General features: G+C 43.9%; 103 protein-coding genes, 2 other RNA genes, 1 pseudogene and 1 other annotated feature (1 of these 107 running past the window's edge). Of the genes and pseudogenes, 86 read left to right on the forward strand and 20 right to left on the reverse strand.

Annotation, left to right across the window (positions count from 1 at the left end; all coding sequences use genetic code 11):
- Nucleotides 1–868: exosporium glycoprotein BclB-related protein (locus tag AC27IJ_RS15325; protein WP_487149636.1), on the forward strand; the 868-nt coding region annotated here is incomplete at its 5' end.
- A gap of 379 nt (nucleotides 869–1,247) precedes the next feature.
- Here AC27IJ_RS15325 and AC27IJ_RS15330 read toward each other — a convergent pair.
- The 3 genes from AC27IJ_RS15330 to AC27IJ_RS15340 are packed head-to-tail and all read right to left on the reverse strand — an operon-like array spanning nucleotide 1,248 to nucleotide 4,939.
- The gene (locus AC27IJ_RS15330; RefSeq protein WP_312445861.1) at nucleotides 1,248–1,976 is read right to left on the reverse strand and encodes a ChbG/HpnK family deacetylase; all 729 of its coding nucleotides are present in this window, start codon (nucleotides 1,974–1,976) and stop codon (nucleotides 1,248–1,250) included.
- Between the two features lie 17 nt (nucleotides 1,977–1,993).
- Nucleotides 1,994–3,319 carry a family 4 glycosyl hydrolase gene (locus AC27IJ_RS15335; protein ID WP_487149638.1) on the reverse strand — a complete coding sequence of 442 codons (1,326 nt, stop codon included), beginning with the start codon at nucleotides 3,317–3,319 and terminating at the stop codon, nucleotides 1,994–1,996.
- Nucleotides 3,320–3,325: 6 nt separating this feature from the next.
- Complete coding sequence (locus tag AC27IJ_RS15340; protein WP_312445859.1) at nucleotides 3,326–4,939, reverse strand: PTS transporter subunit EIIC; 1,614 nt, start codon at nucleotides 4,937–4,939, stop codon at nucleotides 3,326–3,328.
- 186 nt (nucleotides 4,940–5,125) lie between these two features.
- On the opposite strand from AC27IJ_RS15340, the gene AC27IJ_RS15345 reads away from it, so the two are divergent.
- On the forward strand, nucleotides 5,126–5,896 hold the full coding sequence (locus AC27IJ_RS15345) for a MurR/RpiR family transcriptional regulator (protein WP_312504123.1): 771 nt from the start codon (nucleotides 5,126–5,128) through the stop codon (nucleotides 5,894–5,896).
- A gap of 113 nt (nucleotides 5,897–6,009) precedes the next feature.
- Here the strand turns inward: AC27IJ_RS15345 and AC27IJ_RS15350 are convergent, their stop codons facing one another.
- Nucleotides 6,010–6,582, reverse strand: a complete 573-nt coding sequence (locus AC27IJ_RS15350; RefSeq protein WP_312504124.1) for a DUF4489 domain-containing protein — start codon at nucleotides 6,580–6,582, stop codon at nucleotides 6,010–6,012.
- 251 nt (nucleotides 6,583–6,833) lie between these two features.
- Here AC27IJ_RS15350 and AC27IJ_RS15355 point away from each other — a divergent pair, with 251 nt between their 5' ends.
- Nucleotides 6,834–7,685: an N-acetylmuramoyl-L-alanine amidase family protein gene (locus AC27IJ_RS15355; RefSeq protein WP_312445855.1), complete on the forward strand. Its 852-nt coding sequence runs from the start codon at nucleotides 6,834–6,836 to the stop codon at nucleotides 7,683–7,685.
- Between the two features lie 746 nt (nucleotides 7,686–8,431).
- Here AC27IJ_RS15355 and AC27IJ_RS15360 read toward each other — a convergent pair.
- The gene (locus tag AC27IJ_RS15360) at nucleotides 8,432–9,064 is read right to left on the reverse strand and encodes a manganese efflux pump MntP (RefSeq protein WP_312445853.1); all 633 of its coding nucleotides are present in this window, start codon (nucleotides 9,062–9,064) and stop codon (nucleotides 8,432–8,434) included.
- 421 nt (nucleotides 9,065–9,485) lie between these two features.
- On the opposite strand from AC27IJ_RS15360, the gene AC27IJ_RS15365 reads away from it, so the two are divergent.
- Nucleotides 9,486–10,025, forward strand: coding sequence for a GNAT family N-acetyltransferase (locus tag AC27IJ_RS15365; protein WP_313260779.1), 540 nt, complete (start codon nucleotides 9,486–9,488; stop codon nucleotides 10,023–10,025).
- 311 nt (nucleotides 10,026–10,336) lie between these two features.
- Here the strand turns inward: AC27IJ_RS15365 and AC27IJ_RS15370 are convergent, their stop codons facing one another.
- On the reverse strand, nucleotides 10,337–11,242 hold the full coding sequence (locus tag AC27IJ_RS15370) for a DUF2935 domain-containing protein (RefSeq protein WP_487149642.1): 906 nt from the start codon (nucleotides 11,240–11,242) through the stop codon (nucleotides 10,337–10,339).
- A 175-nt stretch (nucleotides 11,243–11,417) separates the two neighbouring features.
- On the opposite strand from AC27IJ_RS15370, the pseudogene AC27IJ_RS15375 reads away from it, so the two are divergent.
- The 7 genes and pseudogenes from AC27IJ_RS15375 to AC27IJ_RS15405 all read left to right on the forward strand — a co-directional run.
- Nucleotides 11,418–11,669: pseudogene (locus tag AC27IJ_RS15375) on the forward strand (helix-turn-helix domain-containing protein); the annotation flags it as partial.
- A gap of 144 nt (nucleotides 11,670–11,813) precedes the next feature.
- On the forward strand, nucleotides 11,814–12,626 hold the full coding sequence (locus AC27IJ_RS15380; protein WP_487149644.1) for a motility protein A: 813 nt from the start codon (nucleotides 11,814–11,816) through the stop codon (nucleotides 12,624–12,626).
- A 10-nt stretch (nucleotides 12,627–12,636) separates the two neighbouring features.
- Nucleotides 12,637–13,329 (forward strand): OmpA/MotB family protein, encoded by a 693-nt coding sequence (locus AC27IJ_RS15385; protein ID WP_312504131.1) that lies wholly within the window; start codon nucleotides 12,637–12,639, stop codon nucleotides 13,327–13,329.
- Between the two features lie 161 nt (nucleotides 13,330–13,490).
- Nucleotides 13,491–14,747 carry a CYP152 family fatty-acid peroxygenase CypC gene (gene cypC, locus AC27IJ_RS15390; protein WP_487149646.1) on the forward strand — a complete coding sequence of 419 codons (1,257 nt, stop codon included), beginning with the start codon at nucleotides 13,491–13,493 and terminating at the stop codon, nucleotides 14,745–14,747.
- A gap of 482 nt (nucleotides 14,748–15,229) precedes the next feature.
- Complete coding sequence (locus AC27IJ_RS15395) at nucleotides 15,230–15,382, forward strand: CPC_1213 family protein (protein ID WP_312445845.1); 153 nt, start codon at nucleotides 15,230–15,232, stop codon at nucleotides 15,380–15,382.
- Between the two features lie 32 nt (nucleotides 15,383–15,414).
- Nucleotides 15,415–15,624, forward strand: coding sequence for a cold-shock protein (locus AC27IJ_RS15400; RefSeq protein ID WP_312445844.1), 210 nt, complete (start codon nucleotides 15,415–15,417; stop codon nucleotides 15,622–15,624).
- 24 nt (nucleotides 15,625–15,648) lie between these two features.
- Nucleotides 15,649–15,855, forward strand: a complete 207-nt coding sequence (locus AC27IJ_RS15405; RefSeq protein ID WP_312504133.1) for a heavy metal transporter — start codon at nucleotides 15,649–15,651, stop codon at nucleotides 15,853–15,855.
- 101 nt (nucleotides 15,856–15,956) lie between these two features.
- On the opposite strand, the gene AC27IJ_RS15410 is transcribed toward AC27IJ_RS15405, so the two are convergent.
- Nucleotides 15,957–16,535: a GNAT family N-acetyltransferase gene (locus tag AC27IJ_RS15410; protein WP_487149649.1), complete on the reverse strand. Its 579-nt coding sequence runs from the start codon at nucleotides 16,533–16,535 to the stop codon at nucleotides 15,957–15,959.
- A 375-nt stretch (nucleotides 16,536–16,910) separates the two neighbouring features.
- Here AC27IJ_RS15410 and AC27IJ_RS15415 point away from each other — a divergent pair, with 375 nt between their 5' ends.
- From AC27IJ_RS15415 to mscL, 11 genes are all read left to right on the forward strand, one after another.
- Nucleotides 16,911–17,477 (forward strand): thymidine kinase, encoded by a 567-nt coding sequence (locus AC27IJ_RS15415; protein ID WP_487149651.1) that lies wholly within the window; start codon nucleotides 16,911–16,913, stop codon nucleotides 17,475–17,477.
- A gap of 427 nt (nucleotides 17,478–17,904) precedes the next feature.
- Nucleotides 17,905–19,398, forward strand: coding sequence for a PTS transporter subunit EIIC (locus AC27IJ_RS15420; protein WP_312445838.1), 1,494 nt, complete (start codon nucleotides 17,905–17,907; stop codon nucleotides 19,396–19,398).
- A 15-nt stretch (nucleotides 19,399–19,413) separates the two neighbouring features.
- Nucleotides 19,414–20,061 (forward strand): N-acetylmannosamine-6-phosphate 2-epimerase, encoded by a 648-nt coding sequence (locus AC27IJ_RS15425; RefSeq protein ID WP_313260644.1) that lies wholly within the window; start codon nucleotides 19,414–19,416, stop codon nucleotides 20,059–20,061.
- A gap of 129 nt (nucleotides 20,062–20,190) precedes the next feature.
- Nucleotides 20,191–21,003, forward strand: coding sequence for a MurR/RpiR family transcriptional regulator (locus AC27IJ_RS15430; RefSeq protein WP_312445835.1), 813 nt, complete (start codon nucleotides 20,191–20,193; stop codon nucleotides 21,001–21,003).
- A 180-nt stretch (nucleotides 21,004–21,183) separates the two neighbouring features.
- Nucleotides 21,184–22,104, forward strand: a complete 921-nt coding sequence (locus AC27IJ_RS15435; RefSeq protein ID WP_312445833.1) for a YIEGIA family protein — start codon at nucleotides 21,184–21,186, stop codon at nucleotides 22,102–22,104.
- Nucleotides 22,091–22,282 carry a capping complex subunit for YIEGIA gene (locus tag AC27IJ_RS15440; protein WP_312445831.1) on the forward strand — a complete coding sequence of 64 codons (192 nt, stop codon included), beginning with the start codon at nucleotides 22,091–22,093 and terminating at the stop codon, nucleotides 22,280–22,282. The genes AC27IJ_RS15435 and AC27IJ_RS15440 overlap by 14 nt, the downstream gene beginning before the upstream one ends.
- A 21-nt stretch (nucleotides 22,283–22,303) precedes the next feature.
- Nucleotides 22,304–24,628, forward strand: a complete 2,325-nt coding sequence (locus AC27IJ_RS15445) for a xanthine dehydrogenase family protein molybdopterin-binding subunit (protein WP_312445829.1) — start codon at nucleotides 22,304–22,306, stop codon at nucleotides 24,626–24,628.
- Nucleotides 24,625–25,455 (forward strand): FAD binding domain-containing protein, encoded by an 831-nt coding sequence (locus tag AC27IJ_RS15450; protein ID WP_312445828.1) that lies wholly within the window; start codon nucleotides 24,625–24,627, stop codon nucleotides 25,453–25,455. Before AC27IJ_RS15445 ends, AC27IJ_RS15450 begins: the two co-directional genes overlap by 4 nt.
- A 24-nt stretch (nucleotides 25,456–25,479) precedes the next feature.
- Nucleotides 25,480–25,950 carry a (2Fe-2S)-binding protein gene (locus AC27IJ_RS15455; RefSeq protein WP_312504139.1) on the forward strand — a complete coding sequence of 157 codons (471 nt, stop codon included), beginning with the start codon at nucleotides 25,480–25,482 and terminating at the stop codon, nucleotides 25,948–25,950.
- A 120-nt stretch (nucleotides 25,951–26,070) separates the two neighbouring features.
- Nucleotides 26,071–26,280 carry a hypothetical protein gene (locus AC27IJ_RS15460; RefSeq protein WP_312504141.1) on the forward strand — a complete coding sequence of 70 codons (210 nt, stop codon included), beginning with the start codon at nucleotides 26,071–26,073 and terminating at the stop codon, nucleotides 26,278–26,280.
- A 207-nt stretch (nucleotides 26,281–26,487) separates the two neighbouring features.
- Entirely contained in the window at nucleotides 26,488–26,982 is a 495-nt protein-coding gene (gene mscL, locus AC27IJ_RS15465; protein WP_313260515.1) for a large conductance mechanosensitive channel protein MscL, read from the forward strand.
- Between the two features lie 59 nt (nucleotides 26,983–27,041).
- Here the strand turns inward: mscL and AC27IJ_RS15470 are convergent, their stop codons facing one another.
- Nucleotides 27,042–28,718: a S8 family peptidase gene (locus AC27IJ_RS15470; protein WP_312504143.1), complete on the reverse strand. Its 1,677-nt coding sequence runs from the start codon at nucleotides 28,716–28,718 to the stop codon at nucleotides 27,042–27,044.
- A gap of 208 nt (nucleotides 28,719–28,926) precedes the next feature.
- Between AC27IJ_RS15470 and AC27IJ_RS15475 the strand changes: the two genes are divergently transcribed.
- The 14 genes from AC27IJ_RS15475 to hslO all read left to right on the forward strand — a co-directional run bounded on the left by AC27IJ_RS15475 (nucleotide 28,927) and on the right by hslO (nucleotide 44,604).
- The gene (locus AC27IJ_RS15475; protein WP_487149657.1) at nucleotides 28,927–30,600 is read left to right on the forward strand and encodes a S8 family peptidase; all 1,674 of its coding nucleotides are present in this window, start codon (nucleotides 28,927–28,929) and stop codon (nucleotides 30,598–30,600) included.
- 186 nt (nucleotides 30,601–30,786) lie between these two features.
- Nucleotides 30,787–31,311: a hypothetical protein gene (locus AC27IJ_RS15480; RefSeq protein WP_487149659.1), complete on the forward strand. Its 525-nt coding sequence runs from the start codon at nucleotides 30,787–30,789 to the stop codon at nucleotides 31,309–31,311.
- Between the two features lie 418 nt (nucleotides 31,312–31,729).
- On the forward strand, nucleotides 31,730–31,984 hold the full coding sequence (locus tag AC27IJ_RS15485) for a hypothetical protein (RefSeq protein WP_312445816.1): 255 nt from the start codon (nucleotides 31,730–31,732) through the stop codon (nucleotides 31,982–31,984).
- Nucleotides 31,985–32,163: 179 nt separating this feature from the next.
- Nucleotides 32,164–33,840, forward strand: coding sequence for a peptide ABC transporter substrate-binding protein (locus tag AC27IJ_RS15490; protein ID WP_312504144.1), 1,677 nt, complete (start codon nucleotides 32,164–32,166; stop codon nucleotides 33,838–33,840).
- Nucleotides 33,841–33,973: 133 nt separating this feature from the next.
- The gene (locus AC27IJ_RS15495) at nucleotides 33,974–34,912 is read left to right on the forward strand and encodes an ABC transporter permease (RefSeq protein WP_312504146.1); all 939 of its coding nucleotides are present in this window, start codon (nucleotides 33,974–33,976) and stop codon (nucleotides 34,910–34,912) included.
- A gap of 2 nt (nucleotides 34,913–34,914) precedes the next feature.
- A complete protein-coding gene (locus AC27IJ_RS15500; protein ID WP_312445812.1) occupies nucleotides 34,915–35,820 on the forward strand; it encodes an ABC transporter permease in 906 nt (301 codons plus the stop codon).
- Between the two features lie 10 nt (nucleotides 35,821–35,830).
- Entirely contained in the window at nucleotides 35,831–36,820 is a 990-nt protein-coding gene (locus AC27IJ_RS15505) for an ABC transporter ATP-binding protein (protein WP_487149662.1), read from the forward strand.
- A 9-nt stretch (nucleotides 36,821–36,829) separates the two neighbouring features.
- Nucleotides 36,830–37,801 carry an ABC transporter ATP-binding protein gene (locus AC27IJ_RS15510; RefSeq protein WP_312504147.1) on the forward strand — a complete coding sequence of 324 codons (972 nt, stop codon included), beginning with the start codon at nucleotides 36,830–36,832 and terminating at the stop codon, nucleotides 37,799–37,801.
- Nucleotides 37,802–37,839: 38 nt separating this feature from the next.
- On the forward strand, nucleotides 37,840–38,607 hold the full coding sequence (locus AC27IJ_RS15515) for a copper homeostasis protein CutC (RefSeq protein ID WP_312445806.1): 768 nt from the start codon (nucleotides 37,840–37,842) through the stop codon (nucleotides 38,605–38,607).
- Nucleotides 38,586–39,347 carry a DeoR/GlpR family DNA-binding transcription regulator gene (locus AC27IJ_RS15520; RefSeq protein WP_312445805.1) on the forward strand — a complete coding sequence of 254 codons (762 nt, stop codon included), beginning with the start codon at nucleotides 38,586–38,588 and terminating at the stop codon, nucleotides 39,345–39,347. The genes AC27IJ_RS15515 and AC27IJ_RS15520 overlap by 22 nt, the downstream gene beginning before the upstream one ends.
- Before the next feature lie 61 nt (nucleotides 39,348–39,408).
- Nucleotides 39,409–41,988, forward strand: a complete 2,580-nt coding sequence (locus AC27IJ_RS15525; RefSeq protein WP_487149665.1) for a transglutaminase-like domain-containing protein — start codon at nucleotides 39,409–39,411, stop codon at nucleotides 41,986–41,988.
- A 243-nt stretch (nucleotides 41,989–42,231) separates the two neighbouring features.
- A complete protein-coding gene (locus AC27IJ_RS15530) occupies nucleotides 42,232–42,741 on the forward strand; it encodes an SEC-C metal-binding domain-containing protein (protein ID WP_312445803.1) in 510 nt (169 codons plus the stop codon).
- A 227-nt stretch (nucleotides 42,742–42,968) separates the two neighbouring features.
- On the forward strand, nucleotides 42,969–43,727 hold the full coding sequence (locus AC27IJ_RS15535; RefSeq protein WP_312445802.1) for a class I SAM-dependent DNA methyltransferase: 759 nt from the start codon (nucleotides 42,969–42,971) through the stop codon (nucleotides 43,725–43,727).
- Nucleotide 43,728: 1 nt separating this feature from the next.
- Nucleotides 43,729–44,604, forward strand: coding sequence for an Hsp33 family molecular chaperone HslO (hslO, locus tag AC27IJ_RS15540; RefSeq protein ID WP_313256741.1), 876 nt, complete (start codon nucleotides 43,729–43,731; stop codon nucleotides 44,602–44,604).
- Nucleotides 44,605–44,713: 109 nt separating this feature from the next.
- On the opposite strand, the gene AC27IJ_RS15545 is transcribed toward hslO, so the two are convergent.
- Nucleotides 44,714–44,911 (reverse strand): cold shock domain-containing protein, encoded by a 198-nt coding sequence (locus tag AC27IJ_RS15545; RefSeq protein ID WP_312445800.1) that lies wholly within the window; start codon nucleotides 44,909–44,911, stop codon nucleotides 44,714–44,716.
- Nucleotides 44,912–45,125: 214 nt separating this feature from the next.
- On the opposite strand from AC27IJ_RS15545, the gene AC27IJ_RS15550 reads away from it, so the two are divergent.
- The gene (locus tag AC27IJ_RS15550) at nucleotides 45,126–45,674 is read left to right on the forward strand and encodes a DUF5662 family protein (protein ID WP_313152950.1); all 549 of its coding nucleotides are present in this window, start codon (nucleotides 45,126–45,128) and stop codon (nucleotides 45,672–45,674) included.
- 342 nt (nucleotides 45,675–46,016) lie between these two features.
- Here the strand turns inward: AC27IJ_RS15550 and AC27IJ_RS15555 are convergent, their stop codons facing one another.
- A complete protein-coding gene (locus AC27IJ_RS15555; RefSeq protein WP_312504153.1) occupies nucleotides 46,017–47,111 on the reverse strand; it encodes a ribonuclease H-like domain-containing protein in 1,095 nt (364 codons plus the stop codon).
- Nucleotides 47,112–47,350: 239 nt separating this feature from the next.
- Between AC27IJ_RS15555 and ruvA the strand changes: the two genes are divergently transcribed.
- From ruvA to AC27IJ_RS15590, 7 genes are all read left to right on the forward strand, one after another.
- Complete coding sequence (ruvA, locus tag AC27IJ_RS15560; RefSeq protein ID WP_312445795.1) at nucleotides 47,351–47,962, forward strand: Holliday junction branch migration protein RuvA; 612 nt, start codon at nucleotides 47,351–47,353, stop codon at nucleotides 47,960–47,962.
- A gap of 20 nt (nucleotides 47,963–47,982) precedes the next feature.
- A complete protein-coding gene (gene ruvB, locus AC27IJ_RS15565) occupies nucleotides 47,983–48,981 on the forward strand; it encodes a Holliday junction branch migration DNA helicase RuvB (RefSeq protein WP_312445793.1) in 999 nt (332 codons plus the stop codon).
- Between the two features lie 111 nt (nucleotides 48,982–49,092).
- Nucleotides 49,093–49,482, forward strand: a complete 390-nt coding sequence (locus AC27IJ_RS15570; protein ID WP_312445792.1) for a cell division protein ZapA — start codon at nucleotides 49,093–49,095, stop codon at nucleotides 49,480–49,482.
- Nucleotides 49,483–49,604: 122 nt separating this feature from the next.
- Nucleotides 49,605–51,740 (forward strand): U32 family peptidase, encoded by a 2,136-nt coding sequence (locus tag AC27IJ_RS15575; RefSeq protein WP_487150283.1) that lies wholly within the window; start codon nucleotides 49,605–49,607, stop codon nucleotides 51,738–51,740.
- Nucleotides 51,741–51,747: 7 nt separating this feature from the next.
- The gene (locus tag AC27IJ_RS15580; RefSeq protein WP_312504155.1) at nucleotides 51,748–53,067 is read left to right on the forward strand and encodes an FtsW/RodA/SpoVE family cell cycle protein; all 1,320 of its coding nucleotides are present in this window, start codon (nucleotides 51,748–51,750) and stop codon (nucleotides 53,065–53,067) included.
- A complete protein-coding gene (locus AC27IJ_RS15585) occupies nucleotides 53,064–54,488 on the forward strand; it encodes a peptidoglycan D,D-transpeptidase FtsI family protein (protein WP_487149670.1) in 1,425 nt (474 codons plus the stop codon). Before AC27IJ_RS15580 ends, AC27IJ_RS15585 begins: the two co-directional genes overlap by 4 nt.
- Nucleotides 54,489–54,625: 137 nt before the next feature.
- The gene (locus AC27IJ_RS15590; protein WP_002603763.1) at nucleotides 54,626–55,078 is read left to right on the forward strand and encodes an NUDIX hydrolase; all 453 of its coding nucleotides are present in this window, start codon (nucleotides 54,626–54,628) and stop codon (nucleotides 55,076–55,078) included.
- A 102-nt stretch (nucleotides 55,079–55,180) separates the two neighbouring features.
- Here the strand turns inward: AC27IJ_RS15590 and AC27IJ_RS15595 are convergent, their stop codons facing one another.
- Entirely contained in the window at nucleotides 55,181–56,002 is an 822-nt protein-coding gene (locus AC27IJ_RS15595) for a CZB domain-containing protein (protein WP_312504157.1), read from the reverse strand.
- A gap of 190 nt (nucleotides 56,003–56,192) precedes the next feature.
- Between AC27IJ_RS15595 and AC27IJ_RS15600 the strand changes: the two genes are divergently transcribed.
- The 4 genes from AC27IJ_RS15600 (at nucleotide 56,193) to cysK (ending at nucleotide 60,231) form a co-directional block, all read left to right on the forward strand.
- Nucleotides 56,193–56,426 (forward strand): hypothetical protein, encoded by a 234-nt coding sequence (locus tag AC27IJ_RS15600; RefSeq protein WP_312445787.1) that lies wholly within the window; start codon nucleotides 56,193–56,195, stop codon nucleotides 56,424–56,426.
- Between the two features lie 33 nt (nucleotides 56,427–56,459).
- Nucleotides 56,460–57,536 carry a 5'-3' exonuclease gene (locus AC27IJ_RS15605; protein ID WP_312445785.1) on the forward strand — a complete coding sequence of 359 codons (1,077 nt, stop codon included), beginning with the start codon at nucleotides 56,460–56,462 and terminating at the stop codon, nucleotides 57,534–57,536.
- A gap of 180 nt (nucleotides 57,537–57,716) precedes the next feature.
- Nucleotides 57,717–59,213 (forward strand): carboxypeptidase M32, encoded by a 1,497-nt coding sequence (locus tag AC27IJ_RS15610; RefSeq protein WP_312445782.1) that lies wholly within the window; start codon nucleotides 57,717–57,719, stop codon nucleotides 59,211–59,213.
- Between the two features lie 88 nt (nucleotides 59,214–59,301).
- On the forward strand, nucleotides 59,302–60,231 hold the full coding sequence (gene cysK, locus AC27IJ_RS15615; protein ID WP_312445781.1) for a cysteine synthase A: 930 nt from the start codon (nucleotides 59,302–59,304) through the stop codon (nucleotides 60,229–60,231).
- Nucleotides 60,232–60,290: 59 nt separating this feature from the next.
- Here the strand turns inward: cysK and AC27IJ_RS15620 are convergent, their stop codons facing one another.
- A complete protein-coding gene (locus AC27IJ_RS15620) occupies nucleotides 60,291–61,127 on the reverse strand; it encodes a YihY/virulence factor BrkB family protein (RefSeq protein ID WP_312445779.1) in 837 nt (278 codons plus the stop codon).
- A gap of 270 nt (nucleotides 61,128–61,397) precedes the next feature.
- Between AC27IJ_RS15620 and AC27IJ_RS15625 the strand changes: the two genes are divergently transcribed.
- Nucleotides 61,398–62,288, forward strand: coding sequence for an SPL family radical SAM protein (locus tag AC27IJ_RS15625; protein WP_312504162.1), 891 nt, complete (start codon nucleotides 61,398–61,400; stop codon nucleotides 62,286–62,288).
- On the opposite strand, the gene AC27IJ_RS15630 is transcribed toward AC27IJ_RS15625, so the two are convergent.
- On the reverse strand, nucleotides 62,285–63,172 hold the full coding sequence (locus AC27IJ_RS15630) for a LysR family transcriptional regulator (protein WP_313155349.1): 888 nt from the start codon (nucleotides 63,170–63,172) through the stop codon (nucleotides 62,285–62,287). The genes AC27IJ_RS15625 and AC27IJ_RS15630 overlap by 4 nt on opposite strands.
- A 113-nt stretch (nucleotides 63,173–63,285) precedes the next feature.
- Here AC27IJ_RS15630 and AC27IJ_RS15635 point away from each other — a divergent pair, with 113 nt between their 5' ends.
- The 6 genes from AC27IJ_RS15635 (at nucleotide 63,286) to AC27IJ_RS15660 (ending at nucleotide 72,575) form a co-directional block, all read left to right on the forward strand.
- Entirely contained in the window at nucleotides 63,286–65,016 is a 1,731-nt protein-coding gene (locus tag AC27IJ_RS15635) for an ABC transporter ATP-binding protein (RefSeq protein WP_313256747.1), read from the forward strand.
- Between the two features lies 1 nt (nucleotide 65,017).
- The gene (locus tag AC27IJ_RS15640; RefSeq protein WP_313155352.1) at nucleotides 65,018–66,763 is read left to right on the forward strand and encodes an ABC transporter ATP-binding protein; all 1,746 of its coding nucleotides are present in this window, start codon (nucleotides 65,018–65,020) and stop codon (nucleotides 66,761–66,763) included.
- Between the two features lie 330 nt (nucleotides 66,764–67,093).
- Nucleotides 67,094–67,333, forward strand: coding sequence for a hypothetical protein (locus AC27IJ_RS15645; RefSeq protein WP_312445772.1), 240 nt, complete (start codon nucleotides 67,094–67,096; stop codon nucleotides 67,331–67,333).
- A gap of 118 nt (nucleotides 67,334–67,451) precedes the next feature.
- Nucleotides 67,452–67,698 (forward strand) — a binding site (T-box leader).
- Between the two features lie 75 nt (nucleotides 67,699–67,773).
- On the forward strand, nucleotides 67,774–68,793 hold the full coding sequence (gene pheS / locus AC27IJ_RS15650) for a phenylalanine--tRNA ligase subunit alpha (RefSeq protein WP_487149677.1): 1,020 nt from the start codon (nucleotides 67,774–67,776) through the stop codon (nucleotides 68,791–68,793).
- An 18-nt stretch (nucleotides 68,794–68,811) separates the two neighbouring features.
- Complete coding sequence (pheT, locus tag AC27IJ_RS15655) at nucleotides 68,812–71,232, forward strand: phenylalanine--tRNA ligase subunit beta (protein ID WP_312445768.1); 2,421 nt, start codon at nucleotides 68,812–68,814, stop codon at nucleotides 71,230–71,232.
- 143 nt (nucleotides 71,233–71,375) lie between these two features.
- Nucleotides 71,376–72,575: a phosphopyruvate hydratase family protein gene (locus AC27IJ_RS15660; RefSeq protein ID WP_313256749.1), complete on the forward strand. Its 1,200-nt coding sequence runs from the start codon at nucleotides 71,376–71,378 to the stop codon at nucleotides 72,573–72,575.
- Nucleotides 72,576–72,890: 315 nt separating this feature from the next.
- Here the strand turns inward: AC27IJ_RS15660 and AC27IJ_RS15665 are convergent, their stop codons facing one another.
- The 3 genes from AC27IJ_RS15665 to AC27IJ_RS15675 all read right to left on the reverse strand — a co-directional run bounded on the left by AC27IJ_RS15665 (nucleotide 72,891) and on the right by AC27IJ_RS15675 (nucleotide 77,334).
- Nucleotides 72,891–74,714 (reverse strand): ABC transporter ATP-binding protein, encoded by a 1,824-nt coding sequence (locus AC27IJ_RS15665; RefSeq protein ID WP_487149680.1) that lies wholly within the window; start codon nucleotides 74,712–74,714, stop codon nucleotides 72,891–72,893.
- On the reverse strand, nucleotides 74,711–76,429 hold the full coding sequence (locus tag AC27IJ_RS15670; protein WP_312445751.1) for an ABC transporter ATP-binding protein: 1,719 nt from the start codon (nucleotides 76,427–76,429) through the stop codon (nucleotides 74,711–74,713). The genes AC27IJ_RS15665 and AC27IJ_RS15670 overlap by 4 nt, the downstream gene beginning before the upstream one ends.
- Before the next feature lie 182 nt (nucleotides 76,430–76,611).
- Nucleotides 76,612–77,334, reverse strand: a complete 723-nt coding sequence (locus AC27IJ_RS15675; RefSeq protein WP_312445750.1) for a MarR family winged helix-turn-helix transcriptional regulator — start codon at nucleotides 77,332–77,334, stop codon at nucleotides 76,612–76,614.
- A 575-nt stretch (nucleotides 77,335–77,909) separates the two neighbouring features.
- On the opposite strand from AC27IJ_RS15675, the gene secG reads away from it, so the two are divergent.
- The 9 genes from secG to ilvC all read left to right on the forward strand — a co-directional run bounded on the left by secG (nucleotide 77,910) and on the right by ilvC (nucleotide 87,088).
- Complete coding sequence (gene secG, locus AC27IJ_RS15680; protein ID WP_025233317.1) at nucleotides 77,910–78,143, forward strand: preprotein translocase subunit SecG; 234 nt, start codon at nucleotides 77,910–77,912, stop codon at nucleotides 78,141–78,143.
- Nucleotides 78,144–78,322: 179 nt separating this feature from the next.
- Nucleotides 78,323–80,431 (forward strand): ribonuclease R, encoded by a 2,109-nt coding sequence (gene rnr, locus AC27IJ_RS15685; RefSeq protein WP_487150285.1) that lies wholly within the window; start codon nucleotides 78,323–78,325, stop codon nucleotides 80,429–80,431.
- Between the two features lie 14 nt (nucleotides 80,432–80,445).
- Nucleotides 80,446–80,910: an SsrA-binding protein SmpB gene (gene smpB / locus AC27IJ_RS15690; RefSeq protein WP_312445749.1), complete on the forward strand. Its 465-nt coding sequence runs from the start codon at nucleotides 80,446–80,448 to the stop codon at nucleotides 80,908–80,910.
- Nucleotides 80,911–80,999: 89 nt separating this feature from the next.
- Nucleotides 81,000–82,982 (forward strand): BMP family ABC transporter substrate-binding protein, encoded by a 1,983-nt coding sequence (locus AC27IJ_RS15695; protein WP_313256757.1) that lies wholly within the window; start codon nucleotides 81,000–81,002, stop codon nucleotides 82,980–82,982.
- Entirely contained in the window at nucleotides 82,960–83,565 is a 606-nt protein-coding gene (locus AC27IJ_RS15700) for a metallophosphoesterase family protein (RefSeq protein WP_312445747.1), read from the forward strand. The genes AC27IJ_RS15695 and AC27IJ_RS15700 overlap by 23 nt, the downstream gene beginning before the upstream one ends.
- A gap of 218 nt (nucleotides 83,566–83,783) precedes the next feature.
- Nucleotides 83,784–84,722, forward strand: coding sequence for a cation diffusion facilitator family transporter (locus tag AC27IJ_RS15705; RefSeq protein WP_487149685.1), 939 nt, complete (start codon nucleotides 83,784–83,786; stop codon nucleotides 84,720–84,722).
- A 59-nt stretch (nucleotides 84,723–84,781) separates the two neighbouring features.
- Nucleotides 84,782–85,303 (forward strand): nitroreductase family protein, encoded by a 522-nt coding sequence (locus AC27IJ_RS15710; protein WP_487149687.1) that lies wholly within the window; start codon nucleotides 84,782–84,784, stop codon nucleotides 85,301–85,303.
- A gap of 163 nt (nucleotides 85,304–85,466) precedes the next feature.
- Nucleotides 85,467–85,967, forward strand: a complete 501-nt coding sequence (gene ilvN / locus AC27IJ_RS15715) for an acetolactate synthase small subunit (protein WP_312445744.1) — start codon at nucleotides 85,467–85,469, stop codon at nucleotides 85,965–85,967.
- Between the two features lie 110 nt (nucleotides 85,968–86,077).
- Complete coding sequence (gene ilvC, locus AC27IJ_RS15720) at nucleotides 86,078–87,088, forward strand: ketol-acid reductoisomerase (protein WP_312445743.1); 1,011 nt, start codon at nucleotides 86,078–86,080, stop codon at nucleotides 87,086–87,088.
- Between the two features lie 76 nt (nucleotides 87,089–87,164).
- Here ilvC and AC27IJ_RS15725 read toward each other — a convergent pair whose 3' ends face one another.
- Complete coding sequence (locus AC27IJ_RS15725) at nucleotides 87,165–88,064, reverse strand: LysR family transcriptional regulator (protein ID WP_312445741.1); 900 nt, start codon at nucleotides 88,062–88,064, stop codon at nucleotides 87,165–87,167.
- Nucleotides 88,065–88,211: 147 nt separating this feature from the next.
- On the opposite strand from AC27IJ_RS15725, the gene leuC reads away from it, so the two are divergent.
- From leuC to AC27IJ_RS15750, 5 genes are all read left to right on the forward strand, one after another.
- Entirely contained in the window at nucleotides 88,212–89,477 is a 1,266-nt protein-coding gene (gene leuC / locus AC27IJ_RS15730; protein ID WP_312445739.1) for a 3-isopropylmalate dehydratase large subunit, read from the forward strand.
- 13 nt (nucleotides 89,478–89,490) lie between these two features.
- Entirely contained in the window at nucleotides 89,491–89,979 is a 489-nt protein-coding gene (leuD, locus tag AC27IJ_RS15735; RefSeq protein ID WP_487149690.1) for a 3-isopropylmalate dehydratase small subunit, read from the forward strand.
- Nucleotides 89,980–90,205: 226 nt separating this feature from the next.
- Nucleotides 90,206–90,679 (forward strand): Cys-tRNA(Pro) deacylase, encoded by a 474-nt coding sequence (gene ybaK / locus AC27IJ_RS15740; protein ID WP_312445735.1) that lies wholly within the window; start codon nucleotides 90,206–90,208, stop codon nucleotides 90,677–90,679.
- Between the two features lie 308 nt (nucleotides 90,680–90,987).
- Entirely contained in the window at nucleotides 90,988–91,872 is an 885-nt protein-coding gene (locus AC27IJ_RS15745; RefSeq protein WP_312445733.1) for a cell wall hydrolase, read from the forward strand.
- Between the two features lie 104 nt (nucleotides 91,873–91,976).
- A complete protein-coding gene (locus AC27IJ_RS15750; RefSeq protein ID WP_312445731.1) occupies nucleotides 91,977–92,441 on the forward strand; it encodes a NanQ anomerase/TabA/YiaL family protein in 465 nt (154 codons plus the stop codon).
- Between the two features lie 52 nt (nucleotides 92,442–92,493).
- On the opposite strand, the gene AC27IJ_RS15755 is transcribed toward AC27IJ_RS15750, so the two are convergent.
- On the reverse strand, nucleotides 92,494–93,459 hold the full coding sequence (locus AC27IJ_RS15755; protein WP_487149693.1) for a pectinesterase family protein: 966 nt from the start codon (nucleotides 93,457–93,459) through the stop codon (nucleotides 92,494–92,496).
- Nucleotides 93,460–93,613: 154 nt separating this feature from the next.
- Between AC27IJ_RS15755 and AC27IJ_RS15760 the strand changes: the two genes are divergently transcribed.
- The 15 genes from AC27IJ_RS15760 to rnpB all read left to right on the forward strand — a co-directional run bounded on the left by AC27IJ_RS15760 (nucleotide 93,614) and on the right by rnpB (nucleotide 110,849).
- The gene (locus tag AC27IJ_RS15760) at nucleotides 93,614–95,305 is read left to right on the forward strand and encodes a phosphoenolpyruvate carboxykinase (ATP) (RefSeq protein WP_312445727.1); all 1,692 of its coding nucleotides are present in this window, start codon (nucleotides 93,614–93,616) and stop codon (nucleotides 95,303–95,305) included.
- A gap of 84 nt (nucleotides 95,306–95,389) precedes the next feature.
- Nucleotides 95,390–96,034, forward strand: coding sequence for an HAD family hydrolase (locus AC27IJ_RS15765; RefSeq protein WP_312445726.1), 645 nt, complete (start codon nucleotides 95,390–95,392; stop codon nucleotides 96,032–96,034).
- A gap of 103 nt (nucleotides 96,035–96,137) precedes the next feature.
- Complete coding sequence (locus AC27IJ_RS15770; protein ID WP_312445723.1) at nucleotides 96,138–96,401, forward strand: HPr family phosphocarrier protein; 264 nt, start codon at nucleotides 96,138–96,140, stop codon at nucleotides 96,399–96,401.
- A 91-nt stretch (nucleotides 96,402–96,492) separates the two neighbouring features.
- Nucleotides 96,493–96,672, forward strand: a non-coding RNA gene (gene ssrS, locus AC27IJ_RS15775) — 6S RNA.
- Between the two features lie 99 nt (nucleotides 96,673–96,771).
- Nucleotides 96,772–98,004: an AI-2E family transporter gene (locus AC27IJ_RS15780; RefSeq protein WP_312445721.1), complete on the forward strand. Its 1,233-nt coding sequence runs from the start codon at nucleotides 96,772–96,774 to the stop codon at nucleotides 98,002–98,004.
- Between the two features lie 9 nt (nucleotides 98,005–98,013).
- Nucleotides 98,014–100,290, forward strand: a complete 2,277-nt coding sequence (locus AC27IJ_RS15785; protein WP_312445719.1) for a SpoIID/LytB domain-containing protein — start codon at nucleotides 98,014–98,016, stop codon at nucleotides 100,288–100,290.
- A 48-nt stretch (nucleotides 100,291–100,338) separates the two neighbouring features.
- Complete coding sequence (locus AC27IJ_RS15790; RefSeq protein ID WP_312445717.1) at nucleotides 100,339–102,042, forward strand: S8 family peptidase; 1,704 nt, start codon at nucleotides 100,339–100,341, stop codon at nucleotides 102,040–102,042.
- Nucleotides 102,043–102,116: 74 nt separating this feature from the next.
- Nucleotides 102,117–102,947, forward strand: coding sequence for an AraC family transcriptional regulator (locus AC27IJ_RS15795; RefSeq protein ID WP_312445715.1), 831 nt, complete (start codon nucleotides 102,117–102,119; stop codon nucleotides 102,945–102,947).
- An 89-nt stretch (nucleotides 102,948–103,036) separates the two neighbouring features.
- Nucleotides 103,037–104,047: a deoxyguanosinetriphosphate triphosphohydrolase gene (locus AC27IJ_RS15800; protein ID WP_312445713.1), complete on the forward strand. Its 1,011-nt coding sequence runs from the start codon at nucleotides 103,037–103,039 to the stop codon at nucleotides 104,045–104,047.
- A gap of 88 nt (nucleotides 104,048–104,135) precedes the next feature.
- Nucleotides 104,136–105,905: a DNA primase gene (gene dnaG / locus AC27IJ_RS15805; protein ID WP_312445712.1), complete on the forward strand. Its 1,770-nt coding sequence runs from the start codon at nucleotides 104,136–104,138 to the stop codon at nucleotides 105,903–105,905.
- 39 nt (nucleotides 105,906–105,944) lie between these two features.
- Nucleotides 105,945–107,150 (forward strand): RNA polymerase sigma factor RpoD, encoded by a 1,206-nt coding sequence (gene rpoD, locus AC27IJ_RS15810; protein WP_312445711.1) that lies wholly within the window; start codon nucleotides 105,945–105,947, stop codon nucleotides 107,148–107,150.
- Nucleotides 107,151–107,171: 21 nt separating this feature from the next.
- Nucleotides 107,172–107,873, forward strand: coding sequence for a tRNA (adenine(22)-N(1))-methyltransferase (locus tag AC27IJ_RS15815; RefSeq protein WP_312445709.1), 702 nt, complete (start codon nucleotides 107,172–107,174; stop codon nucleotides 107,871–107,873).
- Nucleotides 107,860–108,681 (forward strand): Nif3-like dinuclear metal center hexameric protein, encoded by an 822-nt coding sequence (locus AC27IJ_RS15820; protein WP_312445707.1) that lies wholly within the window; start codon nucleotides 107,860–107,862, stop codon nucleotides 108,679–108,681. The genes AC27IJ_RS15815 and AC27IJ_RS15820 overlap by 14 nt, the downstream gene beginning before the upstream one ends.
- 11 nt (nucleotides 108,682–108,692) lie before the next feature.
- On the forward strand, nucleotides 108,693–110,354 hold the full coding sequence (locus tag AC27IJ_RS15825; RefSeq protein ID WP_487149700.1) for a uridine kinase family protein: 1,662 nt from the start codon (nucleotides 108,693–108,695) through the stop codon (nucleotides 110,352–110,354).
- 148 nt (nucleotides 110,355–110,502) lie between these two features.
- Nucleotides 110,503–110,849: RNase P RNA component class A (gene rnpB, locus AC27IJ_RS15830), an RNA gene on the forward strand.
- A gap of 320 nt (nucleotides 110,850–111,169) precedes the next feature.
- On the opposite strand, the gene AC27IJ_RS15835 is transcribed toward rnpB, so the two are convergent.
- Both AC27IJ_RS15835 and pyrB read right to left on the reverse strand, forming a co-directional pair.
- Complete coding sequence (locus AC27IJ_RS15835) at nucleotides 111,170–111,595, reverse strand: aspartate carbamoyltransferase regulatory subunit (protein WP_312445704.1); 426 nt, start codon at nucleotides 111,593–111,595, stop codon at nucleotides 111,170–111,172.
- Entirely contained in the window at nucleotides 111,589–112,512 is a 924-nt protein-coding gene (pyrB, locus tag AC27IJ_RS15840; protein ID WP_312445703.1) for an aspartate carbamoyltransferase, read from the reverse strand. Before pyrB ends, AC27IJ_RS15835 begins: the two co-directional genes overlap by 7 nt.
- Nucleotides 112,513–112,876: 364 nt before the next feature.
- Here pyrB and AC27IJ_RS15845 point away from each other — a divergent pair, with 364 nt between their 5' ends.
- Complete coding sequence (locus tag AC27IJ_RS15845) at nucleotides 112,877–113,596, forward strand: ABC transporter ATP-binding protein (protein ID WP_312445869.1); 720 nt, start codon at nucleotides 112,877–112,879, stop codon at nucleotides 113,594–113,596.
- On the forward strand, nucleotides 113,583–115,343 hold the 5' portion of the coding sequence (locus tag AC27IJ_RS15850; RefSeq protein WP_487149703.1) for a COG1361 S-layer family protein. The gene runs 168 nt beyond the window's last position; the window shows 1,761 of its 1,929 coding nt (coding positions 1–1,761); it begins with the start codon at nucleotides 113,583–113,585; its stop codon lies off the right edge, out of view. The genes AC27IJ_RS15845 and AC27IJ_RS15850 overlap by 14 nt, the downstream gene beginning before the upstream one ends.

Here is a 115,343-nt window from a genome sequence, read left to right on the forward strand (position 1 = left end):
TACCGGTGCAATAGGACTTATTGGAGCAACAGGGCCCACCGGACCTACCGGTGCAATAGGACCTATTGGAGCAACAGGACCCACCGGACCTACCGGTGCAATAGGACCTATTGGAGCAACAGGACCTACAGGACCTATTGGTGCAACAGGCCCCACAGGACCTACAGGACCTACTGGTGTAACAGGCCCCACAGGACCAATAGGACTTACTGGTGATACAGGGCCTACGGGTCCAATAGGCCCCACGGGACCTACGGGTCCAATAGGCCCCACGGGACCTACAGGGCCTATTGGAGCAACAGGGCCTACTGGACCCACTGGTCCCACCGGTCCTACTGGCGCTATCGGCTTGGCGGGCAATGGAGCAATTATTCCGTTTGCGTCCGGTACACCTGTTAATTTGACCACAGTGCTCGGAGGATTGCTTAACACCTCCAGCGCAGTTGGATTCGGGAGCAACCTTCCCGGCATCTCCGCTTCCAGCGGAACAATCAATCTGCTGGGGCTGACGAACTTGGCGTTTTCCATGCCCAGGGCTGGGATTATTACCTCATTGGCCGGTTATTTGAGCATTAGCGCTGCGGTTAGCCTGATTGGCTCGACTGTAACAGTAACCGCTCAGTTGTTCCAATCCGCCACACCTAACAACACCTTCGTTGCGGTGCCGGGCGCAGTGGTTACGCTGTCGCCTCCCCTCACGGGATTGATTTCTATCGGGAGTATCAGCAGCGGTGTAACTACTGGATTGAACATTCCTGTTACCGTAGGAACCAGGTTGCTTTTGGTATTCTCCGCAGAGGTCACGGCTGGTCTCGATCTGGCAGCCACCATCGCAGGCTATGCCAGTGCTGGCCTTGGTATTTCCTAAGAGGTACAAAAAGCAACCCTTACAATTTTGTGTTTTTAAAACAATAAAGCAGCTTCGAATGATTCAGTATTGGAGCGGGGCGTCTGTTCGCAGACGCCCCGTTTTCCTTATGCAGCCATTAAAAGGCCCCGTTTTTCTTAAATTACAGGGTACGGGACCCATAAGCCCCACAGTCCCGTTGAGCCAACCGGGTTCGGAGCTGATTACCCAGGCCTATTCTGAGATATTGCTTATTATTATTGAATAATTATGAGGTTTATACTATGAAAAAGGAGATTGATAGTAACGTACTACGCAGCAAACTATACAACACGATACAAGAATGTAGAAAGACACAGAGGCATCCGGATTTTATTCCCGGATGCCTCTGTGTTACTAATCACAGCTGACTGTAATTAATCAATTCGACCGAATATTTTTGTAGCATATCTTTTGTTTTACTGTTAACCAGAAAATCCAGTTCTGCAAGGCGCTGCAGATTGTAAGAGGAGGATTGGAGCAGATATGAGTCCACATAGGCCGGGTGGCTCATCAGTTCCACAAATGGCCTGGAAGAGATATCGTCCATATGATCGTATACATAAGACAGCCCCGGTTCCCCGTGGTACGTGCGGAATTGTATAAAATCCACGTGCGGAAAGCCTGTTATATCGTGGTTTCTCAGCGGAAGCCGGTATTTTTCTGCGAGTGTCCTGGCTGCAGCAGCCATAGCAGGATTGCTGTCTGTTGTGAATAAGTGGGAGTCAAGATGGGTCGGTTTTTTATCCATTACCTCTACAAACCGCTGGTATTGAGCCTCTAGTTCTGCCAGGATATCTTCCGGCAGATAATTGTGGGAGGATGATAGATTTCGTGGCTTAATAAAAGATCCGTCTTTTCCGGTCAGAGTGCTGCCTTTGGTAAGAGGCTGCCCAAGGGCGATGTTTAAATGCAGGCCGACTCCCAGAGAGGGGCATTCTTTTGCAAGGGCGGCAGCGTGCTGAAGGCCAGGAGTATTGGTTATAAGTGTTGTTGATGTAAGTACCCCTTGCAGATGAGCATCTATGATCCCATAATTGACAGCCCGGCAATAACCGAAGTCATCTGCATTTATAATCATTTTACACATAGATACAATCCTTTCTTTCAGGTCAGTTTGGGCCAATAGCCTTTGTTTTCTTCAATCAGGCGGTCCAGGATCTTTCTCGCTTTCTTGGCGTCTGTAACGGTGCGGTTTAACGTCAGTGCCTGCAATGCTTTTGTGTAATTGCCTTCAAAATAAGCTTCGCAGGTCAGGCGTTCGTAGGCGTACTGGTTTTCCAGCAATGCCTTATAAAAAACAGAGACAGGTCCGGTGTGGAACGGTTTGGGCCCGCGGCTGCCCAGCAGGCAGGTCACTTCCACAACTGCATCATCCGGAAGGTTCTCGATGATCCCTTCATTTTTAACCATTATAACATAGTACGCATTTTTATTTAAGTAGATAGCTTCCGCTATGGACAGGATCATATCACCGTGCGCTTCATTTTTTACTACATGGATCCCATCCAGACTGTTTTGACTGACTGCACGGCGGCATTCGGAAAACACCTGTTTTTCACGACCATCCATGACTTCGTTTGCTCTGGTATAATCCGGGTTTAACTTGGAAGCCTTGTACTCAGGATAGATATAGTATTGGAGGTAGGTGGAAGGCACATACTCATCAAAATCATTAACCATATCCTGTACCAGTGCATAAGTATCGAGCCAGGAAGGGTCGCGCTCGGCGGCATCGGCTGGCAGAAATCCCTTATCCTTTATCCGCTCCTTTAGATGGGGAAGCAGATCCTGGCCGTTCTGATTGTAAAGATGGGTAAACCATCCGAAATGGTTTAGTCCGAAATAGGTGGGTTCCAGGGATTCGGCCGGTACATCGAGCAGCTTTGCGAAAGAATGAATCAGGTTGATCGGCTGGTCACAGATATTGAGAATCCTTTTGTCATCTGGAAACTCTCGCTGCAGGCCATAAGCTACAATGGCGGCTGGATTGGTATAATTCAGGATCCAGGCATTTTGACTGTGTTTACGCACATCCTTTACAATTTCGATCATGTCTTTTAAGGAACGGATCCCGTAGGCAAAACCGCCGGGTCCGCAGGTTTCCTGGCCAAGCACTCCGAATTCCATGGGGATCTTTTCATCCTTTTCCCGCATAGGATATCCGCCTGTACGGATCTGAACCATAACAAAATCGACGGAGTCATAGGCAGCGTCTTTGCTTGTTGTATAAGTGACTTTTACTTTAGGAGCGTGCAGGCGGAATAGCAGCTGCGCATATTCTCCAATAGGAGCCTGACGTTCTGCGTTAATATCATAAAGAACCAATTCTGTGACCGGGAGAGAATCCATGTGGCGGATAAATGCATTCAATATTCCGGGGGTCCATGTGGAACCGCCTCCCACGATCGTAATCTTTAACTTATGTTTCATTTTATTTTAATCCTTTCCAGTATGCTTCGCGTGATACAATGCTTTCACATCTCTTGCAATGCTTTCAACTTTCAAACCGTAGATGACCTGTATTTGATTGGCAGAAGGACAGACAATACCTGTTGCGCCGGTTGATTTTAAATTGTGCTCTTGAACCAGGGACATGTCCTTGATGGTAACACGCAGTCTGGTAAAGCAGTTGTTGATTTCATCGATGTTTTCTCTGCCGCCTAAGTATTCCAGGATCTGTTCCGCCATCTTTGTGCCGCTTCCGGAATTCACAAGTGGCGTTATTTCGTCTTCTGTATCAGCCCCTTCATTTCTTCCGGGAGTTGAAATATTAAACTTTCGGATCAGGTAGGTAAAGCCGTAGTAGTAGATAACCGCCATACCCATGCCGATCAGTACCACAAGGTACCATTTGCTCTGTGCTCCCCGGAAGATACCGAAAATTGTAAAATCAATCAGTCCTGCCTGTACGCCCCCAACGCTGCAATGGAACAAAGCGGCCGTCATATAGCCGATCCCAGTCATGATTACATGGAACAGGAAGAGCACCGGTGAGATAAACATAAAGGAAAATTCCAGCGGCTCCGTAACACCCGTAAGAATTGACGCGGTAACGCTTGCGGAGAGCAGTGCCTTGACTCTTTTTTTGTTTTGATCATCTGCAGACCGGTACATAGCAAAGGCAGCAGCCGGAAGGCCGAAGATGACGATAAGGGAGTGCCCCTGGCCTACGTAGCGGGCGCCCATCTGGAATACATCATTTGGGACCTGGCTGTTTGACGCAATAGCAGTATTAAAAATATTTAATGCGCCCATGACAGTCTGACCATCAATGGTCGCTGTTCCGCCTACCGGTGTAAAGCGTACAACCTGGTTTAGAATATGATGAAGTCCGGTAGGAATCAAAAGCCTGTTGGCAGCACCGTATACAAATGGTCCGAATACTCCAATGGAGTTGATCCAGTTACCGATCAGTCCGATGAATGTGTTAAAGAACGGCCAGATAAAGTAAGATGCGATCCCAGCCAGTGGGATGGTGATAATGGTAATCAGCGGGACAAAGCGTTTTCCACCGAAAAAATTAACGGCGCTTGGAAGAGTGATCGTGTAGAACCGGTTATGTAAAGCGTTTACAAGAAGTCCTACCAGAATGCCTCCGAATACATTCATGCGGAGTGTGAAATATCCCAGCATGGTCTCATATTTAGCATTTACAATGGTTGCGTCCACCTGTGACATCCCCTGTTCCATAAGCTTGCTGATGCTTGTGGATTCAGCGGTAATACCGTTCAGCCCCAGAATGTAATTTAAAGTGTAATGAAATACAAGGAAGCCCAGGACAGCGGAAAATGCCGCGGTCGGTTTTTCATCCTTTGCCATGCCGATAGCGATGGACATACAGAAAAATAAAGGCAGGTTTCCGAATACCAGTCCGGCCAGCTTACGGATAAAACCAATAAAATTCTGAACGTAAACAAGATTTACAAATGTTTCCCCTACAATTGCACTGTTCTGCATTGCTGCTGCAAGACCGCTGAATATACCGGCGACTGCTATGGTAGAAATAGGCAGAAGCAGCGATTTTCCGAATTTTTGCCAAAACTCTTTCATTTAAGACCCTCCGTCTCCTTAATGTAATGATTTCAATACCGGTATGAAATTATAGCTTTATAATATAGGATTTATTTTGATTTACAAGTGTTTGGAAGTATATTATTATTTATATACGAGAAGTATAAATAAACACAAAATGTGTATTATTTCACATCATGAGAAAAGGGCTCCGGAGGGTGAAAGATGAATTTTTTTGACCAGCTGTCAAACAGGGGAATAAAGCTGAATCCTACAGAAGAAAGAATTGTTAATTATTTACTGGAACATTACGGCATATTGCAAGATTTAAAGATTGCCAAGGTGGCGGAAGAGTTATATCTGTCACCCAACTCCATTGTGAGACTTTGTAAAAAACTGGGCTATCACGGGTTCAGTGAGTTGAAATACCAGATCATACATGACCGGAAACAGTATGGAATAGAGGCCGCTGAGCAGCAGACCTCTGTTATGGACAGCTTAAAACAGACACTGGCCATCAATTCACGGCAGAACATTGAGAAAACGGCAAGGCTGATTTATGAAAGCCGCCAGGTAATATTTTTTGCACTGGGTCTTTCCAGGATCGTGGCCTTGGATCTGGCAAAAAAGCTTGAGCATTTAAATAAGATCATTATTGTCCCTGATGACCGTGATAACTGCATCTTGTATGCCAATAACTTAACACAGGGGCAGATCGCTTTTTTCATCAGTTATTCTGGAAGTACTGATATCATATGCAAGCTTTCCTACATTGCCCAGACAAGGGGAGTTCCTATCGTGACGCTTACAGGAATGAGTCAGAACCCTATTTCCGGCAGCAGTGTGGTAAGCCTGTATGCCTATTTTAGGAAACTGAGCTACAGGGATGCCGATATTACATCAAGGATTGGTTTTTATCTGGTGACAGAATTGATTCTGGAAGAATATATGAAGCTTTTTCGTATGGAACAGCAGTTAGAGAATGAAATTGATTAAGAAATCGTTGCAAATCAGTTAAAAAATATGTAAATAAAAGGCGAGTATCCCATAGTTGTAGGAACTCGCCTTTCTGCAGCCAAAGTTCATGGAGTAAACTGAAATCTTTAACCTTAGTAATTACATGAACCATCAACAATGACAGCAGCAAGAGATGAATTGATAATAGTTGTTATACCGGTAGTAGTAATGCCAGCTTGAGTAACTACTACACTATAGATACAGCATTCATCACAGGTTGTATCACAATCGCATACATAAAATGAGAAGGTATTACCAATGGTATTACCTTCCGTTTCTTCAGTAGAGGGTGAAAACGTCCAAATTGGCCCTACGGGAATAGGTGTCAATTGATTTCTGCATTGTTTAAAAACCTGGAAGTTAAGAATTATAGTTGCATCGGTAGTAATGATATTATTTGCAAACTCTAATTGGATACATGGCTGTTTCATCCTTTTGGTGTCTACATTTACAGTAGCTAATGTAAATGTAACTCCGGCAGGGGTCTCAACAGGAAATACCAGAGTCCCTGATGACGTACCACATTTTAAGCGTGTTCTATTAGGCTTTAAAGGCTTTGGGATCCTCTCAAATTTACAAACGCAATCACACTCACTGCATTTATGGTCACAATCATAACAGGTATCTCTATCTTCGTATCCATCACTGTATTCATTCGCATTCATAAAAAGTCCTCCTTATCCTGATTTTACATTTCTGTCTTAACCTTTATAGTCTATTATATTCTAAAGCCAATTCTTCGTGATTTTACAGATGATACAGATGATGAATATACAGAACCGGGAGAAGAGGAGACTGAAAAAAGTCCCCATATCATTCAGATGAAATTTTCATTAAGTAAATTGTAAATATATTGTAATGCCAAAATCTGGGATCTGCTGTTATACTTATCTTATAAAAAACAGGAGGTACGAACATGAATAAATATTTAAAATTATTGTTAACCGGCATTAGCTCCCTAGCACTGGTCCTGTCAGGGAGTGCGTTTATAACACAGGCAGAGGAACCAGCTTCATTACCCAGTTCCATACGTATCTACGGAAATGTAACCGAGGTTTCCGATAACAGACTCCGTATGATACGGAAAGACGGTGCAAGCGCAGACCAGGAAATCATCCTGAACCTTTCCACTGAGTCAAGGATTCTAAATTCCGTCAGCGGAGATCCTGTAACAGCCGAACAAATACAGAAGGGGGAATTTATCTATGCTGACATTAGCCCGGTTATGACCCTTAGCCTGCCGCCTATGTCAAATGCCATTACAGTGCTTTGTAAAGTCCCGGCTGATTACCAGGTTCCGGAATACATAACTGTAGCGTCTATGAATATAAACTCAGACGGGCAGACCGGTATCCTTACCTCTGATACAGGGAAACAATACAGCATAACAGATCAAAGCAAACTATTTCCATATTTAACCCGTAACATTGTTACGGTCCATGACCTGTCAAAAGGCCGCAATTGTCTGGTATGGTCGAAGGATAATACTGTTTCAAAGATTATGGTATTCCCCAATTCTGGCAAATCGGATTTGCAAACCGGCTGGATTAAAAAAGACGCTTCCTGGTATTTCTATGATATAAATGGCTTGCTATATACAGGATGGCTAAATGATAACGGTGACTGGTATTACCTGGATCCAGAAAGTGGAATTATGAGAACAGGGTTCCTCACCCTGGAGGACAATACATACTATCTGCAAAAAGATGGCCGAATGCTTACATCATCCAAAGCATTTACTCCCGATGAAAACGGCGTACTAAGATAAGCAGTAACCGATCTTGCCGGAGTTCCACTGGAACCAATCCATTTACTAAAAATCCCTCTCAGACAATGACTTTGTCCTAGAGGGATTTTTCAGATATTTTCGTTTTTTATTGGTATATTTTCAAGTTGGTACATATAATTATACTGGCAGGTACAAACTGCTGGCAATCGTGTATAGGGTGGTAGGCCTCGATTCTACATAGAATGGAGGTGTTGCTCATGAAGTATTATGACTTTAAGGACCTAATGTCTTTTGGTATGTTCCTTCTGGCACTGCTGACATTCGTCTTTATGACATGTCACTAAATGCAAAAAGCCTTCCCTGTACTTTGGCCGGTTGGGAAGGTTTTTGCTTTTCTAATTAGCCAACCACCCTGTGGCGATTGCCTTTCTTTATTATATTATACCTACTGTTTAAAATATTACAAGTACATGCATTTATTTTAAAATCTTTGCAGAAAGATAAGAGTGATTGCAGCATAGATTATAGGTAGGCGTCAGATGATCTTTTGATAACAAGAAAGTATATCTATACGCTTCCATTTATTCTGCTGTCTCTTAGTTTTATTACATATTTACGGTTTTTTCTTTCAAAGTCCCTGGCTCTATAAAGCAAAATGCTTCAATTTCGTCAGCATTTACTCCATTATCATTAACAAATTGCTATTTCTATAAGTTAGCGGTGACGAAACTAAACGGTTGCAGGGACGAAGGCTAAGTATTCTCCATGCATATCCCAGCTATATTTTAAAAACGAATAATCCCCAAATGCTCAAGTAAAATTTTTAAACCAATTAAAACTAATATAATACCTCCGGCCAACTCCGCTTTTGATTTGAACCTTGTGCCGAATATGTTACCTATTTTAACACCGAGTATGGATAAGGCAAATGTTGTAATCCCGATAAGAGAAACCGCCGGAGCGATGTTGACCTGTAGAAAGGCGAAGGACACTCCCACAGCCAGAGCGTCTATACTCGTGGCAAGGGCAAGGGGCAGCATCTCGTCGGGCTTTAGAGAGGCTTCACTGTTGTCAGGCCGTTTCCCCCCGGGGCAAGTTCTGTCTTTGCATGTTTCAAGTGGACAGACTCTGTCAGGGCAGCCCCCTTCTTTGAAACTTTCCAAAATCATTCTACCGCCTAGAAAGCAGAGCAGTGCAAATGCGATCCAATGGTCATACGAGATAATCTTGTCTGCAAACCATGTGGCTACAAAATACCCTATAAGCGGCATAACAGCTTGAAATAAGCCAAAGTACAGCCCGACAATCATTGCCTTTTTTACTGTAGCTTTCGGCATTGTCAGCCCTGTGCAGATCGCCACGGCAAAGGCGTCCATAGATAGCCCTACTGCGAGAATAAAGAGTTCGATTAAATTCATTTTACTTCCTCCGTACCATATCGTTTGTTCAACAAAAAAAGACTCCCGTACAACCCTGTTAGGTTATACTTGAGTCAATATAAAGTAAAAGACCTATGTATAGCCTGGGCTATACATGAGTCTCGTTTTTTAAGACAAGCCAGACCATAATGGTCAGTATGTTGACTTGACACGCGGAACAGTCCGCGCTAACTACTCCCTCATGAGCTATTCTGTTGTATTGGTAGTATAGCATGGAAATGTATCCGATGTCAATTGCCTACATGTCGCTGTATTTTCTCTCATCTGAAATCCTTTTTCTTCCAACAGCGGATTCCGTACTGCCAGGATCTCTCCCTTATGAAAACTTAATATTGATAATAAATAAATTGGGTGATAGTATATTCAAAAGGATTATTTATATAATTAAAGGGGGTATCTCGTGAATAAAGTTTCAGTTAAGCTATTGTCTTTGGATGATGCAGACAGTCTTTTTGAATTTGAAGTGGAAAACCGTTCCTATTTTGATACTATTGGTTTGTCTCGAAGTGACGCTTATTATAATCGCACCTCGTTTCAAGGAATAGTAGAAAATTTAGTAGCTGAACAAGAAAAAGATATTCACTATATGTATCTGGTGGTGAATGCTCAAGGTGATGTTATTGGCAGAGCTAACCTTACTGACGTTATAAAGGAACCTTTATGTAAAGCTGAGTTAGGATACCGTATCGGTGAAAAACATCAAGGGAAAGGATTTGCAACCGCAGCTGTAAAGCTAATTATTAAGCAAGCAAGCCTGGTGCATAAGTTACACAGAATTGAAGCTGGAACCTCACCTCATAATGTAGGCTCTCAAATTGTTCTAATAAAAAATGGTTTTCAATTTGTCGGAAAGTATAGCCAGTATATTTTGAAAGGTGATGGTTGGGCTGATAGCCTGATTTTTGAAAAAGTTTTAGACTTAAGTGATGACGATATATGAAGATTAATAACCGAACAGGAAGAAATATAAATGAATTAAATTCGTAAAGAACTATCAGCTATGATATTAAGCGGGTAGTTCTTTTTTGTCCAGTTATTCAGGCAGATAAACTGAATTTGATTGAATAGGAAAGCAGTTTTATGGAACATAGAATACAGCCGTATTTCAATTTGAATACGATTAAAAGGTTGCAATTAAAAAGTTTAAGGGGCGGTGCATAGCACTGCCCCTAAGCAACAAAAATACAAGAATGGCCGCAGATGAACTCCTTGATTTTAGACCTATAGAGTAGAACCTTTTTAAGAAGAGCGTTAAGGCAATTGTCGAAGCAATCGGATATAATGGTTTGATTCACGCAGCACATGATCCGCCAACAAAGGTAAAATAATACTGCGTATTTTGCATTCATTGAGCCCCTTTGTACCCGCTTCTTTGAAATCGCGGTACTTTTCAGTTTGTTGTAAGGTTGTACCCGTTACGCTGCCAATCGTCATATCAGTAGCCGCTCTTGCCGCTTGTATTAAATCAGAATATTCCCCAGCAAAATTATTCGCAGTATTTATGAGATCGCATTCGGTTGGATCAAGCAAACCTCGGATAAATAATGCATGTTCCATCATAATTTGATCCCAAAACAGCTCGGTTTCTTTTAGGGTTTCCTCCGGATTCTGCTGGTTTTCCAGCGCGACTAAATGGCTATAATACATTTTTGCCTCACGCAGGATATGGTCAATGAGCAGTGGGTAGTTTGCTGTGAACATGCGACAGGACAATACCTCATTCAATATTCCTGTCTTGAAATCGATAAGTCCCTCCAGCATTGGTTTGACGAGGGCATTAAGCTGGCTTACCTGCTGTATCAATGCAGGGGTAATCAAGGGATTGACCGCGCCATAAAGTGCTTCTTCCAGCTTTGTGATCTCCTGATTGATGGCTATGCCGGTAAAGTATTGTGTTTTTTGTTCGCTGCCAAGGGTGTAATCCGTGACGATTTCACCGGAGGACGCCACAATAGGGCTGATAATGCCATTCCCCAATACTACGGCATTATGTAAAATAGCCTCGAACTGCTGCTTGTATTGATCAGCAACATTGGAAAAGTCAGGATTGGCCGGAGTAAAGCCAGCCTCCAAGAATAAGGAATGTTCTTTCATAATGCGACCAAAAAACATATTTAGCTCAAGTGAGAGGATTACATATTGCTGTTCAGTAATCATAGAAATCTCCTTTATTGTTCTATCGATATCATATGCCGGAGCTGATGGCTTATTGACTGGAAATATAACTGGATTACAATTATTTAATTACAGGATACAATCACTTTAGACTATTTCCACCATGACCAAGCACTGCGATTAAAATAATCGGTATAGGTTTTACCGAGAAAATCAAATAGTAATTAAAACGGTTATCGACTTTATCGAAAATCATCTTGATGACAAGCTGGAGCTTGAAACGGTTGCAATCGCTGTACAGTATTCAAAATATCATTTGCACCGAATGTTTACTGATACGGTGTGCATGGCAATCCATGGTTATGTAGGGCGGCAGCAGCTTAACGAAGCGTCGAAGCTGTTGGTGTTCTCGGACAAGCCAATCATTGAGATTGCTTTTATCTGCGTCTATGAAAGCCAACAGGCATTCTTGAAGTGATATAAAGAAAATATAAAGAAAACATTTGGTCTCTTAACTGCCATTAAATCCTATGCTGAATCAACCGATATTAAATTGTCATGCAAAATACTTAAGAGGTTTACGCTTCTGAAAATTACTGTTAGGAGGTTTTCAATGTTTAAATTTATAAGCTCAACATTGATCGGACTTGTATTTGGTGCTTCTCTGATTGTCGGATCTGTATTTGTATCCGGACATGCAGATCTATTTTGGAACATACCCTCGGCATTTATTATTTTCGGTGGAACCATAGGAGCTACCATAATGGCTTTTCCTCCACAAAGGCTTAAAACCATTGGAACCGTCATTAAAAAGGCATTTTCGAAAGCACAGTTTAATTTAAGAACGGATATTGCTACGTTAGTCAGATGCGCAGAAATATCACGTAAGGATGGCCTGCTGGCTCTTGAAAACTACCTTGATGATTTAACTGATGATGCATTCCTGAAGCAGGGAATTCAATTTATCATTGATGGTGCGGATGAAGAGCAGCTGAGAAATTTATTGGAAGGTTCAACCTACTTCATGAAACAGCGTCATCAGAAGGGTGCCGCAATGCTGGATATGATAGCGGCTACGGCTCCTGCTCTGGGGCTTCTTGGAACCTATGTAGGCCTTATCCCAATGCTGAATAATCTGGATGATGCAAGCACTTTGGGCCCAATGATGGCGCTGGAACTGGTCTCTTCTTTTTACGGGGCTTTTCTCGCTTACGTCATTTTTTCTCCTCTGGCTAAGAGGCTTAAATTTATGAATAAAGAGGAAGAAACAAGAAGAGAGCTCCTGATCGAGGGTCTGTCAGGCATACAGCAGGGGAAAAACCCAAGGCTTATCAGAGAAGAATTGCAGGCGTTTGCAAATATAAGTCTGGATACGGATGGGGAAAAGGATGGAAGGCCGAAATCTCGTTTTAAATCAAGGAGGTGACTGATTAGTTATGGGCAGATTCCATAGGATCGAAGAGGAATATGAGGAGGATGAGGCAAGTTGGCAAGACAGTTACAGTGACTTAATGACTGATTTGCTTGCTATTTTCGTAATTTTGTTCGCCTTTGCAATGATGAATCAAGCGCTTACGATTCAGGAAAATAAACGGGAAAAAGAAGCAGCTGCGGCCAGCCAGGCTGCGGTACAGCAGCAAAACAACCTTGAATCGAATGCGGAAGAGTTTAACAAGCTTTACGAATACATTAAAGCATACATAGAGGAAGAACAGCTTACCGACGAATTAAGCGTTACAAAACTGGGGAACGATCAGATTCTGCTACGTGTTGCGGCTTCCGTATTTTTTGATTCGGGAAGAGCCGAAATCGATGATGCTGCGGAACCTGTGCTACAGAAAATTTCCGAAATATTGGTCACCTACCAGGACTCCTTTAGAATGGTAAGGATAGAAGGCCATACGGATAACCGCCCAATTAATACCCATATCTATGACAGCAACTGGGAGCTTTCAACAAGCCGTGCCGTTAATGTTCTTAGGTGGTTGTTGGAGACCTCCGGAATCGAAGCAAAAAAGTTTTCTGCCATCGGCTACAGCGAATATTATCCTGTCGATGATAACTCTACCAATGAAGGCAAAAGGAAGAACAGGCGGGTGGACTTTTTTATAGAGGGAACAAACGAATAAGAGCAGGTTCGAGATCCATAAAATCACCAATAAGCCCCTATAAAGGGCTTATCTTTATTAAGGTCAATTGATCTGAGTATAACTATTTATAATACAGAGATAATAAATTAAAAGGAAATTTTCAATGCAAAATCATAATGAAAACAGAAAGAAGAAAAGAAATGGAAGTTAAAGAAAGAATTGCTTATGATAAAGGTTTAGATAATACTCTTAAATTATTGGAAGAAGGATATCTATTTATCAAAAATAGAATGGATCTTTATCAATGTAATATGTTTGAAACTCATATAATGGGAGAAAAAGTAATTTGTATAAGCGGAGAAGAGGCTTGTAAAATTTTTTACGATGAAGAGTTATTTCAACGAAAAGGTGCAATGCCCAAAAGAATACAAAAAACTCTGTTTGGAGTTAATGCTATTCAGGGTATGGATAATAATGCACATATTCAGCGAAAACTATTTTTTATGTCATTAATGACTGAAGCTCATCAAAAGAAACTTGCGGAGCTCTTTGAGAAAGAAATGAAAGATTCTGTTAATGAATGGATAAATAAAAATGAAATAATACTTTCTCATGAGGCTAAAAATATTATATGTAAGGTAGCATGCTTTTGGACCGGAGTACCATTGAAAGAATCTGATATAGAAAGCAGGGCAGATGATTTTTATTCAATGGTTGATGGTTTAGGCGGAGTTGGGTCTAGATACTGGAAAGGAAAAGCGGCACGAAATAGAACAGAAGAATGGATAAGAGGAATAATAGAGGAAGTGAGACAAGGGAAGCTGTTAGTAGAAGATGATTCGGCACTTAATTTGATGGCTTTTCACACGGAGCCTGATGGCAATCAATTGGAGTTGCAAATGGCCGCAAAAGAGCTTATAAACGTAATAAGACCAATTGTCGCTATTTCAACATACATTACTTTTACAGCGTTGGCAATGTATGAGCATCCTGAGTGCAAGGAAGAACTGATGCGCGGAAATAATAATTATATTGAAATGTTTGTACAGGAAGTCCGCCGTTACTATCCGTTTACTCCATTTTTAGGAGCAAGAGTACACAAGGATTTTGCCTGGAATCAGTATGATTTCAAAAAAGGAATGCTTGTAATGCTTGACGTTTATGGGATGAATCATGATTCCCTAATATGGAATTATGATGAATTTCGGCCTGAGCGCTTTATGGAACAAAAAGACAGGACATTTTGTTTTATCCCTCAAGGCGGCGGTGATCCTAAAAAGGGACATCGTTGCCCTGGAGAAGGTATTACTATTGAAATCATGAAAGCAAGTTTGGATTTTCTTGTTAACAAAGTTGATTTTGAAGTTCCGGAACAAGATTTGAGTTATAGTATTTCAAGAATTCCCACTTTGCCCAAAAGTGGATTTATCATTAAAAACATTAGAAAGAAATTTTGAATCGAATCTAATTCATTAAAAAGGCTACACATAACAGTAATCGCTTTTAATAAATTTTTCCTATTTATTCCTATAATATTTTTTTAGATTATGACCATAATAATATTGTGTTCAATAACACATTATTATAAAACGGAGGTGTCAAGCTATGGATGGCAATGCGGAAATAACAGTTTAGCTGTTAGCGAAGGATTGTTAACAGCTTAAACCTTGGTTAGAAAGATGTCCCCCAAATTAATTTGGGGGCATTTTTCTTTATATCTCATGATTCTATCTAGAAATTTTCTCCGTAAATGATTGTCTAATTGCCCAACTAATTAATATTAAGTTTATTCAGTAATGTTTATATAAAGTCTTGTCTAGTTCTCTAACTACCCATACACAATACAATTTCCTGGTTTAAAGTGGAAACCGATCATAGAATGAAATTTTTAAATGATTGGTATACTAAAAAATAGTTATATAATAAAAGGAGGCAAACTATGAGCAAAAATAATTCAAAAAAAAGTACAAGTAATCATAAAAAAGAAGATGGTACTTTTCATTCAAAACATATTAATCATAATCCACAAGCAGAAAGCGCTCGAGCTGTATTCGGGTTAAAGGCAGATAATTCGAAAGATAAAGAATCTTAGTATGAGAGATGATTTGCAAGGAGGTTCTCAACATGTCTAATTATACTGGAGTAGTTAAATGGTTTGATAACGAAAAAGGTTACGGTTTTATCTCAACCAACGAAGGTCAGGATGTTTTCGTACATCATTCACAAGTCAAAGAAAAAACTCATAATAAAGATTTACACGAGGGTGAGTCTGTTAATTTTGACGTTAAACAAGATGATAAAGGTTTATGTGCTTTAAATGTCCATAAAATATAAATTGAACTAGAAAGGAGTTATCTTATGAACAAAATTCATTATAATATATCAGGCATACAAAATTCGGAGATTAAAACTCAGCTAAAAAATGCGTTAGATAAATTAGAAGGAATTTCTATGGTCAATATTGATGCAGCAAGAGGTTCAATTGAAGTCGGATACAATCAATCAACGGACGAAAATTCAATTAAATCTTGTATCGAAAATGTTGGCTGCAATATAGAAAGCTAATCTAGCGAACTCTAAGAATAGAGTCAGTGAAAAAAATATACTACCTCGTGGTAGACAGCTCGTAATATCTAAGAGTAGGGAGAAATATCCCTATTCTTTTTTTACCATGAGTTACTCCTGTATTTAATTTGATTGTCAGGACTTTCGAATCTTGTTTCCGGTTCTCTCCACTCTTTTTTTGTAAGGCGATACTCAAAAGAATGATATATTTTATTGAGTTCTTTAGAATGATAAATTCCTTCCTGTTGGAATAGAAAACCACATTTCTCAATCATATTCTTTGAAGCTAAGTTTTCTTGAAAGCAACATGCCCAAACGTATGAAATACCATGATCAAAAAGATAATCCAGAATTGCAATTATTGCCTCCGACATAATACCTTGCCGTTGATAAGCACGATTTAAGGCACAGCCAAGTTCTCTTGTATCCTCACGCCCTTCTTCTGAATCCTCATCAATAGAAATATGTCCAATTACTTTTCCATTCTCACGCCATACTATTGCCAATTTCCGTCCTTGCAGTATCCATTCAGAAAGGATTGACCTCGTTTGCACTATTGATTCGTGAACAGGCCAGCCTGCCATCTCTCCAACCCCTACTTGGTTGCAATATTCAAAAACATCGTTTAAATCTTGTTCTGTAAAAGGACGCAATTGTAAACGAGATGTTAATATGATCATACCTTTTTCTCCTTTAAAAATGAACTATATAAGTATAATACTTCTTTAATTGCCAACTATCAATATAAGTTTCCAAAAAGCAGTAATCCGTCAAATCTAAACTCTGCCGTGAATGCTGATAAAAGCTGCTAATTTGCTATTTATTAGTCAGTGTGATTACATGGTTCGGGTAAATTGTTCTTAACTAAGAGTGGGAGAGAGACAGTCGGGCATCTGAGGGATAACAGCCAAGGACAGATCAGATATGCTCAATTAGCCAATTTAAAGTTATGGCTATTGTAAAAAGGATTTTTTTACTTTATTATAGTTCTCGTGATTTCATGTTAAATAAACATGGAACATGGACATATTATATTTAAAGATGAGGAGAAATAAATGGCTAAATTATTTTTCAGATATGGCGCAATGGGGAGTTCTAAGACGGCTAACGCACTAATGACCAGATATAATTTTATAGAAAAGGGAAAAAATGTTTTATTAATAAAACCTGATAAAGAAACCAGGGATGAAAAAACGAAAATCAGATCAAGGATCGGATTGGAAGCAGATTGTATTTTATGGTCTGAATTCAAAGGTTACGATTATAATTCAATCATGGAATTAGATGCTATTATTGTGGATGAAGTACAATTTCTTACAGAAAATGATATTGAACAACTTTCTAATATTGTAGATGAATACGATATTTCAGTTTTCTGTTACGGTCTAAGAACGGATTTTACATCCCACCTTTTTCCGGGATCCCAGCGCTTGATGGAACTGGCAGATGAAATTGAGGAACTAAAAACAATCTGCTGGTGCGGTAGAAGTGCCAATATGAATGCAAGGATTGATAAAGATGGAAACATAGTTAGGGAAGGGCAGCAAATATTAATGGGTGCAAATGATAAATACATTTCATTGTGCCGTAAACACTTTAAAGAAGGTAAAATCAGGCAATAGATTTACATGAATTCATATGCTTATTAACAGCCGGGGCGTTGGCCCCGGTAAAAAACATCCTTGAAAGAACATATATTCGATTCCATAATAAATAAACATCATTTTTTGTTATCTCAAATACTTATACAATCATGTTTGCAAATGAATTAGCTGTCTGAAATAGTTATCTTATTCTCTGCAAAGGAACTACTATAGCTGCCGGCAAAATCCCCTTTATTGGACCAATCGTTTTAATTCTTTTTAACAGCTGCAGTACCTGTTAGATCACTTATATTACTTAAATCACTAATAACACTTGATTAAAATAATTATTATTAAAAAAGCATTGACTAAAATAATTTTATAAAATATAATAAAAGTAACTAAAAAAAATGGCATATTGAAACAGCACTTGTACAATATGCGCCTTAGGAGGAGGTATATAGTTATGTTTAAGCAGCTTCAAAAATTAGGTAAGGCATTTATGTTACCAATTGCCATTCTTCCGGCAGCAGGTCTTCTGTTAGGAATCGGCGGGGCAATGTCCAATCCAAACACTATTGCAGCTTATCCATTTTTGAACATCTTTGCTCTGCAGGCATTATTTACTGTCATGAGTAAAGCGGGAGAAGTGGTGTTTGGGAATCTGGCGCTCATTATGTGTATTGGTCTGGCAGTAGGGCTTGCAAAAAAGGATAAAGGAACGGCGGGCCTGGCAGCTGCGGTTGCTTTTCTGGTCATGAATGCGTCAATCGGCGCATTGCTGTCAGTCTTTAAACCGGATGGTAACACAATTGATACCGGTGTTGTGGGCTCTATTGTTATTGGCTGTATGGTTACCTATTTCCATAACCGGTACCGCAATATACAATTGCCCTCGTTTCTGGGATTTTTCGGAGGTTCACGTTTTATACCGATCATATCCTCATTTGCGGCAATTTTTGTGGGCGCAATATTCTTCCTGATTTGGCCTCCTTTTCAGTCATTATTGATTTCCAGCGGCCAGACCATTGCAAGTATGGGAGTTTTTGGAACATTTCTGTATGGATTTTTGATGAGGCTTTGCGGAGCGGTGGGCCTTCATCATATGATTTATCCCATGTTCTGGTATACAGAGTTAGGCGGAGTTGCAACTGTAGGAGGACAGGAGATTGCAGGTGCACAGAAAATATTCTTTGCTCAGTTGGCTGATCCTAATTTTACAGGAATGTATACCGAAGGTACACGATTTTTCGCAGGCCGTTTTGATACGATGATTTTCGGTTTACCGGCTGCATGTCTTGCAATGTATCACTGTGTACCTCAAAAACGCCGTAAATTGGTATTCGGTTTGTTTTTCTCGGCGGCTCTGACATCATTTTTAACAGGTATTACGGAACCCATTGAATTCATGTTTCTGTTTGTAGCTCCATGGCTGTATGTGATTCATGCATTTTTGGATGGTCTCTCTTTTGCGATTGCCGATCTTTTAAGCGTTCGCATCGGAAATACATTTTCCGGCGGAATCATTGACTTTACCTTATTTGGAGTCCTGCAGGGCAATGCAAAGACTCACTGGATCTATGTAGTAGTGGTGGGAGTATTCTGGGCAATTCTGTATTATGTATTATTCCGTTTCCTGATCACAAAGTTTAATATTCCGACTCCAGGCCGCGAGGAAGGAGAAGATGATGAGGTAAATGTGGAAACAAAGGGTACAATCGCTGAAACGGCTCTTCGCGTGCTTGCGGCTTTGGGCGGCAAGGAGAATATCGAAGATTGCGATGCTTGTATTACCCGTCTGCGTGTAGCGGTAAAGGATATTAGCAAGGTTGACAAAGATGCCATTAAACGGGAAGGCGCAGCGGCCGTACTGGAAGTTAAGGGCGGCATACAGGCAATATTCGGAGCTAAAGCAGATCTGATAAAATCAAAAATAAACGACATAATCGGCGAAGAATAGGGAGATGTGATACTTATGAATAGAGGTTTGGTTGTATCTTGTCAGGCGCTTCCGGAGGAACCCCTGCACAGTTCATTTATCATGGGGCGTATGGCTCTGGCGGCAAAAGAGGGAGGCGCAGTCGGTATTCGTGCTAACAGCGTAGAAGATATTGAAGAAATCAAGAAAAATGTGGATCTTCCGATTATCGGAATTATTAAAAAAGTATATGAGGAAGGCAAGCCTTATATCACTCCCACATTTGCAGAGGTGGACGCGCTGGTTCGGACAGGTGTTGATGTAGTCGCGGTAGATGCCACCATAAGTCAGGATGTGAATTTTCTTTATAAGCTTCATGAGAAATATCCTAATCAAAAATTTATGGCAGATATTTCAACGGAAGAAGAGGGACTGCGCGCAGACGAGATTGGTTTTGACTTTGTGGGTCTAACCCTGCTGGGATATACGCCTCAGTCGCAAGGACTGGATAAATTTAAGGTGCTTCAGTCTTTGATTGCGAAATGTACGCATCCTGTGATTGCAGAAGGAAATTTCAACACACCGGAACAGGCTGCAAGGGCTATAGAATCAGGAGCTTACGCAGTCGTTGTAGGAACCGCCATTACGCGTCCCCAATGCATTACCCGTGGATTTGCCGAGGCAGTGTCAAAGGTTAATAAATAAATTAACGCCTTCCTTCTGTTTCCTCTGAAATCTTTTCGTTTTAATTAAAAAGTGATATAATAAGAACACTTTATAAAATATGGGTTCAGTTATTCACAAATTAAAGACGAAAGCACAAGAGGTACCAATATGGACATTCTTTCATCAATTCAAAAGAAATATAGTACGTTTACAGATAAAGAACGAAGTATCGCTGATTACATTTTGAAGGAAGGCAATAATATCCGGAATATGAATATCTCTGTTCTGGCAGCTACTGTGGGAGTTTCTGACGGCACTATCACACGCTTCTGTAAAAAGGTAGGAGGAAAATCTTTTGCAGAGCTGAAAATTCAGCTTGGAAGCGCAGGAGCAGGAAATAAGATTGCCCATTCGGACGATCTTGTGACTCAGGTTTATGATTTTTACAAGACCGTGATCGAACATTCCAATCAGATGATGGATAAAAATGCATTGGAGTATTTGGCAGACCAGATTGCCACGGCAGGAAATATCTATATTTTCGGAGTGGGGTCTTCAGGGCTGACTGCTTGTGAAACCATGCTCCGTTTGTCCCGTATGGGATTTCATGTACAAAGTGTGACCGATTCTCATTTAATGGTGATTTACAGTTCGATTTTGGGACCCGGAGATCTGGTAATCGCAATTTCCATATCCGGTGAAACCGTGGAAGTTGTCAATGCTGTCAGAGCGGCGAAACAAAATGGAGCAAAACTTATCTGCCTTACCAGCTTTACTGACAGCACGATCGCACAGTGCGCTGATTTTTGTTTTCCCGTAGTAAACCCTTTGTTTGTTGATCAGGAAAGATTTGTAAACAGTCAGTTGTCGACTCTTTATATGATCGATCTTCTCTGCCTGATTCTTTTAAAGGATGAAGTCCGGAAGAAAAAGATGAATATTACGGTGGAAACCATTGTCAAACAGTCTCATTTAAAATAGCTTGCAGTAAAAATAAAAAGTGCCAGGGGCAGCTTTGAATTCAAAAGCCACCCCTGGTTTTTTTAAAGCCGTAGTCTGAGAGTACTACTATTTTCTGCATATTGTGACACGAAAAGGAGATAATAATTTAAAATTAAGATTGGAGAATTATGGTTTCACAAGTGACGCCATTATAAAGATATGGAGAAAACATTAGCATTTCACGATCTTGTAATCATCTTGTGCGGTATCGTGATGGGAACGATTGCGCGTATCGTCACCCTTCGTATTGATACACGTCAAAATCCCAGTTATCCTACCGGAGGTTTCATTAGCCTGGTGATAGGAATTCTGGCTTCTGCTTTGGGTTCTGTTGCGATACCGGCTCTGTTAAATAAAGAATTCACGGCAGTTACTTTTATTGCTTTAGCCATCCAGCATTTCCGGGAAGTGAGAAAAACAGAAAAAGACAGTCTTGAGGATCTGGAAAAAACGGAATATTCAAAAAGAGGGGCCGCTTATATTGACGGCATTGCTAAAACCTATGAATCCAGAAATTATTTATCCATGCTTACCTCCCTGTTTGTTGTATTGGTTTTAAGTATTTTATCCGTAAAAAATCTGGCTATAAACTTAATGATTGCCGCAGTCAGCGGCTTTTGTATGATTTATTTCCTGACAAGAATAACAAAAGGCAAATGCATCGGTGATATCTGCAATATAAAAGAAGGAAAAATAACCATAGACCATTCGGATTTATTTGTGGATGGCATGTATGTTACCAATGTGCTGGGAACTGAGAGGATCAGAGAATTATTTTTAAAAGAGGGAATCGGTATTGTCATAGAACCGAAAAGTGATAAATTCAGAATCACGATTGAGAATTATGGGCAGAGGCAGGCCATGCTTTTTGAGGCTACCAGAACTTTTGGCGTGAAGCGGTACAGTTTTACCAGAAAAAGTTATAAAAGAGGGAAACTGCTATTGGCTTTTGTACCAATTATTCGTGATCCTGATGCCATAATAGACGTAATTAAGAAAACACCCGTATTGGAAAACAGCAGGAAAATCAATACAATTATGGATATTAATATAGGAGGGGATATCAATGGGGCAGAGTAGTCCGGAGATATTAGTTTATATAACAGATAACAAAGAAAGAATCATATCAGGTGACCCTTTGACCCTTTATATCCCAGACTCAGAGGAGCGCGAAATATGTCTGACTGATTTGGGAAAGGCACTTCGAGCCGATGTGGTGCAACTGAAAAACGGTGATCATGTATTAATCAGCAGGTAGAATATTTTTAGGAGGCGTCCAATGGAAACCCAGCTGGGAAAAGATACGGTTAGAAAAGAGGCAAAAGATAAAGTAACAGGCGTGGCTAAATATACAAATGATTTCACAGATTCTCCTATGCTTTACGCCAGATTATTAACAAGTGTTCATGCTCATGCCCAGATCGTATCCATAGATACCAGGGAAGCCTCTGTAATGCCGGGGGTAAAAGCGGTAATCACTGCAAAAGACCATCAGGTGATATGCGGGTCCATGCTTCAGGACAGGCCTCCCTTGGCCAGAGAAAAAGTACGTTACTACGGCGAACCGGTTGCCATCGTTGTAGCAGATGATGAAATGCAGGCAAAGGCGGCCGCGGGAAAGATACTTGTAGAGTATAAGCCCTTACCGGTTGTAAATTCCGTGAAAGAAGCTTTCAAAAGGAATCCTGTTATGATACATGAAGCTCTCATGCTATATACAAAAGCAACTGAGGAGGTTTACCCCGTAAAAGGGACCAATATCTGCCATCATCAAAAAATCAGAAAAGGCGATATGAAAAAAGGCTGGCTGGAAAGTGAAATTGTAGTAGAGGGCAGCTTTTCCCTGCCTCAGTCTGATCATGCGGCCATGGAAACCAGGGCAGTTCACTGCATGGTCATGCCGGATGACAGTGTAAGGATCAAGACATCATCCCAATCTCCCTATGAGGTCAAGGAATCGGTCAGCAAATACCTAAATATTCCTGAGGGAAAGATTGTAGTCCAGGTTCCCCTGGTTGGCGGTGCATTTGGAGGAAAAGCCTGTGTGCAGCCAGAGGTTCTGGCAGTGATCGCGGCAATGAATGTAAAAGGAAAATGGGTCAACCTGGCAAATACAAGAGAGGAAGATATGGTCACCTCCCCATGTCATTTAGGGCTGGAAGGAACCATAAGGATCGGAGCAAAAAAGAGTGGACAGATCATGGCGGCTGAAATGACATTCCAGATAGATACCGGAGCATACTCTGATATTTCCCCTAAAATAACAAAAGCAATTGCTGTTGATTGCGCCGGGCCATATCGGATACCAAATATCCAATGTGATTGCTACAGCGTATATACAAACCATCCTTATATAACTTCTTTCCGCGGTTTCGGACATGAGGGACGTACCTTTTGCCTGGAAAGAATGATGGATAAGCTGGCATACGAAATAGGGATGGATCCTTTCCAGCTGAGGCTTATAAACCTGGTTCATGCCGGCGATTTAACCCCCACCCAGGTCAAAGTCACCGCCAGCAATACTGGGAATGCGGCAGAATGCCTTGAGAGACTAAAAACGATCATTAACTGGAAGGAAGGCGCACGCATAGTAGAAGAGAATGGTTTGATCAGAGCGAAAGGAATCAGTTGTCTGATAAAGACCTCCGATACTCCCACAGATGCAGGCGCAAGCGCTGTTTTATCCTTTAATTCAGATGGGAGCGTGAATCTGGATTGTGGTGCTGCTGAGATAGGGCCGGGAATGAAAACAACGGCAGCACAGATATTGGCAGAAAAAATGAGAATAAGTGTCAATGACGTTTATGTAAAGCTGGATGTAAATACCCAGTCAACCCCGTATTTATGGAAAACCGTTGCCAGCATGACAACTTATCTGGTAGGGCGGGCCGTATTAAATGCGGCTGATGATGCCATATCCCAGCTGTTAGATCTGGCATCAATTGCCCTGCGGTGCCCTGTTGAAGAACTGGATTTTGAGAATAAGATGATTTTTGTAAAGCATGATCCAGAGCTTTATATCATGTTCGAGGATCTGGTAAAAGGCTACAAGTTTCCCAATGGAAATTCCCTCAAGGGGCCGGTTATTGGACGTGGCAGCTACGTCATGAATCATCTTACGCCCCTCAATGAGGCTACGGGACGGGGTAAGCCCGGCCGTAGCTGGACGGTAGGTGCTCAGGCGGTTGAAATTGAATATGATACCAGACAGCATACCTACCGGCTGCTAAAGGCTGCTACTGTGATTGATGCGGGCAAGGTTATAAATCCCAAGACTGCAAGAGGGGTGGTCATGGGCGGCATGTGCATGGGGCTGGGACTTGGTACCAGTGAGGATTTCGTCTATAATGAAGAGGGAATTGTAGAAGATACAAGCTTCCGCACCTATAAGATGATCCGCTACGGAGAAAATCCGGAATATCTGGTTGATTTTATAGAGACTCCTCAGATTGATGCGCCCTATGGAGCCAGAGGCATTGCAGAGCATGGTATTATTGGAATACCTGCCGCACTGGCTAATGCCATCTCTTTGGCAGCTCAGATCGATGTAAGCCGGCTTCCAATTACGCCTGAATTCATATGGAGGGAAAGGTCTAAACTATGATTCCTTTTGATTTTGATTATTATAAACCGGGAAGCATGGAGGAAGCATTTGATTGCTATCATGACTTGCTTTCAAATAACAAAAAACCTCTTTATTATGGCGGCGGTACTGAAATTATCAGTATGGCCAGGGTAAATAGCATAAAATTCGATTCGGTCATTGATTTAAAAGGAATACCGGAATGCAGCCAACTTGAGGTAGGCGGCGGGAAATTCAGGATTGGAGCTGCGCAAACCCTTACAAACATTGCGGAATGTAATGCATATCCTCTTTTGTCTAAAACCATAAAAAGAATTGCAGATCATACGATCCAAGGGAAAATTACCATAGGCGGCAATCTGGCCGGCACAATCAAGTACCGGGAGGCATCCTTACCGCTGATGATAAGTGATTGTACCTTGCAGGTAATGACACGGGGAGGATTGACTGAATTGCCATTTTCAAAGGCATTCAATGGAAAACTGCAGCTAAAAGAAGGAGAATTTCTGGTCTCCATATTGATAGAAGAGAGTGATTTGAATATACCTTACAATCATGTAAAAAGAACCAAACAGGAGAAAATAGATTATCCATTGATTACTATGGTGGCATTAAAAAATAAGAAAGCCGTAAAAGCGGCGATTGCCGGGTATGGTGATAATCCTATCATTTTATCGGAGAGGATCATAAACCATAAATTATATAACGTGGAACAAAAAATTAAAAAAGTCATAAATTTGGCCCGCAGTGATTGTAAAAGTGATTTATCAGGAAGCAGGGAGTATAGGGAATTCGTATTGGAAAATATGCTTCAGGAAATGTTTATTAATTTTGAAAAGATCGGATGATCCTTTCAGGAATTGAGGGATTGTATGCATTTATCAGGAAACAGTATCATTGTTCTTAATGTAAATGGTGAAGATAAAACCGTTATGGTTAAGCCATCTCACACTCTGCTTCATGTCCTTCGTGAGGAATTATCTTTAACCGGAGCCAAAAGCGGCTGTGAGAACGGAGATTGCGGAGCCTGCACGGTATTGGTTGATGACATGCCTGTCAAATCCTGCTTAATGCTGGCGGCAGAGGCAGTCGGACATAAAATAACCACAGTGGAGGGATTGAAAAACGCTCCGATACAAGATGCATTTATAAGAAACTGGGGATTTCAATGTGGTTACTGTACTTCCGGGTTTCTGATGGTTTGCCATGCACTGGCTATGCACAAGCCCAATGCAGATGATCCTGTCATAGAGGAATGGTTACAATCCAATCTATGCAGGTGTACCGGTTATGAGGAAATAGAGAATGCCGTAAAATCAATATTATCAGGGAATTATAAGTGAGACATATGGATTGTTTGCCTGAGTTCTTTCAATCGGATCTTTGCAAAAACTGCATTAAAATTTGATTCACATCTTGTCTGGTAATCCCATACAATAAGGTATAATTATGAGATGAGGTGTATGATATGGGATGTTCTAATTCTTGTTCTTGTGGTTGTAACCGCAACAATAATTGTGACAATAGATGCGAAAATAGATGCGAAAATAGATGCTGTAATAAAAGTAACGTTGATCCTTGTGCAGAAGCAAAAAGAGAGGCATATTGCGCCGGTTTCAGAGATGGATGCAATGATCCATGCTGCAGAGGCATCAAAAGATAGGCAAGGCTGATAAAAGGATGAGCGGGTATCCGGTATTCCGGACCCGCTTTTTTATAATTAATCCATAATTGATCTACTGTTGCTATGGGCGGTTAATGGACAAGCGTTCTGTCGGCCGTTTTTAGTTCCATGAATTGCAGAATCTGCTGTTTTGTGATATTATAATACCATAGTTTACCAACAGGTTTCATAAATCTGTAAGAGAGGATGGATGTCAATGGGAGATAAAAAGGGTATTATAGCTGAGTTTAAAGAATTTGTTTTACGTGGGAATGTGGTGGACCTGGCAGTTGGTGTTATTATCGGTGCTGCTTTCCAGACGATTGTCAATTCCCTGGTAAAGGATATCATATCTCCCCTGATCGGAGTGATTACCGGAGGAGTAGATTTCTCCAATAAATTCGTGCTTCTGTTTACTGCTCCGGAAGGCGCAGATGTTTCCACGCTTCAGGCCGCACAGTCTCTTGGGCCGGTATTTGCTTATGGAACCTTTATCACGGCTGTTATAAACTTTTTAATCATGGCTTCTGTTATTTTCATGATGATAAAGGTGATTAATTCCCTGCGCGGAAAGAAGCAGCAGGCGGAGCCGGCTGCTTCAGCGGATAAGGAGTGTCCATATTGTTTTACCCGGATCAATGTAAATGCCACCCGCTGCCCCAATTGTACAAGCCAGTTGGATATACAGCCGGAAACAATGCAGGAAGATTAAAGAGAACCTAAGTATCGATTGAAAGAAACCAATGTTTATGAGTTGGTTTCTTTTATTTATTATAGGATCATGGAAACGCGTTCTAATACATGGTATACATCCAATTGACCATAGCCCCATATATTGTTGGGATAATTGTAAGCAGGGTTACGCTGTGCTCCTCTTATAATCATTCGGCTGACCTGTTCACCTGTAATATAAGTGAAGTTACCTTTGCCCTGAGTCCATTCAAATATTATAGCAGATGCTCCCGCTGCAATGGCGGCAGAAGCGCCGGTGCCTGTTAAGGTTCCGTATTGATTTTCCGGAAACGCACAGGGGATCTGATATCCGGGAGCCGCAATATCAGGTTTAACAAGGCCGCTTCTTGTGAAACCTCTTCCCGATTCATCCAGGATATTGGAGGTCCGCTGATTATAAGCAGCAACGGTCAGGGTACGTCTGGAATTTCCGGGAGAGGTGATGGTTGTATCCGGATTGGAATTTAAAAAAAAGGTTCCGTTTGATATCAAGTCTCCGCTGGGCAGCCAGGAATTAAAAGAAAAAGGTTCATTTTCCGTGCTTTGAACACGGAAGTGCCAGATTCCGGGAAGGGGGTTATCAAACCGTAATAAAATCAGTTGGTCGCCGCTTTCCCGTTCAAAGATCGTGTTATTTACCCAAACGATGCTCTGACTGAGCTGGAAAGCAAACTTTTGGCATTCATTGAGGGTGGGATTAATAAACGGGGTCGTTTCCCTGTTTGGTGCGGAAATTTCAATAGAAAGCCTTCCAGGAATGTGTGCCCAGAGTTCCATGGTGAACTGCTTGTCACTTTCTGCAATATTTAATTGGAAATCATTAAAATATGGGGCGGAAGTTGTTTTGTTAAAATAGTGCCTGCCGCTGTTTGCCTCATTTCCGGCGGATATGGAAATACCCAGATCAGGCTGCTGGACCAGGCTTTCCACGTAGCTGCTTAAAACTCCCCTGCCATCGTGACTGCCCTGACTGCTGCCCAGAGCAATGCATATGACAACTGGACGTTTCAATCGCTGGCCTATGGAAACTAAATAACGTATTCCAAGAATTATGTCTGATTCCTGGAAACATAGTTTGTCTTCCGGAACAGAAAATATCATTTTAAGATTCGGCTTGGCTTCTTTTAATTTTACAACAGCCAGCTCTGCATTTGGAACTACTCCGCGAAAGGATTGGTTATTGACGGGAGAACCTGCAATGATACTTGCAATGGCTGTGCCGTGGCCAACTGCATCAGTTGAAGGAACAACGACAAGAGGATTTTCATAGTGCAGCGCGTCATTTATGGAAGCTTTTGTATATTCCGTACCAAAGGTAAAATCCTTGGGAGGTGTTCCTTCCTGCTGTGTCTGATCCCATATGGAAAGGATACGGGTTGTTTTATCTTTATTCATGAATGCTGGATGCCGGTAATCAATACCAGTGTCTACGATGCCGATAATCACTCCCTGTCCAAATAAAGTGAAATCCGTTTCTGATGTTATGTCATTCATATCTGGGGCGGAAGGGGTAACGGCAGAAGTAAGGGTATAAAGGGATGGAAAAACATGGTAAGGAGTTTCCCCCAGATTACATGGCTGCATATTGTGTTTGAATACATGCAGCAGGGAAAACCTGTCATTGAGCAATGTAACATCATCCCCAACTCCAAAGGAAGGAATTAATAAATTACTTATAATCAAGTCGTAATAATTATTGTCCAATATTTTTTCCATAATTAAATCTCCTTGACAAGATCTGCTTAGAGCATATGATATATTTTATGCAGCATTGTTACCGATATGAGCGTTGTCTGTAAACAGGCGGCTGCTTCTTCTAATTCATAGAAGCTTGAGTACGCCTTCTTTTCTTATGCTCATAATAGGAGCCCGGTTGCATAAAATATATCATATGCGCCAGTAGTTTAGACAGGGAGGCCTGACGATGCAAAAAATATTGGATGAAAATTATTATGACTTGATCATTAGTAATGTTATGATTCCTACATATGATACCGGAGATAATATAACCCCCATGGATTTAAGGCATTCCTTGGCTCATATCCCTGTTGGTACAGCGAATCCCTGCGACTTGGGAATTTATCCTTATAATGCATTTCCTTCCTTACTGACCCTTAGCTCCACCGTCAGTCTTGAAAAATCCGGTATCGGAACGGTCCAGAGAAATCCTTACTTGGCTTTATTCGGGCGGGGAGTGATTGTTGCGGTCATTGATACCGGGATCGATTACCAGCATCAGGCATTTTTATATAATGACGGAACGACCCGTATTATTTCCATATGGGACCAGACCATACAGACGGGCGCGCCGCCGGAGGGATTTACGTACGGCACCGAATATACCAGGGAGCATATCAATGTTGCGCTTAAGTCGGAAAACCCCTTATCCATAGTTCCTTCTGTGGACACCAATGGTCACGGAACCGCAATTGCAAGTGTAATGGCGGGCAAACCAAGCTTGGAGCAATCATTTAGCGGTGTTGTCCCGGAATCCGATCTGCTGGTGGTAAAATTAAAGCCGGCAAAGAACAATCTGAAAAATATATTTTTTGCTCCTGAAAACGTTGAATCTTATCAGGAGTCGGATTTAATCATTGGGATCGGTTATGCGACTACCGTTGCTCAAAGGCTGAACCGTCCCATTGCCATATGCATTGCAATGGGAACAAACCAGTCAAGCCATGACGGACGGGGAGCTACCAGCTTTATTACCAATTACCTGGCTCAGCAGCCCCATATCGGAATAACGATCAGTACAGGTAATGAAGCGAACAAACGCAGACATTACTTTAACAGCACCACTGCGGAACCCTTCCTGAATAATTTTGAATTAAGAGTTGGCGAAAGTGATAAACTGTTTGCCATTGAGCTATGGCCGTTTGCTCCGGCAAGGCTGGCTATAGAGATAATCGCTCCAAACAGAGAGACAACAGGGCAGGTCTATCCTGCTCTTGGGGAATGCAGAAGATTTGCCTTTGTATTTAACCCAAGCGTCGTATGGATCAATAATTATATTTTTGAAGAAGAGACTGGAGACCAGCTGATATTGATGCGTTTTCAGAATCCTCTTCCCGGAATCTGGAACATTCGGGTTCAAAACCTTGATAATGGACCATTTTCCTTTCACACCTGGCTGCCGTCAGGACAATTAATCTCAGAAGAAACCTTTTTTATAAATGCCAATCCGGATACTACCATAACATCACCTGGAAATGCAACCAATCCTCTGACCGTCACCGCTTATAATCAATATAATGACACCGTACTGCCTGAATCAGGAAGAGGCTATACAAGAACCGGATTCGTTAAACCCGACATAGCGGCACCGGGGCATGAGATTACCTGTGCGGTTCCGGGAAACCAATATGGAAGCATAACAGGAAGCGGCTCCGCGGCAGCCCAGGCGGCGGGTGTTGTTGCCATGGTTTTTGAATGGGCCATTCCAAGGGGAAATTATACCAATATCACCGGAAACGACGTGAACCGTCTGCTTATTCGCGGAGCGCAGCGTAATACCGGGATTTCATATCCAAACAATATCTGGGGATATGGGCAGATCGAAGTTAACACGCTGTTTGAAAGGCTTACAAATATATAAAGGACAGCACAATGGATATCTCATGCTGTCCGTTTTTATTTTATGATTGAGGTTATTGAAAACATTCGATATAATGAAAGAGCCGGCTTTGAGCCCTGCCCTGATCTGATGCTGGTTTGGCTTACCAGCTTATTCCGGCTCAGGAAAGGTACAAAAAATAACAGGATACAGGAAAGAGGAGAAGGAATGGAAGATGCGAAAATGAGCGGATTGGATGCGCTTGAAAAAACGGCTGAAATCAGCGAATTCAAATGGTATATTTTTGATATCATCTATGAAGGGATGGAACAGGATGGAATTGAAAAAAGTAAATTCAGCCTGGATAAAGAGGATTCGGATGCAGTCTGTTTCATAATAAGAGAAGGAAGTCTTTTTGTTTGCGGCAGAGACGGAGAAGATACCAGACAGCACCGTAATATTTACCATGCGGTATGTGATTTTTTTAATAGAATCTATGAGAATGAGGAAAATAAAGAGGAAGCGGTGACTCGTTTTCTTATCAGAACTCTTGATTTACCGACTCTGATGAAGAAACCAAGCCGTTCCTTGCTGAGAGACCAGATCAGCAAATGTCAGGAAGAGATCGGCGCTCTGGAGGAAAAGATAAAAGAGGAGCCGGGTAAAAAGGGAGAAGCGATGCTTACTCTTAACAGGATTTATTTAAAAGGATTAAAAGAGAAAATGGAAAAACATCATGGGGAATCAGTATAAGAAAAATAATTTTTGTTTTATGTGAATAAAACATCTGGATCAGGCCATAATAGGATTATACCAAAGATGAGTGAATACTTATCCTCCCCTTTTTAGTGAGAGAAGTCGCATAAACTGATGTTTATCTGGCTTCTCTCATTTTTTGTGCTGAATGGGAATAAAAAAGAACATATGTTTGCTTTCTCGTCTAGCTTGTGTTATAATATGAATAGGATGGCGGACGAATCACGCAACCTCGCTTCCTGACTTTTGTGAGATTCATACAGTATTAGCCAGGCAGCCGGAACGCGGTGTTTTGTAAACCGGCCTGAACATCACGTAGTCACATACACGTGATTTTTTCGGGAACCACTATGATGTGGTTTTAATTTTTAACCATGAAACGAACATTTGTTCTGATGCGAAAGGAGACTCGCGTATGATGATCACAAGAAACAACTTAAATGAAATATTATTTGAAAACCAGGATGCAAGGCTGTTAATAGAACGGGTAGTTTCCCATACGCAAGCTACCTTATATTATTATCATGACGTTGAGATCACCGTAGAGAAGGCATTGGAGATATACAACCGTGCAATGCAGGCGGAAGAGGAAGATGCATCCACCTGTGTATCATTCCTGGATTTTTCCAGGGAAAAAAACAAATTGCTGTATTCAGGAAGTTCTTGCTGAAATGGCTCTTTGGATATGGACAAATTGCAATGAAAAATTAAAACAATTCAAAACAGGATGAAATAATAAAAAATATTGACATAAACAATAAAATTATGTATAATTCAAATAATTTCATGGGCGAAATGCCGATGAATTAAGACAGAACAAGAAAAACAATATCAAAAGGAGAGGGAAAGATGAAAAAAAGAGTATTAGCTTTAGGCACTGTAGCCTGTCTTGTTTTTGGAACCCTGACAGGTTGTGGCTTTACCGGATCTACCGGCAGCCCCACCACCGGAGGATCTACCCAAAGTGCGGCGTCAAGTGAAGCCGCTTCTGACAAAACGGAGGCACCGGCAGCCGGCGATCAGGTGCTTAGCGTATATGCAAATGCTGAGATCAAAACCCTGGTACAATGGGCGGCTTCCGACAATCAGTCATCAAAGGTAAACAATAACGCATTTGAAGGTCTGCTTCGCTTGGATGAGAATCATGATGCGCAGCCTGCACTTGCGGAAAGCTATGATGTTTCCGATGATAAACTTACATACACCTTTCATTTGAGAGACGGCCTGCAATGGAGTGACGGAACTCCTTTGACAGCAAAGGATTTTGTGTTTGCCTGGTTAAAGCAGATGAGTGCGGAAGCCACCAATGGCTACAGCTTCATCATGACAGACTATATTGTAAACGGCGCCGAGTATAATGAAGGCAAAGCCGGTGCAGAAGAAGTTGGAGTAAAGGCCCTTGATGACAAGAGCTTCCAGGTGACTTTAAAAGCACCTACCCCTTATTTCGCCCGATTAACTGTCCTTTGCCAGTTCTTCCCATTAAACGAGGAATATGTTACCTCTAAAGGCGACCAGTATGGATTAAGTGCGGAAAATATGATTTACTGCGGCCCATACGTTATCACCAGCTATGATCCGGCGGTAGGGGCTACCTTGAAAAAGAATGATAAGTACTGGGATGCTGCAAATGTGAAGGTTGAAAATGCACAGGTAAGGGTAATGAAGGATGCATCTGCAGCCCTTAACGCTTATCTGGCCAATGAACTGAGCCAGGTGGCTCTTGATTCTGCCAACGTAGCCGCTTATCAGAATAATCCGGAATTCAGTTCTAAGAGCGAGTTCAGAACCGAATATCTGCAATTCTCCTTAAGCAATCCGGTTATGGCAAACAAAAATATCCGCAGGGCTGTTTCCATGGCCATTGACCGCGAGACCTTAGTTAAAGCAATTCTTGCCGATGGATCTGCTCCCAGCGCCGGTCTGGTTGCGGAAGGTATGTATGGAAACGAAAGCAAGAGCTTCCGCGATTTAAACGGAAATATTTGTCAATTCGATCCGGAACAGGCTAAGAAATACTGGGAAGAGGGCTGTAAGGAATTGGGACAGACACCAACTCTGACTTTGCTGGTAAGAGATGATTCTGTGACAAAAGCGGTTGCAACCTACATACAAAGTGAATTAAATAAGAATTTAGGCATTGATATTGTGATCGATACCAAGACGGTTCAGGCAAGAAATGAATTAATGGATAACGATAATTACATGTTTGCATCTACCGCATGGGGCGCTGATTATGATGATGCCATGACATACCTTGATTTATGGACCAACGGCACTCCGTACCGCGGCTCCTATCAGAATGAAAAATATAATAAGCTGATCAATGACGCAAGAGTTGAAACCGATGACGCCAAGCGTCTGGATATGCTGCTGCAGGCGGAGAATCTTCTAATTGATGAGGATGTGATCGTTGCACCTTTGTACCATAGAGGTTCTGCAACCCTTACAAAATCCAATGTGAAAGGACTGATCAATCATCCTTTCGGGCCGGATGTGGAATTTAAATACGCTTATTTTGAGTAAGCCGCAGCGGACAGGGATTTGACCTGGCCAACGAATGCGGAAAATTAGAAGAGCCGTCCTTCCCTTTTCAAATTGGAAAAGGGCGGCTCTTTTTAAAATCTTATGAGAATATGAATGCAAAGGAGGACACAGCATGATAAAATATATCTGCAAGCGACTGGTATATCTGGCGCTGACATTATGGGTCATTGTAACAGCTACTTTTTTTCTGATGAAGAAGCTGCCAGGATCTCCTTTTGATGCGGAACGCTTTAATATGATGTCCGTTCAGCAGCAGCAGGCCATTTTAGAGCAGTATGGGCTGAATGAGTCCGTGCCCCGGCAATACGTAAAGTATATGGGAAATATCCTGCATGGAGATTTCGGTACATCCTTTACCTATACCGGACAGAAGGTATCTACAGTAATCGGAGGAAGGATCGGTCCCTCCGCTTTGATCGGTCTTCAGGCGGTACTGATCGGTCTGGCTGTTGGCCTGACACTGGGAATAATCGCGGCGTGGAGGCATAACAGCGGAATTGACTATTTCACTATGATCTTAGCTGTCCTTGGGGTCTCTGTCCCTAATTTTGTAGCTGCGGCTCTTTTGCAGTATTATGTAGCCTTAAAATGGGGAATCCTGCCCGTTGGTTTCTGGACTGACTGGAAATGTTCGGTTCTTCCATCCATTGCTCTGTCCTTTTCTGCGACGGCCATGATCGCCCGGTTTATCCGGACAGAGATGCTGGAGGTGTTGGAGCAGGATTACATCGTCACTGCCAAGGCCAAGGGACTTAGCCCAATGAAGGTGCTCATGCGCCATGCGGTAAGGAATTCGATCATTCCTGTGGTGACGATTCTGGGGCCCATTGTTGTAAATCTGCTGACAGGCTCTCTGGCGGTAGAGAATATTTATACCATCCCTGGAATTGGCAGCTTATTTGTAGACAGTATAAAGGCTAATGACTATTCCACGATCATGGGAATCACGATTTTTTACAGCGCTTTCTATATTTTTGTAGTGCTGATCGTTGATATCGCTTATTCCCTCATCGATCCCAGGATTCGTCTGGCAGCCGGCATGGAGGGTTAAGCATGGATGAATTATTTGTAAAGGCATATGTGGATGAATCGGAGAAAGAACATATTGCCCGACCCAATTTAACAGCCCTTCAGGATGGCTGGCTTCGTTTGAAAAAAAATAAGGCGGCAGTCGTTTGCTTGTTTACATTGATTGCAATCGGTCTTCTTGCAATACTGGCGCCGGAATTTTCAAGATATTCTTATAAAGAAACTAATTATGACATCATTTATAAAATTCCCTCCATGGAACATCTCTTCGGAACGGATCAGTTTGGCCGTGATCTCTGGGTCAGGACGTGGATGGGAACCCGCATTTCCCTGCTCATTGCTTTTGTGGCAGCTCTTTTGGATTTAACGTTGGGAGTGACCTATGGAGCGGTTTCCGCTTTGGCCGGCGGCAGAGTGGATGCTGTTATGCAGCGAATCATTGAAGTGCTGGTGGGAATTCCCCATCTGATCATCGTCATCCTTTTGATGATGGTTATGCCGGCAGGTATCTGGACGATTGTAGTGGCTCTTTCCATTACCGGCTGGGTGAATATGGCACGTCTGGTCCGCGGATCCATATTAAAGCTTAAGAATCAGGAATTTGTGCTGGCGGCCAGAGTACTGGGAACCAGTACTACCGGAATCATATGGAAACATCTCATCCCCAATACAGTAGGAGTCATTGTCATCAATGCCATGTTTACCATTCCGTCCGCCATATTTACGGAAGCATTTTTAAGCTTTATCGGCATTGGCATGCAGGAGCCGAAAGCATCTTTGGGCGTTTTGATCAACAACGGATACCAGGTGCTTCGCAATTTCCCCCATGTGTTGATCTTTCCGGCAATTGTGATCGTCCTGATTATGGTATGCTTCAGCATTCTTGGAGACGGCCTGCGGGATGCTCTGGACCCAAGAATGAGAAAGTAGGTGAAGCGTCGTGAGCAGATTATTGGAAGTCAATCAGTTACAGGTACATATAAAGACACAGCATGGCGTAGTTCAGGCGGTGAGGGGAGTAAGTTTTTATCTGGATGAGCAGGAAACTCTGGCAATCGTGGGAGAGTCCGGCTCCGGCAAATCTATTTCTGTAAAAAGCATTATGGGCCTGCTTCCGAAAAACGGAAAAATCGTGGGAGGCAATATTCTCTTGGAAGGCAGGGACCTTGCAAAATACAGCGAGCGGCAGATGCAGACGGTACGGGGGTCAGATATTTCCATGATATTCCAGGATCCCATGACCTCTTTAAACCCTACTATGACTATTGGAAAGCAGATCGTGGAGGTATTAAAAGAGCATCGGAAGGATATGACAAAAGCACAGATGAAGGAACGGGCTCTTGAGCTGATTTCTCTTGTTGGAATTTCCAATCCGGATACAAGGTTTGACCAGTATCCCCACCAGCTTTCCGGCGGCATGAGACAAAGAGTCGTGATAGCGGTGGCTCTGGCCTGTGATCCCAAGATTTTGATCGCCGATGAGCCGACTACGGCTCTTGATGTAACCATACAGGCACAGATCCTGGATCTTATGAAAGATCTTCAGAAGAAAATCAAAACTTCCATTATTATTATCACTCATAATCTGGGGGTCGTGGCGAATATTGCGGACCGGGTTGCCGTCATGTATGGAGGTCAGCTGGTGGAAAGCGCAGATGTGCGTGAGCTATTTTACCAAACGGTACATCCGTATACAAAGGGGCTTCTGGCCTCTATACCTAAGGCTTCTCATAAAGGGAGCGAGCTGACGGCCATTCCGGGGACGCCGCCAGATCTGATGGATCCGCCAAAAGGCTGCCCCTTTGCAGCAAGATGTAGGTCGACCATGGAGGTATGCAGACAGTATCCACCGGAGGATATGCTTTGCGGCGAAAGCCACCATGCGCGCTGCTGGCTTCTTGATGAGCGGGCAAAGGCTCTTAGGGAATAGGAGGAAATTATGATGTCAGCAGAAAAGAAACCATTATTAGAAGTAAAGCATTTGAAGAAATATTTCAAGGTGGGAAAAAATCAGGTTTTAAAAGCAGTGGATGATGTGAGTCTGGATATATATAAGGGAGAAACCCTTGGCCTGGTGGGTGAAAGCGGCTGCGGGAAGTCTACCTTTGGCCGTACCGTGATCCAGCTGTATGAGCCAACGGATGGCAGGATCGTATATGATGGACAGGAAATTAACAGCAGTTTGCCTGTGGCGGAGCGCCATAGATTTACCAGAAAGATGCAGATGATCTTTCAGGACCCTTATGCATCTCTTAATCCGCGGATGAAGGTCATTGATATTGTTGCGGAAGGAATTGATGCTCATGGAATCTTAAGTGGGGAGGAACGGAGTAAGAAAGTGCTGGAACTATTGGAAACGGTAGGGCTTTCCGAGGAGCATGCAAACCGCTTTCCTCACGAATTTTCCGGCGGACAGCGTCAGCGGGTGGGCATTGCCAGGGCATTGGCCGTGGATCCGGAGTTTATGATCTGTGACGAACCCATCTCCGCGCTTGACGTTTCCATTCAGGCCCAGGTAATCAACTTGCTGAAAGAGCTGCAGGAAAAGAGAGGGCTTACCTATCTGTTCATCGCTCATGATCTTTCCATGGTTAAGCACATCAGTGACCGGATCGGCGTTATGTATCTTGGTGCCATGGTGGAGCTGGGGGACAGTGAAAGCCTTTTTGACACTCCTCTCCATCCCTATACCCAGGCATTGCTTTCCGCAATTCCAATCCCGGACCCTGATGTGGAAAAGAGCCGCAGCCGGATCATGCTGGAGGGAAGTCTTCCAAATCCTGTCAATTTGAAGGAAGGATGCCGGTTTGCTTCCCGCTGCCCTTATGCAGAGCAGCTGTGCCGGGAAAAAACACCGGAAATGAAAGAAGTCTTGCCAGGGCATTTTGCAGCCTGCCATAAGGCAGTGTAGGATGTTGGCAACAAAATATATATGGTTAGGAGAAAAAAATGAAAGACTATGTCTTGGAGGTCTGTGTGGATTCTGTAGAATCCGCTAAAGCAGCGGTACAGGGAGGAGCCGACAGGCTGGAACTCTGTGCAAATCTGGTGATCGGAGGGACGACCCCCGGCGTGAGTCAGTTTAAGCAGATTCGCAAAGCCTGTGATGTTCCAATCAACGTACTGATACGGCCCCGGTATGGAGATTTTTTGTATACTGATCATGAATTTCAGATGATCTCAGAGGATGCGCAGATGTTTCGGGATCTTGGTGCGGATGGGATTGTCGTGGGAATTCTAAAACCGGACGGGGATCTTGACATGGAACGGCTTAAAGTGCTCAGAGAAAAGGCGGGAACGGGAAATATGACCCTGCACAGAGCCTTTGATGTATGCCGGGATCCTTACAGAAGCCTTAAAGAGGCCATTGAGGCAGGGGCGGATACCATACTGACTTCCGGACAGCAGAATTCCTGTATGGAAGGAAAGAAGCTTTTAGGGGAGCTGATGGAACATGCGGCCGGCCAGATCGACATTTTGGTAGGCAGCGGAGTCAATGTAGATGCCATTGCCTGCCTGATGGATGAGATAGATGCCCGGTGTTTTCACATGTCAGGAAAGACGATCGTGGACAGCGGCATGATCTATCGGAAGGAAAATGTAAATATGGGAATACCGGGAATCGGTGAATATGACATTTTCCGTACGGAAGAGGAACAGATACGCCGGGCAAAAAGGCTGATGGAGGAGAAAGCATGTTTACGGAAGAGCGTTTAGACAGGATATTACAGATTCTTCATGATCAGGGCATGGTGAAGGTAAAGGATTTAAGCGCCCTTTTTCAGGTGACAGAGGACTGCATACGCAAGGACTTAAAAAATCTGGAAAATGCCGGTAAGCTGAAACGGACTTATGGTGGAGCCTTATTATCCCAGGATTATCCTCTGAAGCGGGATGTGATTGACCGGAGAGATACGAATATTGAGAAAAAGGAATTAATAGCCCAGAAGGCTTTTGAGCTTATCAGGAGCAATGAAACCATATTTCTGGATATTTCAACCACGAATATCATGGTGGCGGAACAGCTTGCCAAGTCCCACAAACGGTTGACCGTGGTGACGAACATGATTGATATTATGCAGACTCTGGCAGTAAATCCAGATATCACTTCCATTGGAACCGGAGGGATCATGTACCGCACGGTAAACGGCTTTATGGGAGCGGCTGCTATTGAGATCATCAAACTGTACAGCTTTGACAGGGCCTTCATCGGAACCTGCGGTCTGGACCTTACGGACAATTCCATCACCACCTTAGGCGTGGAGGATGGCTTGACAAAGAAGGCGGCGATTGCCAGCAGCAGACATAAATATCTGGTAATGGAAAAGGATAAATTTTATTTTAATGATTCCTATAAATTTGCACATTTTGATGACATAGACGGAATCATCACGGACTCCATGCCGGATGAGGCCACAGCCAAGAAGCTTTACTCCGCTGGAGTTACAATTATATAGCTTCTTACGGGCCATCTGGATCAGAAAATAATTAATTGATTTCGCAAAGGAGAATTTAGTCATGTTTTCAGAACATTTGCAGAGGTATGCCCAGGAAAAATATGAGCTCAGACTTCCCTTTTTGGGGGTGTTTAAGGAAGAAATTGAAAAAGCTATGGAAAGCTGTACTTCCAGGGAACAGGTTCTCATGAAATTTTTATATGGGACAATGCCGGTACGGGATGCCGGAGAGTATGACTTTTCAGTGTTTCTTGGATATGTAAGGCATTCCATCATGGTTTATGATCAAATGGAGTGGTGTCAGGAGATTCCGGAAGATATTTTTCTCCATCATATTTTATATTACAGGGTCAATACGGAGAATATCGAAGACTGCCGCAGATTTTTCTATGACAAACTAATTGACAGGATCAAAGGGCTTTCCGTAAGGGAAGCGGTGCTGGAAATCAATTACTGGTGTGCGGAGAACGGAACCTATGAGGCTTCCGACAACAGGACCATATCTCCTGTGACTGTGTACAAATCAGGAAAGGGCAGGTGCGGCGAGGAATCCACCTTTGCTGTGACGGCTTTCCGGAGCGTGGGAATCCCTGCCAGACAGGTGTATACCCCAAGATGGGCTCATTGTGACGACAATCATGCATGGGTAGAAGTGTTTGTGGAGGGAAAGTGGCATTTTCTGGGGGCCTGCGAACCGGAAGAAGTACTGGATAAGGGGTGGTTTACCAATGCTTCCTCAAGGGCATTGCTGGTGCATACCAGAACATTTTCCGATTATTCGGGTGATTCGGAGACGGAATGTCTGGGCCAGGAGGATTTACTGGTTTATTACAACGGGACTGCAACTTATGCCCTGACCAAATCTTATGAGATCCAGGTGCTTGATGAGGATAAAAATCCGGCAGAGAATGTCCAGGTTTCTTTCGAAATTCTCAATATGGCGGAATACTGCAGTGTAGTAAACCTATATACAAATAGGAATGGAAGGGTTACCATCACCATTGGCCTTGGAGATATCCATGTCCGTGCCATGAAGGATGGGCTGTGCTGCGAGGCATGGATATCCCCGGAAGATGGGGCTGGGACTGTTCTGGTGCTTAAGAAAGAAGAGGAGAAACCCGGAATGGATATCTGGGTGGATGCGGACGTCAGGGCTCCGAAGGATTATCCCGTGAATCCGGTGAAACTTACAAAGGAACAAAAGGAAAGAAACCGGAAACGGATCCATGAGGCGAACCAGATGCGGGAAAGCAGAATCGCCGGATACTTTATGGAAGAAAAGGCTTCCCCATATCCGGATGAAACAGAGCTCCTCCGGTTATCTGCCGGTAATTTTGACGAGATATATAAATTCCTTTCCAAGAATCAAAATCCGGACCGTAAGGCATTGCTTAACAGCCTGACCGTAAAAGATTATAAGGATGCCATGGCAGAGATTCTGGAAAGCCATCTCAAAGGGGCCTCTCCATACCGTAAGGAATGGGACGAGAATGGAAATCTGGATATTTATGTAAAATACATTCTCTGCCCAAGAATTTTATTGGAAGAAATGACAGATTACCGGGGCTTTATTGAGGAATTCTTCAATGAGCAGGAAAAGGAAGGGTTCCGTAAGAACCCTGAAACTATTTGGGAATATGTGAAGCGGCACATCGGCTTTGAGCCAAAGCTGGACTATAAGACGATCTGTTCCACTCCGTTAGGAAGCCTTAAGCTTTCACAAGGCAATTCCCTTAGCCAGAAGATATTGTTTGTTGCTATCTGCAGGACTCTGGGTATTCCGGCCCGGATGAACCCGGTAAATCTTGAGGCAGAAGTTTATGAGGCAGGAAGATTCGTATCAGTATCGGGAGCTGATGAGATATTAAGAGACAGGACTGAAAAGTCTGGAAAACTGGTACTTTATGGGGAAACAGACAGCTCGTGGACCTATTATCAGACATGGACTATTGGAAGGCTGAAAGAGGGACAGTTTGTGACTCTGGATTACACTGGCATGAAATTTTCCGGCGGCGTATTAAAGCTGGATCTGGAGCCTGGTATTTACCGGCTGGTCACCTCCGTCCGCCTTCCAAGCGGAAACCAGAATGCCAGCGAGTATGTCTTTGAATTAAATAAGGATGAAGAAAAATCTTTAACCATGCGTTTACGGGCCGGAAATCTGGAAGATATGCTGGTCGACAACTTGCTGGATGATTTTGAAGTGGCCGTAAAGGATGAGAGCGGGAAAGAGCAGACGATTCCAGCCTCCGTGCTTACGGAAGGAAAGGCTAATATTCTGGCCATACTTTCCGAGGGTCAGGAACCCACCGAGCACGTTCTTAACGAAATGCTGGAGCAAAAAGATGCCTTAAATGTACTTGATGGCCAGATCATTTTCCTGGTGCAAAGTGAAATGTCTTTACAGAACCGGACGATCAGAAAGGTTTTGGATGCAATACCCCAAATTAAGGTTGGTTACATAAGTTTTGATGATACGGTAGAACCTCTTGCCCGGAGAATGTATGTGGATCCAGAGAAGCTGCCCCTTTTGATTGTTACGGATCCTGGGTTAAAGGCAGTTTACGGATGCAGCGGCTACAATGTAGGAAGCGTGGATTTAATGATGAAGCTTCTGGGTTTAAGCAGGAACAGGCGGTAGGGGAATAAATACGTATAGTGAAGCTTTTCCGGTGATTTGACTGTAGAGAATCGTAAAATAAGAAAAAACATTTTGCAAAATATATGAAGATGTTATATACTGTTTGTTGGAGTACTATCAGAAGTCAGATACCCCGCAGCAAACTATGGGATATTTGACTTCATGGGCAGTCGTCAAAGTCAAGCTCACTTGACCTTGGTTTCTTGCCTTCACGAGAATAACAGACAAAAGGATGGTTTGAACATGGCTATTTTAGAAAATTGGAGAAACCTGGCATACGGCGATGAGTTGGATGATAAAGGAAAAGAAGAATTATGGACCGAGTATTTTAAAGTAGAAAAGGGAATCTATGAGCATATTCTTTCCAAGCCAGATGAAGTGGTTGAGGGAACAGTAGAGGATCTGGCAAAGAGATACGGAACAGATGTCCAGACAATGACCGGTTTTTTAGATGGAATCAATGAAAGCTTGAAGGGATATGAGAATCCTATTGAAACTATGGACGAGCAGACCGTAGTAAAAATAGAGATCGATCCGGATAAGCTTTATTATAATATGGTAGAGGCTAAAGCAGAATGGCTGTTTAATCTTCCTGAGTGGGATACAATACTGACAGAAGAGAAGAAGAAAGAGCTTTACAAAAAGCAGAAGGCTTCTGGAACCATTGTTAAGGGAGCAAAGGTAGGAAGAAATGATCCATGTCCATGCGGCAGCGGCAAGAAGTATAAAAAGTGCTGCGGATCCAACCTGTAATCAAATGCTGCCTTGTCAGCAGAGTAAAGAGACAGGAAGGCAGGTACCTCTTTATGAGATACCTGCTTTGTTTTTGAATCACAAACAGAACGCTTGAGGGAAGGTTCATGCAGAGAGGAAATATCCTGCGGGTATATAATGCCCAAAAGCATGGGCAGGAAAGAGGAAACACCCTATGGGTATACCTTAATGCCCAAGAAGCATGGGCAGGAAAGAGGAAATTGTGAATGGAAGCGTACACTAGCTTTGCAGAGGTCTATGACCGGTTTATGGACAATATTCCATATAAGGACTGGTGTGAATACGTAACTGGACTGCTGAATGAATATGGAATCAGGGATGGCCTGATTCTTGACCTGGGCTGCGGAACAGGAAGCCTTACGGAGCTTCTTGTGGACCAGGGATATGATATGATCGGAGTTGACAACTCCGAAGACATGCTGCAGATGGCCATGGAAAAGCGGGAAAAGTCAGGAAAAGATATTCTTTATCTTATGCAGGATATGAGGGAATTTGAACTTTACGGCACCGTGCGGGCAGTATTAAGCATCTGTGACTGTATGAATTATATTCTGGAATATGAGGATATGGCGGAAGTTTTCCGGCTGGTCAACAATTATCTGGACCCGGGAGGAATTTTTATATTTGATTTGAACACTATATATAAGTATGAAACCCTCATGGGGGATTCCACCATTTCCGAGGACCGGGAGGAATGCAGCTTTATCTGGGATAATTATTACGATAAGGAAACCAGGATTAATGAATACGGTCTTTCCCTGTTTATCAGGCAAGAGGAAAACCTGTACCGGAAATATACGGAGAATCATTACCAGAGGGCATATTCTCTGGATGAAGTAAAGATGGCGATAAAAGAAGCAGGTATGGATTTTGTGGCTGCTTTTGATGCATTTACCAAAACTCCCGTAAAGGATACCAGTGAAAGAATTTATATCATAGCAAGAGAACGCGGAAAGGAATTATAATATGGCTGATTATATTGTCAGAGCCACGGCAGGGGATCATCAGATCCGCGCCTTTGCGGCAACTACCAGAGAATTGGTAGAACAGGCAAGACAAGCTCATAATACAAGTCCTGTAGCTACGGCTGCCCTGGGCAGACTTTTGACTGCAGGAAGCATGATGGGCATTATGATGAAGGGGGAAGATGATTTACTGACCCTGAAAATTCAGGGAAGCGGCCCAATAGAAGGCCTTACGGTGACTGCAGACTCAAAAGGAAATGTAAAAGGTTATGTTTACAATCCCGGCGTCATGCTTCCTCCAAATCAGGCCGGAAAGCTGGACGTAGGCGGTGCAGTAGGAGAGGGAGTATTAAGCGTAATTAAGGATATCGGCCTGAAGGAGCCTTACGTTGGACAGACCATACTGGTGGGCGGTGAAATTGCGGAAGATCTTACTTATTACTATGCTTCTTCGGAGCAGACGCCGTCATCGGTGGCGCTGGGCGTTTTAATGAATAAGGACAACACCGTGAAGCAGTCCGGCGGCTTCATCATCCAACTCCTTCCGGGAGCCTCTGAGGAGATCATTGAAGGCCTGGAGAAAAAACTGGGTGAAATCACCTCGATCACGGATCTACTGGATCATGGAAATACACCGGAAATGATTCTTGAACACATTCTTGGAGAGTTTGGCTTGGAGATAATGGAGCAGGTACCTACCCGTTTTTATTGCAACTGTGATAATTCCAGGGTGGAAAAAGCCTTGATCAGCATTGGAAAGAAAGAAATTCAGGAAATGATTGACGAAGGAAAGAGCATTGAGGTGAATTGCCATTTCTGCAATAAAAATTATGAATTTTCAATAGAAGATCTAAAAAGGCTGCACGAAAGATCGTAAGGCAAGAGCATCAAAAAGAGCCATCCAATGGATGGCTCTAATCGTAATCATGTGAAACAATATAACTTCTTCCTATATTTTGAAAAAAGGTACACTGATAAGTCAATGATTATATTTTGATAACGTTTGTAGCCTGTGGTCCCTTAGCTCCGTCTACAACATCGAATTCTACGGCAACACCTTCATCTAAGGATTTGAAGCCGTCCATGCTAAGACCTGAGTAGTGAACAAATACATCGTTACCCTGTTCGTCGGAAATAAATCCGTAACCCTTTTGGTTGTTAAACCACTTAACTGTACCTTTCATTATGATACCTCCAAAATGAATAAAAAATTGTACTGTTACAGGATATCTGTAACCTCCCTAAGAATAGCATAAAAAGGGAAAGGTGTCAAACGTTTTCCGTCTTAAAAATTAAGAAATCTCCAGAATAAATTTAAGGGAAAATAAGTGGTAAAATCGGAGAAATTTGTGGTAAAATGGGAAAAGATTCTTTTGCAAGGATAAAAAGGTGAATGCAATGAAATTTATGAATTTATGGGGTCATTTTTGCACGATCAATATACATAAGATCAGAGTCATGAAAAACTGTTTTCGTGTGGGCCTTATAAAACAAGGGCTGCTTCACGATTTGTCAAAATACAGTCTGGAAGAATTCATACCAGGCGTTCTTTATTATCAGGGGACCAGAAGCCCCAACGCTGCGGAAAGAGAGGACAAGGGTTTTTCAAGAGCCTGGCTCCACCATAAAGGCCGAAACAAGCATCACTACGAGTACTGGATCGACTTTACCACGGATATGTCGGAAGGTCTGGTAGGGCATAAGATGCCCTTAATTTATGTCATCGAAATGATGATGGACCGGATCGCTGCATCGAAAACCTATAAGGGCAAAGATTACACCGATGCATCGCCATGGGAATATTACATGCACGCGAAAAGCTACATGGTCATTGCCCCTGAGACGAGAAATTTGTTGGAGGAGCTTCTTCTTATGTTAAAAAACCAGGGGGAAGAAAAGACATTTTCCTATATCAGGTATTTGTTGGAAAAAGGAGATTATTCGTAAAAAAAAATATGGAGTAAATTTTTATTAAAAGGAATTGAAGTAATAAAAGAGCCGTAAAGGCAAAGTATGTTTCCTATGAAGTTGTTATTTCGTAGATTGATTGCAGATTCGTAGGAACATAGTTAATTTGGGACTACAAAGTTTGTTTTAAAATTTAGAAATTATAGAAAATAATAACCTTTAAGTTTGTTATTTTCTTAAAAGGAGAATTAAGGAAAGACATTTAGCTTCCCTTAAAACAACCATATTCTCAACATTGTTTTTAAACAAAAGCCTCAAATAAAAGGCGTGTCCGGAAAACTTTCGGGAAAATGCCGGAAACCGGGGGCAAACGATTCCAAATTACCGGCATAAGGTATTCAGCAGGTGTCCTATGTAAAGGCGAAGCTTTTCGCCATCCTCAAAGAAGTCCGGTTCATAGGAAACATAAGTGATCTTATCCTTGAATTCCATTTGTAGGCAAGGTGTCCACAGAGAGGAAAACTGGGGAAGGTAACAGCCGCCCTTGCGGGTGTAGCATGTCTTAGCCGTAGCTTTTATCCGGGCTTCCTTATCCACGTATTCCGCCACGCTTTTGTGAATTGCTTTGTCTTCATAAATCAGATAATAGTAATTTTTATAATCAGGATAAAAATATTTCAATTCCCCCTCATAGAGGTCAATGGTTACGGTCAGGTGTTCTCCTTCCGCTTCCATGGAGACCAGGGAGTTGGATTTGGAAAATCCAACGGGAATGGCAAAGCCATTTTTGCAGGTAAGCCGTAAAGAGTGGAAATCCCGGCCAAAGATATCCTTCTGGCATAAAAAGTCCTGGTGTTCAAGGTGGAAGCTTTGCTCCAGAAAGTCCGGGTAATTTAATATGGGGAGGATCAGGGGCATTCCTTTTAAATCATCTTCATTATGTAATATTAAAAGATCAAATAAAAATTTATCATGGGAGATAAGATAATCTTTATAAACTTCGATCAGCTGCCCGCCGGAATAAAGATCCTTACGCTCTACTTTTAAAAATTCCTCAATGGCTTTTTGCTTCATCGAGGGAAGTCCAAGAAGCCCCCGGTAAGGGCGTATTTTTTTGTAAATGTCCAGGCTTTCCACACCGGAAAAATTATAAGGCATGCCATGGGCAAGGCAGCGTTTCAAAAGATAGGGAATATCAAAACCATCCCCGTTAAAATGTATGACTGTAGTAAAATTTTTTAAGAATTTAAAAAAGGTTTCCAACAGTTCTTTTTCCGAATCCAGGGTGTCAGCGAACCACTGGACCAGGTTCCAGCTGCCGTTTCTGTAATAAACACATCCGATCAGATAAAGGGTAGAGTACACCCCTGAGAAGCCTGTAGTTTCTATATCAAAGAACAGCAGATCCTCTTTCCGGCCGATCCGGTCAAAGGGATATGTCTCATGAAATGCAATGGTTTTCTGTAAGGTGATCATGTATGATTCCGCCCTTTCCTTAGTACTGCCCATGTTTTTTGAACAGGGCAAACCCCGCTTTACCGGGTGTATGGGGATACCCGCAGGGTATTCTCTCCCCCAATATTATATCGGAAAGGCGCTGGTCCGTCAACGGAAACAGAATATTTGTTCGACTATCCGCTTGCATAAGAACAGGCTGTATGCTATGATAAATAATAAAGATAAGATTTCCAGCATAACAAAAGGAGACAGAGGTCGTGATTTCTTTCGTAAAAGGGCCATTGGTTGAACTATTTGAAGATACCGTTGTTATAGAGAGCGGGAACGTGGGATTTGAAATACATGTTCCCATATCCGTGATTCAAAATATGCCGGGAATTGGCGTAGAGACAAAGTTGTATACATATTTTCAGGTAAGAGAGGATGCCATGTGCCTCTACGGTTTCTTAAACCGTCAGGATCTGCAGATGTTTAAGCAGCTTATAAGTGTAAACGGAATTGGCCCCAAAGGAGCCTTGGGAATTCTTTCTGCCCTTGACCCGGATGATTTAAGAAGGGCCATTGTTTCAGGAGACGCCAAAGCCATATCCAAAGCGCCGGGGGTAGGAGCAAAGACCGCTCAGAGGATTATATTGGACTTAAAGGATAAAATTGATATAGCTGGAATTCTTCCTTCAGGGTTTGTGGAACAGGGGAATGGGCCTGTTTTATCCGGCGGAGGGGTAGCCGGAGAAGCCATGGAAGCACTGGCGGCTCTGGGGTATTCCGCAGTTGAGGCAGGTAAGGCGGTCCGTCAGGTGGAAGTGACGGAATCCATGACGGTGGAAGATGTGCTTAAGGCTTCCTTAAAACATTTGGCATTTATATAAAATAACGGGTAAAGACAGAGATGGAACGTAGAATTATAACCACAGAGATAACGGAAGAAGATAAAAGGATAGAACCAAACTTAAGGCCCATGTGTCTTGATGAGTATATTGGACAGGAAAAGATATGTACCAATTTAAAAGTATACATTGATGCCGCCAAAGCCAGGGGGGAATCCCTGGATCATGTTTTATTTTACGGGCCTCCCGGCCTGGGAAAGACTACTCTTTCAGGGATCATTGCCAATGAAATGGGAGTCAATATGAAGGTCACATCAGGACCTGCAATCGAAAAACCGGGAGAGATGGCCGCTATACTGAACAATCTCCAGGAAGGGGATGTGCTGTTTGTGGATGAGATCCACCGCTTAAACCGTCAGGTAGAAGAGGTTTTATATCCAGCCATGGAGGATTTTGCCATAGATATTATGCTGGGGAAGGATTCTTCTGCCAGATCCATAAGACTGGATCTTCCTAAATTCACTCTGGTTGGTGCGACCACCAGAGCGGGGCTTTTAACCGCTCCATTAAGAGACAGGTTCGGAGTGGTTCAGAAGCTGGAATTTTACACGCCACAGGAGCTTAAGATTATTGTTTGCCGTTCCGCCAGGGTCTTACAGGTGGAAATCGAGGAAGAAGGGGCTACAGAGATTGCCAAGCGATCCAGAGGAACGCCCAGGCTGGCCAACCGCCTGTTAAAGAGAGTCCGGGATTTCGCCCAGGTAAAATATAACGGTATCATTACAAAAGAAGTGGCGGATTTTGCCCTGGACATTCTGGATGTGGATAAGTTTGGCCTGGATTATAATGACCGGGCGATCCTGACCACAATGATTGAGAAATTTGCCGGCGGTCCGGTAGGACTGGATACCCTGGCTGCTTCTCTGGGAGAGGATGCCGGGACGCTGGAAGATGTTTATGAGCCGTATCTTCTGATGAACGGTTTTATAAACCGCACCTCCAGAGGGCGTGTTGCCACGGAACGGGCGTATGAACATCTTGGAATCTCCTTAGGATCATAATGTGCCTGAATTTTAGAACTTTCCTGTTATTTAGCCGTACTTTTTGGACATAAAGGTATGCAGGCAGGGCTTTTCTATCTGCGCAAAATATGTTATAGTAAAAAGGAGCATATGAAACAGGGAGAGAACAGCATGGATTCCAAACGCAGTACAGAAGTTTTAATAGATGGCAAGATTTATGCTTTGGGCGGAAATGAGGAGGAGAGTTATATCCACCGCCTGGCAAGCTACATCAATGAGATGACTATAACGCTGAAGCATCAGGAAGGGTTCACGAAGCAGAGCGCAGAATATCAGAATATCATGATTCAGTTAAATATGGCGGATGATTACTTCAAGGCCAGAGAACAGTCCGCCAGGCTGGAGCAGCAGAAGGCGGAGATGGAAAAGGAGATCTATAGCTTAAAGCATGAACTTGTGGCCACTCAGATGAAGCTTGAGTCGGCAAAGCTGGAACTGGTGGAAACCAGGAGATCTGCGGATTCCGGTAAGAAAGAATAAGCCAGGAGGGGATGTTGGGCGGCAGGGCCGTGACATCCTCTCTTTCATCAATAAAGGGCAAACAGGAGGAACTTGTGAAGAAAGCAGTTGAAATTCTTGCTCCGGCAGGATCATTTGAAAGTATGAAAGCAGCGGTAGCGGCAGGCGCCGATGCGGTCTATATGGGTGGCAGCCGGTTTGGGGCAAGGGCTTATGCGGAAAATCCCGGGGAGGACAAGCTGCTGGAGGCCATTGATTATGTCCATCTTCATGGGCGAAAGCTGTACATGACCGTTAATACGTTGATGAAGGAGCAGGAGATACGGGAGCTTTATGATTATCTGGTTCCATATTACAGGCAGGGCCTGGATGCAGTCATCGTACAGGATATGGGAACCTTCCGGTTTGTCCGGGAGAATTTTCCAGGACTTCACATTCATGCAAGCACGCAGATGACCATTACCGGCGCTTATGGTGCCAGGATTTTAAAAGAACTGGGGGCTGACCGGGTTGTTACTGCCAGGGAATTGTCCTTAAAGGAAATTGCTAACATCCGTGATCAGGTGGATGTGGAGATCGAAAGTTTTGTACATGGCGCATTGTGCTACTGCTATTCCGGCCAATGCTTATTCAGCAGCCTCATAGGAGGGCGAAGCGGAAACAGGGGAAGATGTGCCCAAACCTGCCGCCTGCCCTACGAGGTGAAACGGGAAGGACAGGTTCTTTCAGGAGGAGATGACCGTTATTGCCTCAGCCTTAAGGATTTGAGCACTCTGGATATCATACCGGACATGATAGAAGCCGGAGTCTATTCCATGAAAATTGAAGGAAGGATGAAGAGCCCAAGGTATACCGCCGGAGTAGTAAGCATTTACCGAAAGTACGTGGACCTTTATCTGGCTAAAGGAAGAGATGGCTACCGGGTCGAAGGGCAGGATAAAAAAATGCTTCTGGATCTGTTTGACCGGGGCGGTCAGACCGACGGATACTATAAGCGCCATAATGGGCGGGATATGGTGGTCTGGAAAGAAAAGCCTGCTTTTCGGGAAGGCAATCAGGTGTTGTTCGATTACCTTGATAAAAATTTTGTAGAAAAACAGGTAAGGGAGCCGGTAGTTGGAACCGCGCTTCTGGAAGAAGGACAAATGGCCTCTTTACTTCTAAGTGCTTGCGGCCATAATGCTGCCGTCACCGGGGAGATCGTACAGACGGCCCAAAATCAGCCTGTAACAGAGGAAAAGGTAAGGAAACAGCTGGATAAGACGGGAAATACTCCTTTTTATTTTGAAAATCTTGACATTAATATAAAGGGAAACATATTCCTGCCGGTTCAGGCTCTCAATGACTTACGCAGGCGCGGGCTGGAAGCCTTAGAATATGAGATCCTTAAGAAATACAAAGAGAACAGGCAGACAGAACTGTTGAAAGCTGCAGAAGAGGCTGCTTTCAGCCCGAAATCAGCTTCAAAAGGCCCAAAGCTTACGGTTTCTCTGGAGCGGCCGGATTGCTTTGAAGAAGCGGTGACCAGCCCTGATGTAAAAAGAATTTATATCGATGCTGCAGAATTTAAGCCGGAACAGTGGAAAGCCTCTGTGGAAGCATGCCATAGGGCCGGTAAGGAATGCATGCTTACCATGCCTCATATTTTCAGAACCAAGGCGGTACAGTTCTTTGATAAACATTTAACAGAACTGAAAACCGGGGGATTTGATGGATTCCTGATCCGTTCTCTGGAGGAAACCGGCTATTTAAAAGAGAAGGATATCAAGGGAAGCCTGGTATTTGATTTTGGAATGTATGGAATGAATAATCCTGCACAGGAGATGTTAAGGGAACTGGGTGCAGATGAGCTCACCTGGCCGGTAGAATTAAACAGCCGGGAATTGGGAAAACTAAGAGTTCCGGGGGAACTTTTGGTATATGGACGTCTGCCCATGATGGTAACTGCTCAGTGCCTTCATCAGGGAATGGAGCAGTGTGACAAGACAACTGGTGTTTTGACATTAAAGGACCGGATGGGAAAAATATTTCCTGTTAAAAACCACTGTGCTTTCTGCTACAACTCCATTTATAATTCGGTGGCCGTGTCCCTTCTTGGATTAGAGGAGGCGGTAAAGGGATTATCTCCCTTAATGCTGCGGCTTCAGTTCACCACAGAGAACAAAGCACAGACAAAAGCGGTGATTCAAAGCTTTTCTGATGGATTCCTTTATGGGAGAGAAGCAAAGTTGCCGGTTGAAGAATTCACAAGAGGACATTTCAAACGCGGCGTAGAGTAGGTGACATATGATTAATCTGATTATTGATATCTCCAGATATCTGATGATACTGTTGATTGCATTATACACATATTTTAATTTTCGTTTTTTTTCTTTTCCGGATGAAATCAGGAAAAGGAAAATTAGCGGGCGCCAGAATTTTGCCATGTTTCTCATTCACCTGCTTGCCTATTTAATCATCTGGCTGGAGACGGAGGATGAAAGGATGCTGGTGTTTTACGTGGCACAGGTAATCTTCTTTTTCTGTTACCTTTTCCTGTACCGGCTGATTTACCGCAATGTATCCAGGCTGCTGGTCAACAATATGTGTATGCTTCTTACTATAGGCTTTATTATGCTGACCAGGCTTTCTTTTGACCGGGCCATAAAACAGTTCGTCATTGTGGCCTGCGCGGCCCTGATGACCTTTGTCATTCCCTTTGTCATTGACAGGGTATGGCAGCTGAGCCGGATTCCATGGATCTATGGGATTGGAGGGCTTCTCCTTCTGGGGATCGTATGCCTTGCAGGAACCAGCAGCTATGGCGCCCAACTTTCTCTGGAGATTGGCGGCATTTCATTCCAGCCCACGGAATTTGTAAAGATCAGTTATGTCTTTTTTATAGCCACTATGTTTTACCGGTCCACCAGCATGAAGACGATCCTTATAGTAACCGCAGCTGCCGCCCTTCATGTACTCATTCTGGTAGCTTCCAGAGATCTTGGAAGCGCCCTCCTTTTCTTTGTTACTTATGTTTTCATGCTCTTTGTGGCAACGGGAAAATGGCTCTATCTACTGGCCGGAGCAGGAGGCGGAACTCTGGCGGCAATGCTGGCCTATCAGCTGTTCGCTCATGTAAGGACCAGAGTATCGGCATGGTTAAATCCCTGGTCAGATATTGCAGGAAAGGGATATCAGATCACCCAGTCTTTGTTTGCCATTGGTACCGGAGGCTGGTTTGGCATGGGACTATATCGAGGGATGCCAGGAAGGATCCCGGTTGTAGAAAAGGACTTTATATTTTCAGCGGTTTCGGAGGAGCTGGGAGGCATTTTTGCTCTTTGTGTCCTTCTTATCTGTCTGGGATGCTTTTTACAGTTCATGATGATTGCCAGCCGTATGCAGGCGGTGTTCTATAAGCTGATTGCATTTGGCCTAGGAACTATTTATATTATTCAGGTATTTTTAACCGTAGGAGGAGTGACGAAATTCATTCCATCCACAGGAGTAACGCTTCCACTGGTCAGTTATGGAGGAAGCTCCATTTTAAGCACCTTTATCATCTTTGGGATTATCCAGGGACTTTATATACTCAAACGCAATGAAGAGGAAGAAGAAAAAATATGAAGGCTAACCAGAATCCAAAAGCAAATCACCATATCCTGATACTTACCTATGGGGTCGTACTACTTTTTGTAGGGCTTGCGGTTTATTTTGGCTACTTTTTGCTTGTGAAAAGCGACAGTGTGATCAACAATTCCTATAATGCCAGACTTGACAGCTTTGCTGACCGGGTGGTACGAGGGGAGATTTACAGCAATGACGGCAGGGCTCTTGCCAGGACAGAGGTGGATGGAGAGGGAAAGGAAACAAGAGTTTATCCCTATGATTCGCTGTTTGCCCATGTGGTGGGATATTCCACCAATGGGAAGACCGGTCTGGAAGCTCTGTCCAATTTCTATCTCCTGACCAGCCACGTAAATCTTGTGGAGCAGGTGGTAAATGAGATGTCTGACTTAAAAAATCAAGGGGACAGTGTTGTCTCCACCCTTGATGTGGACCTACAGAAGACAGCTTATGATGCCTTGGGCAAGCGAAAAGGAGCGGTGGTGGTAATGGAGCCGGATACCGGAAAAATCCTTGCCATGGTTTCCAAGCCGGATTACAATCCCAACACCCTGGCTGCGGACTGGAGTCAGCTGGTGGCAGAGGAAAACACCTCAGGACAGTTATTAAACCGCGCGACGCAGGGACTTTATCCTCCTGGGTCAACCTTTAAGCTTGTGACGGCTTTAGAGTATATAAGGGAAAATCCGTCCAATTATAATGATTATACCTTTGACTGCAACGGGATTTATAAGAATGGGGATTATACCATCCGGTGCTACCATGAAACAGCCCATGGGCATCAAAATCTGGAGCAGGCATTTGCAAAATCCTGCAACGGTGCTTTTTCCAATCTTGGTTTACAACTGGACTTAAATGGATTAAAGAATACTGCGGACCAGCTTCTGTTTAATTCGGATCTGGCCTTGCCCATTGCCAGCAGTAAAAGCTCCTATTCCATGGAAAGCGGTGCTGATATGTGGCAGATTCTTCAGACCTCCATCGGCCAGGGCCAGACTCAGATAACACCCATTCATAATGCGATGATCGTAGCAGCCATTGCCAACGGCGGTACCCTTATGAAGCCATACCTCATTGACCGGGTGGAAAACGTAGGGGGAGATGTCATTAAGAAATTTATGCCTCAGACCTACATGAGCCTTATGACCGCTGTGGAAGCTTCTGAATTAACCGAGTTTATGCGTTCTGTTGTAACAGAGGGAACCGGCTCCACCCTTAGAACCGATGCTTATACGGTAGCCGGAAAGACCGGATCTGCGGAATTTGAAAAAGGCAAGGAAACCCATGCCTGGTTTGTTGGATTTGCTCCGGCAGAGCATCCAAGAGTAGTCGTAAGCGTGATTGTAGAAGAGGGCGGCTCCGGCGGTCAGACGGCAGCTCCCATTGCCAGAGCTCTTTTTGATTTATATTTATCCAAATAATAAAAATAATGACATTTGTTTTCAATGATTACGCACTTGCATATGAGCCCAAAAAGAGGTATACTAAAGCCAGTCTGTGTGACACACCAAAATCGGGCTTCTAAAGGAAGTTACGGTTTCACTCTGGAGGAATTGCAATGATAGAAGCAACGAGTTGTGGCGGTGTGGTTATTTTTCGAGGTAAAATTCTGGTTTTATATAAGAATTACAAAAATAAGTATGAAGGTTGGGTTTTGCCAAAGGGAACAGTAGAAGCGGGTGAAGAGTATAAAGAGACGGCTCTCCGGGAAGTAAAGGAAGAGACAGGGGTAAGTGCGTCCATAATCAAATACATTGGTAAGAGCCAGTACTCCTTTAACACGCCTCAGGATATGGTGGAAAAAGATGTGCACTGGTATCTAATGATGGCCGACAGCTATTACAGTAAACCACAGCGGGAAGAATATTTTATTGATTCAGGATATTACAAGTTCCATGAAGCGTATCATCTTCTGAAGTTTTCCAATGAAAAGCAAATATTGGAAAAGGCCTACAATGAATATCTGGATTTAAAGAAGAGTAATTTGTGGGGTAATAAGAAGTATTTCTGAAGGTAAGTTCAGGGAAGTACCTGGGCATTCACTGGGAGAGCCGGAAAAGTTGTGGTTAAACTTTTCCGGCTCTTTTCACAGGAACTGATAGGAAAGACAGCTTTAAAAGGCGGCCTCCAATTCCTTTAATCTGGCTGATAAGGACTTTGTGTTCAGCTCAAAGATAAGACCTTCGCTTTTTGGACTTTCCATTACCTGACTGATATAGGAGCAATGGCTTACCATGGGATCCTGGTCTCTGCCTGCAATGGCATCAAGGTCTTCAACGGCAACGATCTCGTCAACCACGATTCCCCATCTGATGCCATCCAGTATAAGAACCATCTCCTTGTAAATCGTTGTACGGAATAGCTCCTTTGTCTGGTCCAAAAGATTCAGGATGGTTGGCATGGATTCTTCCTTTACTCGTTTTAATATCTTAATAAGGCATTCTTCCTGCTGGCAGTTTTCACAGTCTTTTTTACAGTTGTCCGCTTCGTCGGCTGCCAGATGAAGCCTTGCATGAGGCTCCTCTATTTTGCTGAGATGGTTGGCAATGGTAAGGTTGTCGGTTTTAAAATTATCATACCACCTTCCGAGGGCGCACTGATGGGGATCCTTTGCCAGACGGAAGGTTCCGCCCTCATCAATGAAACGCTCCAGTTCTTTTACCCAATTGATGTGATCCTGCTTTCTGGCATCAATCATCTCTTCAAAAGCCCTGTACTCTTCGGATATGGATTTAAGTCCAAAGGTTACCCGCAAATCAAGCATTTGTATGACCTCATTCCGGTATTTGAACATTCCGGTCACATTGGCCGGGGCAGCCGGTATTGTGCTGTAGTTGGGCAGTTGAACAATGGTTGATATGTATTTACTGTTGATGCAGTAGAGGGAACCGGCAATTTTAAATAAAATATACGGATATTTGATCTCTTTTTCCATTTTCTGATAGTACCTTCCCTTTTTATTCTTGATATCTGTATTATATAGCCTATTGCTACATAGTTCAACGTCTTTTGAGGAAAATTATATTTTAAAACACAATATTAGACTATGAATAACTGGAATTTCAGAGTATAATGGAATGGAATATCTGAACGGGATAGCACATATTTATCAGGGAGGAAGGAACATGGTAAAAGTAAGCTCTTTAAGCCGCAGCATTAATTCGTTTTATGTGGAATGGAGTGCTCTCAATCACTACTTATCATCCTATGAATGCGAGCGGAATGGTATACCATACGTCGGTTTTGGGGACCCTCGCGTCCAAAAGCTATGGAAGGGATTATCTGCCCAGGAGCGGAAAGAGGTTATGAAACGTTTGGGCGCGAAAAATGAAACAGAATTGCAGAATTATTTTACCTGATTCTGCAAAGATTTTAAAGGAATGGAGAAATACATGTCTGAAAGAAAATTTGTAGTCGTTGACGGTTCCTCGATGCTGTCGACCTGTTATTATGCAGTTTTACCAAGGGAGATCATGTTCGCAAAGACAGAGGAGGAAAAACAGAAGCATTATGATAAGATCCTCCATGCAAAGGACGGCACTTATACCAATGCTATTTTCGGAATGCTTAAGATGGTGGTCTCTCTGATGAAAAAGCAGCAGCCAGATCACATTGCCTTTGTGTTTGACAGAACCAGGGACACATTTCGGAGAGAATTGTACCCGGATTATAAGGGAACCAGGGGAGCCACACCGGAGCCTTTAAAAAGCCAGTTTGTACTGATGGAAGAGATCTTAAAAGATGTGGGTTTTCAAGTGCTTTTAAGCGAACAGTATGAAGCTGATGATTATGCCGGAAGCCTGGTTATGAAATTCAGGGAGGAGATTTCCATGATCCTTCTCACAAAGGACCACGATTATCTACAGCTGGTAAGTGATGAATACAATGTCCGGGCGTGGATGGTCCAGTCCCGGCAGGAGAAAGCGGACGAGCTGTACAAAAAATATTATTCCTTTTATGGTGTAAAAAAAGAAGAGGTCAATCTTCCTGAAAAGGTTTTTGAATATACCTCTGATACGGTACTGAATGAAGAGGGTGTAAGGCCGGAACAGATTGCAGATTTAAAGGGGATCCAGGGAGATTCTTCGGATAATATCCCGGGAGTAAAAGGAGTAAGCAGCGCAGTTCCTCCGCTTCTCAGGGAATATGGTACTGTGGAAGAGATATACCGTTCCATTCATGAGGCCGAGTCTGATAAAAAGAGCCTGAAAGCGCTTCAGGATTTCTGGAAAAATGAACTGGGAATCACCCGTTCCCCTTATAAGTCATTGACAAAGACCAGTGAGGAGGAATTGTGCGGAGAAAAAGCAGCCCTGCTTTCCAAAATCCTGGCAACTATGAAAATGGATATTCCCATTGATATGGAGCTTGAGGATTTTTCGGCAAAAGCATATCAGGAGGAAAAAGTTAAAAAATGGCTTAAAACCCTTGATATAAAAGAAGCTTCCATTTTTGGCTCCAGTAAGTGATGGTTATAAAAGTATTTTTTCATTCCGCCTGGGGACACTCATACTTAGCGTCCCTGAATTTAAGTTTAATACCCCACAGTAAGCTGGGGTATATTTGATCTTGCAGCACTTGCCGGATGAAGGAATGTAGGCATTCCTAAGCCTGGAGCAATATTTGCAGAAATAAAGGAGAAACAGATTATGAGCAAATCTTATGAAATTTTATCCTCTTTACTGGAAAAGACTATGGCACTTCAAACTTCTCTTGTTCTTTTTGAATGGGACAATGAAACTCTTGCACCGGAAGGTGCCGGTTCCTATACTTCCAGGGTAATCGGCGCGCTCTCTGAGGAATATTACAGAGTTATGACTGGAGAAGAGATGGGGAAGGCCATTGCCGACTGCGAGGAAGATAAAAGCCTTTCCGATGTGGAGCGGGCCATTGTCAAGGGAGCGAAGGAAGCCAGAGAAGAACTGGTGTGCATTCCATCAAATGAGTACCGGGAAAATGCCCAGCTCATAGCAGAGGCAGCCAGAATCTGGTCAAAGGCAAAAAAAGAGGAAGATTTTGATTCTTTTGCGCCGACTCTTGAAAAGGTAATCGGTTTTAAAAAGAAGTTTGCTTCTTACCGGAAGAAGGAAGGCCAGAAGCTTTATGATGTCATATTGGATGAGTTTGAAAAAGGGTTTAATATAGAACTCTTAGATGAATTTTTCAGCCGGCTTAAAGAAGAAATCGTACCGCTTTTAAAAGAGATCAAGGAGAATGGAAAAACCATTGATGATTCCTTTTTATCAGGCGGCTATTCGGAAGAAAAACAAAGGGAAATGGCACATTATCTTGCTGAATATGTTGGCTTTGACTTTACAAAGGGCGTCCTTTCAGAAAGTGCCCATCCGTTTACGACAAATCTCCATAACCATGATGTAAGGATCACTACCAGCTATCGGGAGAAGGTAGACAACTCTATGTTCTCCGTAATTCATGAAGCCGGTCATGGACTTTATGAACTGGGGATCAGTGACGAGATCACACAGACTCCGGTAGGGCAGGGGACATCCATGGGAATGCACGAATCACAGTCCCGCTTTTTTGAGAACATCATCGGCCGCAGCCAGGCTTTCTGGGTTCCTCTTTATGAAAAGCTTCAGGAGCTTTATCCTGAAAAACTAAAGGAAATTTCCATAGAACAGTATATGGATGCAATTAATAAGGTGGAGCCTAGCTTTATCCGGACAGAGGCCGACGAACTCACCTACAATCTTCATATCATGATTCGTTATGAATTAGAGAAAATGATTATGGAAGAAGATGTTGACTTAAAGAAACTTCCGGAAATCTGGGCGGATAAATATGAGGAATATCTTGGGGTACGCCCGGAAAATCCATCGGAAGGGATCCTGCAGGATATCCACTGGTCCCAGGGACTGATCGGTTATTTTCCGTCTTATGCTCTGGGTAATGCTTTTGGAGCGCAGCTTTATTACCATATGAGAAAAGAAATGGATTTTGACGAGCTACTTGTAAATGGGAAGCTTGACGTTATAAGAGAGTATTTAAGGGAACATGTCCACAAGTTTGGAAAGCTTAAAACCAGCCGTGAAATCTTAAAAGATGTTACGGGTGAGGATTTTACTCCGGATTATTTTATACAGTATTTAAAGGAAAAGTATCGCAGCCTTTATGAGCTGTCATAATGCCTAAGCCGTGCCGGTTGGTTCTGGCAAGGCTAAAATAAAAAGGGAACCTGTCTAAGAATATTTTTCAGTTGAAAAGAGGATGAATATGGAAAATATCAAAAAAAGTGCATCAGAACTGATCGGTCATACACCCCTAGTGGAATTGTCAAATTATGGGAAACGGAACCATGTGACAGCCGCAATTATTGCGAAACTGGAATATTTTAATCCTGCAGGAAGCGTAAAGGACCGGGCGGCCCTCTATATGATTCAGGATGCGGAAATGTCCGGCGTCTTAAAGCCGGGCGCCACGATCATAGAACCGACTTCCGGTAACACAGGAATCGGAATTGCCAGCATAGCTGCCATGAGGGGATATAAGGCCATTCTTACCATGCCGGAGACCATGAGTGTGGAGCGGCGTAATCTTTTAAAGGCCTATGGAGCGGAAATTGTATTAACAGAAGGTACAAAGGGGATGTCGGGTGCCATTGCAAAGGCGAAAGAGCTGCAAATGGAAATTGCCGGTTCCGTTATTCTTGGACAGTTTGATAATCCATCCAATTCCAAAGCCCATTATGAAACAACCGGCCCTGAGATATGGGAGGATACCGATGGAAAGATTGATGTTCTGATCGCTGGTGTGGGAACCGGAGGTACCATTACAGGAGCAGGAGAGTACTTAAAAAGTAAAAATCCTGAAATAAAAGTGATAGCAGTGGAACCTGCTGCCTCACCGGTTCTTTCCGGAGGAAAGCCTGGGCCTCATGGGATTCAGGGAATCGGAGCCGGATTTGTCCCATCAATCCTCAATACGGATATTTACGATGAAATTATACCGGTGGAAAATGGTGATGCTTACGAGACAGGAAAAGAAATCGCACAAACGGAAGGGATTTTAGTGGGGATTTCCTCCTCTGCGGCCGTATGGGCTGCCAAGGAAGTGGCAAAGCGACCGGAATTTTCCGGAAAAAGGATCGTTGTGATTCTTCCCGATACAGGGGACAGATACTTATCTACTCCTTTGTTTACCTAAATAAAAAATTGCAAATTAAAAACCAGGGCTGCATCTATTCTGCAAGCCCTGGTTTTTAATTAATAGCGCATATGTTCCTTCCAGTCTATGGAATAATAATAATTAATTTCGGCTCCGAAAAACATGATGCAGATACAGGTATAAATCCATAGCATTAACAGCACAATGGCGGTAAGGCTTCCGTACATGACCGAGTAATTACCAAAATTATTAAAATAAATGGAAAACGCAAAAGAAGAAGCGATCCATCCCAAGGTACAAAAGGCGGCTCCGGGCAGCTGGCTGTAAAAATGCTGCTTTTTTTCCGGAACATAGGTATAAAGGACAGCAAAGCAGATCGTCAGCATGAAAACGAGCATGGTACGAAACGTAAGAACATACTGGGTAATCTCGGCCAGAAGCGGAAAGTGGCGGTTCATAAAGCTCTGAATGGACCCTCCAAGGACCAGCAGAACAAGGGTAAGGAGACAGATGACCATAAAGATAATGGTATAGCCGGCACAGATGATCCGGGTCAGGATATAATTCCGCTTTTTCTCCTGGCCAAACACCCTGTTTAAGCCCCGCTCAATGCTAAGCATCCCACGGGAGGCAGACCATATGGCGGCCACTGCGGTCGCAGAAAGGACAGCTACCGGAGAATTGGTATAAAGGTCATCGATAACAGATACGATTAAGCTGTTCACTTCTAAGGTACTTGGGATGATTGTGACCATGAGCTGAAGCAGATTGGCTTTTGTAATGGATGGGATTAGCTGTATTAATGCCAATAAAAGCATCATAAAGGGAAAAGCCGCAATGATGGTAAAGAAGGAGGCCTGGGCTGCATATACGGTCATTTCATCCCTGCTGTATTTGTCATAGATTTGTTTGCAGCGCAATAAGAATCGAATCATATTATCTCCTTTTCCTGCCATGATTTTCCCCACTGGTATTAGCATATTACCATGTAATAAAAAAAATATCAAGGCATTCCCCTTTTTCAAATGACATTGCAAAATAACGCTGCAATTTTACTGTGCCATTCATAATCCGGCGGACAGAGCATGTTCCCGAATGCATATGAACAGGTAAAAAACACGTACATGATTGACAGATCGGGTCATAAATCATAGAATGAAGCCAGTGAATATCAGAATGGGCAGTGAGGAAAGGAACGAAAGCGGATGGAATATATTCCTGCAAAAACTATAGTGACCAAAACAAAAGGCTCCCAGTGGTTTGGCATTGACTATAATATGAATATCTATAAAGGGTGCTGCCATGGCTGCATTTATTGTGACAGCCGCTCAGACTGTTACCGGATTGAGAATTTTGATTCGGTGCGGATCAAGGAGGATGCCCTTCGGATCATCCGGGACGATCTAAGGCGCAAGGTAAAAACAGGCATTGTGGGGACTGGAGCTATGAGCGATCCCTACAATCCCTTTGAACAGGAGCATGAATTAACAAGACATGCCCTTGAGCTTATTGACGCATTTGGCTTTGGGGCGGCAGTGGCTACGAAAAGTGCCCTTCTTAAGCGGGATATAGATGTTCTTAAAGGAATCATGGAGCATTCCCCTGTTCTGTGCAAAGTGACGGTCACCACGACAGACGATGATCTGGCGAAAAAAATCGAACCCAATGTATCCCGCCCCTCGGAGCGGCTGGCCTTGATTGAGGCATTAAGAAAGAACGGGATATTTACGGGAATATTATTGATGCCGGTCCTTCCGTTTCTGGAGGATAATGAGGAAAATATCCTTTCAATCGTAAAAGCCGCCCATGATACCGGAGCCAGTTTTATTTATCCTGCTTTTGGGGTGACTTTGCGCAATAACCAGAGAGAATGGTATTTTGACCGTCTCCGGGAACGGTTTCCCCAGCAGGATCTGGTTTCAGAATATATCAAGCGTTTTGGAAACAGTTATGAATGTACAAGCCCGGGTGCAAGAAAGCTGTGGCAGGTATTTTCCCGGGAATGTGAGCGGTATGGGATATTATACCGGATGAAAGACATCATTCATGGTTACAAAAAGAATTACGAGGTAACCCAGTTAAGTCTTTTTGATTAGGAAAGGGACATCAGCTCTCCGAAATAGGAAACAAATTCTTTGGCTATGTTTGAAACATAGCCATTTTTTTTATACACGGCCGCCATTCTGGTAACAGTATCCTCAGAGTCGATCTCCCTGAAAACGAGGTCAGTGTGTTCCCCTATTTTGCTGATGGATTCAGGCACCAGAGCGATTCCCAGACCAGTGCTTGCCCATTGGAGACAGGTTCTGGCATCATCATTGCGGCAAAAAACATTGGGCATGATACCGCTGTTTTGGAAGGCAAGGGAGATGATGGAATCAAACCGGCGGTAATAGATCAAAGGCTTGCATGAAAGGTCTGTCAGCCTGATTTTATTCATGGGAACGCCTGAAAAAAAGGAAGGGTTTCCAACCGCCATTAATGGTTCCTCTTTTCCGTACACACATTCAAAACCCTCCGCATTAAATGGAGTCCTGATAATGGCGCATTCCACAATCCCGTTTTTCATCTTTTCCAGAAGCTCGTAGGTATTTCCTTCTGTGACTTCAAACCGTACCTTTGGATGGGTGCAGCAGTATATCTTTAAAAAGTCGTGGAGCAGATTGCCGGAAGAAGAGATGGTTCCCAGCTTTAAAATTCCTTTGGAGGCAGTTGGAAAATGATCGAGTTCTTCCACAATGGAGTCCATCATGGACAGGATGTCCCTGGCCCGGGAATAGAGAAACGCACCTGCTTCTGTCAGCTCTGTTTTTCTGGAGCCGCGATCAAAAAGCTTTACCCCAAGCTCTTCTTCCAGCAGAATGATCTGCTTACTTAATGGTGGCTGGGATAATCCCAGCTTTTTTGCTGCGGCTGTAAAGCCTCCGGTTTCTGCAATTGTTGTAAAATAGTAAAGCTGCTTTGAATTAATTGGATTCATTGGGATATCCTCTATTTCATATTTATGTATTGTAATATTATACCAAAATGGTATAATGTTACAAGGTATTATTCCAAAAATGTATTTAATTTTTAAAAGCGGAGGAATATAGGATGAAAAAGCTCCTGAAATATTTAAAGGACTATAAGATAGAAAGCGTTATGGGACCGTTATTTAAGCTTCTGGAAGCCTGCTTTGAATTATTGGTGCCTCTTGTAGTGGCAAAGGTGATTGACGTAGGGATTAAGTCCCAGAATATGCCTTATATACTTAAGATGGGCGGATTATTGGTGCTGCTTGGCGTCATAGGCCTTGTCTGTTCTATTACGGCTCAGTATTTTGCGGCAAAAGCAGCGGCCGGCTTCGGAACTTCTCTCAGAAATGATTTGTTTGCCCACATCAACAGGCTCTCGTACCATGAAATTGATTCCATTGGGACGGCGACCCTGATTACCCGTATTACCAGCGATGCCAATCAGGTACAGTCTGGAGTGAACTTATTCCTCCGTCTGTTCCTTCGTTCTCCGTTTGTGGTATGCGGCGCTATGATCATGGCGTTTACCATCAATGCCAGGGCAGCTCTTGTTTTTGCGGTGCTTATCCCTGTTCTATCCTTTGTTGTATTCGGCATTATGCTGATCAGCATCCCATTATATAAAAAGGTGCAGAAGCAATTGGACCAGGTGCTTTTGGCTGTCAGGGAGAATCTTGAAGGAGTCCGTGTCATCCGTGCGTTTGACCGCCAAAATGATGAAATACGCCGGTTTGATGAGGAAAATGGCCTTTTAGTACGCTTCCAGGTTTTTGTAGGAAAGATTTCAGCCTTAATGAATCCCCTTACCTATGTGCTGATCAACTTAGGTGTCATCGTTCTTATAAACACCGGCGCCAGACAGGTGCAGAGCGGCATCATCACCCAGGGGGAAGTGATTGCTTTGGTAAATTACATGTCCCAGATTTTGGTGGAGCTTGTGAAACTGGCAAATCTGATCATCACGATTTCAAAATCCTTAGCCTGCGGAGGCCGGATTAGCGCTGTGTTTGAACAGGAACCAGCCATTACAGAGGTTTCTCATAAGGATGTGGAAGAAAAACAGGATGTTCCCAAAGTAGAATTTGAGCATATGACGTTTGCCTATACAGGGGCCAAGGATGCGGCATTAAGCGGTTTATCCTTTCAGGTCATGAAGGGGGAGACCATTGGAATCATCGGAGGAACAGGTTCCGGTAAGACTACGCTGGTTAATCTGATTCCCCGGTTTTATGAGGTCACAGAAGGATCCGTAAAGGTGGGAGGAGTTGACGTAAAGCAATATCCTTTGGGCCAGCTTAGGGAGCTGGTTGGGATTGTCCCTCAAAAGGCGGTGCTTTTTAAAGGAACCCTTCGGGAAAATATGAAATGGGGGAAAAAGGAGGCAACAGATCAGGAGATTTATGAGGCTCTTTCGATTGCCCAGGCAAAAGATTTTGTAGAGGAAAAAGGACAGGGGCTGGAGCTCACGATCCAGGCGGGAGGAAAGAATCTTTCCGGAGGGCAGCGTCAGAGGCTTGCAATTGCCAGGGCATTGGTAAAAGACCCTAAAATTCTCATTATGGATGACAGCGCCTCTGCCCTGGATTTTGCTACCGATGCCAGGCTTAGAAAGGCAATTAAGGAAAGTACCGGGAGTATGACTGTATTCCTGGTATCCCAGAGAGCTTCCAGCATTAAAAACGCGGACAGGATCCTGGTCCTGGATGACGGGCAGATGGCAGGCTGGGGAACTCATGAGGAGCTGTTAGCTTCTTGCCAGGTTTACCGGGAAATATGCTTATCCCAGCTGTCTAAAGAGGAGGTGCAATAGCATGGACATAAAAAATTACAGATATACTGTCAAACGGATCCTTAGCTGCATTGGCCGTTATAAATGGGGAGTTGCTGCTTCCTTGGCTTGTGCCTTTGTCACGGTCCTGCTGACGTTGTACGTTCCCATCCTCACAGGCCGGGCTATTGACTGCATTGTGGGAGCAGGAGCTGTTGATTTTGCCGGCATGTGGACGATTTTAAAACAAATCGGAGTTATCATAGCAATAACAGCGGCAGCCCAGTGGCTTATGAGCCATATCAACAATCTGGTTACCTACCGGGTGGTAAAGGATATCAGAACCCAGGCATTTGATAAGCTGGAGATCCTTCCTTTAAAATATATTGACTCCCATTCTCACGGAGATATCATAAACAGGATCATCACGGATATCGACCAGTTTTCCGACGGGCTGCTAATGGGCTTTACCCAGCTGTTCACCGGAGTTCTCACCATTTTGGGAACACTGGTTTTCATGTTTTCCATGAATCCGGCCATAACGGTTGTGGTGGTACTGGTAACACCGGTTTCCCTGTTTGCCGCAAGCTTTATTGCAAGAAGGACCTTCCGCATGTTTAAGATGCAGTCACAGACCAGAGGGGAGCTGACTTCTCTTGTGGAAGAGATGCTGGGAAATCAGAAGGTGGTGCAGGCTTTTGCACATGAAGCCGATGCACAGGAGAAATTTGAAGATATTAATGAAGATTTGCGTGTCTGGAGCTTAAAAGCCACATTCTTTTCCTCCATTACCAATCCTGCAACCCGCTTCGTGAACAGCCTGGTTTATGCCAGCGTTGGAATCGCCGGAGCCTTTGCGGCTGTAAAAGGGCTATTATCCGTAGGACAGCTTTCCAGCTTTTTAAGTTATGCCAATCAATATACAAAGCCATTTAATGAAATATCGGGTGTGATTACTGAGCTTCAAAACGCCCTGGCCTCTGCTGCACGTGTGTTTGAACTGATTGACGAAGAGCCTGAAGTCCCGGAGAAGCCTGATGCTGCAGTGCTTAGCAATGCAAAGGGAGAGGTATCCCTGGAACATGTGTACTTTTCCTATAACCCGGAGACCGCCTTAATTGAGGATATGAATCTAAAAGTACGTCAGGGACAGAGAGTAGCAATTGTAGGCCCAACGGGCTGTGGAAAAAGCACGGTGATTAATCTTCTCATGCGTTTTTATGATGTGGATTCCGGTTCTATCCAGGTGGATGGGACAGATGTGCGCCATATGACCAGACAAAGCTTAAGAACCAGTTACGGCATGGTGCTTCAGGAAACCTGGCTGAAATCAGGGACCATTCGTGAAAATATCGCTTATGGAAGACCGGATGCGGCTGAAGAGGAGATCATTCTTGCCGCAAAGGAGGCTCATGCCCATGGTTTTATCAGGCGAATGCCGGAAGGATATGATACCATCATATCGGAAGACGGCGGAAACTTATCCCAGGGTCAAAAGCAGCTTTTATGCATTGCCAGAGTCATGCTCTGTCTTCCACCTATGCTGATCCTCGATGAAGCAACTTCCTCCATTGATACCAGAACCGAGATAAAAATACAGAAGGCTTTTGGAAAAATGATGGAAGGGCGTACCAGCTTTATCGTTGCCCACCGGCTTTCTACGATTAAAGAAGCAGATGTGATACTTGTAATGCGGGATGGTCACATCATTGAGCAGGGAACTCATGACAGCCTGATTTCCCAAAATGGATTTTACGCGCAGCTTTATAATAGCCAATTTGCTGTTTAGTTCCCATAAAACTTAAAAATAGCGCCAGAAAGCGAGTCAAGATATGCTTTTCTGGCGCTATTATTATTTTTTTGTTATGAAACACTTTATAAAGTTCGATATTCATTATAAAATAATACAAAGGCGGTAAAAATATGTCAGAGATTATGGAGGCTGAGAGGACGGCCTCTTTCAGGCCTGTAATAGTTCCTTTGCAGTACACGGATAAGGGAAGGGGGTATGGATGATTTTTATGGTTCCATTACAGGAACGGATTAAGATATTGATTCTGTAAAAGACAGTTTAAAAATCTTGGTCTTATTTTAAGGTTTAAAAGAACAGGGGGAAAAAATGAGTTTTTTAGATATCATATTGACGGGTGCACTGATAGCTGAGAGTGTACTTTTAATTTTGCTGGTCCATTTTTATAAAAAAGAAAAAGAAAGAGTTCAGATTGAGAAAACGAAAAGAGCCGAAGATAAGAAATATATTGACATTTTTATAGAGCACCTGGAAAAACGGGCTGAAACCTATGAAATACTCCTTGAATTTAAAAGAATTTTAGAAGAAGCTTATAAAGATGCTATTTAAGAAAGGAAAAAGGCCGGATCCCCGGCTTATTACCTTCTGATACAATCCATATAAAAATAATCCTTGACATTTTGAACATCCGTTATTACAATGGTACGTAACGTTACAATTAAAAAGATTAAATGCAATGAAGGTGTAAGTAAATCCTTATTTTCTTCCAGAGAGAAGGGGCCATCGGCTGTAAGCCCTTTTAAGTTCAGCTAAGAGATTGAATTTCCCACCGAAGCAGCATGATTGAAACCAGTGACAGCTTTGGCTGCCGGTCTGGCGGGTAAGTCATGACGTCAATACACGTTACGTATACCGAGTGCCTGTGTCATACGCAGGAATCAGGGTGGTACCGCGAATATAGCTTCGTCCCTTTTTGGGGCGGAGCTTTTTTAGTTCATTTTCTGTTAAAGCAGGTAAATAAAATTTGATCATGAAAAGAAGGAGAGCCGATGAAGGACCAATTGGAAAAAATCAAACAGGAAGCATTAAAGCAGATTGAAGCTTCAGATGCGCTGGAAAAACTGAACGACATTAAGGTCGCTTATCTTGGAAAAAAGGGTGAGCTGACCAGTGTATTAAAGAGTATGAAGGACGTTGCACCGGAAGACAGGCCAAAGGTGGGCCAGATGGTAAATGACGCCCGGACCTTGATTGAGGGGAAATTAGAGGAGGCTATGTCCGCCCTGCAAAAGAAAGCCAGAGAAGAGCAGATGAAAAAAGAAGTGATTGATGTAACTCTTCCCGGAAGGCGGAATAAAGTAGGCCACACCCATCCCAACAACATTGCACTGGAAGAGGTTGAGAGAATTTTCATTGGCATGGGTTACGAGGTCATTGAAGGACCGGAGGTAGAATACGACTTCTATAACTTTGAAAAGTTGAATATACCCAAGAATCATCCGGCAAGAGACGAACAGGATACCTTTTATATCAGTGACAACATCGTATTAAGGAGCCAGACATCACCGGTTCAGGTCAGGACCATGGAAAAAGGCAATCTGCCCATCCGCATGCTGGCTCCCGGCCGTGTATTCCGGTCTGATGAGGTGGATGCGACCCATTCTCCTTCCTTCCATCAGATTGAAGGTCTTGTAATTGATAAAAATATCACATTTGCGGATTTAAAAGGAACCCTTGCGGAATTTGCAAGAGAGCTTTTTGGCTTAGAGACGAAAGTAAAATTCCGTCCTCACCATTTCCCATTTACAGAACCAAGTGCGGAAATGGATGTTACCTGCTTTAAATGCGGCGGAAAAGGCTGCCGTTTCTGCAAAGGCTCCGGCTGGATTGAGATTCTCGGCTGCGGCATGGTTCATCCAAACGTGCTTACGATGAGCGGAATCGATCCGAATAAATATTCCGGCTTTGCATTCGGCGTTGGATTGGAGCGGATTGCCCTGTTAAAATATGAAATTGATGACATGAGATTGTTATATGAGAACGACATCAGATTCTTAAAGCAGTTTTAAGGAAAGGAAGATAGATCAATGAATACACCATTATCATGGATTAAAGCATACGTTCCGGATTTAGACGTAACAGCTCAGGAATATACAGATGCCATGACGCTTACCGGATCAAAAGTTGAGGGCTATGTATGCCTGGATAAAAATTTAGAGAAAATCGTGGTTGGACAGATATTATCCATCACGCGTCATCCGGATGCAGATAAGCTGATCATCTGTCAGGTTAGTGTTGGTGCAGAAACCGTACAGATCGTCACAGGCGCATCCAATGTAAAGACAGGAGATAAGATTCCTGTGGTATTAGATGGAGGAAAGGTGGCAGGAGGCCATGACGGCGGTCCCCTTCCGGAAGAAGGAATCCGGATTAAAAAGGGAAAGCTTAGAGGAATCGAATCCTGCGGCATGATGTGTTCCATTGAAGAACTGGGATTTTCCAATGAAATGTATCCGGATGCTCCGGAAAGCGGAATTTACATTCTGCCTGAAGATACAGTAGTAGGTGCTGACGCCATTGAGGTACTGGGCCTGCGTGATTCCGTATTTGAATATGAAATCACCTCAAACCGTGTGGACTGCTATAGTGTGATAGGAATTGCAAGAGAAGCGGCTGCAACCTTTCATAAACCATTTGTACCTCCGGTGGTAACTGCAACAGGCAACAGCGAGGATATCCATGACTATCTGAAGGTATCCGTGGAAGACAGCTGTCTTTGTCCCCGCTATTGTGCGAGAATGGTGAAAAATATCAAGCTTGCTCCTTCCCCGGCCTGGATGCAGAGACGCCTTGCCGCATGCGGAATCCGACCCATTAATAATATCGTGGACATTACGAATTATGTAATGGAAGAGTACGGACAGCCAATGCATGCCTTTGATTATGACATGCTTGCAAATCATGAAATCATTGTAAAACGCGCGGGAGAAGGCGATACCTTCCAAACCCTTGACGAACAGGAGAGAAAGCTGGACAGCACCATTCTCATGATCAACGATGGGGAAAAGGCGGTAGGAATCGCCGGCATTATGGGAGGAGAGAACTCCAAGATCACCGATGAGGTGAATACCATGGTGTTTGAAAGCGCCTGCTTTGATGGGACCAATATCCGCCTTTCTTCTAAAAAAGTTGGATTAAGGACCGATGCTTCCGGTAAATTTGAAAAAGGACTTGACCCAAACAATGCCGAGGAGGCGATTAACCGCGCCTGCCAGCTGATCGAGGAGCTGGGCGCAGGAGAAGTCGTGGGCGGCATGATCGACATATATCCGGAGAAGCGTGAGGGAAAAAGACTTCCCTTTGAGCCGGAAAAGATGAACAGGCTTCTGGGAACTGAGATTGAACCGGAAACAATGCTTGGATACTTTAAAAAGCTGGATTTGGGATATGATGAGCCAGCAGGCGAAGTTCTTATTCCAACCTTCCGGCAGGATTTAAACTGTATGGCGGATTTGGCGGAGGAAGTTGCCAGATTCTTTGGATATGACAAGATCCCCGTATCCCTGCCAACAGGTGAAGCAACCACCGGAAAACTGTCCTACAAATTAAGGATAGAAGAGGTGGCAAGAGAGGTGGCGGAATTCTGCGGATTTTCCCAGGGAATGACCTATTCCTTTGAAAGCCCCAAGGTATTTGACCGGCTGCTGATTCCAGGTGACAGCCCGCTCCGCGTGACGGTGAATATCTTAAATCCGTTGGGAGAGGATTTCAGTGTTATGAGAACCTCCCCTCTTCATGGAATGTTAAACTCCTTATCCACCAACTACAACCGCAGGAATAAGAATGTCCGCCTTTATGAACTGGCCAATATTTATCTTCCAAAGGCGCTCCCATTAACAGAGCTTCCTGATGAAAGAATGCAATTTACCCTTGGTTTTTATGGGGATGGCGATTTCTTTGATATGAAGGGCGTTATTGAAGAATTTTTCGATAAAACGGGAATGCACAAAAAGCCTCATTACGATCCAAAGGGCAATAAAACATTCCTTCACCCAGGAAGACAGGCAGATATCGTTTATGATGGGGTAACCATCGGATATCTGGGAGAAGTCCATCCGGAGGTGGCTGACAACTATAAGATCGGGGAACGGGCCTATGTGGCGGTGATCGATATGCCATCCATGATCCCGTTCACAAGCTTTGACCGGAAATACACCGGAATTGCAAAATATCCGGCTGTTACAAGAGACATCAGCATGGTGGTTCCAAAGGAAATTCTGGTCGGACAGATCGAAGAGATCATCGAGCAGCGGGGCGGAAAGATATTGGAAAGCTATGAGCTTTTCGATATATATGAAGGAACCCAGATTTTATCAGGATATAAGTCTGTTGCCTATTCTATCACCTTCCGTGCAGGCGATCATACCCTGGAGGAGCAGGAGGTTCTTGCTGTGATGAAAAAGATCCTTAACGGATTACAGGGACTGGGAATTGAACTTCGGGCATAAAAGCCTTTTACACGTAAATCAATAAAAAAGATGCCAGGATGAGAGGCAAATCATCCTGGCATTTTTTCTCTGTACCTGCATGGATCTGGTAAATTCCGTCAATCCTTACGGTAAGAATGTAAAAAAGGACAAGGAGGCAAAATATGTTAAACGGCCTTGATATTATAGAAATAACAGGCAGGATAGTCAGGGATTCCTGGGGATATCCGGGAGTAGAAGCTGAAGTGATCCTGGAAAACGGTGCTCATGGAAGAGCAGCAGTTTCCATGGGAAATAACGGCAGTGCAGAGGAGCAGGTGAGGCTGGTCAATGACAGGCTTTCGGAAAGCATATTATTTGAGGATGCATCAGATCAGGGAAGAATAGACCGGATGCTTTCCCAGGCTGGAGATGAAAACTGGGCAGAAGTAGATGGAAATCAGGGAGTTCTGGCTATATCCATGGCGGTCGCAAGGGCGGCTGGTGCAGGACTTCATCTTCCCCTTTACCGTTATCTGGGGGGCACTTCGGCTCCTGTGATGCCGGTTCCCATGATGAGCATGATAAGCGGAGGCGGCGGGGATAAAGGTCTTGATTTTCATGAGATCATGATTGTACCTCAGGGAGCAAATTCCTATTCGGAAGGACTGCGTATGGGGGTGGAGATTTACCAGGCCTTAAAAAGGCTTTTATCCATAAGTGGCTTTAGCACCTCCACAGGAGATGGCGGCGGCTTTGAACCGGATATGAAAAACTCAGAGGAAGCACTGCATTATTTAATGGATTCCTTTAAGCTTACCGGATATAAACCGGGGGAAGATGTGCTTGTGGCCATCAATGCAGATGCTGACCGGCTGTACGAAAAGGAAAATGGCACCTACTGTTTTTCAAAGGAAAGCAGGAAAGGCGGAATCTCCATAAACAGGGCACAAAAGGATATGCTGGCCTATTATTTGAGGCTGTCGGATGGCTTTCCTATCTGTGCTGTCATGAATGGGCTGTGGAAAGAAGACCTGGAGGGAAGAAAGGAAATGATGAAGCTTCTGGAACACCGAACGCTTCTGGTGTCCAATGATTTTGCCGCGGCTAACGCCACAATCATCCGGTTGGAACAGGCAGGGACGGTATCAGGGGCATTGGAAATGGTGGAGAAGGCAAGAAAAGCCGGACATAAGGTGATCGTTGCCAGCGATGTGAAGGATACGGAAGAGTCTTTCATTGCGGACATGGCAGCGGCTGTCGGTGCCGATTATGTGAAGAGCGGCGCACCGTGCAGAGGAGAATGCACCGCAAAATATAATGAACTTCTGCGTATCGAAGAATTTTACAGGAAACACGGACAGACGGCAGTACATTTTGCCTGACCGGTCAGGGGAAAAAGAACCTGTTAAACCGACGGGATATCAGGTGTTATATTGAATCAAATAAGGAATTAAAATACGCTGGAGGGCGTTGGGATGAATCGGAGGATCGTGTCCATAATCAATTATCTGGTATCTGACAGTGAGGTGAGTCTGGATCTGTCAAGCCAGCATTATCATGTGTCAAAAAAGAATCCTGCGCAATGATATTAACGCAATTAATTTCTTATTAGTAGAATTTTTATCAATTGCAGTGAGGGAAATGATTAATTTGAGAAAAAAGGCAGCGGTTGTTTTTACATCCGCTGCCTGAATGATTCATGCTGTTTTGCCTGAAAACTGGCTGTTATAAATATCTGCATAAACACCGTCTTTGGAAATCAGTTCTTTGTGAGTACCTGTTTCTACAATGTCACCATTCTGCATTACCACAATGTTATCGGCGTGATAAATGGTTGACAGGCGGTGTGCCACCACAAAACTGGTACGGCCTTTGAGTAACCGCCACATGGCCTTTTGTATGACCATTTCGGTGCGGCTGTCTACGTTGGAAGTGGCTTCATCAAGGATAATAATTTCCGGATCAGCAACAAAGGCGCGGGCGATGGTGATCAGCTGCTTTTGCCCCTGTGATATATTGTCTGCACCTTCGCCCAGAACGGTATCATAACCTTCCGGCAGCTTTCTGATGAAATCATCGGCAAATGCGGCTTTGGCGGCTGCGTATACCTGTTCTTCCGTAGCGTTGTCGTTCCCGTACTTGATATTGTCATAAATCGTGCCGGAAAACAGCCATGTATCCTGCAAAACCATGCCGATACGGCGGCGCAGCCCGTCATAGCCAAAACTGCGGATGTCTGATCCGTCAATGCGGATCGAACCGCCCTGTACTTCATAAAAACGTTCCAGCAGATTGACAAGCGTTGTTTTTCCGGCACCTGTATGCCCGACAATGGCAATCATCTGCCCATCCCTTACCTGCAGGCTGAAATCGGTCATAAGAGGCGTATTGGTGTATCCAAAGCGCACACTGTCAAAAACGATCTTGGCCGGATCCTGCTCATAGGCAAGGGGCCCGTCATATTCCTCCATTTTTTCCGCATCCAGCAGGGCAAAGACCCTTTCCGCCGATGCCATAGCTGACAGCAGATTCGACCAAACCATTGAGAGATGGGAGATGGGGGAGGTGAATTGCCCGGAATACTGCAAAAACGCCTGTAAGTCTCCCAGAATCAAGCTTCCGCCCATAACCCGGAAGGCGCCAAATGCGGCAGTGAGCACATAAATGCTGTTTTGGACCAACATCATAAAATGCATCATACTTTGACCGAAAAACTTTGCTTTCCAGCCCGATTCACACAGATCAGAATTGGATTTGCGGAATTTGTCCAACACAGATTGCTCGCTGCCAAAGGTTTTAATCACCGTGAAGTTCTCATAGGTTTCTTCAATTGTACCATTGAGCTCACCCATGCTCTTTACATATTTCTTGTTGTTTTTTTGTGCAATTGGGGTGAATGCTTTTGTAATCAATATGCTGGCCGGAATCATCACGCAGGCCATTAAGGTGAGTGTCGGGCTGATGGTCAGCATAATAGCAAGCGTTCCAATAGCCAGGATCACACTGGAAATAAGCTGCGTCAGGCTTTGCTGTAAATTAGAAGCTACATTATCAATATCGTTGACAGCCACGGACATTAAATCTCCTGTGGAATGTTTGTCAAAATAAGATATGGGAACCTGGTTTAATCTAGCCTTGACGGCGTTTCGCAGGGTTTCTGTGGTTTTTAAGGAAACCACAGTCATCAGGCGTTCCTGCAAAAAGGAAGCCAGAAATACGCCAAGGTACAGGGCGCCTACCGCGGCAAGTACCGTAAGCAGCGCGTTAAAGTCAATGCCAATGCCTGTTTTGATGCCTTCAAATATTATCGTAGTGGCTCCGCCCAATATTTTAGGTGTAATGACCTGCATCACTGTACCGGCAATAGCCACAATTAGAGTAACAGTGATCAGAAGTCCGCTTTTTTTCATATAACCTAACAACCGGACTATGGACTTCCATAAGGATTTGGGACCGGTGGTATTGACGCCCAAGTTTCTTCCTGCCGGGCCTTTGCCTTTTATATTCATTTCCATGCTCATGCCGCTTCCTCCTTATATCCCTGGGATCGTATAATTTCCTGATAGATCAGACTGTCTTTTACAAGCTCGTCATGAGTGCCAAGACCCACCAGCTTTCCTTTATCCAGAACTGCGATGATATCCGCATTCCGTGCACTGCTTATCCGTTGGGTAACAACGATTCCAATGTTGTTTTTAAGCCGTATTTTCATGGCTGCCCGCACGGCAGCATCGGTTTTGAAGTCCAGGGCAGAGAGGGAATCATCAAACAAATAGATTGCCGCGTTCTTAAGCAAGGTCCGGGCAATGCAGAGCCGCTGCCGCTGTCCCCCGGAAAAATTGCCGCCGCCTTTTTCCACCTGGCTGTCAAGACCGTCTGGTAATTTTTTAACAAATTCAGCGGCGCAAGCATCCTCTAGCGCTGACCAAATCTCTTCATCTGTTGCGTTGGGCTTGGCGAGATGCATATTGCTGCGGATAGTACCCATCATCAGTGAAGATTTTTGAGGAGTGGAGCTGACCAGCTTGCGTAAATCGGCCTGGGCCATGTTACGTACGTCAATGCCGTTGATTTTCACGCTGCCTTCTTCCACATCATACAGACGAGGAATCAATGAGAGAAGTGAAGTTTTTCCATCGCCGGTACCGCCGATGATGGCCAGGGTCTGCCCTTTGTTCACTGTAAAGCTGATATCGCAAAGGGTCTTTTCCGCCGCGCCCCCATAACGGAAGCTTACCTGCTCAAAGGAAAGGGTGGAGTTGTCAGCCGCCGTTTGTGATTCAGGGGCATCCATAATGCTCAAAGGGGTATCCAGAATCTCATAAACGCGCTTTGCTGATACCTGGCCGCGGGGAAGGGTGAGGATGACATTGGTCAACAATCCAAAACCTAACAGGATTTGCATCGAATAGTTAATGGCTGCTATGATTGCCCCCACCTCTAAATTTCCGGAGACAGCACGATTTCCGCCGATCCATAGGATGCCTAGGGTAGCCATATTCAGGATTAGTGTGATTAGAGGTACAAAAATACTCATGATGGTGCCTGCCGTGACAGAGGTTTGGGTATAAGCCCGATTGATTTCTTCATACTTCTCGTAATCCTCATCTTCCTTGGCAAAAGCGCGGATCACACGGACTCCGGTCAAGCCCTCCCGGAACAGCAGATTCAGTTTATCCAGCAGTTTCTGCATTTTGCCGTACAGAGGCGTGGCAAAGCGGCGGATGACCACTGCTGCAGCTGCCATAAAGGGAATGACGACCATAAACGGGATCGCCAGTCCGGGGCTTAACCGCCATGTGAGATATATGCCTCCTATAAGATAGAGAGGGGAGAGAATCAGAAATTTAAGGAACATCTCCAATACATTCTGCACCTGCGTAACATCGTTGGTATTGCGGGTGATGAGTGCCGAAATGCCGAATTTGTCATATTCGGTTTTGGAAAAACTAAGGACTTTTGTAAAAATCTCATTCCTTAATTCCTTACCTATCTTAAAGGCGATATTTCCGGCAATGTACATGTTAAGCATTGCCGCGGCCAGACTGCAAACGGTAAAGATCAGCATAAGACCGCCTTGCCGCCAGATATAGCCTATGTCTCCGGTTACGATACCCTTGTCAACAATGCCTGCCGTAAGATAAGGGAGATACAGGGCACATCCCGTTTGAACAAGCAGGAACACAATTGCCAGCGCAGTTTTTACCGGGGGCAGCCGTTTCAAAATCCTAAGCATTGGCAGTCCCCCCTTTTTGACCCAAAATGGTGCGGATGAGATGGTTGATTCCATAAATAAAAAGTATAATAAAAGACATAATAGTTCCTTTCTGCCTGAAAAAAGGCGCAAAAAAATAAAGGCGCTGCCAATCGGCTTTCAGAAAGACAGCGCCAATGCTGTTATTTGTAGGTTATCGTTACTTATTCTTCGTCATCGTGAGGAGCTTTGGGCTGCGGAGGCGTATGTCTGCCGTCACCCCGTCTGCCAAAGTAATTGGAACCGTGTCCGTTGAACCTTGGATCATTGTGGCCCGGTTCAAAATGTCCGGCGCCGGGCGCATCTCCCGGTCTTCTGTCTGGCCAGCCATGAAAGTCTTCTCTGCGGTCAAAAGGATGCCTGCCGCCGCGCATAAACATCATTTCAAACCTTTCATTTCCCATTCTTTCACGGGCAGAGCGCATCCATTCGAACCTTTCGTCGTCTTCATCATCCCCAAGCTGGGCTTCAAGTGCCACAATGACGCGGTCTAGATACTCACCGAAAACGGTTTGTTCTTCCTCGCTGAGACAATTGAAAATATCTCCGAAATCCGGGCGGGGCTGCTGCTCATCCTTTCCTTTTTCCGTGAGCTGCACCAGCATGACTCGTCTGTCAGCTTCCGAAGGGGTACGGGTGATATAACCGCTTTTCTCCAGTTTGTTAAGAAGCTCGTTAAGGGATTGTATCCGAATGCCCAGCAGATAAGACAGGTCTTTTGTGCTGATTTCAGATTGCATTTTGAGCATAGCCAAAACCCTGCCTTGCCCGCGGGTTGGATCAGCCATGGGGCCATGTTCTGCATGCTTCTGTAAATGGTGACGCTGCAAGAGCCATTGCAGCTTTGAGAATTTTTCGTAAAGTTCTGTGAAGTTATCTTCCATCATAATAAAAACCTCCTAAAGTTGAAAGTTTATCAGGTACCTTAAATACATTGTAATGGTACCTGATGAAAATGTCAAGAAAATTTTTATAAGGTACCTGTATATTTTTTGCGCCTTATATAAGAATATTTTTGCTTTTGAAAAATTCCTTATTAAAGCAAGAGGGAAGAAGCAACTTTCCGGAAGCGCCTGAATATGGGAAAATGGAAAAACTTACCTGGAGCGTGAGGTCTAAGGATGAAGAATAATAATAATGATATAACAAGGGTGGATACGAAGAGAATCATTTTATGATAAATCTTGCAGGGAAAAGAGATGAATGCTTATCAAGGGTGAGTGAACGATTAAGAAGCTTCTATATAATAAGGTCAGAAAAACTGGGAGAGTTTCCTTGTGAAACATGGTTATACCCAAGACGCAGGCGAAAGTTGTAAAAAAAATCCATTTGATTACAGGCCGTGGGCAGGGGCCTGATGTCGGGGTACATCAACTGTCGAATATAAAAATATAAAAATATATTGTATTTTCAGATAAATTATGGTATGATATCCTTTGTTTGACTATAGGAGGTGGGAAACGTGATCAGGATTATTTTATCAATCATATTTGTTATCATATGTGTTGCTTTATCAGCAATAATCCTTTTACAGGAAGGAAAGAGTCAGGGCCTGGGTTCTATCGGCGGTATGGCTGATACTTACTGGGGCAGAAATAAAGGCCGTTCCATGGAAGGAAAACTGGAGAAATTCACAAAATACGGTGCAGTCCTGTTTTTCATTCTGGCGCTGGTACTGAATCTGAATATACTGTAAAGATTAAACACTCTTGTGATATGGCAACAAGGGTGTTTTTTTTCGCATTATGAGGAAGTTTCGTAATACCTACTGGTAAAGTGCAGATAATATAGGAAAGATTGAAAAGAAAAATAGATAAAAATGATAGTTAAGAGAGGAAGACAATGACAGAAGAACAGTTAACGCAAAGGAAAGCCATGCTTCTCCAGTTGTTTAATGATCCTGCCTATGCGTCTATGAAATTAAAGGAATTAGCCATTTTTTTTGACATTCCAAAGGAGCAGAGGGAAGATTTAAAGGAAGTACTGGATACACTTTTGGCAGAAGGAAAAATTGGCATATCACAAAAAGGAAAATACGGAAAGCCGGATATCGGCTCCATTGCCGGAGTTTTTTCCGGACACTCCAAAGGCTTTGGGTTTGTCGCGGTAGAAGGGCTGGATCAGGATATTTTTATTCCGGAAGATAAGACAGGCGGTGCACTTCACGGTGATACCGTGTTGATATCTGCCGAATCAAAGCCGGGAAACGGAAAAAGAGCTGAGGGCCATGTGATCAAGGTGCTGGTCCATGCAAATGAGCAGATCATAGGGTTTTACCAGAAAAATAAGAATTTTGGTTTCGTCATTCCGGACAACCAGAAGATTTCAAAGGATGTGTTCATTCCCCAGGGCAAGGACATGGGAGCCGTGACCGGTCACAAGGTAGTGGTTCAGGTTACGGATTTCGGCGGTCCGGAACGAAAACCGGAAGGGATCATAACGGAAATCATTGGTCACGTCAATGATCCTGGCACGGATATTCTTTCAATTGTAAGAGCATACGGGCTGCCGGAGGAATTTCCGGACAGCGTATTGAAACAGGTGGAAGCAGTACCGGATGCGGTTACCGGCAAAGATATGCAGGGCCGTCTGGATTTAAGAGATTTACAGACAGTTACCATTGATGGAGAAGATGCGAAGGATCTTGACGATGCCATTACCATATCAAAAAAGGGTGGAGTCTATACCCTGGGCGTTCACATCGCTGATGTTACAAATTACGTAACAGAAAACAGCCCATTGGATGAGGAAGCTTTAAGACGGGGGACCAGCGTTTATCTTGTGGACCGGGTAATCCCCATGCTGCCCCATAAGCTGTCAAATGGAATCTGTTCCTTAAACCAGGGAGAGGACCGGCTGGCTTTAAGCTGCAATATGGACATTGATGAAAACGGCAATGTAATGGGACACCGGATAGCGGAAACTATCATAAACGTGGACCGGAGAATGACTTATACGGCGGTCAACGCCATTATAACCGACCGGGATGAAGCGGTTATGAAGGAATACGAAGCTTTTGTTTCCATGTTTGAACAAATGAAGGAGCTGGCTGATATTCTGCGGGAAAAGAGAAAGAAGAGGGGCTCCATTGATTTTGATTTCCCGGAAACAAAGGTGATTCTTGATGAACGGGGAAAGCCTCTGGAAATCAAACCCTATGAGAGAAATGCGGCTACCAAAATCATCGAAGATTTTATGCTGATGGCAAATGAGACGGTTGCGGAGGATTATTTCTGGCAGGAGATTCCCTTCCTTTACCGGACCCATGATAACCCGGATCCGGAAAAGATGAAGAGCCTTGCGACTTTGATTAACAATTTCGGATATTCCATCCGTTTCCACAATGGTGAGGTTTATCCGAAGGAAGTCCAGAAACTGCTTGCCAATGCGGAAGATACGCCGGAGGAAGCCTTAATCAGCCGTCTGGCCCTGCGTTCCATGAAGCAGGCCAAATATACGGTTGCTAATACCGGGCACTTTGGTCTGGCGGCTAAATATTACACTCACTTTACCTCTCCAATCAGAAGGTATCCGGACTTACAGATCCACCGCATCATTAAGGAGAATTTAAGGTCAGGCTTAGCGAATAAGAGGATCAGCCATTATGATAAGATCCTTCAGCAGGTGTCCGTCCAGTCCTCTGCCATGGAGCGGAGAGCTGATGAAGCGGAACGGGAGACAATTAAGCTTAAAAAGTGCGAATATATGTCTAGACACATTGGGGAAGAATTTGACGGAGTGATATCCGGTGTGACAAACTGGGGGCTTTATGTGGAGCTTTCCAACACCGTGGAGGGCCTGATTCATGTGAATCAGCTCCAGGATGATTATTATCATTTTGATGAAGAACACTATGAACTGGTAGGTGAAATGACTAGGAAAACCTATAAACTAGGTCAGCCTGTCAGGGTCATGGTATTAGGTACGGATAAGCTTTTGCGTACCATCGACTTTATTCCGGCGAAGAGTCTTGATGAGGAATAACAGGAGGAATGAAAATGGGGAAAGAGAGTTTCAAATTGATTGCCAATAACAAAAAGGCATATCACGATTATTTTATTGATGAAAAATACGAGGCTGGCATCGAACTTGCCGGAACAGAAGTAAAATCCATCCGCATGGGCAAATGCAGCGTCAAGGAATCCTTTGTCAGAATCGATAAAGGAGAGGTTTACGTTTGTGGCATGAATATCAGCCCTTATGAAAAAGGGAATATCTTTAACAAGGATCCGCTGAGGGTCAGAAAGCTGCTGCTTCACAGGACCGAGATCGGAAAGCTGGATGCAAAGATCGCCCAGAAGGGATATACCCTGGTCCCTTTGCAGGTATATTTTAAAGGCAGCCTGGTGAAGGTGGAGATCGGCCTTGCCAGAGGTAAAAAGCTATATGATAAAAGAGATGACATTGCCAAAAAGGATCAGAAGAGAGAACTGGAAAGAGACTTTAAGGTAAGAAATCTTTAACTGAGTTACTATTTAGGCATCCCGAATAATCTGTACAGAAAGCTGTTTTAATGCTAAAATAACCTTAGAAAATGTTGGAGGGAAAACGGATGGCATTATACGATTACGTAGGGGCATTAAGGCGGGGGCGCAGGCAATATCAGGCTTCCGTATCAAAGGGAGAATATCCGTATCTGCCGGTCTTAGATGAGATACTGTCCTATACGGATATTGTTTCGGAAGTGAACTTGGGAATTATGGATATTCCTCTGGAAAAGGTGGTAGGCACGAAAACGGAGGGGCGTACCAGCGCCTTTGCAAGTAATTTCATGCCCCTTTTATCGGAAAAATCGGAATTTGGAGCGAAATGGGCATATTTATATGACCACCAGATTGAAGAGGGGATCCATGATCCTATCGAAGCCTATGAATTTATGAACCAGTATTACGTTCAGGAGGGCAATAAAAGGGTCAGTGTTTTAAAATATGTAGGTGCTTTCAGCATCTCTGCTTCCGTCACCCGCCTGATTCCAAAAAGGACCGATGATTTAGATAACAGGCTTTATTATGAATTCCTGGATTTTTACCAGGTCTCCTTTAACTGCGACGTCTGGTTCAGCAAGGAAGGCAGCTATGACAAGCTGATAAAGGCCATGAATAAGAATCCGGGAGAACTTTGGAGCGAGGATGACAGGATCATCTTCAAGTCCGCCTATGACCGCTTTTCCAAAGCATTCCATGCCTTTGGCGGCGATGATTATGATATGACATGTTCGGATGCGTTTCTTGTTTACGTGGAGCTGTTCGGATATCGAACGGTGAATGACCGGATCGAGGGGCAGATAAAAAAAGACCTTGTCAGGATAAAGGATGAACTCCTCCTTTCCTCCAGAGGCAATAAGATCGCTTTGGTTGAACGGCCGGAAGAAATCGCGGAAACATCGGATAATAATCCCCTTAAGCTCATCAACTGGCTGCGCCCGTTCCAGACCATTGAACCGCAGATGTTAAAAATAGCATTTATCCATGCGAAGACAGCAGAAAATTCAAGTTGGGCTTATGGACATGAGCTGGGCAGGATGCATCTGGAGCAGGCATTTAACGGCGCCATACAAACGGTGGCATTTTTTAACGCAGATTCTGAGCCGGAGATCGCCAGTGCCATTGAGCTGGCCATTGCAGCCCGGTGCAACGTAATATTTACTACGGCTTCCCAGATGATCAATCTAAGTGTGAAAGCCGCAATTGATCATCCGGAGGTAAAGGTTTTCAACTGTTCCGTTAATATGTCTTATTCTTCCATTTGCACCTATTTTGGGAGGATGTATGAATCGAAATTCCTTATGGGAGCTTTGGCGGCGTCCATGTCCCGGAATGAGAAGATCGGATATATCGCTGATTATCCCATCTACGGCACCATTGCCAACATCAATGCATTTGCCTTAGGAGCCAGGATGATCAATCCATATGCAAAGGTGTACTTAGAATGGTCACGGGTAAAGAACCGTGATGCCCATGCAGAACTGGAAAAAGAGAAAATTACCTTTATCTCTGGGGATGACATGATAACTCCTCAGACTCCCACCAGAGAATACGGACTTTACCAGAAGAATCCCGATGGAGGCCTTAAAAATCTGGCGAGCCCGATCTGGCATTGGGGGAAATTTTACGAAAGAATTGTCAACATTATATGCCATGGGGATTTCGACAGGAAAGAAATGAAGGGGAAACAGGCCATCAATTACTGGTGGGGGATGTCGGCAGATGTGATCGATGTCATTTGCTCTCACAATCTCCCTCACGGAACCAGCCGGCTGATTGCATTTTTAAGGAATTCCATAAGGGCTGGAAGCTTTCAGCCTTTTGAGGGAACCATTTATTCTCAGGACGGACAAATCCAGTGCGGGGAAAACGAAAGTCTTACTCCGGAGGATATAACCACCATGAACTGGCTGACAGAAAATGTGGTGGGACAGATTCCGGCATTTGATGAGCTTACGGAAGAGGCTCGGTCTCTGGTACGTCTCCAGGGACAGACAATATACGAGAACACGGATATGGAGGAACAGCGTGAAGATCCTGGTACTGTCTGACCATGAGTCAAAATCACTTTATGAATACTATTCACCGGAAAAATTACAGGATATTGATTTAATTATTTCCTGCGGTGATTTAAGAGCAAATTACCTCACATTTTTTGCAACATTTTCCCATGCCCCGGTCTTTTATGTCCGGGGAAATCACGATGGAAGGTATGAGGAGTGTCCACCTGAGGGATGTACCTGCATTGAAGATGATATTATTATTTACCAGGGAATCCGGATCATGGGTCTGGGCGGTTCCATGCAGTACATTCCAGGTTCGCCAAACCAGTACACAGAACGGGGAATGGAGCGGAGAATCAAAAAGATGTGGTGGAAGCTTAAGAAGAACAAGGGTTTTGATATTCTTGTAACCCATGCTCCGGCATTTCAGCTCAACGACTTGCCGGATCTTCCTCATCAGGGATTTACCTGTTTTAAGGCACTGATGGACAAGTATTCACCCAGTTATTTTCTTCATGGACATGTCCATGCCAATTATGGAAAGAGCTTTAAGAGGGAAGACCAGTATGGCGGCACAAGGGTAGTAAATGCCTATGAATATTATATTATTGATTATCCGGGAAATCCGTAACATTATGAGCCATGGGTTACATATAATATAAGAGAGGCCTGATGGATGAAACCCTAAAAGGAATATTAACAATGGATAACTTCATTGCATCTGTGGGACAGTAGTTTACTCGAATGTTCCATAGGTGCATTTTTTGTATCACAAAATATGTAAATACATAGATTGGAAACTTGCCGCAGGTACCATGGGCTATCTTATTCAATGGGAGGTAACTAGCTATGGAACGGATTAAAAAAAGGAAAAAGGAAAGGGACTCCAGAGGCATTGCCATGCACGTATCATTGATCACCATTGTGATCAATCTGCTCCTTTCAATATTTAAGCTGGCGGCAGGGATTCTGGCTCATTCCGGAGCCATGATTTCCGATGCGGTACATTCGGCATCCGATGTATTAAGCACGGTTATTGTCATGGTAGGAGTAAACATAGCCGGTAGAAGGTCAGATAAGGAGCATCCTTACGGTCATGACCGCATGGAATGCGTGGCTGCTATTATCCTGTCAGCCATGCTTATGGCTACAGGAATAGTAATTGGCATAAGCGGAGTCCAAAAGATCGTGGCAGGAAAAGGGGAAGGAGCGGTCGTTCCTGGACTGCTGGCATTGTTCGCTGCAGTTTTGTCCATTGTTGTAAAGGAGTGGATGTACTGGTATACAAAAGCGGCAGCAAAAAAGATACATTCAGGGGCAGTTATGGCAGATGCCTGGCATCATCGTTCTGATGCGCTGTCTTCTGTAGGGGCCATGATCGGCATTGCCGGAGCAAGGCTTGGCTATCCGATTCTGGACCCGGTAGCCAGTGTAGTGATCTGTATTTTTATCGGAAAGGCAGCAGTTGATGTATTTCGTGATGCACTGGATAAGATGGTGGATAAAGCCTGCGATGATGAAACCGTCCAGAAAATGATGGATTCCGCCATGGCGGTAATGGGAGTGAAGCAGATTGATGATATCAAAACCAGGATGTTCGGGGCCAAGGTGTATGTGGACATTGAGATCGCCGCTAAGGGGAATCTGGTTCTTGTGGAATCTCATGAAATCGCGGAGAACGTACATTTATCCATTGAGAAGAATTTTCCAGATGTAAAGCACTGCATGGTACACGTAAATCCATTGCCTGAAACTGAGAACCAAAAAAATGACCCGGAGTGCTTGTAGGTTTTCCGGCCTGTGATATAATATAAGAAGATTTTATGTTTGACAGGAGGGAAAGGAAAATGAATGAAAACATTAAGCATCTCACAGAGAGGAGAAGCGTGCGAAGCTACTCCTCAAAACAAATAACAAAGGAAGAGCTTCATGCCATTTTGGAAGCAGGAAGCTTTGCCCCTTCGGCGATGAACCGCCAGCCTGTGATCATGGTGACCGTGCAGAAGCAGGAGGTCCGTGATAAGCTGTCCAGACTGAATGCAGAGGTCATGGGATCGGACATTGACCCATTTTATGGGGCTCCTACGGTCATTGTGGTGCTTGCGGACCGGACAGTATCTACCTATCTTTATGACGGGTCTTTGGTTATGGGGAATCTGATGAATGGAGCTCATGCAGTTGGAGTTGATTCCTGCTGGGTTCACCGGGCAAAGGAAGTATTTAACAGCGAAGAAGGAAAAGAGCTTTTAAGGGAATGGGGTATCGAGGGCGATTATGAAGGGATCGGTCATTGCATTCTGGGGTATGGGAATATGGAATACCCACAGGCTAAGCCGAGGAAAGAAAAAGCTATTATATATGTAGAATAGTAGTTGGAAGAAAAGAGGGCTGCGTGTGGAAAGACGCAGCTCTTCGTCTAACTGTTTTTTTAGGTATAACTTTAAATTATAATACACATTCCTATTATTTAGTTGACAAAAAGATGCTGGATTGCTATCATTTAAATTACTATACAAAAAGGCGGGAATAAGGATGGAAAGAATCGTATTATCATTGTTGGTTGATAACACCTCCGGTGTATTGAGCCGTGTGGCCGGACTGTTCAGCCGCCGTGGCTATAATATCGAAAGCCTTACGGTGGGTGTGACTGCGGATGAGAGATATTCCAGAATGACAGTGGTGTCCACAGGCGAACCGGAGATATTAGACCAGATTGAAAAGCAGCTGAGAAAGCTGGAAGATGTGAGGGATATCAAAGAATTAAAGCCAGGCCAATCTGTTTACAGGGAACTTATTCTGGTCAAGGTACATGCCAATGCCAGCGAGCGTCAGGCAATCTGTGCCATAGCCGATATTTTCAGAGCCACCATTGTGGATGTTGGCAGGGATTCCGTAACCGTCATGCTGACAGGAGATCAGTCCAAGCTTGATGCAGTTCTTAACCTGCTTGAAGATTACGAAATTTTAGAGCTTGCGAGAACCGGTCTCACAGGGCTTTCCAGAGGCTCTGACGACATTCGCTATCTGCCCTAGGCAGTATGGAATTGTAAGCTAGAGGTATTGTGGGAGGCGGACAGTGAGCCGTCGGCATGGTTCCTTTAACAAAATATATCAATAGTCAGTATATGAGGAGGAAATAAAAGATGGCAAAGATTTACTATCAGGAAGATTGCAATTTATCCTTATTGGAGGGTAAAACCATTGCAGTGATTGGATACGGCAGCCAGGGCCATGCCCATGCGCTTAATTTAAAGGAATCAGGATGCGATGTCATTGTAGGACTTTATGAAGGAAGCAGTTCCTGGGCAAAGGCAGAGGCACAGGGATTATCCGTTTATACAGCAGCAGATGCTGCAAAAAAGGCCGACATCATCATGATCTTAATCAACGATGAGAAGCAGTCTGCTATGTACAAAGAATCTGTAGAGCCTAATTTAAAGGATGGGGACATGCTGATGTTTGCCCATGGCTTTGCCGTTCATTTTGGACAGATCGTTCCTCCGAAGAATGTTGATGTTACCATGATCGCACCAAAGGCTCCCGGCCATACCGTAAGAAATGAATATCTGGTAGGCAGAGGAACTCCATGTCTGGTAGCTGTTCATCAGGATTACACAGGCAAGGCAAAGGACAGGGCCCTGGCTTATGCATTGGCTCTGGGCGGCGCAAGAGCGGGCGTACTGGAGACAACCTTTAAGGATGAGACAGAAACTGACCTTTTTGGTGAACAAGCCGTATTGTGCGGTGGCGTATGCGCACTGATGAAGGCTGGTTTTGAAACTTTGGTAGAAGCAGGATATGCTCCTGAGAATGCTTATTTTGAATGTATCCACGAGATGAAGCTGATTGTAGACCTGATTTTTGAAAGCGGCTTTGCAGGCATGAGATATTCTGTTTCCAATACAGCCGAATATGGTGACTACATTACAGGACCAAAGATCATTACCGATGAGACCAAGAAGGCAATGAAGCAGGTTCTTGCAGATATTCAAAATGGAAACTTTGCAAAGGACTGGCTGCTTGAGAACCAGGTAGGCTGTGCTCACTTTAATGCTGTTAGAAAGAAAGAGGCTTCCCACCAGTTAGAAAAGGTAGGCAGCGAGCTTCGCAAGCTTTACAGCTGGAACGACGGCGGAAAGCTGATTGATAACTAAACTTTATAACTGCAGGCAGCGGCCTGTAAAATAGAAAAGCCCGGAAAAATAAGTCTTTTTCCAGGCTTTTCTTAATTTAAGTATGGATCCCGGCCCCTCTCATGGCATCAAAAAAGTTCTCCATAGCCGTGGATAATCCGTTGGGATTATAGGAGAACCCAACAGTTCTCTTACTGATCGCCGATTCCATGGGAATCTGGATCAAATCTCCCCGGTCCAGTTCTTCCTGGACAAATTCCTTGATCACACAACCGATTCCCAGTCCGATTTTAGCAAATTCGATCAGTATGTCCATGGTGGTGACCTCCAAAAGCTGATTTGGCACAATCTGATTTTCATTCAGATATTCATCAATGTACTTTCTGGTCATATTGTTCTTATCCAAAAGAAGAATATTTCCCGTCTGGAAAAGGTCTGCATCAGGCCCTTCCCGCAAATACAGGTTATCCAGATAAGATTTTGTAGCCACAAAAATGTCATGGATGTCCATAACCGGTTGAAACAAAAGGGGGCGCCGGTTGGTAGGTTCTGCGATCAGACCCAGATCAATCCGCTGCTGTTCCAGCATGGTGATCGTATGGGAAGTGGACTGGCTTTCAATGGAAATTTTAATATGAGGATACTTCTCAATGAATCCCTTTAAATAAGGAAGAAGGATATATTTACAAAGAGTATTGCTGACACCGATTCTTAAGTGTCCGATATTAAAATCCTTCACCCGCTTTAACTCCAGTTCTCCGCGGTTTAATTCTTCAAAGGCCGCTTTTGTATGATTATATAGAAGCTTTCCTTCATCAGTAAGCTGGACGCCTCTGGAATTTCTCGTAAATAAAGCTACCTCTAAGCTGTCTTCCAGCTTGCTGATGGATTTGCTGATGGCAGGCTGGCTGATGTAAAGCTCTTTGGCAGCCTTTGAGATATTTCCGGCTTTGGCAACTTCATAAAATATCTTATACTGGGAAAGGTTATGATCCATGTTAAGGTTTCCTCTCATTTTTCTTTCTATCTTATAACTAACTATTATATTAAATATTCATATTATGTATTTCTATTATATCAATAAGTATGTTAGAATGTAAAGCAAGAAAAAGATATGTGATCAATTAACAGGAGGACGCAGTCGATGGGAATGACGATGACCCAGAAAATATTGGCAGCCCATGCAGGGCTATCCGAGGTAAAGGCAGGACAGCTGATTGAAGCAGAGCTGGATCTTGTATTGGGGAATGATATTACATCTCCGGTTGCCATTAAGGAAATGGAGAAATTTAATAAGGAAACAATCTTTCATAAAGATAAGATTGCCCTGGTTATGGACCATTTTATTCCTAATAAGGATATCAAATCCGCAGAAAACTGTAAATGCTGCCGTGATTTTGCCAGCAAACACGAAATTTCCAATTATTTCGATGTAGGGCAGATGGGAATCGAACATGCCCTTCTTCCAGAAAAGGGGCTGGTGGTTGCAGGAGATGCAGTGATTGGAGCGGATTCCCATACATGCACCTATGGAGCACTGGGAGCTTTTTCCACCGGTGTGGGCAGCACGGATATGGCGGCAGGCATGGTAACTGGAAAAGCCTGGTTCAAAGTGCCGACCGCAATAAAGTTTGAACTGGTGGGGAAACCCTCCAAATGGGTCAGCGGCAAGGATGTTATTTTGCATATTATAGGCATGATCGGTGTGGACGGAGCTTTATATAAGTCCATGGAATTTTCGGGAGAAGGCATCAGGAATTTATCCATGGATGACCGTTTTACCATTTGTAACATGGCCATTGAAGCCGGCGGAAAGAACGGTATTTTCCCGGTGGATGACCTTTCCATCCAATACATAAAGGACCACTCAAAACGCGATTACAAAATTTATGAGGCAGATGAGGATGCAGAGTATGAGGAAGTTTATACCATTGACTTATCCGAATTAAAGCCAACAATTTCCTTCCCTCACCTTCCTGAAAATACCAGAACCATGGGCTCCTTTGGCGAGATCAAGGTGGATCAGTCGGTGATCGGCTCCTGTACCAATGGCAGGCTTGATGATATGCGAATCGCAGCAGCTGTCATGAAAGGACATAAAGTGGCAAAAAATGTGCGCTGCATCGTGATCCCTGCCACTCAGGAAATCTATTTGCAGTCCATGAGAGAAGGACTTTTAGAAATCTTTATTGAAGCCGGAGCTGTGGTAAGCACCCCAACCTGCGGTCCCTGTCTTGGCGGCTATATGGGAATCCTGGCGGCAGGAGAGCGTTGTATCTCCACCACCAACCGTAATTTTGTGGGACGGATGGGTCATGTGGACTCTGAGGTGTATCTGGCCAATCCTGCAGTGGCTGCTGCAAGCGCGATTACCGGCCATATATCTGCGCCGGATGAACTGGGATTATAGGAGGTTGTAAAATATGAAGGCATGTGGATCTGTTTTTAAATACGGAGATAATGTGGATACGGATGTTATCATTCCGGCAAGATATTTGAATATCACAGATGGGAATGAGCTGGCAAAGCACTGCATGGAAGATATTGACAAGAATTTTGTAACCAATGTAAAAAAAGCGGACATAATTGTCGCAAATAAAAATTTTGGATGCGGCTCTTCCAGAGAGCACGCCCCTCTGGTAATCAAGTGCGCCGGGATAAGCTGCGTCATTGCCGAGACCTTCGCCAGGATTTTCTACCGGAATGCCATTAATATCGGTCTTCCTATTATAGAATGTCCGGAAGCTGCCAGGGCCATTCAGGCAGGAGATGAGGTTGCGGTGGATTTTGACAGCGGCATCATTACCAACAAGACTACAGGCGAATCCTTTGAGGGACAGGCATTTCCTCCCTTTATGCAGGAGATCATTTCAGCGGGTGGGTTATTCCCCTATATTAATAAGAAGAAATAGATGGTTTTTCCATGGTAAATAAGTCCGTAATTGTCAGGAATTGTATCCGGCAGTTACGGACCTTTTATTCTCGCGGTGGCAACGAGCCAAGTTAAAGCTTGTTTGACTTTGACGACTGCCCGCGGGCCAAATACCCTGCAGCTTGCTGCAGGGTATTTGAATTCCCGGCATTGCCAATAGCAGAAATGCGTATTATAATAAGAAAAAATTCAAGGAGTTGATTTATATGGTAAAGACAAATGCAATGCGAATGCTTGACAAGGCAAAGATTCAATATACCACCAGAGAATATGAAGTGGACGAGCAGGATTTATCCGGCAGCCACGCAGCGGATATGATGGGGGCGGATCATGGAAGCGTATATAAAACTCTTGTATTAAAAGGAGAGAAAATGGGATATCTGGTCTGCTGCATTCCAGTTGATGGGGAACTGGATTTAAAAAAAGTGGCGAAAGCTGCCGGAGATAAGAAGGTGGAGATGGTTCCAATGAAGGATTTACAGGGAATCACCGGATACATCCGGGGAGGCTGTTCACCTATCGGCATGAAAAAACAATTTCTTACGTTTATTGAAGAATCTGCCCGCTCTTATGAGGAAATTGTCGTAAGCGGAGGCTTAAGAGGGCAGCAAATCGTCATCTCTCCCCAGACCCTCGTTAATTATATAAAGGGTGAATTTGCTCCTATAACACAATATTAGTTTACATAAAACAGAAAACATGGGGGACGAGCCAACCAGGCGATGTTGAATAATTAACATAAATGTAACACTATTGTAAAATGTTAATATAGGAATAGCATAAATAATGCGGAAAAAATTATGATTTGATAGTGAATTATATACAAAATAAAAAAGGAGTTGAAAATTTAGAGATTAAAATATCACAAAAATGTTAAATGGGCATTGACTTTTTTATCTGGCTTCTTCTATAATTACGGACGTCACCAGGAAACGGCTGTGAAATGTAACCAGCCCAGGCAAGTGATATAAGAGAAAGAGGTGTATATATGCTTACACTGCGCTCTATCCTTCAGCAGATTTGTCAATTCTTCAGAGGGATGACCTTTAAGGTCACAAAGCGGATGTATCGTTCTTCCGCAGTTTTTATGGCGGGTGCGGCAATTATTACTGTTGTGGCGTTTACCTCAGCAGGATTTGGAAGCGGCGGAAGAAATGCTTTAACGGCATTTGCAGAAACGCCGAAATCGGAAGAATCTCAGGATAAAGAAGAAGTGAAAGAAGAAACCGTTGCCCAGGAAAAGGCTCAAATAAAACTTACGGAAGCCAGGATGCAGGCACAGCAGCTTGCCGGTAATCTACTGGAAAAAGAGGTAGTTCAAAAACAGGTACAGGAAGAAGAGTCCAGGGCAGAGATTGAGCGAATCAATGTCAGGATCGCTTTGGAAGAAGAGGCAAAACGGCAGGCAGAGGAAGCTGCCAAGAAGGCGGAAGAAGCAAGAAAAGCGGCGGAAGAGGCAGCCCGGAAGGCAGAGGAAGAAAAGGCCCTCCATGCCTCATCGGTGTCTTCAGACGATTATCAGGTCTTGCTGCGGATTGTGCAGGCGGAAGCCGGAGTCTGCGACGACAAGGGAAAGATACTAGTGGCCAATGTGATTATAAACCGGGTAAAGAGCGGAGAATTTCCCGACACGGTGAAAGGAGTCGTCTATGAACCCTCCCAGTTTTCACCGGTATCAAACGGCAGTATTAATTCTGTCAAAGTGACAGATGATACGAAACAGTGTGTGGACCGTGCGCTGGCAGGAGAGGATTATTCCAACGGAGCCCTGTATTTTATGAATCGGGGAGGCTCCAGGAGAGGTGCTATAAGCTGGTTTGATTCCCATCTGACCTATTTGTTCCAGCATGGCAACCATGAATTTTTTAAATAAAAACATTGTAGAATATTCTGCTTTAGGTGTATACTATATGTGCATGGCAGGTGCCCTTGGGATCTGCGGCCAAACTATACGATACATAAAAGGAGAGTATGATTATGATTTTTGACTCAGCAAAAAACCTTGATTTTTACAGAAGCCTTGGAGTGGACGGAAGATACGAAAAGGCAGTTGATTTTCTTAAGAATACTGATTTAGAGAGCCTGGCGCCAGGCAAATATGAAATTGACGGCAAGAATGTTTTTGCTAATGTAACAGAGTATACAACGGTTCCCTGGGAGGAAGCCAAGTACGAAGCTCACCATAATTACACAGATATCCAATATATGATATCCGGTTCAGAAACCATGACATATGCACGGATCGATGAACTGACAGAAAAGGTACCTTATAACGATGAAAAAGATGTTGTATTTTACGACAATGAAAATCCAGGCTTAAAGGTAGTGGTAAAGGCTGGAGAATATATGATTTTCAATCCTTGGGATGGTCATAAGCCAAAGGCAGCTGCAGGTGAACCGGCTATGATTAAAAAAGTGATTGTTAAAATCAAAGAAAACTGATTAGAAAACGGGATCCGATCCTTTGCGCAAGGGATTGGATCCCGTTTTTATTTTACGGATTCCAGCCGTCAGGACCGGACAGCACTGCTTCTTTTGTGAATTTTTTAAGATCAGCTTCTGTCAGCCGGTGAATCCAGTCCGGCCACTTTTCCATTACGGCACCAGGGCCGTAGCTGCCGAATTCGCCATAAAAGGTATGTTTATGGGCAGCTTCCTTGTTCCAGTCATGCCATCCTTCCTTGCAGATATGATCATCCATGAAGCAGTTTAGCAGCACGGTTTTCCCATACTCTCTCCATGGACGCCCCAGATAAGCGTTGTCGGCGGGGCAGTTGCTTTCAAAGCGGCAGTTTGCCAAGACGTAGCCGTATTCCTGCCCTTTTGGAGTGGAAGCGGCAGTCACATAGCTGCTGATTTCCATTCCCGTGTATTTGGAAAAAAAGGTGCAGTCTTCAAAATAAGCTGTGGCACTGCCGAAAATAAAGTCAATATCCCCCTCTATGTAACAGTTTTTATAATAGTGCCGGCCATTGATCCGGGGGGAATGCTGCTTTGGTCCGATAAAACCATTAGGCTCGATTTCCTTTGGAGGAAGAGGGCCTGTAAAAAGAGTATCCTGGTTTCCAAGGAACCGGCAGTTTTCAAAAGACAACCGGTCCCCATCGGCGTATAGTGCCAAAGCCTGTCCAACATCGGTACCGATTCCCGCACTGTTTTCAAATGTAAGATTCCTGGCGGTAAAATCATGGGTATCGATCAGGCAGGTATAGGTGCGGAAGGTTCCCCGTTTCATCCCGTCTTCCATGATCATGCGGGCATAAAGGCCGCAGGAGAGAATGGTGCTTTCTGCATCTTCCCCGACAAAGGTTACGTTAGGAACCGTTACAGTAATCTGTTCTTCATATAATCCCTTGTGAATGTAGAGGATGTGTTCCCGGGTATGATCGGTTGGAAGAGAACGCAGCGCGTCTCCAATGCTATTAAAATCTGCTGTGCCATCTTTTGAAATATGAATCATAATTATCCTCTCTTCTGCTTATTGTACACAAAATGCATATTATATATTTAATATATCCATTTTTTTGGAAAATTGCAATGAAAATCATTGACTTTTTCTTAACAAAGTGAGATAATAGTGACAAATTTGGATTTTATAAAAGGAGGATTATTCTATGTCAACAAAAGCATATTATCCAATCAATGAAATTGGAAAAGGCCAACCAGGTTTTGCAACTACGCGTTCGATCATTGAAGCTCCGTTTTATGGAAACAACGTAATTAAAGTAAATACGCTTAGAGAGGCATATGAACTGGCGAAGGATTCACCAGGAACCGTGGTAACGGACATGCCTGTATACAGGGGAGAGGAATTTGGTCTTGATAAGGATGCCAAGGTTCTCTTATTTAATGATGGCGCGATAACCGGACGCTATGCGACTGCAAGAAGAATCGCTGGAGAACCAGGTGTAAACTGCGGCGCTCTTGACAAAGTTGTTATGGACGCAGTTTATGAAACCCGCTGGAAAACAATGTATCATGCAGAAGTTTATGCTGGACTTGATCCTGAATTCATGGTGAAAGTACATCTTCTTATTCCGGAAGGGGAAGAAAACATTCTGTATAACTGGATGCTGAACTTCCAGTATATGTCTGATGAATATGCGAAAATGTATAAAGCTTCTAAACCAGTCGGTGATGGAAAGGAAGCTGATATCTATATCTTCTCTGATCCTCAGTGGAACGGTTCTGACCGTCCCGGAGTCGATCTATCCTGTTTAAGCGATCCAAAGTGTTTATGCTATTTTAATACGGACCAGAACTGTGCGGCAATCCTGGGTATGAGATACTTCGGAGAGCACAAAAAAGGTACCCTTACTATGGTTTGGGCTCTTGCAAACCGCAACGGATATGCTTCCTGCCACGGCGGACAGAAAGAATATAACTTGACCGATGGTTCAAAATATGTTGCATCTGTATTTGGTTTATCCGGCTCAGGAAAATCCACCATTACCCATGCAAAGCATGGCGGAAAATATGATGTTACCGTTCTCCATGACGATGCATTCATTATCAATTCCGACACTTGCTCATCGGTGGCAATAGAACCTACATACTTTGATAAAACACAGGATTACCCGACCGGCTGTGAAGATAATAAATATCTTTTAACTGCCCAGAACTGCTCCTGTACCTTAGACGAAGATGGAAAGATCCAGCTGGTAACAGAGGATATCAGAAACGGCAATGGACGTGCCATCAAATCAAAACTGTGGTCTCCTAACCGTGTGGATAAGATCGACGCGCCGGTCAATGCGATTTTCTGGATCATGAAAGATCCTACCATTCCGCCGATAGTAAAGTTAAAAGGCGCTTCCCTGGCATCTGTTATGGGTGCAACTCTTGCGACAAAGAGATCATCAGCGGAAAGACTGGCACCGGGAGCTGATCCTAATGCTCTGGTGGTTGTACCATACGCTAACCCATTCAGAACCTATCCTCTGGCCAACGACTATGAGAAATTTAAAAAACTGGTAGAAGAGAAGAACGTAGATTGTTATATAATCAACACTGGCGATTTTATGGGTAAGAAGGTTCAGCCAAAGGATACCTTAGGCATCCTGGAAGCCATTGTAGATAAAACCGCCCAGTTCAAGCAGTGGGGACCATTCTCTGATATCGAAATTTTTGAGTGGGAAGGATTTGTTCCGGACCTTCATGATGCCGTTTACGCAGAGCAGTTAAAGGCACGTATGGAAGACCGTGTGAAATTCGTTGCAAATACTGCAACTGTTAAGGAAGGCTATGACAAGCTTCCGGATGATGCCCTTGCAGCCCTTCAGAAAATTGTTGAGGAATTAAAGTAAAAATTTCATTGAGACGAAAAAGGAAATTCCTTTTTCGTCTCTGTTTTTGCGTGAGCAATTTAGTTTCACGATAAAGGAGGCACCATGAATAAAGAATATTTGTTGTTTGATTTAGATGGAACCCTTACGGATCCAAAAGAGGGCATAACCAAGTCTGTCCAGTACAGTCTCCGGCATTTCGGGATTGAAGTAGAGAACTTAGATGATCTTTGCTGCTTTATCGGGCCGCCTTTAAAGGACAGCTTTATGGAGTATTACGGTTTCAGCGAGGAACAGGCAAGAAAGGCCATCGATATTTACCGGGAATACTTTTCAGAAAATGGATTGTATGAAAATAAGGCCTATGAAGGAGTTTTGGATGTACTGCAGTCACTTCTTAAGGCAGGAAAAAAACTTTATGTGGCTTCCTCAAAGCCGGAAGTGTTTGTCAGGATGATCCTTAAACACTTTGAGCTGGATTCCTGCTTTTTATTTATGGGAGGCGCCGGCATGGATGAAACCAGGGTAAAAAAAGCAGATGTGATCCGTTATGTATTAAAGGAATGCGGGATTACCGATTTAGACAAGACGGTGATGATCGGTGACAGGAAGCATGATGTTCTGGGTGCAAAGGAAATCGGGATTGACTCGGTAGGGGTGCTGTACGGTTATGGAAGCAGACAGGAGCTTACGGAAGCCGGAGCGGATGTTCTTGCAGAAACAATTTTTGATTTGCAGAATCTATTATAGTATGCTATACTGAGTCTCTAACGCTGGAAAAGGGTGATTCTCTCTTTTGCCGGTCCGGCTGGAAAGCCGGGGTACATTTCGATGATCAGGAGGAATACAAGAGATGAAAAAGGTGGAGATCGGATTCTGGGGAGTTGAATCCATCCTGGAGTTTGTCTCAATTGCGGGAGCGTGTAAAGAAAAAATAAATTTGGCCTGCGGAGATAGAACGGTAAACGCAAAATCGTTGCTTTCTGTCCTGTCTTTGGCAACTACTGAAGAGCTGGAATTGATTATTCATGAAGAGTCCTGCGATTCTCTTTTAAGACTTCTGGAACTGTATGTAGAGCATGGAAGACTGCTTGGCAGCAAACATATTGCTGTCTGATCCTATAGATTAAAATCAAAACTGACAGGAAAAGGAACTTGAAAAACAAAACAAAGTAGTGTATACTAAGACCATAGAAAACATGGGAATGTAATTCCTGAAATGTGCGACACTCTTAACTTTTTTGAACCTACATTATGACTCATGGGATTCCGATATTTTCAGGTGGATGTCAAGCCTCCGTTTGCAGTGGAAGGCAGAAACTTGAGTGAGGTTGCCCACCTAGCAAGGCTAGGCGTCAATAAGTAAGAACCGGCATTTTGGGGTTACCAAAGAAAAAAGCAGCGAGAAATCGCTGCTTTAATTTTATGTAAAAGTATGGTAGAGTATAATAGACGGTAGTCAAACTTAATAACTTAGGAGAATTTCTATGAAAGAGTCAAATTTTCGGAGCTATATCTGCTGGGGAGTCACAGCACTTTGCGTTATTGCCTTAAGCATAGCCTTTGCTTTTTTCCTTTCCAGATTCCAGGCTGTGAAAGGTATGGCAAAATTGGTCGTGGGTATCCTTATGCCTGTCATTTACGGAGCAGTACTTGCATATCTTTTATTGCCGGTATATAACAAGTCCAGAGATATTACAAAGCGCCAGCTTTCTTCCATTTGGAAAAACGGGAATGGGGTAAAATCTGCATCCGGACTTATGGGAACTGTGGTCAGCCTCTTTTTTCTGTTTGTGATTGTAGTCGGACTTTTCTGGATGATCATTCCTCAGATTTATACCAGCATCATGGGTCTCCAGGAGACACTGGGCGAAAATATGAACGATCTGGCTTTATGGCTTCAGAAGATGCTGGAGGATAATCCCTCCGTGGAACGGGCGGTTATTCCCATCTATGACCGGCTGACAGGCCAGTTGCAAAACTGGATGACCTCTGACCTGGTCCCCAACATGTCCACTTTAATCGGCAGCCTTTCCAGCGGACTGTTAAGCGTGGTTCTGGTACTTAAGAACATTCTGATCGGCGTTATTGTAATGGTCTATCTTCTGAACATAAAGGGAACGCTTTCGGCCCAGGGCAAGAAGATCATTTACAGCATATTTCCTGTGAAGATGGCGAACCAGGCAATCGATGAAATCCGTTTTGTGCACCGGGTATTTGGCGGATTCATAACGGGTAAAATTTTAGATTCCCTGATTATCGGGATTTTATGTTTTATTCTTTTAAACGCCATGAAGATGCCTTATACGCTGTTGGTGAGCGTGATTGTGGGCGTCACCAATGTGATACCCTTTTTCGGCCCGTTTATCGGAGCCATCCCCAGCGCATTTCTGATTCTGCTGGTCAGCCCCATCAAATGCCTGTATTTTCTGATATTCATCCTTTTGCTCCAGCAGTTTGACGGAAACATTCTGGGGCCGAAAATATTAGGACAATCCACAGGACTTCCAAGCTTTTGGGTGCTGTTCTCCATCCTGCTTTTTGGAGGACTGTTCGGCTTTGTGGGAATGATCATTGCGGTACCAACCTTTGCGGTGATTTACAGCGTGGTTTCCAGACTGGTGAACCGTTCCCTGACGAAAAAGGATCTCTCCCTTAAAACGGCGGATTATTTTGACTTGGAACGGATTGACGAAGATAAAAAAACATATATGAGATAAGAGGAGCGCATGAATAAAAAGACATTTATCGGATTTGTTGTCGGTATTCCTCTTTTGGTTTTGATTCTCATTATTATTATTCTGGTGGGTGAACCGGAACCGGAGGGAATATCAAGAGGGGTAGCATATAAGTCGGCTGCTCTTCTTCTTACCGATAGAGAAAGCTGTGAAAAAATGCTGTCGGACCATAGCAAGGAATACTTTCCGGAAAAGGAACAGAATAACTGGTATGTGAAATACATGAATTACCTGTATGCAGGCGGTTATCTGGATCAACGTGAAATACCGGCTAAAAGGGATACTGCGGAAGGCTTTCTGACTTATAGAGAGGCGGAAAACCTGGCAGAGGCTTTGGTTCCCGGATCAGGAAAGAAGATTCATGAAAGCGGCAAAAAACAGAACAGGAAGATTCCATCTGATGAATGGTGGTATTTGTATGAAGAACTGAGGGGAGCATTGGATAAGGAAGGAAAGATCAAAGTGCTTGACGTATTTCTTTATGGCACTCCTACCAATGTAAAAACTGCATCAGCCTGGACTGCCTATACCAGCGGGGGGGATTTTCAGTTTGAGGGCATCAGCCTGGATTCTTACATAGACTGGGAGCTAAAGCTTCTGGTAAAGGGCAATGAGATCATCGCACTAAAAGAAGCGGTGACAGATTCCATAACCTATAAAAATGTCTGGCTGACTGCAGGAACGGGAGGAACCTTCGGCGTATACTTAGGGGCAGTGGAACGTACCTTTCCTCTTGAGGCCTCTTTGGGACAGCCGGAGGATTTTGCCAATAATATTGCGGATATCAGTTTAAAAAGAGGGAGCCTGCAAAAGGTAACCTTGAAGAAAAAGAGGATATCGGGGAAGGTTCTTGCGGTAAAGGATACTTCTGTTGAAGTTGAGGGATATGGCAGTCTAAAGCTGGATAAGGATTTTAAAGTATACCGTTTATATGGACAGTTTGAAGAACGCAGTATCTCCGACATTCTGGTAGGATATGACATACAGGATTTTGTCGTAGCCCACGGCAGGATATGTGCTGCTTTGCTGGTAAGGGAATTTGATGCAAAGAGCATTCGTGTTCTTTTGATGAATACTGATTTCCAATCGATCTTCCATCCGGCCATAACCCTGTCTGCCGAGAGCGGCTTATCATTGTCCTATGGAGACAAGGAGGTAAAGGTTCCTCCAAAGGCGGAAGTGATCATTGATACCGCAGATGAGCGGCTAAAGGATGGACGGATTGTAGCAGCGCCCTTAGAAAAGGGAGATTCCATATCCGTGAATTCCATAAAAAGGTCCTATGGCACCCCAGCCTATGACGGCACGATTGAAGTACGAAAGGAAGCTGATGGGTTGGTTTTAATCAATGAGCTGTACCTGGAGGATTATTTGACCAAGGTCGTGCCCAGTGAAATGCCTGACAGCTATGAAAAAGAAGCCTTAAAGGCCCAGGCTGTCTGTGCCAGGACCTATGCTTACCGGCAGATCCAGAGCAACACCTACAGCAAATACGGGGCCCATGTGGATGACAGCACCAGATTCCAGGTGTATAACAACCTTCCAACCGCATCAAAAACAGAAGAGGCGGTACGTGAGACCTATGGAAAGCTATTGTTTTATAACGAAAGACCAATAGAGGCCTTTTATTTCTCGACCTCCTGCGGACACACAACCGACGGAAGCATATGGGGAGGAGACCCGACCCTTTTCCCCTATCTGGATGGCAGTCTTCTACAGGACAGCAGGGGAGTGTTAAACTTATCAACAAACTCTGACTTTGAGGAATTTATAAAGAAAAAGGATTATCCGGCCTATGATTCTGGATTTCCCATGTACCGGTGGGAGACCACCGTTACCAACCGGCAGCTTGAGGAAGAGATCACCGAAGTCGGTTCTATCTTGAACATTACAGTAACGGAACGGGGAGTGGGTGGAATCGTAAAAAAACTGAGGGTCGAGGGTTCTGACGGCATCATGACCATCAATGGAGAAGGACAGGTGAGGGCAAAGCTTGGAAATAAATATATGGCTATCACCAAGCTGGATGGCACGCTCATGAAGAATTTTGACTCCCTTCCCAGTGCCTATATCGCAATAGAAAACCAGGGAGTTGATGACAATAACATTACAACCTTTCATATCTATGGCGGAGGCTTTGGGCATGGAGTGGGCATGAGCCAGAATGGGGCTCAGGCCATGGCAAAGGGCGGAAAGAGTTTTGAGGATATCTTAAAATTCTTCTATAATGAAACGGAAGTGCGGGAAGCAGAGCAGAGTAAGGAATGAGAATGACATTTCCAGCGTAGGATGATAGAAAAGACACAGGAATGTCGTATGCAAGATCAGAAACTGGAAAATCTGTTAAACCTTGCCCTCAGCGCAACTCCTGAAGAGCGTGAAAAATCAGGTAATTTAAACGTAGGATATAATCCCGAGGAAAAATCTTGGGATGTGATTGTAAAGCATTCCGGAGATTTAAGCGGTCTTTCCCAGGTGGGAATCCGGGTAGAACAGATGGTGAACGAATACTCCATACTTACGGTTCCTGAATCCCTTATTGACCAGTTAAGTTCATTGCCTCAAATCGAATATGTGGAGAAACCAAAGAGGCTGTTTTTTGCCATCAACCAGGCAAAGTCAGCCTCTTGCGTCAATCTGGTCCAGCAGGGAAGCAGTCCTCTTACCGGAAGGGGAGTTTTGGTAGCTATCATTGATTCCGGAATTGATTATTACCATGATGATTTCCGGAATAATGACGGAACGACCAGGATTGTAAGGCTGTGGGATCAGACTCTGGACCGGGTGTTCACAGCAGATGAAATCAATGCTGCCCTGGCTACCGGTAGCAGGACAGAGGCAAGAAGGCTGGTTCCATCCGTGGATATCACCGGTCACGGCACAGCCGTGGCATCCATAGCGGCCGGAAACGGGAGGGAAAACAGGGGACAATACCGGGGAATTGCTTTTGAAAGCCCGCTTTTAGTTGTAAAGCTTGGAGCCCCTCAGGAAGGCGGATTTCCCAGGACCACGGAGCTTATGCGTGCGGTCAATTTTGCGGTACAAGAAGCTGTGGATATGCAGATGCCCCTGGCCATCAATCTAAGCTTTGGAAATACCTATGGTTCTCATGACGGAACCAGCCTTTTAGAAACATTTCTTGATGATTTATCCAATTACGGGAAGACCGTGATCGTGGTGGGAACAGGCAACGAAGGGGTGGCAGGCGGTCATATTTCCGGAGCCCTGACAATGTCCAGACCCGAAGAGATCGAGCTGAGTGTGGGAGGATACCAGCAAAGCTTCAGTGTGCAGCTTTGGAAATCCTATGCGGATTTATTTGATATCAGCATTATAACACCTTCCGGAGTCGTGATCGGTCCGATCAGCAGCAGCCTGGGGCCTCAGACCATAAACTATGGAAATACCAGGATTTTGCTGTACTATGGGAAACCCGGCCCTTACAGTGTGGCACAGGAAATTTATATGGATTTCCTTCCCCTTGATACCTATATAGACAGCGGGATATGGAAATTCCGCCTGACTCCCAGACAGATTGTGGAAGGCAATTACGATTTCTGGCTGCCATCCGCCGGAGTGCTGAGCGAGTCCACCCGGTTTTTAAGGGCTACGCCTGAAACTACTTTGACCATTCCCTCTACGGCAAACAAGGTCATTTCCGTGGGAGCTTATGATGACACCTATCAGTCTTATGCGGATTTTTCCGGCAGAGGATTTACAAGGAGAACCAATCTGGTGAAACCGGATCTGGCTGCTCCCGGAGTGGGGATCATTGCGGCAAGAGCTGGAGGCGGCTATGAATCAGTAACAGGTACGTCCTTTGCAACCCCCTTTGTTACCGGCAGCGCAGCCCTTTTGATGCAGTGGGGAATTGTGGATGGCAGGGATCCGTTTTTATTCGGCGAAAAGGTAAAGGCTTATTTTATCCGCGGGGCAAGGCCCCTTCCCGGAATTACCCAATATCCCAATCCGGAGATTGGGTACGGCGCTTTATGTGTGAGTGACAGCCTTCCTGTATAACATGGGCGGGAAAGCCATTGGAAAAATGGCCAAAATGATTTATAATGGAATCACTACTTTTGGGGAGGTGTGAAATGGAAGTCAGGCATGAACTGGTCATTCCCAATGAGGATTTGCCTTTCCGGATGTTTGTCTTTGAGGGAAGGGAAGGAAATTATAAGGTCGCGAAACACTGGCACCATTCCGTTGAGATCTTTCTGGTTCAGGAAGGGAAAATTGATTTTTACATCAACAACAGCCACTTATCTCTTGAGAGGCAGGATTTTGTGCTGGTCAACTCCAATGAAGTCCATTCCATTGAATGTCCCAATCCCAATATCACCATAGTTCTTCAAATACCGGCGGAAGCTTTTGAGGAGTACATGGGAGAGGAAAGCTATGTGAATTTTGAGAAAAAGGATGAGGCTCAAAATGAGAGGCTGACGCAGCTGGTTGTTTCCATGTTTTCCATCTATGAAGATCAGGAATATGGTTACAGCCTGAAGGTGAAAAGCCTGTTCTATGAACTTTTATATCTTTTAGTCACGGAGTTTAAGGCAGAAACCATGGATAAGGAGGTCCTCCGCCAGAAAAGGCAGCTCGATAAGCTGTCAAAGGTCACTCAGTATATGAGGGAAAATTATGACCAGGACTTAAAGCTTGACGAAGTGGCAGGACGTTTTGGTTTTAGCCCTACCTATTTGTCCAGGATATTCCAAAAATATGCGCAGGTCAATTACCGTACTTATCTTATTGACCTGCGAGTCAAATATGCGGTCCGGGAACTGGTCGGGACCGGCGGTGAGATTGGGGAGATTGCTATGAAGCATGGATTTCCGGACAGCAGGGCCTTTTCCAAGGCATTTAAGAAGCGGTATGGCTGTCTTCCCAGTGAATACAGGAAACATCTGGATGCTGGCAGATGACAGATATTGCAATTATTTTAATATAGGGTATTATAATTACTGAAAATATGATATAATGTACCATAACTTTGGGCGAAGGATGTGATTGTATGAATATCAGAGAATCCATTGAACAATGGGAGGAAGCATATCTAAATCCTTATGCCGCTTTCAGTAAGAACAGCAAAGGAAGAGAGCGGGAGGAGGAGGCTTGTGATATCCGGCCTGCCTACCAACGGGACCGGGACCGGATCATTCACTGCAAGGCATTTCGCAGGCTGAAACATAAAACCCAGGTTTTTCTGGCTCCGGAAGGGGACCATTACAGAACCAGGCTCACACATACCCTTGAGGTATCCCAGATTGCCAGAACCATAGCGAAATCTCTGCGCATGAACGAAGACTTAACAGAGGCCATAGCTTTGGCTCATGATTTGGGCCATACCCCTTTCGGCCATTCCGGGGAAGCGATTTTAAATAAGATCTGCTCCCAGGGCTTTGCCCATTACAAGCAAAGTGTCCGGGTAGTAGAGGTTTTGGAAAAGAACGGCATGGGTTTAAATCTTACCTGGGAGGTCCGGGATGGGATTTTAAATCACCGTACCAGCGGCCACCCTTCCACATTGGAAGGCGGCATCGTCCGCCTGTCGGATAAGATTGCCTACATCAACCATGACATTGACGATGCGATCAGGGCAAAAATGTTTGTGGAAGAAGACCTGCCGGAATGCTATACAGGGATTTTGGGTCACAGTGTCCGTGAAAGGCTTAACAATCTGATCCATGATATTATCCGCAACAGCTATGGAAAGCCGGAGATCATCATGTCTCCGGATATGGAGAAGGCCATGCAGGGGCTGCGCACCTGGATGTTTGAAAATGTTTATAAAAGCGATATTCCAAAAGCAGAGGAAGGGAAAGCACAGCATCTCATTGTCATGCTTTTTAATTACTATATGGATCACCCGGACAAGCTTCCGGAAGAATACTGCACCTTAATGGAGGAAGGTCCGGAAAGCCGGGAACGGGCGGTCTGCGATTACATTGCAGGCATGAGCGACAGATATGCCATTGATAAATTTGAAGAGCTGTTTGTCCCGAAAGCGTGGAAAATGGTTTAGAGCGAATTAACATTGAGGAACACACTGCGGGTATACCTTTATGGCCGAAAAACATGGCCAGAAAAGGAGAAAGGAGAAATGAAGCTTCATGCGATATTCGGAAGAAGTGATTGAAGAGGTCCGGATGAAGAATGACATCGTGGATGTGATATCGGGATACGTCAAGCTGCAGAAGAAGGGAAGCAATTATTTTGGCCTCTGTCCTTTTCACAATGAAAAGTCCCCTTCCTTTTCTGTATCCCCCGCCAAACAGATGTACTACTGCTTTGGCTGCGGTGCAGGCGGAAATGTACTTACGTTTGTCATGGAATATGAAAACTATTCCTTTTCTGAGGCCCTAAAGGTCCTGGCAGACCGGTCAGGCGTGAAGCTTCCTGCGGCGGAGTACAGCAAGGAGGCAAGAGAGCAGGAAGATCTTAAGTCCGCTCTTTTGGAAATTAATAAGCTGGCCGCCAGCTACTTTTATTATCAGCTTAAAAATTCTCAGGGTGAGGCTGGCTACCGCTATTTAAGAGACAGGCAGTTAAGCGACGAAACCATAACCAGGTTCGGGTTGGGCTATTCCAATAAGACAAGTGATGATCTTTACCGGTATTTAAAGGGCAAGGGATATGATGATAGCCTGTTAAAGCAGACTGGGTTGGTGACCATTGAGGAACGGGGAACCTATGATAAGTTTTGGAACCGGGTCATGTTCCCTATTATGGATGTGAATAACCGGGTCATTGGCTTCGGAGGCCGGGTCATGGGCACCGGGGAGCCAAAGTACTTAAACTCGCCGGAGACAAAGCTTTTTGATAAAAGCCGGAATTTATATGGTCTGAATTATGCCAGGCTTTCACGGGAAAAGTACATATTGATCTGCGAGGGCTATATCGATGTAATCGCAATGCACCAGGCCGGCTTCACCAATGCGGTGGCCTCTCTGGGAACGGCCTTTACCACCCAGCATGCCCAGCTCTTAAAACGATATACGGATAAAGTGGTTCTTACATATGACAGCGACGGTGCGGGTGTTAAGGCTGCCCTCCGTGCCATTCCCATTCTTAAAGAAGCGGGTATATCCATTCGCGTACTTAACATGCAGCCCTACAAAGATCCGGATGAATTCATAAAGAATATGGGAGCTGAAGCATTCCGCCAGCGGATTGATGAGGCCCGCAACAGCTTCCTGTTTGAAATTGATGTGCTGAAAAAGAACTTTAAAATGGACGATCCGGAGCAGAAAACAGAGTTTTACAATCAGGTGGCCAGGAAACTTCTGGAATTTCCGGAAGCCCTGGAACGGGAGAATTATTTGGAGGCGGTATCCAGGGAGTTTTTCATCAATTATGAAGACTTGAAACGTCTGGTCAACCGCTTGGGTGCTTCTCTGGGACCGTCTGTTTTCTCTCAGAGGGAAGAAGAGGTAAACTTAAAAAACCAGAGAAAAAAGGAAAAGGAAGACGGTGTTAAGCAGTCCCAAAGGCTGCTTCTTACCTGGCTCATTGAAAATCCATTATTATTTGATAAGATTGAAGGAGTGATCACTCCCGATGATTTTATAGAAGAACTATATCACAAGGTGGCACGGATGGTTTTTGACGGACACGCTGCCGGAACATTGAATCCGGCCGAGATCTTAAATCATTTCATTCATGATGAAGGTCAATACCGGGCAGTCGCAGGTCTTTTTCATGCGAGCTTAAAAGAGTCCCTAGATAATGAAGAGCAAAAAAAGGCGTTTTCGGAAACGGTTATGAAAGTGAAAAAAAACAGTCTGGATTATGCCAGCCGCCATGCAGCAGGGATTTTGGAACTGCAGATTATTATAAAGGAACAGGCTGCGCTAAAGGATTTGCATATTTCGCTGGATTAGGGTGTACACTATAGGCAGGCTGTGGAAGGATGGAAGAACATGGACGAGAATGTGAAGAAGGCAGCAGATAAGATGGTGGGGTCAAGAAAAACGGAAGAGGAACAGGCTGCAGAGCTTAAGGCTTTGGAGTCAGCCGCTGCTTTTGAGGAAAAATTAAATCAGCTTCTCCTCCTGGCAAAAAAGAAAAGGAATGTACTGGAAAACCAGGAGATTCTGGATTTTTTTGCGGAAGAGAATCTGGATTCGGATAAGCTGGATCAGATCTTTGATTTTCTGGAAAGCAATAAGGTAGACGTACTTCAAATCGGCGGTGAAGATCTGGAACTGGATGAGGATCTTTTCATAGAGGAAGATATCGAGGAAGAAGAAGAAATCGATATGGAAAGTATTGATTTGTCTGTTCCGGAAGGTATCAGTGTGGAGGATCCGGTCCGCATGTATTTGAAGGAGATCGGCAAGGTTCCCCTTCTTTCCAGTGAAGATGAAATTGAGCTTGCCAAGAAAATCGAACTGGGCGACGACGATGCAAAGCAGAGGCTGACGGAAGCCAATCTGCGTCTGGTAGTTAGCATTGCCAAACGCTATGTCGGGCGGGGAATGCAGTTTTTAGACTTAATCCAGGAAGGAAACTTAGGACTTATTAAGGCTGTGGAAAAGTTTGATTACCGGAAAGGCTATAAGTTCAGTACCTATGCGACCTGGTGGATCAGACAAGCCATCACCCGTGCTATTGCGGACCAGGCCCGTACCATCCGGATCCCTGTTCATATGGTAGAGACCATCAACCGCCTGGTCCGTGTGTCCAGACAGCTCTTACAGGAGTTGGGACGGGAGCCGGTACCTGAGGAAATAGCAGCAAGGGCAGATATGCAGGTCGAACGGGTCAGGGAAATCATGAAGGTATCTCAGGAACCGGTATCCTTAGAGACTCCCATCGGAGAGGAAGAGGACAGCCATCTGGGAGACTTTATTCAGGATGACCAGGTGGCCGTTCCGGCTGATGCCGCCACATTCACCATGCTCCACGAGCAGCTGATGGAGGTGCTTGACACTCTGACTGAGCGTGAACAGAAGGTTTTAAAGCTGCGCTTCGGTCTTGATGACGGACGGCCCAGAACCCTGGAAGAGGTAGGAAAAGAATTTAATGTTACAAGAGAACGGATTCGCCAGATAGAGGCAAAAGCATTGCGCAAACTGCGCCATCCCAGCAGAAGCAAGAAGCTTAAGGACTATCTGGATGATTAAGGATACAAGACGGAGTTTGAGATGAAGCTATCAAAGCGTTTGGAAACGATCGCTTCCTTTGTTCCGGAAGGAAGCAGAGTCGCTGATATTGGAACTGATCATGGTTATATTCCTATCCATCTGGTACAGGAAGGAAAAGCAAAATATGCCATTGCCATGGATGTGAGGGAGGGCCCCTTGTTACGGGCCCGGGCCCATATCCAGGAGGCAGGCTTACAGACACAAGTGGAAGTCCGTTTAAGCGACGGACTTTTAAAATTAGGACAAAATGAAGCAGATTGTGTAGTCATAGCAGGCATGGGCGGAGAACTGATGATACATATTCTGGAGGGAGGCCGCAATTTATGGGAAGGAATTCCCTACTGGGTTTTATCCCCCCACTCAGATCTGGACAAGGTACGCAGATTCCTGGAAGAACAGGAATTTTTTATTAAACAGGAGACTATGATAAAGGAAGAAGGAAAATATTATTCCGTTATGGGGGTCAGCAGAAAGACAAAAGCGTGTCAAAAAGAGGAAAGGGAAATTTCCTACCGCTATGGCAAGGGTCTGCTGGAATCAAAGGATCCTGTTTTAAAGGAATATCTAAAAAAGGAAGAAGAACAGCTGGAGCAGATTATAAAGGGGCTTTCCATGAGCGGTACCGAAGCAGCGGTCAGAAGAATGGAAGAGCTGAAGCTGGAACTTGCCTATAATAAGGAGGCACAGGATGCGATGCGATGAACTGATAAAAAAACTGGAACAGCTGGCACCGCCAGTCTGTGCCTGTGATTGGGATAATGTAGGCCTTTTAGCAGGCCGTAGTAATAAAGAGGTAAAAAAGGTTTTTATTGCCTTAGATGCTACCGATGAAGTGGTTGAGAATGCCGTCCTATGGGGGGCAGATTTATTGATCACCCACCATCCCCTTATTTTCAAGCCTTTATATAAAATCAATGACAAAGATTTTATATCCAGGCGCATTATAAAGCTGATCTGCAATGACATCTCTTATTACGCCATGCATACGAACTTTGATGCAGCACCTGGATGTATGGCTGATGTGGCCGCAGAAAAACTTGGGCTTACAGATTTAAAGGTACTGGAAAAAGAAGGTGTGATGCTTAAGGAATCCGATGAAGGGCCAAAGGAAACGGTATATGGAATCGGAAAATCTGGGTATCTTAAGAAAGAGATGACAGTAAGAGAGATAGCCGCTCTTGTAAAGGAACGGTTCCAGCTTCCCTTTGTTACGGTTTACGGAGAAGACGCACCAGGGGAGCCGGTGCGTTTTGTGGGCATAAGCCCGGGATCTGGGGGAAGTGTTATAAAACCGGCTCTTGAGGCAGGTGTGAAAGTCTTTATTACAGGCGATATCGGTCACCATAATGGAATCGATTCCGCTGCAAACCATATGGCTGTCATTGATGCCGGCCATTACGGCCTGGAATATCTGTTTCTGGACTTTATGGAAGAATATTTAAAGAAAGAAGCAGGGGAGAACCTGGAGATCTGCAAGGCAAAAGTGGAATTTCCTGAAACATTCATATAAGGAGGAAGCGAATGGCAGTTGTAACTATAAATGGTGTGGAAAAGGAATACCCCATTGGCACGTCTTATCAAGAAATTGCAAAAGAGTATCAGCCCCAGTATGAAAATGATATTTTACTGGTCAGCATCAACGGAAAATTAAGTGAACTTCATAAAACGGTCCAGTTCGACTGCAACCTTCATTTCTTCACAGGGAAAGATCAGCCCGGAATCCAGACTTATCACAGAAGCGCTATTTTTGTTATGATGAAAGCCTTTTATGATGTGGCTGGCGTGGAAAATATTGAAAAAGTGACTGTGGATTTTTCTCTTGGGAAAGGCTATTACATTGAGGCTCATGGAAAAGTCCAGCTGACTGAGGAACTGCTTACCCGGGTGAAAGCCCGCATGCAGGAGTATGTGAGTCAAAAGATCCCGATTATGAAGCGGAGCGTAAACACTGATGATGCCATTGATCTTTTTCATAAGCACCGGATGTATGACAAGGAAAGACTGTTTCGCTACCGCCGGGTTTCCCGTGTCAATATCTACAGCATAGGCGGCTTTGAAGATTATTACTATGGATACATGGTACAGAATACCGGATATATTAAGTACTTTGACTTAATATTACATGATGACGGCTTTATGCTCATGCTGCCCCAGAAGGAAAATACCAAAGAAGTACCTGTTTTCGAGCCGGAAAAGAAGCAAAAGCTGTTTCGGGTGCTAAAGGAGAGCGTAAAATGGGGGGAACGGCTGAATGTGTCCCATGTAGGCGCACTGAATGAAGAAATTGCATCCGGTAATATCAATGAACTGATTTTAATTCAGGAGGCCCTTCAGGAAAAGAAAATTGCTGAGATCGCGGGAAAAATAGGTGCCGACAGGAGCAAGAAATTTGTTATGATCGCCGGGCCGTCCTCATCCGGAAAAACCACATTTTCCCACCGTCTGTCCGTTCAGCTGAAGGCTCAGGGAATGAACCCACATCCCATTGCCGTGGATGATTATTTTGTGAATCGGGTAGACAGTCCGAAAAATCTGGATGGGAGCTACAATTATGAGGTTCTGGAGAGCCTGGATATTGAACAGTTTAATAAAGACATGACAGCACTTCTGGCTGGAGAAACAGTGGAAATGCCGCGGTACCAATTTAAAACAGGGGTTCGGGAGTACAGAGGTGATTATTTAAAACTTGGAAAAGACGATATCCTTGTCATCGAAGGAATCCATTGCTTAAATGACAGGCTATCCTATTCCCTGCCAAAGGAAAGTAAATTCCGTGTATATGTAAGCGCACTGACCCAGTTGAATATTGATGAACATAACCGGATTCCGACAACCGATTGCCGCTTAATCCGTCGGATGGTACGGGATGCCAGAACAAGAGGAGCTTCCGCTCAGGACACCATACGCATGTGGCCGACGGTGAGAGCAGGAGAGGAAGAGTACATTTTCCCCTTCCAGGAATCTGCGGATATGATGTTCAACTCAGCTACGGTCTATGAACTGTCTGTGCTGAAGCAGTTTGCGGAACCACTGTTATTCGGCATTCCAAGAGAGTCCCCGGAGTATATGGAAGCAAAGCGTCTGCTGAAATTCCTGGATTATTTTCTTGGGGTCAACAGTGAGGATATTCCCCGTAATTCCATTGTCAGGGAGTTTATCGGAGGAAGCTGTTTTAAGGTTTAAAAATGAAATTGGCTTTACAAATAAACGAATTTATGATATGTTAATATGGCTTATGAGAAGCTGTCTTTATCGCTTCTCATAAAGGTGCTGTCTTTTAGCACCGTCCATTCGATTATGAAAACAGGTTTTTGCTTTCATAATATAGTTTTGAGTAAGACAAATGGCCGCAGCTGCAAAGCCGAAAGGCTGCAGGTGAGGAAAGTCCGGGCTTCACAGGGCAGGATGCCAGATAACGTCTGGCGGAGGCGACTCTAGGGAAAGTGCAACAGAAATATACCGCCGCTTAATGCGGTAAGGGTGGAAAGGTGGTGTAAGAGACCACCGCCCTTCTGGTAACAGGAGGGGTCCATGTAAACCCCATCCGAAGCAAGACCGAACAGGGAGCTTAAGGCGGCCCGTCTGCTCCCGGGTAGGTCGCTTGAGCCTGCTGGCGACGGCAGGCCTAGATAGATGGCCATTCAACGACATAACCCGGCTTATCGTCTTACTCAAAGCTTTAAAAAAGGACTGTACCAATTTGGTCTTACTAAAAACAGCGCATAAAAAATGCGTCTTGATCAGTAATATGCTACCCCTATATAGGACAATGAAATATAAAGGTCCTATATGGGGGTGTTTTCATGTCCAAACATTTTAATAACAATATCTGATTATATAGACTACTGCAACAATATGACACCAATAGTGTATCACAACCCTTGTTTTGTTGCGGCATAAAAGAAATGAACCTGCCTAAAATCGGCAGGTTCTTAACCTAAAAATGAAATAATTCACTGTCCTATTGACGGGAAGCACGCCATTCATCGCAGAACCGTTTATTTCGTATATTTTTCTTCGCAATACATACAGCGATAGACTTCTTTTTCCTCATCGGCAAGATAGAATACATGGGGAAGCCCCTGCTCGATGGAGGTAATGCAGCGGGGGTTTTTACAATGGATCACGTTGGTGATTTTTTTAGGAAGGCTTAACGTCTTCTTTTCTACAATCAGGTTATCCCTTATGATGTTTATCGTAATGTTATGGTCAATATAGCCCAGGATGTCCAGATCAATGTGGTCTAAGCCGCCTTCAATTTTTATGATATCTTTTTTCCCCATCTTATTGCTTTTTGCATTCTTAATGATGGCGACCTGGCAATCCAGCTTGTCCAGACCAAGGTTAAAGTAAATTTCCAGGCTTTTTCCGGCTTCAATGTGGTCTAATACGATTCCTTCTTTTAATCCGCTGATATTTAACATGGTTTTTCTACCTCCAGTAATGTCATGATAAGAGCCATACGCACATACACGCCATATTGTGCCTGCTTAAAGTAAGCGGCTCTGGGATCCTCGTCAATCTCTACTGCGATTTCGTTGACTCTTGGAAGAGGATGAAGAACATACATATCTTCTTTCGCCAGTTTCATTTTCTTTTTGTCCAGAATGTAGCAGTCTTTCAAACGGATATAATCTTCCTCATTGAAGAAGCGCTCTTTCTGAACGCGGGTCATATAGAGGATATCAAGAGAAGGCATGGCATCGTCAAGACTGTCCATTTCTACAAATTCAATATTGTTGGCCTTCAGTACATCTTCCCGGATGTATTCAGGCACCCGTAGTTCTGGGGGGGAAATTAAGATGAATTTAATGTTTTTGTATCGTACAAGAGCATTAATCAGAGAGTGAACCGTGCGTCCGAATTTCAAGTCGCCACAGAGGCCAATGGTCAGATCATTTAAACGGCCTTTTAAAGAATTGATGGAAAGCAGATCAGTTAAGGTTTGGGTCGGATGCTGGTGGCCTCCGTCTCCGGCATTGATTACTGGTATGCTGGAATGGTTGGCAGCTACCAGTGGAGCCCCTTCCTTTGGATGTCTCATGGCACATATGTCTGCGTAGCAGGAGAGAACCCGAATGGTATCAGCAACACTTTCTCCTTTTGCGGCAGAACTGGAGTCGGCAGAAGAAAAGCCTAGTACACTGCCGCCCAGATTTAACATGGCAGCCTCGAAACTCAAACGAGTTCTTGTACTTGGCTCATAAAATAATGTCGCTAATTTTTTTCCATCGCATACATGAGAATATTTTGGAAGATTATCTTCGATATCTTTGGCCAGATCTAAAAGCTGCCCTGTCTCTTCCACACTAAAGTCTAACGGGTTAAGTAAATGTCTCATAAGAATCTCCTTTATCCACTAAATTATGGTTTAAAATTCTATCCCATCTACTATACAGTATTAGTTAAAATATTTCAACACTTTTTTAAAATTTATGTTATAATCTAGACCTGCGGCTTTTTTCCAGGAATTTGAAAAAGGTCCCTGTAAGGAATATTTAAGGAAGTGTAAGAAAATAAAGAATGACCGATGGAAATATCTTGTTGTATAATGTGTATGCAAAGTCAAGTGCCCGCAGCAAGCTGCAGGGGATTTGACCATTACAGCATTTGCCAGATGCAGAAACGTTTCTATTCCTGCGCCTGGCTCATTGCTTGCAAAATAAAGAAAGGGGGTGTCTGTTTTGGCGGAAGGAAAGACACCTATGATTCAGGTTAAGAATCTTTATAAGGTGTACAAAGTGGGAAACACAAAGGTCTATGCGTTAAACGGCGTGGACTTTACTATATATAAGGGAGAATTCTGTGCAATCGTGGGCCCCTCCGGTTCCGGTAAATCCACTCTCTTAAATATGTTGGCCGGTCTTGAGAAGCCGTCAAAAGGAGAGATTGTCATCGGCGGGAACCATATAGAAAAGCTTTCGGAAAATCAGCTGGTATCATTCCGCAGAAAGCATGTTGGTTTTATTTTCCAGTCCTATAATCTTTTACAGACCATGAATGCGGTAGAGAATGTGGCCTTGCCTCTGTCATTCCGGGGAGTGCAAAAGAAATCAAGGAACGAAAAAGCAAGGGAGTACATAAGGCTGGTGGGACTTGAAAAACAGATGAAGCATATGGCCAATGAGATGTCGGGAGGCCAGCAGCAGAGGGTCGGCATTGCAAGAGCTTTGGCAGTAGATCCTAAGATCATCTTTGCGGATGAACCCACTGGAAACCTGGATTCCAAAACTACCAGGGAAATTTTAAGCTTAATGCAGAAAATCGTGAGGGAGCAGAATCAGACCCTGGTCATGGTTACTCATGATAATTATATTGCAAAGTTTGCAGACAGACAATTCCATATAGTAGATGGAAAAATCTTAAAAATTGAAGAAAAGCATCATGAGGATACGAAGGAGGACATTGGAAATGAAGAAGGGTAGGAAAGGATTTTTATGGCTGCTTGCGGCCCTTATGGTCATAGGAGCCGTGCCCAGTGCGGCTTTCGCCCAGTATGACCTAAGCAAAAACACCTACATTGATGTGAAGAAGACCCCGTCAGGAAAGACCGGGGAAAACGTTACCATTAATATGGTTTTTACTAATAATAGCGGCAATGATTTAAACAATGTAGCAGTAAGGTTTGATCGGGATCTGGCAGAACAGGAATACCAGGCAACGGAAGACGCAGATGAAGAAACGAAGTATTCCGGAGCTGTATTCCCTTTTGAGATCACTTCCAGTACATTTGATAACAAAAAGCTTGGAACGGTAAAGAGCGGAACTTCTAAGAGCATTTCTCTCAATGCAAGGGTCCGGAGAGACGTAGCGGAAGGCTATTACCTGGTACCTTTGGAGGTCGTAACGGATGCATTGAAAAAGGATGATGGGGCCCATGCCAGTTATGAAAAGGTCAACATCTGGATCACAAAATCCTCCTCAACCACGGAATCTGGGAAAGACGAAGGAACCATCCAGTTTGAGCTGGGAGAAAACCAGAACACACCTTCTGGCATTTATCCAAATACCATGAATTTCAATATGAATGTCCGGAATTCCTCAAATATTACAGCTTTTGATGTAGACATCCGGATGGGGTTGAGCCAGGACAGCACTAAGTTTCCTTTTGATATTAACGACGGAAACTACACCAGGCATTATGACCGGATCGGCGGCGGCGAGACGGTGGAGGTTCCCTACAGCATGAATATCCGAAAGGATGTTTACAGCGGATACTATCCTATTACCTATATCATTGAATACCGTGACAGCACGGATGGAGATGTCCAGAAAGCAGAAGAGACCTTCTATGTCAAGGTTCAGAATAAAGACAAGGAAGAAGAGACCGGTGATTTCAATGCAAATGACAGGACAAAGGCGAGACTCATTGTGGATGGGTTCCAGACGAATCCGGAAACAGTCTACGCCGGGGAGGAATTTGAAATGATTCTTCACATGAAGAACGCCTCTGAAAACGTTGCGGCAAGCAATATCCTCTTTAACCTGGAATCAGAAAAAGTTACAGACAGCGCGGTATTTACCATGGATGCCGGTTCCTCCTCCATTGTTGTGAATTCTCTTGCCGCAGGCCAGACAACGGATATAAAGCTGAAGCTTCGGGCGGGAGCCTGGGTGGATCAGAGAACCTATGCCATTACCATTAATGAAAAATATGACAGTCCTGAGTTTAAGAATGCGGAAGAAAAGGTGACGGTGAACATCCCGGTCAAACAGGTCTCCAGGCTGAATACGGGGACGATTGAGATAATGCCTGATACTATTTCCGTAGGTTCGGAGACCAATGTAATGTTCCCAATCAATAATACGGGAAAGGTTCTCCTTTACAACGTAATGGTGGCCTTTGTAGGGGATACTATCCAGCAGACCAACAGTTATGTGGGAAATATAAAACCGGGTGAATCCGGAAATGTAGACACCATGATTACCGGAACTGCCCCTACCATGGATGATGGGAAAATCAAGGTCATGATCACCTATGAGGACGAAAACGGCGTAGTCAGTGATCCCATTGAAAAAGAAATCACTTTAACGGTAACAGAACAGGAGGACTTAGATCCCGGAATGGATGGTTCGGGAGATTTTCCGGCTGTAACGGAACCGGAAGGGTCTTCCCAATATGGAAAAATCGTCATTCCGGCGGTAATTGCCGTTTTGGTTATTGGGACCATT

This window comes from Lacrimispora sp. YZC11, from assembly GCF_057543815.1.

Bases quoted from the DNA above. Each gene is read 5' to 3' on its own strand.
- AC27IJ_RS15610 (WP_312445782.1), top strand. From the start codon at position 57,717: ATGAGCAAATCTTATGAAATTTTATCCTCTTTACTGGAAAAGACTATG.
- AC27IJ_RS15745 (WP_312445733.1), top strand. From the start codon at position 90,988: ATGCTTACACTGCGCTCTATCCTTCAGCAGATTTGTCAATTCTTCAGA.
- AC27IJ_RS15675 (WP_312445750.1), bottom strand. From the start codon at position 77,334: ATGATGGAAGATAACTTCACAGAACTTTACGAAAAATTCTCAAAGCTG.
- AC27IJ_RS15425 (WP_313260644.1), top strand. From the start codon at position 19,414: ATGAATAGAGGTTTGGTTGTATCTTGTCAGGCGCTTCCGGAGGAACCC.
- mscL (WP_313260515.1), top strand. From the start codon at position 26,488: ATGGGAGATAAAAAGGGTATTATAGCTGAGTTTAAAGAATTTGTTTTA.
- AC27IJ_RS15595 (WP_312504157.1), bottom strand. From the start codon at position 56,002: ATGGAAAAAGAGATCAAATATCCGTATATTTTATTTAAAATTGCCGGT.
- AC27IJ_RS15780 (WP_312445721.1), top strand. From the start codon at position 96,772: ATGAAAGAGTCAAATTTTCGGAGCTATATCTGCTGGGGAGTCACAGCA.
- AC27IJ_RS15600 (WP_312445787.1), top strand. From the start codon at position 56,193: ATGGTAAAAGTAAGCTCTTTAAGCCGCAGCATTAATTCGTTTTATGTG.
- AC27IJ_RS15585 (WP_487149670.1), top strand. From the start codon at position 53,064: ATGAAGGCTAACCAGAATCCAAAAGCAAATCACCATATCCTGATACTT.
- AC27IJ_RS15480 (WP_487149659.1), top strand. From the start codon at position 30,787: ATGGAAGATGCGAAAATGAGCGGATTGGATGCGCTTGAAAAAACGGCT.
- AC27IJ_RS15330 (WP_312445861.1), bottom strand. From the start codon at position 1,976: ATGTGTAAAATGATTATAAATGCAGATGACTTCGGTTATTGCCGGGCT.
- AC27IJ_RS15725 (WP_312445741.1), bottom strand. From the start codon at position 88,064: ATGGATCATAACCTTTCCCAGTATAAGATATTTTATGAAGTTGCCAAA.
- AC27IJ_RS15550 (WP_313152950.1), top strand. From the start codon at position 45,126: ATGAAATTTATGAATTTATGGGGTCATTTTTGCACGATCAATATACAT.
- AC27IJ_RS15570 (WP_312445792.1), top strand. From the start codon at position 49,093: ATGAAACAGGGAGAGAACAGCATGGATTCCAAACGCAGTACAGAAGTT.
- AC27IJ_RS15795 (WP_312445715.1), top strand. From the start codon at position 102,117: ATGGAAGTCAGGCATGAACTGGTCATTCCCAATGAGGATTTGCCTTTC.
- AC27IJ_RS15380 (WP_487149644.1), top strand. From the start codon at position 11,814: ATGTTTAAATTTATAAGCTCAACATTGATCGGACTTGTATTTGGTGCT.
- AC27IJ_RS15645 (WP_312445772.1), top strand. From the start codon at position 67,094: ATGAGTTTTTTAGATATCATATTGACGGGTGCACTGATAGCTGAGAGT.
- AC27IJ_RS15515 (WP_312445806.1), top strand. From the start codon at position 37,840: ATGAAAGACTATGTCTTGGAGGTCTGTGTGGATTCTGTAGAATCCGCT.
- AC27IJ_RS15625 (WP_312504162.1), top strand. From the start codon at position 61,398: ATGGAATATATTCCTGCAAAAACTATAGTGACCAAAACAAAAGGCTCC.
- AC27IJ_RS15785 (WP_312445719.1), top strand. From the start codon at position 98,014: ATGAATAAAAAGACATTTATCGGATTTGTTGTCGGTATTCCTCTTTTG.
- hslO (WP_313256741.1), top strand. From the start codon at position 43,729: ATGGCTGATTATATTGTCAGAGCCACGGCAGGGGATCATCAGATCCGC.
- pheT (WP_312445768.1), top strand. From the start codon at position 68,812: ATGAATACACCATTATCATGGATTAAAGCATACGTTCCGGATTTAGAC.
- ybaK (WP_312445735.1), top strand. From the start codon at position 90,206: ATGGTAAAGACAAATGCAATGCGAATGCTTGACAAGGCAAAGATTCAA.
- leuD (WP_487149690.1), top strand. From the start codon at position 89,491: ATGAAGGCATGTGGATCTGTTTTTAAATACGGAGATAATGTGGATACG.
- rnr (WP_487150285.1), top strand. From the start codon at position 78,323: ATGCTTCTCCAGTTGTTTAATGATCCTGCCTATGCGTCTATGAAATTA.
- AC27IJ_RS15450 (WP_312445828.1), top strand. From the start codon at position 24,625: ATGATTCCTTTTGATTTTGATTATTATAAACCGGGAAGCATGGAGGAA.
- cysK (WP_312445781.1), top strand. From the start codon at position 59,302: ATGGAAAATATCAAAAAAAGTGCATCAGAACTGATCGGTCATACACCC.
- AC27IJ_RS15555 (WP_312504153.1), bottom strand. From the start codon at position 47,111: ATGATCACCTTACAGAAAACCATTGCATTTCATGAGACATATCCCTTT.
- AC27IJ_RS15430 (WP_312445835.1), top strand. From the start codon at position 20,191: ATGGACATTCTTTCATCAATTCAAAAGAAATATAGTACGTTTACAGAT.
- AC27IJ_RS15445 (WP_312445829.1), top strand. From the start codon at position 22,304: ATGGAAACCCAGCTGGGAAAAGATACGGTTAGAAAAGAGGCAAAAGAT.
- AC27IJ_RS15695 (WP_313256757.1), top strand. From the start codon at position 81,000: ATGGCATTATACGATTACGTAGGGGCATTAAGGCGGGGGCGCAGGCAA.
- AC27IJ_RS15410 (WP_487149649.1), bottom strand. From the start codon at position 16,535: ATGATCATATTAACATCTCGTTTACAATTGCGTCCTTTTACAGAACAA.
- AC27IJ_RS15530 (WP_312445803.1), top strand. From the start codon at position 42,232: ATGGCTATTTTAGAAAATTGGAGAAACCTGGCATACGGCGATGAGTTG.
- ilvN (WP_312445744.1), top strand. From the start codon at position 85,467: ATGGAAAGAATCGTATTATCATTGTTGGTTGATAACACCTCCGGTGTA.
- cypC (WP_487149646.1), top strand. From the start codon at position 13,491: ATGGAAGTTAAAGAAAGAATTGCTTATGATAAAGGTTTAGATAATACT.
- AC27IJ_RS15340 (WP_312445859.1), bottom strand. From the start codon at position 4,939: ATGAAAGAGTTTTGGCAAAAATTCGGAAAATCGCTGCTTCTGCCTATT.
- dnaG (WP_312445712.1), top strand. From the start codon at position 104,136: ATGCGATATTCGGAAGAAGTGATTGAAGAGGTCCGGATGAAGAATGAC.
- AC27IJ_RS15845 (WP_312445869.1), top strand. From the start codon at position 112,877: ATGATTCAGGTTAAGAATCTTTATAAGGTGTACAAAGTGGGAAACACA.
- smpB (WP_312445749.1), top strand. From the start codon at position 80,446: ATGGGGAAAGAGAGTTTCAAATTGATTGCCAATAACAAAAAGGCATAT.
- pyrB (WP_312445703.1), bottom strand. From the start codon at position 112,512: ATGAGACATTTACTTAACCCGTTAGACTTTAGTGTGGAAGAGACAGGG.
- rpoD (WP_312445711.1), top strand. From the start codon at position 105,945: ATGGACGAGAATGTGAAGAAGGCAGCAGATAAGATGGTGGGGTCAAGA.
- AC27IJ_RS15350 (WP_312504124.1), bottom strand. From the start codon at position 6,582: ATGAATGCGAATGAATACAGTGATGGATACGAAGATAGAGATACCTGT.
- pheS (WP_487149677.1), top strand. From the start codon at position 67,774: ATGAAGGACCAATTGGAAAAAATCAAACAGGAAGCATTAAAGCAGATT.
- AC27IJ_RS15660 (WP_313256749.1), top strand. From the start codon at position 71,376: ATGTTAAACGGCCTTGATATTATAGAAATAACAGGCAGGATAGTCAGG.
- AC27IJ_RS15460 (WP_312504141.1), top strand. From the start codon at position 26,071: ATGATATGGGATGTTCTAATTCTTGTTCTTGTGGTTGTAACCGCAACA.
- AC27IJ_RS15415 (WP_487149651.1), top strand. From the start codon at position 16,911: ATGGCTAAATTATTTTTCAGATATGGCGCAATGGGGAGTTCTAAGACG.
- AC27IJ_RS15605 (WP_312445785.1), top strand. From the start codon at position 56,460: ATGTCTGAAAGAAAATTTGTAGTCGTTGACGGTTCCTCGATGCTGTCG.
- AC27IJ_RS15360 (WP_312445853.1), bottom strand. From the start codon at position 9,064: ATGAATTTAATCGAACTCTTTATTCTCGCAGTAGGGCTATCTATGGAC.
- AC27IJ_RS15575 (WP_487150283.1), top strand. From the start codon at position 49,605: ATGAAAGCAGCGGTAGCGGCAGGCGCCGATGCGGTCTATATGGGTGGC.
- AC27IJ_RS15525 (WP_487149665.1), top strand. From the start codon at position 39,409: ATGTTTTCAGAACATTTGCAGAGGTATGCCCAGGAAAAATATGAGCTC.
- AC27IJ_RS15630 (WP_313155349.1), bottom strand. From the start codon at position 63,172: ATGAATCCAATTAATTCAAAGCAGCTTTACTATTTTACAACAATTGCA.
- AC27IJ_RS15510 (WP_312504147.1), top strand. From the start codon at position 36,830: ATGATGTCAGCAGAAAAGAAACCATTATTAGAAGTAAAGCATTTGAAG.
- AC27IJ_RS15485 (WP_312445816.1), top strand. From the start codon at position 31,730: ATGATGATCACAAGAAACAACTTAAATGAAATATTATTTGAAAACCAG.
- leuC (WP_312445739.1), top strand. From the start codon at position 88,212: ATGGGAATGACGATGACCCAGAAAATATTGGCAGCCCATGCAGGGCTA.
- AC27IJ_RS15440 (WP_312445831.1), top strand. From the start codon at position 22,091: ATGGGGCAGAGTAGTCCGGAGATATTAGTTTATATAACAGATAACAAA.
- AC27IJ_RS15760 (WP_312445727.1), top strand. From the start codon at position 93,614: ATGTCAACAAAAGCATATTATCCAATCAATGAAATTGGAAAAGGCCAA.
- ilvC (WP_312445743.1), top strand. From the start codon at position 86,078: ATGGCAAAGATTTACTATCAGGAAGATTGCAATTTATCCTTATTGGAG.
- AC27IJ_RS15385 (WP_312504131.1), top strand. From the start codon at position 12,637: ATGGGCAGATTCCATAGGATCGAAGAGGAATATGAGGAGGATGAGGCA.
- AC27IJ_RS15820 (WP_312445707.1), top strand. From the start codon at position 107,860: ATGCGATGCGATGAACTGATAAAAAAACTGGAACAGCTGGCACCGCCA.
- AC27IJ_RS15590 (WP_002603763.1), top strand. From the start codon at position 54,626: ATGATAGAAGCAACGAGTTGTGGCGGTGTGGTTATTTTTCGAGGTAAA.
- AC27IJ_RS15770 (WP_312445723.1), top strand. From the start codon at position 96,138: ATGAAAAAGGTGGAGATCGGATTCTGGGGAGTTGAATCCATCCTGGAG.
- AC27IJ_RS15580 (WP_312504155.1), top strand. From the start codon at position 51,748: ATGATTAATCTGATTATTGATATCTCCAGATATCTGATGATACTGTTG.
- AC27IJ_RS15490 (WP_312504144.1), top strand. From the start codon at position 32,164: ATGAAAAAAAGAGTATTAGCTTTAGGCACTGTAGCCTGTCTTGTTTTT.
- AC27IJ_RS15755 (WP_487149693.1), bottom strand. From the start codon at position 93,459: ATGATTCATATTTCAAAAGATGGCACAGCAGATTTTAATAGCATTGGA.
- AC27IJ_RS15395 (WP_312445845.1), top strand. From the start codon at position 15,230: ATGAGCAAAAATAATTCAAAAAAAAGTACAAGTAATCATAAAAAAGAA.
- AC27IJ_RS15475 (WP_487149657.1), top strand. From the start codon at position 28,927: ATGCAAAAAATATTGGATGAAAATTATTATGACTTGATCATTAGTAAT.
- AC27IJ_RS15335 (WP_487149638.1), bottom strand. From the start codon at position 3,319: ATGAAACATAAGTTAAAGATTACGATCGTGGGAGGCGGTTCCACATGG.
- AC27IJ_RS15705 (WP_487149685.1), top strand. From the start codon at position 83,784: ATGGAACGGATTAAAAAAAGGAAAAAGGAAAGGGACTCCAGAGGCATT.
- AC27IJ_RS15520 (WP_312445805.1), top strand. From the start codon at position 38,586: ATGTTTACGGAAGAGCGTTTAGACAGGATATTACAGATTCTTCATGAT.
- AC27IJ_RS15545 (WP_312445800.1), bottom strand. From the start codon at position 44,911: ATGAAAGGTACAGTTAAGTGGTTTAACAACCAAAAGGGTTACGGATTT.
- AC27IJ_RS15495 (WP_312504146.1), top strand. From the start codon at position 33,974: ATGATAAAATATATCTGCAAGCGACTGGTATATCTGGCGCTGACATTA.
- AC27IJ_RS15535 (WP_312445802.1), top strand. From the start codon at position 42,969: ATGGAAGCGTACACTAGCTTTGCAGAGGTCTATGACCGGTTTATGGAC.
- AC27IJ_RS15800 (WP_312445713.1), top strand. From the start codon at position 103,037: ATGAATATCAGAGAATCCATTGAACAATGGGAGGAAGCATATCTAAAT.
- AC27IJ_RS15640 (WP_313155352.1), top strand. From the start codon at position 65,018: ATGGACATAAAAAATTACAGATATACTGTCAAACGGATCCTTAGCTGC.
- AC27IJ_RS15835 (WP_312445704.1), bottom strand. From the start codon at position 111,595: ATGTTAAATATCAGCGGATTAAAAGAAGGAATCGTATTAGACCACATT.
- AC27IJ_RS15825 (WP_487149700.1), top strand. From the start codon at position 108,693: ATGGCAGTTGTAACTATAAATGGTGTGGAAAAGGAATACCCCATTGGC.
- AC27IJ_RS15815 (WP_312445709.1), top strand. From the start codon at position 107,172: ATGAAGCTATCAAAGCGTTTGGAAACGATCGCTTCCTTTGTTCCGGAA.
- AC27IJ_RS15665 (WP_487149680.1), bottom strand. From the start codon at position 74,714: ATGAGCATGGAAATGAATATAAAAGGCAAAGGCCCGGCAGGAAGAAAC.
- AC27IJ_RS15420 (WP_312445838.1), top strand. From the start codon at position 17,905: ATGTTTAAGCAGCTTCAAAAATTAGGTAAGGCATTTATGTTACCAATT.
- AC27IJ_RS15470 (WP_312504143.1), bottom strand. From the start codon at position 28,718: ATGGAAAAAATATTGGACAATAATTATTACGACTTGATTATAAGTAAT.
- AC27IJ_RS15750 (WP_312445731.1), top strand. From the start codon at position 91,977: ATGATTTTTGACTCAGCAAAAAACCTTGATTTTTACAGAAGCCTTGGA.
- AC27IJ_RS15370 (WP_487149642.1), bottom strand. From the start codon at position 11,242: ATGATTACTGAACAGCAATATGTAATCCTCTCACTTGAGCTAAATATG.
- AC27IJ_RS15435 (WP_312445833.1), top strand. From the start codon at position 21,184: ATGGAGAAAACATTAGCATTTCACGATCTTGTAATCATCTTGTGCGGT.
- AC27IJ_RS15635 (WP_313256747.1), top strand. From the start codon at position 63,286: ATGAAAAAGCTCCTGAAATATTTAAAGGACTATAAGATAGAAAGCGTT.
- AC27IJ_RS15620 (WP_312445779.1), bottom strand. From the start codon at position 61,127: ATGATTCGATTCTTATTGCGCTGCAAACAAATCTATGACAAATACAGC.
- AC27IJ_RS15400 (WP_312445844.1), top strand. From the start codon at position 15,415: ATGTCTAATTATACTGGAGTAGTTAAATGGTTTGATAACGAAAAAGGT.
- AC27IJ_RS15765 (WP_312445726.1), top strand. From the start codon at position 95,390: ATGAATAAAGAATATTTGTTGTTTGATTTAGATGGAACCCTTACGGAT.
- AC27IJ_RS15670 (WP_312445751.1), bottom strand. From the start codon at position 76,429: ATGCTTAGGATTTTGAAACGGCTGCCCCCGGTAAAAACTGCGCTGGCA.
- ruvB (WP_312445793.1), top strand. From the start codon at position 47,983: ATGGAACGTAGAATTATAACCACAGAGATAACGGAAGAAGATAAAAGG.
- AC27IJ_RS15405 (WP_312504133.1), top strand. From the start codon at position 15,649: ATGAACAAAATTCATTATAATATATCAGGCATACAAAATTCGGAGATT.
- AC27IJ_RS15355 (WP_312445855.1), top strand. From the start codon at position 6,834: ATGAATAAATATTTAAAATTATTGTTAACCGGCATTAGCTCCCTAGCA.
- AC27IJ_RS15790 (WP_312445717.1), top strand. From the start codon at position 100,339: ATGCAAGATCAGAAACTGGAAAATCTGTTAAACCTTGCCCTCAGCGCA.
- AC27IJ_RS15500 (WP_312445812.1), top strand. From the start codon at position 34,915: ATGGATGAATTATTTGTAAAGGCATATGTGGATGAATCGGAGAAAGAA.
- AC27IJ_RS15345 (WP_312504123.1), top strand. From the start codon at position 5,126: ATGAATTTTTTTGACCAGCTGTCAAACAGGGGAATAAAGCTGAATCCT.
- AC27IJ_RS15710 (WP_487149687.1), top strand. From the start codon at position 84,782: ATGAATGAAAACATTAAGCATCTCACAGAGAGGAGAAGCGTGCGAAGC.
- AC27IJ_RS15455 (WP_312504139.1), top strand. From the start codon at position 25,480: ATGCATTTATCAGGAAACAGTATCATTGTTCTTAATGTAAATGGTGAA.